We start from the raw sequence: 97,735 nt of genomic DNA, 5'->3' as shown, positions 1-97,735 counted from the left end.
AATACCGGTCGCTGACCGCTGGCGTCAACCGAGATCTTCCGCAAGTCAGCCAACACTTGCGGCGGCTCTGGTCCTAACCGGCCGATCACGCGAATCGGACGCTCTTGTTGTCCTTCCAGCGTATAGCCGCCGCTGGCGTTTAAGTTGTTACGACGGACCGCATCTTCCACTTGCTTCAAGCTGACGCCGAAATCGAGCAGCGCCGTCGGATCGACTGCGACCTGATATTGCTTTTTCTCGCCTCCCAGTACGATTACTTCGGCGATGCCTGATATTTGCAATAGCCGCGGCCGCACGACCCAATCGGCGATGGTTCGCAATTGCATCGCTTGTTCAAAGTCGGAAAGGAACGGAACGTTATACGTCTCTCCCGCGACGACAACCCGAAAGCGGCGCGTCGTTTCTTCGCCCAGGACGTTCGAGGCAATATCGACCTCTCCCCAAGAGTCGATCGGCAACTCTTCCCAGTTCTGGGGTTGGCGGCGATCGACGGGGCGCCAAGCTTTCAGTCGCCCACTGGGGAGCAATTCGGCGAGTAACTTTGTCTCGCCGAGCGGGGCCAATTTACCGCCGCTGGGTCCCACTTGACGATGCACGCCGACATGCATGATTTGCCCCATGATCGATGTGGGCGGAGCGAGCAACGGTTGAATACCCTGCGGCATGACGCCGGCGACCATCGCCAGGCGTTCCTGAACAACCTGGCGAGCCGCACGGATCTCGGTATCCCACGCGAATTCGATGTAGATGACGACCAGTCCCGTACTCGACTGGCTGCGCACCCTCTGGCTAGTGTTGAATCGATCCGGCCATTCGACATTCGTTATTTTTTGATCGCTCCCCGTTTTCAACTGCGAGAATCGTGATGCTCAAAATTCCAGCCATCCGTTGGGGCAAGCCGTACGAATCGCTTGAGTTCGAAGATGTCGTTCACTTCGCCACCGGCGAGCCGATCGCCCAACTGAGCCAAGTGGGCGGCGGGCTTTTGAAACGGGATATGCGGTTCGCCCAAAAGGCCCGCGACGCGCTGCGTGAGATCCCGTCGAGCGAACTGCTGGAGATCTTGAAGAAAGCGGCCGAACTGTTCATGACCGCGACGTTGCCGATGGGCGACGGAACGCAGTCTCCGGCCGAGTTCGTCCATGCCCAAAGCGCCACCACCGGCCTGCCGGAAAACATGTGTCGCTTCAACATGGAGAAAAACGCCTACGCGCTGTCGAACATGAACTTGATCCTCGACTCGCTGACCCGCGGTCTGGATCTGGAGATTCTCTCGCGCGGCTACGGCAAAGAGGATCGCGGCGTCACCGTCAGCTATCAGGCGCAAAGCCCGGTGCTGGGGGCCGTGTTGCCTTCTAACTCGCCCGGCGTGCACACGTTGTGGCTGCCGGCGATTCCGTTGCAATTGGGGCTGGTGCTCAAGCCCGGCGGCAAAGAGCCGTGGACTCCCTATCGCATCTATTATGCGATGGTCGAAGCCGGCGTGCCGGCTGAAGCGTTCGGTTTGTATCCCGGCGCCGGCGGCGATGTCGGCGCGTCGTTGTTGGCGTCATGCGATCGCTCGATGGTCTTTGGCGGTCAGCAAACGATCGATCAGTATCATGGCAACCCGCGTGTTCAAGCGCACGGTCCCGGCTTCAGCAAAATTTTGCTGGGCGATGACGTGGTCGACGATTGGGAGCGCTATCTCGACTTGATGGTGCAAAGCGTCTTCGCCAACAGCGGTCGCAGCTGCATCAACGCGTCCGGCATCTGGGCTTCGCGCCACACGCAAGAGATCGCCTCGGCGATCGCCGAACGTATCGGCGGAGTCGAGCCGAAAGACCCGACCGATCCCGATGCGTCGCTGGCCGCGTTCACGCAAAAGGGAATGGCGCCCGCCGTGTGGAGCATGATCGAGCAAGACCTGGCCGAGTCAGGCGTAACCCACATGACCGAAAAGTTCGGGCCCCGTCTGGAAGAGCGCGAACTTTGCGACTACCTGAAGCCAATGGTCATCCATGCCGACAGCCCCGAACGAGCCGTCGCGAAGAAGGAATACATGTTCCCCTTCGTCAGCGTCGTCCAGTGCCCGCAGGATCAGATGATCAAGCAGATCGGCTATACGCTGGTCGGTACGGCGATCACCGGCGACGAAGCATGGACACGTCAGCTGACCGATGCGACCAACATCGACCGCTTGAACATCGGTCCGATTCCGACGATCAAGCTCGATTGGCTGCAGCCGCATGAAGGCAATCTGATCGAGTTCCTCTTCCGCAATCGCGCTTATCAAATGGCGCCGTTGGAAGTGGCCACGGTTTAAGCGAATAGATTTGCGTCGCCCGCCGTCATTGACCGCGGGCGATTTCGTAGGGAGACGCGGCTAAATCGAGTATCGCTGAAACGGAAGAGGCTTGCATGATCCCGTTTGATTTTCAACCGCGCACGCGGATCGTCTTTGGCCCCGGCGTGGTCGCCCAACTGGGCGTTTTGGCCGTTGAGCAAGGGGCGAAGCGCGTCTTGGTCGTCAGCGACCCCGGCGTCGTCAAAGCTGGCCACAGCCAAACAGGGATCGACTCGCTCACCGCCGCCGGTCTCGAAACCGTGCTGTTTGACGGCGTGCAAGAGAACCCGACGACCGCCAACGTCGACGCCGGCGTCGCCATGGCGAAGGAGACCGGCGCCCAGTTAATTGTCGGTCTCGGCGGCGGCAGTGCGATGGACTGCGCTAAAGGGATCAACTTTCTGCTGTCCAATGGAGGGCAGATGCAAGACTACTGGGGCGTCGGTAAAGCGACCCGCGAAATGCTGCCGATGATCGCCGTACCGACGACCGCTGGAACCGGCAGCGAAACGCAATCCTTCGCGCTGATCTCTGACGCCGAGACCCATGTGAAAATGGCGTGCGGCGATCCCAAAGCCAGCTGCAAGATTGCGCTGCTCGATCCAGAGCTGACCGTCACCCAGCCGCAACGCGTCACCGCACTGACCGGCATCGATGCGATCGCTCACGCCCTCGAAACCTTCGTCACGCGGCGTCGTAACAGTTGCAGTCTGGCGTTCAGTCGCGGCGCTTGGCGAATGCTGGCCAGCAACTATGCGCAAGTGCTGAAAGATCCAACCAACCTGGAAGCGCGCGGCGGGATGCAATTAGGCGCTTGCTTCGCCGGACTGGCGATTGAAAACTCGATGCTCGGCGCCGCGCATGCGTTGGCTAACCCGCTGACCTCGATGTTTGGCGTCGTGCACGGTCAAGCGGTCGCGGTGATGCTGCCGCACGTGATTCGCTACAACAGTCAACTGGTCGGCGATTGGTATCGTGAACTGTTGCAAGTCGACGTGCCGATCGAAGGCTTCCCCAGCGGCGACCATCCCGCAGCGCTGGCCGACTTTGTCACCCAACTCGTTTCGCAAGCCGACCTGGCGACCGACCTGACTTCGCTGGGCGTGGATCCCGACAGCACGACGCAACTGGGCGTCGACGCCGCCAAACAATGGACCGGGACCTTCAATCCCCGCGAAGTCGACGCGGCGTCGCTGAAGTCGCTCTACGACGCGGCGATGTAATCGTCATCACCGCTACCAATGCCCTAGCACTAACGGGGACCAGCCCCCCCAATCGCAGCCAAAACAGAGGCAACTTATGGCATTTCCTTCCTGATTCAAGCGTCTTGCCGCTCCTCCTGCGATTTCATGTTCCATATATCTCTGTGCGGTCTGTCACGTGTGAAACATACGGCCGATACGGATCGCGACTTTGCAGCGTTGGAATCGTGAAAAGAGGGAAAAATGCTCGGAATGATTGCGTCACGTTGGTTCACCTCGAAGGGATCAGCACCAGAACGAACAGAATCCGACCGCGAGCGTGATGAGCTTCAAGGACTGGCCGCTGCACTGGATCGATCCAGCGCCATCATCCACTTTTCGCTCGACGGCACAATCCTTTCAGCCAACGATAATTCCTTGCAAACGATGGGCTATTCGCGAGATGAAATCGTGGGAAAGCATCATCGAATTTTCGTCGAACCGCAGGACGCGGCCTCGCGCGAATATTCCCAATTTTGGGAGCAGCTGCGTCGCGGCGAATCGCACTCCGATCAATTCAAACGAATCGGCAAAGGAGGCCGCGAAGTCTACCTCCAAGCTTCGTACAATCCCATCTTGGACGCCGCAGGACGGCCAACCAAAGTCGTCAAGATTGCGACGGATATCACGCAAAAGGCGCTCTCTCAGCAGGAAGGAGCGAGAGCGATGAACATGCTCGAAAACCTGCCGATCAATATCATGTTCGCCGATCGCGACCTGGTCATTCGATATATCAATCACTCTTCGCGGGCCACGCTCGAAACAGTGGGACACTTGCTGCCGATTCCGGTCGATCGAATTCTGGGGGCCAATATTGATCAGTTCCATAAAAATCCGCAGCATCAACGGCAACTGTTGGCCAACCCCAACAACCTGCCGGTGAAGGCCAAATTCCCGCTGGGCCCCGAGATGATCGACCTGATGGTTCACCCTATCTACGACGACTCGCAAAACTATATCGGAACCATGGCCAGCTGGAATATTGTCACCCAAGAAGAGGCGCTGCGATCCCAGGCGGGCCAACTGGGGCAAGTGGGCCAAACGGTCGCCAGCAACGTCAACGACATGGCGGCCGCGATGCGCGAAGTCAGCGTCAACGTCAGCCGAACCGCCAGCCTGGCCGCAAGCGCCGAACAACAAGTGGTCGCTACCGATGATTCCATCCAACAACTGACCGATAGCAGCGGGCAGATTGAAGAAGTGATCGATCTGATCCGCGAGTTGGCGGACCAAACGAACCTCTTGGCCCTCAATGCGACGATTGAAGCGGCTCGTGCCGGGGACGCCGGACGCAGCTTTGCCGTGGTCGCCAGTGAAGTGAAATCTCTGGCGAGCGAAACGGCGAAAGCGACCCATACCATCGCCGAACGTGTCAGCGGCATTCGCGCGAACATCGAGTCGGTCGTCTCCGCCACGCGCGAGATCTCAGGCAGCGTCGCCGAAGTGAGTCAGAACAGCACCGCGGTCGCGGCGGCGATCGAAGAACAAGCGACCATTATCTCCGGCATGAAAACAACGGCCGGGGATCTCGTTCAACTCAGCGGCCAACTTCAGCAATTGTAGTCGCTGGCGAAAACAGCTGTGAGAGACTTCGAACAGCGCCGAGTCAAAGTCGGCGCCGCTCTTTTTACGCCCGATCGTGTGGACATCGGGGGAGCGAGGGCGGCGGAAATCGACACGATCCAGCACCAAAGGCGGGTTGAGTAGATCGCCAGAGTAGAGGGGACAACTTCCTAAACCTCACTCCTGCCTTGCGCGTTTTTTGTGCACAACATCTCGGCAATGCGCCCTCCTGCGCAAGACAATGGCAGCCCCCCCTTCTCCGTCCAACGCCTATCAGTTGCCAAGCTTGTCGCCGATGTCCCGGGTTTACGGCGATTTCTCCTTTTCTTGGCAATGATTCATCAATCAATCCGGGTTGGAACGCAGCTTGCTATGCGATGAGTGGGCAGGACGCTTTGCCTGTTTCCACGGCCGCCTCCGAAGCGGCCAGAAGATTGCACTTTCGCCATTTCATCACATTTTTTATCCATCGATTGGAAATTCTCTATGCCACACATCGCTACTTCTCGATCGCGAAATCGCGGTTTTACACTGGTCGAACTGTTGGTGGTGATCGCGATCATCGGCGTCCTGATCGCGTTGCTGTTGCCGGCTGTCCAACAAGCGCGCGAAGCGGCTCGTCGCATGAGTTGCAGCAATAACCTGAAGCAGATGGCCTTGGCCGCGCACATTTACCACGATACGAATCAGTCATTGCCTCCCGCCGGATTTGGTGAAGGCAGTACGCCGGAAGGCTGGGCTCGGAAAGCGTCATGGATGGTCCGCATCATGCCGGGCCTTGAATTGAGCGCCGCCTATGACGCCGCTCCGATGGTCAATTCGTCGTTTGACTTAGTCGACGCCGACTGGGGCGCTCCGGCCAAACATTGGCAAGTCGCATCCACGTTACGCGCCTCGGTTTTCAATTGCCCTTCGAGCCCGCTTCCTACCGTCCACAGCTACCCGACCAACGGCCCCACCCAGGCACTAGGTGCGCCCGAGGAAGTCGAAGTGCAAATTTCGGACTATGCAGGCAACGGCGGCACAGCCTATCTGGGCGGGACGCTGAGCGATCACCCGCACCAGTTTGGCGGGTATGGCGGATGGCACTGCGACAACGGGGTGATCTCGCTCGCACTGCGCGATCCTCCGACTGGCCAATCTTTTGACAACAGCATCCCCTCGTTCAAATCGATCATCGACGGTTTGTCCAACACAATTATGCTGGGTGAACAATCCAACTTTCATCAGGCCAATACGACGGGGGAACAAGACTCTCGCACCTCTAGCGCCCAAGGCGGCCTTTGGTCCTGTGCCAGCGGCACCGCCAGCAACCGCATCGCCAACCATGTCGTGACGCGATTTCCGATCAACTATTCAGGCACAGCCTGGCAAGCGCAGGGGAGTTGGTGGGAGCATTTCGCCAGTTGGAACAACACCGCGTTTCGTTCCGCACATCCCGGCGGCGCTCAGTTCGCGATGGCGGATGGATCGGTTCGCTTCATTTCCGAAACGGTTCGCTTTGAAGCTTACACGGCTTTCATGGATCGCGCCGATGGAAGCGTGATCAGCGAATAATGCTTGCGGCGCCGGTTCAATAACATCTTCGCTGGAATCTCCTTCCTGCTTCGCCGGATTAACTTGTCGTCCGGCGAAGCCGCATTTGACGCTTCCCTCAACGGTCTCCATAAAAATGAAATCATCCAGCAAGTCTTTCGAAATCCTCTCCGCCGCGGTCCTGTGCTTTTTCCTGCCTGGCTGTTTTGGCGGCGGCGGTCCCCCGACGGGACACGTGGTCGGCGTCGTCTTGGACTCAGGGCAGCCGATTGCAAATGCGGAAGTCGCCTTTTTCCCCCAAGTCGAAGGACGCGTTTCGTACGGATCGACCGATGAGCAAGGGCGCTTCGAACTCACCTACTCCGACGACATCCAAGGCGCCGTAGTCGGAGAACACCGTGTCAAAATTTCCACTTCCGGCTCTGCTCCCCAAAGAGAGTCTGCCTCGGCTCCCAATTATCGCGCGCTGGCCCGACCCATGAAGCGAGCAGGTCCGCAAACATGGAATTGGCCAGAAACGGTCAGCGTACTCGCAGGCGAAAATGAGCTCACCTTCGAGGTCGCCGACATCCAATAGCACCGCGCGTCATTACCAAAGGGGGCAGCCGCCGGTAGAACGCTTGATGGGCCGGCAGTCTGGCGAGATCCGTCACCATCTCGCCAAGCCCAGGGCAACAACTCCATCCCGCAGATTACGAGGCGAAAGTAAGGCCCATTTCCCGCAGGTGCTGTGCTTGGCCCGCACGGGGCGTTGTGAAAGTGTCCGCCGCAAATCTTCGTTTCAACCTCTCAAGATCGTTCCGCGGGGGAACCCAACCTTGAGAGTCGTCCCACCGCGTTCGACTGGTCAACGTTAGACGGCCAGCCGAGCACTGTTCCGGCCAAGAGTTTCGTTAGCGCCGAGACCTCTTCGCAACTGCTTTCGGCACATCGATCTCGAGCGACATTGCGTCGCCGGCGATCTCGTGCTCTTGGATAAACTCGGGAAAGAGCGGATGCCCTAAAAACTCGCCCCCCAGCAGCTCCTCTTTCTCAGCAGCCGTTGGCTCGGCGCCGTCAAAGCCAGTGATCTTGAGCGTGTAGAGACCAGCTACCGGCGCCTTGTCGGCGGCGGTAGCGAAGCGTCCCTCTTGAATGATGGCGAAACCGGTAGGCGCCTGATTTCCGACCGACGCGGTCGGCACAAACCAAATCGCTCCGCGCGAGATCGGCTCTCCCTGATAGGTGACGGTTCCTGAGACCATCGTCCGCTGAAATCCATCACTACGTCCACAACCGGCGATCATGACCGTGATCCCAAGAAAGCCGGCGAGCCCATACGCTCGATTTTTAATCTGCATCGCGACGGCCCCTTTCTAGTTCGTCAAACCACCGACAGGTCCGCCGTCATTACGCACGCCGAGCTGTTGATAGAGAACCAGATTGACCGTTTCGCCCATGAAATGGACCGATCCGTCGGCATAAACAAACTGACAACCGCCGGGATGTTTGCTGCCGAAGGTGGTTTGCCAAATCACATGAGGATGCACGCCGGCGGTCGCCAAATCTTTGGCGCGGTTAATGGGGTTTTTGGTCGCCGCTACGTTGTTCAGATATCCATTGACCGTGGAATGGGTTCGAGCGCCTTGCGCCCAACCATGATGCGTGGGAGTACTGTTGTCCCCCAGGTATTGATCGATCGACTCGCCGATGATCACCGTGTTGGTCGTACCATCGGTGATGTCGCGCATGCCGGTCGCCGAATTTTGAAATAAGAGACCATTGTCATAAATCTCGTAAGGCGAGGTCTGACGAGCGACGCTGCCATCGGCTCCAACTCCCCCCATGACGCCAAAATAGTTGTTTTGCAACAACCGCAAAGTCTCGCGCGGAAAACTCGGACATTGATACGCTTCGTTCGGCAGATTTTGAAAGACCGAATTAGTCACCGTCGTCTGATTGATATGCGATGCAAAGTTCGTCTTAAAATTGAACTGACCATGCCGATTACCCTGCTCGATGTAGGGCAACAGCAAGACCGTCCACGGCGCCATCGTGCCATCCGGATCGTTGCTCGACTTGGGTGGATACTCGGTTTTGGTCGTCAAGTTACCAGACGGAAATGAACCGTGCGTGTCATGGTAGTTGTGCAGCGCCAAACCAAGCTGTTTCATGTTGTTGCTGCAACTCATCCGGCGGGCCGCTTCGCGAGCCTGCTGCACGGCCGGCAATAACAAAGCGATTAAGACGCCGATGATCGCGATGACCACCAGCAATTCGACCAGCGTAAAACCAGTTCGAGGCGTTTTCCTGGTAAACACGGCAAGACTTTCTGAGAAAAGAGGGGAAGAGATGAGATAAGGCATTTCAAGCAACCGCCGGCCCAAGAGAGCGCCGGCTGGATTTTATAATATACAAAAAAACATTACACTCTGCAACGAGCGTATAGGTTTTTGCAATCAGATCCCACCCGCCCCTCTTCTTAGGGGCTGCCGATTACCTTCCGCCGATCGACTCCGCCGCTTATGGGCCCCGTTTCCATAATTTCGCTGGCAGACGGCTCCGATTCGGTCCATGTTTAACTACATCAGGGCGATTTCCACTATCCACGGGACATCCCCTCGAAGACACTATCAAGATCAGCTATCACCGATGCGTCCCAGCACGGAGGACCGAGACATGAGCTTCAAATACAGTTATTTGCGCGTCCGTGACAACAATGAAGTCGTCGTCGCCGACTTCCAGCAGTCGTCTATCTTGGACGAGGCGGCGATCGAACGGATCGGCGTCGAATTCGATCGCCTAGTTTTAGAGGCGGTTACCGCCAAAAAGCTGCTCGTTAATTTCCGCGGGGTCGAATACATGTCGTCAGCGATGATCGGCAAACTGATCCATCTGTCGAAGAAGTGCAAAGAGGCCAAGGTCAAACTGAAATTGTGCGGAGTCGGCCCCAAAATCAACGAGATCTTCCAATTAATGAAGTTGAACAAAGTGTTCGACATCCAGAAGGACGAAAAAGGGGCGATCGAAGCGTTCAATAGTCCTTCGCTCAGCAACTGGTTCGGGCTGAAATCGTAATCCGACGCTAGCACCTACGGCAGTTCGCTCTTTCCCCTACGTCGTGGTCTCACTAGAATCCCCCGCTGTCGCTCGTCGTTAGCGCTGATTCTCCGCCTGCTCTACGTAGCCCTGAAAGTTCGTTCATGTCGTCCGGATCGCCTGACGAATCCGCCGCTGACCGCTCGATGCTAGCGATGCCGCTCGCCGAGTTGACGCGCGTCGTCGTTCGTAATCCGGTGACCGTGATCGTGATCGGTCTGTTGATCGCCGTCGCTTCGGTCATCGGCGCCGCCAAGTCGCTGGGCTTCCGCACCAGCCGACTCGATCTGATCAATCCCAATAGCAACTACAACCAACTCTGGCTCGAATATCTCGAACAATTTGGCGCGGATGACGATGTCGTGGTCGTCGTCGAAGGTAACGCCAAAGAGAACGTCTCGCCGGTGCTGGAAGCGCTCTACAGCCGGCTCTCGGCGAATCGCGAATCGTTCTACGCCGTGCTGCACGAACGAGGCCTGGCCAATGTCCGCGCCAAAGGGCTGCATTATGTGCCGCCGGATGAACTCGCCGAAATGGAAGGCGAACTCGCGGCGCTTCAGCCGGTGTTGAGCGGACAGTGGGAAGCGATCTCCTTTGATCGACTTCTCTGGGGCGCCAATCAACGACTGCTGATCGATTCTCCCCAACAGAAACAAGCGGCCGCCGCCGAGATGAATCGTCTGGCCGACGGACTGCTGCATGCGCTGCGCGAAGATGGATCGAACACGTCCATTTGGGATGAGCCGCACGAGTCGCTTTCGGTCATGAGCCAACTCGACTCCGAGTATTTCACCGCCAACGAAGGACGAATGGGGTTCGTCCTGTTGCGTCTGGTCAAAAATGAATCGAGCTTCTCCCAAGGCGGCGAAGCGATTCGTCGTCTGCGCGGAATCATCCGCAATGTGCAAGCAGGCCATCCCGAAGTGCAAATTGGCCTGACCGGTTTGCCCGTCATGGAAAATGACGAGATGGAGGGGAGCCAAAAAGACATGATCCTGTCGAGCGTGCTCAGTTTGATCGGCGTCGCGGTGCTGTTTATCGCCGGCTTTGGCGGTTTGCGACATCCGCTGCTGGCGGTCGGCACGCTGATCGTCGGTCTGGCCTGGAGCTTTGGCTTTGTCACGATCTCGATTGGCCACCTGAATATTTTGAGCGTTTCGTTCGGCGTCATCTTGATCGGGCTGGGGATCGACTTCGGCGTTCACTATGTCGCCAAGTATCTGCAACTGCGCCAACGAATCGGCGATAGCGGCGAAGCGCTGATCGAAACGTCGCGCCGCGTCGGGCCCGGCATCGTGACCGGAGCCGCAACGACATCAATCGCTTTTTTCACCGCCGCGCTGACCGAATTTACCGGCGTCGCCGAACTGGGCGTGATCGCCGGCGGCGGCATTATCGTCTGCCTGATCGGAGCCTTTACGCTGTTGCCGGCCATGATTGTTTTGGCCGATCGCAATCGCAATCGCTATCTCCTGCCGAATCCGCTGCGGATTGACGGCTGGATCGCACCGATGATGCAAGCGCCCCGTGCGACGTTGATCGCGTCGCTCGCGTTGTGCCTCTTTCTCTCGACCGGCGCTTCGAAGCTTTACTACGACCACAACCTGCTCAACTTGCAAGCGCAAGGACTCGAGAGCGTCGAGTGGGAAAAGAAACTGCTAGAAGAGACCGATCGCAGCGTTTGGTTCGCATTGTCCATCGCCGGCAGTCGCCAAGAGCTGATCGCGCGGAAAGAGGCGTTCGAGAAGCTCGCGAACGTCGATCATGTCGAAGAGATCGCTTCGTTGCTGCCGCCGGATGACGAGCAACGGACGTCACAGATTGAACGGATTCGCTCGCGGTTGACCAACTTGCCCGAGTATCCTCCGGCTCTGCCGATTCCGCCGGCGCCGCAACTGGCGCAGATCTTGGCCCAAGCGCAACAACTGCTGCCAGGCGACGACGCGACCGCGCTGCAAGCACGCCGCCGGATCGGCCAGGCGCGAGAGCTGCTAAGAACGATGCCGCAAGCGAACTACGAAGCGCTGATGCGTTCGTTGCAACAACGGTCCGCCGGCGAGTTGCTGACGCGAATGCATTCGCTCTACGCGGTGTCAGACCCCGAGACGCCGGATGTGGACGATTTTCCCGAAGCGCTCGTGACCCGGTTCGTCGGCAAAAACAACCAATACTTGCTGCGGATCTATCCCAACGGCGATATCTGGGATATGGAATCGCTGGCCAACTTCGTGCACGAAGTGCAGTCGGTCGATTCGCAAGTCACCGGCCAGCCGCTGCAGACCTATTACGCTTCGCGGCAAATGCAAAAGAGCTATGTCCACGCGGCGATTTATTCACTGCTCGCGGTGTTGATCGTGCTGATTCTCGACTTCCGCAGCTTGCGGCATTCGCTGCTGGCGCTCACGCCGGTTGGGTTTGGCGGCGCGATGTTGTTCGGCATTCAAGGGTTCATGGATATTCCTTTGAACCCGGCCAATATGATCGTGCTGCCGTTGATCCTGGGAATCGGCATCGACGACGGCGTGCATGTGCTGCACGACTTTCGCTGCCAGGCAGGCAAGAGATATCGGATCTCGGCATCGACCGCCGCGGCCGTGCTCATCACGTCGCTAACCACCATGATCGGTTTCGGCTCGCTGATGCTGGCCGATCACCAAGGGCTGCAAAGCTTGGGTCGCGTACTCACTATCGGCGTGACCTGCTGCTTATTCACGTCGCTGATCGTGCTGCCGGCGTTTCTCTCGACGATCACCTGGAATTTGAAAACAGAAGAATCGAGCCGCAAACAAAAACCGGAAGCGACACGTAAACGAATTCGCCCCGGCCTATTAAGCGACTTTGACAAAGACGCCCCCCCCGCAAAAGGGATTCGCGCCGCCGATTCCTCGCTAGGAGGCCAGCAATCGGATGTACCGCCGAAGAAAGTTGCCGCCGACGATGGCGACCAAGAGTCGGATCGAGCGACCATTATCCCGGTACGCCGCTCCCCCAGATAGAACCCCCAGAACGCGGGATCAGAGAATGGTCCTTTCCCGCGAGCGTCAGGCACGCTAAAATTTGGGATTCGTAACCACCGACCTGCAAAGTTAAGCAGTACCAGGAAAATAGAAAATGGCCAAACCGCACCGCAAATTGAAAAAAGCCAATCATGGCGCACGTCCTGCCAGCGCCAAAGCCCGCAAAGCCAAACGTCGCTCGATCAAGACCTAGTCTCGTCCCGCTTGTTGGGATTTTCAAGTTTCGCTGACCGCCTGCGGAGGAGTGTGGCGCCGTGCCGCGCGAAGAATACATCCTCGATCCCGCGACGATCGACTGCAACACCGTCATCGCTGATATTGAAGCGATTCGCGAGTTGAACCCTCAACGCTTCGAAATGGAGCAGTTGACGGCGATCGTCTACGAAGACACCGAGAAAGACATCTGCGTCGGATACTTGGATCTGACGGAAGATGAATTCTGGGTTCGTGGACATATGCCTGGTTTTCCGCTGATGCCTGGCGTTTTGATGTGCGAAGCGGCCGCTCAGGTCAGCTCGTGGTACGTCACGCGCCACAACCTGATGGGCGACTATCAGCTCGGGTTCGGCGGACTCGATCAGGTCAAATTTCGCGGCATCGTACAACCAGGCAAACGCTTGGTGATCGTGCTGCAAAAGACCAAAGGCCGCGCCGGTCGGATCATCGTTTGCCGTTTTCAGGCGTTCATTGACGAACGCCTGGTTTGCGAGGGAGAGATCCGCGGCGTTCCTCTTCCGAAAAATCTGTAATCGGCCCCGTCTCTTTCGTAGTTCATCATGGGCCGCAAAACGCTTCCGAAACTCAATCCCAGCGTCGACTTCAGTCGCAACTTTCGCACGGCCGAACTAGTGCCGCGTCCTTGGGACCCTGAAGCGCTGTTCGGGCGAATCGCTCCGCTAGAAATCGAAGTCGGCTGCGGCAAGGGATTGTTCCTGCGCAACGCATCTGCTGGATCGCCTGAGCGCGACTTTCTCGGGATCGAGATCGCTTTCAAGTACGCCGAATTCGCCGGCTATCGCCTGGCGAAAGAAGGTCGCACCAACGCCGTCATGATTCACGGCGATGGGCAGAAGCTCTTTCCCGAGGTTATTCCCGACGCAACAGCCGCCGCAGTGCATGTTTATTTCCCCGATCCTTGGTGGAAGAAGCGTCACCATCGCCGTCGCGTGATGAACGAGACTTTCTCGAAAGAGATTGAGCGCGTGCTGATTCCCGGTGGTATCCTGCACTTCTGGACCGATGTCGAAGAGTACTTTGACATGACGGTCCAGTTACTGCATGACAATACGCAGCTCGCAGGGCCGCTGCCGGTGGACGAACGTCCCGCCGAGCACGATCTCGATTACCGCACCCACTTTGAACGCCGCATGCGCAAGAACGACCTCGACGTCTTCCGCAGCGAATTCCGGAAGCCGGCGTAACGCTACGCCTTCTTCGGCTCCTTCTCTGGCTGTTCACTACGCGGCGCGATGATGATCATCCCGCACATTCGGCAGCGAAAACTGTCGCTGCGAAACGGTCCCAGGCGCAGTGCGAAGTCCGAACCGACCACCGGCTCATCGCCGCCGGCCAATATGCGTTCAAGCATCGAACGATCCAGAATGCGCCACTTAATCGGCGCGTAAGAAGTAATCATCCCGTACTCCATCGGCGCCGCGCAGTCGGGGCAATCGCGAACCGGTCGGTCCGGCGAATCGCGATGGGGCGAAGCGAAGGGGTTCTCGGCGTCGCTGTTTTTAGAAGAGTCAGTCATGGCTTCTGCAATAGCGCTGCGATGTCACGATTGCCGTGAAGAATACGGGCTATTTCAATTCCAGCATTCAACGGCAAATAAAAGACGACGTAATTCCCGAGGATACTTCGCCGAAAAGATAGTTTACTATTTCATCCAGATCGGATTCCGCAGCCGCCGAGAGCTGATAGAACATTTAGCCCCCCAGCTCATGACGTTCTTTAATCCTTTGAAATACGTCTTTCTTCAGCGACGCAACATCTTCCTCCGTACGGATCTCCCGAAAGCGCCCAGCACGCAAATCCGCGAGGCCGACCTCTAGCTTTGCATTCACTTCCGCCAGGGCCGCCGCCTGTTGGTCAAACTGCTCCAACGCCTCCTCCACAATCTGCTGCGGGCTGTCGTACTTGCCGCTGGCCAGATGCTTTTGAATCAGCGACTCGGTTTTTTCGCTTAACCGTAGGTCCATGGCGACACTCATCCAAACCGGTGAATTGGTAAATCGGCTCTCATTATTCTATGCTAAACAACGTATTCCGCCGAATCTTCTTCGCAGGTAAGCTCCGCTCATGCAACTTCGCCCGTTAGGTCACACCGGAATTCAAGTCAGCGAATTGTCGCTCGGCGGACTATATACGTCCTCTTTGGGGGGCGGAGGGGACGAAACCGTCCAACTGTTGTCGGCCGCGGCCGAAATGGGAATCAACTACTGCGACACCGCGCCCGCCTACGCCGACAGTGAAGCGACGCTCGGCAAAGCGCTGCAAGAGTCGGGCAAGCCGTTCATCGTCTCGACCAAGTTTGGCGGTCGACCAACGCCCTTCGATCCGCAAAACGTCGCCCAACTGAAAGAATCGTTGGCCGAAAGCCGCCGCTTGCTGGGTCGCGACCAGATCGACATCCTGCTGATTCATGAGCCCGATCGTCCGTTGCAATACAACTGGTGGAACAGTTTTCGCCCCCTCGCTGGCCCGGTCCTCGATCTGCTGCAAGAGCTGAAAGCGTCAGGCCAGGTGAAAGCGATCGGCCTGGCCGGCACCACCGTCGCCGAGATGACGTCGCTGGTCCGCACCGGTCTGTTCGACGTGTTGCTGACGGCGTTCAACTACAATCTGCTCTTTCGCGAAGCGGAAGAAGAACTGCTGCCGGCGGCCAAAGAGCAAGGGATGGGCGTCATCATCGGCTCGGCGCTGGGGCAAGGCTTTTTGAGTCGACGGTTCGACAAAGAAGTGTTAGATCGCCCCTACTGGATGAGCCGCCGCCGCCGCGAACAATTGCTGCGGCTTTATACGTTTGTCGAAGAGACCGGTTTCGATTTGCCCGAACTTTGCCTTCGCTTTGTGCTGAGTAACCCCGATATTTCGACGGTGCTGATCGGCGCCAAAACGCGACAGCAGTTAGAAGCAAGCGTCAACGGCGCGAAACTAGGGCCGCTAGAGCCGGAAACGCTGGAACAACTGCACGAACTCGCAACGATGCTGCCGCATCGGCCGTATGAAGAGCCGATGATCTTGCCATTAGGGAAGCAGTATTATGGTCCCGGCATCGCCAATATGGGCGGCGCGGTCCAAGTTGGCAAAAGTTAGCATCCCGCCAGAAAGTCGCTCCCTCCGTTGGCTTGCTGCTTGCGATCCTTTATCCTGATAGACGCTGCGAGTTGGGTAAAGTTGAACGGGCCGCCGATCTTTGGCGGCCGGCCATCACGGAAGGGACCTCATCATGACTGATCTGCAACGGCTGCTCTGTAACTTGGCGCTAGGGATTTCGACGCTCGCGGCGCTCGGCGGATGTACTCCTTCGTCTGACCAAGCATCTTCGCCGGCGTCGAATGTCAGTGCGCCAGACATCTCCTTGGGCGAAACCGCCCCACCGGCCGAGACGCCTGAGAAAAAGCCCGCCGAGATGAAACCGGAAGCCACCCAACCTACTGCCGAGAAGAAAGCCTTCGATATGAGCGACGTGCCGTTGATCCCTCGCCGCAAGTTTTTTGGCAATCCCGAGAAAGCCCGTGCGCGTTTGAGCCCCGATGGAACGAAGCTTGCTTATCTGGCGCCGGTCGACGGCGTGCTCAACGTCTGGGTCGGCTCGTCCGCATCGCTGGGCAAAGACGCCAAACCGATTACCGAGGACACGCATCGCGGCATTCGCAGCTTTAGCTGGTCGTACACCAACAACCATGTGCTGTATACGCAAGACAAGGATGGGGACGAAAACTTCCACATCTACGCCGTCAATCTGACGACGGACGAAATCAAAGACCTCACGCCGCTCGAAAAAATTCGTGCCGAGATTGACAACGTCAGCGAGAACTTCCCCAACGAGATATTGATCGGGCTGAACGATCGCAACCCGCAATTGCATGACCTGTATCGTCTGAATGTCGAGACCGGCGAAAAAGAACTGCTGCAAGAGAACCCCGGCTTCGCCGGCTTTTTGACCGATGACAACTACAAGGTCCGCTTTGCGATGACCTACACGCCGGACGCCGGTCAGATGTATCTGACGCCGACCGAAACCGACGGCAAAGAAGACTGGAAAGAGTTCCTGAAGATCGACGCCGCCGACGCGATGACGACCGGCATCGCCGGCTTCGACAAAAGCGGCGACATTGCGTATATGTACGACAGCCGCGATCGGAACACCGCCGCGCTCAAGTCGCTGGATCTCAAGACCGGCGAAGAGAAGCTGATCGCCGAGAATGACAAAGCCGACATCTCCGGCGTGCTGACTCACCCGACCGAAAAAACGATCCAAGCGGTCGCCTTTAACTACGAACGGCAAACGTGGGACATTTTGGATAAATCGCTGGAAGCCGACTTTGCGTTTCTCAAAGAACAAGAAGATGGCGAAATCCAAGTCACCAGCCGCACGCTGAAAGACGATCTGTGGACCGTCGCCTACGTGCGTGATGACGGCCCGATCGACTTCTATCTGTACCATCGCGGCGACGAGAAGAAGGCGGAGTTCCTGTTCTCGAGTCAGCCCGAACTAGCCGAGCTGCCGCTGGTCAAGATGCACCCGGTGGTGATCGACGCTCGCGACGGCTTGAAGCTGGTCAGCTATCTGACGTTGCCGAAAGGCTCGAACCCCGACGGCGGCATCAAGACGACCCAGCCGCTGCCGCTGGTGCTGGATGTCCACGGCGGACCTTGGGCTCGCGATGACTGGGGTTTTAACCCGATGCATCAACTACTGGCCAACCGTGGTTACGCGGTCCTCTCGGTCAACTATCGCGGTTCGACGGGGTTTGGCAAAGACTTTTTGAACGCCGCCAACAAAGAGTGGGCCGGCAAGATGCATGACGATTTGCTGGACGCCGTCGATTGGGCGACCGCCCAGGGAATCGCCGATCCCGACAAGGTCGCGATCATGGGCGGCAGCTACGGCGGATACGCGACGTTGGTTGGCTTGACCTACACGCCTGAGAAGTTCTGCTGCGGCGTCGACATTGTCGGCCCGTCAAGCTTAGTGACGCTGCTGAACAACGTCCCGCCCTATTGGATGCCGTTCATGCCGGTGATGAAGGATCGCGTTGGCGATCATGAGAGCGAAGAGGGAATCAAATTCCTCAATAGCCGTTCGCCGCTCAACTTTGTCAACAAGATCACCAAGCCGCTTTTGATCGGCCAAGGCGCCAACGACCCGCGGGTCAAACAAGCCGAAGCGGATCAGATTGTCAAAGCGATGGAAGAGAAAAATATCCCCGTCACGTACGTACTGTTCCCTGAAGAAGGGCACGGTTTCGCGAAACCGGAAAATCGTTTCGCGTTCAACGCCGTGACCGAAGCCTTTTTGGCCGAAAATCTGGGGGGACGCTTTGAACCGATCGGCGACGCGTTTGTCGGCGCCAAGCTAGAAATCCCCGCCGGCGCCGCCGACGTTCCCGGCGTAGAAGCAGCGTTACAAAAATAGCCTTGCGAAAGGCTTTCGCCTCTCGCTTTATGATTCAACGATGAATCTACCGCTGCTTAGCAAGTACCTGGGCGTCGTGACGCTGCTCTTAGCGGCGGCGATGTTGTTTGCGCTGCCATGGGCCATCCCTTGGCTGGGACATGGCGCGCATTTTGATACTCGCGGTTTTTTCGCCGTCTTGTCGTCGGCGGCGATCGCGGCGACGCTCGGCGGCGGCATGTTGCTGGCCGGGCGCAACGCGCACGGGCCTCTCTATCGTCGCGAAGCGATTGCGATTGTCGGAATCAGCTGGTTGATCTTTACCTTTGTCGGCGCCCTCCCCTTTATCTTGGGACATGTCAAAGGGAGCGATAGCCGCGAGCGCATCGTACGCTTGGTCGTCGATGATCTGTTTGAGTCGGCGTCGGGTTTTACCGGAGCCGGCGCGACGATCATGAACGACATCGAAGACGAGAGCATGCTGCCGAAGTGCCTGCTCTTCTGGCGCAGCGAGACCCACTTTGTCGGCGGCCTCGGAATCATGGTGCTGTTTGTCGCGCTGCTCGGTCAAGGATCGGCCGGCAAGGCGCTGCTGATGACCGAATCAGTCGGTCCGCAGGGAGAAGTCGGCACGTCCCGTTCGCAACATAGCGCCTGGATTTTCGCCGGAATCTACGTCGGGCTGAACGTCATCCTCACGATCCTCTTGATGATCGAAGGGATGAACCTGTTTGATGCGCTTTGTCATTCCTTCGGCACGATCGCCACCGGCGGACTTTCCACCTACAACGCCAGCGTCGCTCATTTCCAGAATATCACGATTGAAATGACGATCGGCACGTTCATGATGATCGCGTGCGTCAACTTCTCGCTGCTGTACGCGGTGCTGCTGGGTCAATGGACTCGGCTTTGGATCAATACCGAACTTTGGGCCTATCTCGCGATCCTGTTCGGCGTCATCGGCGCCGTGATGATCGCGGGACTTTGGCATCATGACTTTCCGGATGTCGGGACCGCGTTCCGTTATAGCTACTTCAATGTCATCTCGGTCCAAACCAATACCGGCTTCGGCACCAACGACTTTGACCATTGGAACGAATTCAGCCGCGGCATGTTGTTTGTCATTATGTTCGTCGGCGGCTGCGCCGGCAGCACCAGCTGCAGCTTGAAGGTGATTCGTCACGTCGTGCTTTGGAAGTCCCTTTACATTTACATGCTGAAGACGTTTCGCCCGCGTTTGATCACCACGATGCGTTTGAACGGCAAAGCGGTCGAAGATTCCGACGAATTGACGAACGAAGTCTTCATCTATTTCGGCATGATCGGCTTCGTTTTTATCACCGCTTGGATGATGCTGCTGTTTCTCGAGCCCGACCAGGCCTGGCTCGAAGCGGGGCACTCGCCGCCGGTCAAGATGCTCGACTGCGCGACCGGTGTGGCCGCGTGTATCAACGGCGTCGGCCCTGGATTGGGCGCGCTTGGCCCGTCAAAAAACTTCTCTGGATTCTCGATCGGCAGCAAGCTGGTTTTCACCGCGCTGATGCTGCTGGGGCGGATTGAGATTTTCCCGCTGCTGGTGATCTTTACTCCCGGCTTATGGCGGCGCCCGACGACCTGATCGGCGACGCGACATCTGCACAACGGCGCGGCATCCGCGAAATCGGCACGCTCCGCTTCGCTGAGCATTCCGGAGTCACCGGCGACCATTCTTTGTCCGCATCGGCGCAACCTCCTTCCATTGCAATGGTTAGCGAGGCCTCTTTCGGCGCGCCGCAAGTCTGATTTCTGCGGCACATGACTTGCTTTTCCTACGAACGGCCCCGCGGCCCGTTCTCCCAGTCATCCCCTCTTTCGATACGAGCAGAGTCATGATCTCCCCCGATCCGCAAACCATCGTCGTCGTCGGCAACGGCATGGTCGGCCATCGATTCGTCGAAAACATGATCGAAATGGACATCGCTCAAAGGTATCGGATCGTTACGTTTTGCGAAGAGCCGCGCGCCGCGTACGATCGGGTCGGACTGACTTCCTTTTTCGCTCATCGCGACGCCGAAAAGCTGATGCTCGCCCGCTTGGATTGGTACAAGCAACACGAAGTCGAGCTGCACATCGGCGATCGAGCCAATCGGATCGACCGCGCAGCGCAAATCGTCTATTCGGATCGGGGAGCGGCGATTCACTATGACCATCTTGTGATGGCGACCGGCTCGTATCCGTTTGTCCCGGATCTGCCCGGCGTGAAACATCACGGAGTCTTCGTCTATCGCACGATCGAGGACTTGGAACGCATCATCGAATACGGCAAGAAAAGTAAGCGGTGCGCTGTGATCGGCGGGGGGCTCCTTGGGTTAGAAGCGGCCAAAGCGGCGCATGATCTCGATCTGGAAACGTTCGTTATTGAATACAACGGCCGCGTCATGCCGCGCCAGCTGGACGAAGCAGGCTCAAAGATGCTGATCGAGAAGATCACGTCACTCGGCCTGAAAGTGCTGCTGAACAAAGGAACCAAAGAGATCCGCGGCGATGGTCATGTGCAACAGATCCTCTTTACCGACGGAACGACGCTGGACGTCGACATGATTATCATCTCGGCCGGAATTCGTCCGCGTGACGAACTCGCGAAAGATTCGCAACTCGAACTGGGTAAGCGCGGAGGCGTCGTCGTGAACGAGCGTCTGCAATCTTCGGATCCAAACATCTACGCGATCGGCGAGATCGCGTCGTACGCCGGCATGATCTATGGCCTGGTCGCTCCTGGTTATGACATGGCCGAGATCGCCGCCGCCAACTTCTGCGGACAAGAGCGGACGTTTAATGGCGCCGACATGTCGACCAAACTCAAACTGATGGGCTGCGACGTCGCCAGCTTTGGCCAGTACAACTTGCCGGCCGAAGAAGCCCGACCGCTCGTCTGGGAAGACCCATTCAAAGGGATCTACAAAAAGCTGTTATTTACGCCGGACGGCTCGCGTTTGCTCGGCGGCATGCTGGTCGGCGACGCTTCTGACTACGGCACGCTGCTGATCCTCAGCAAGAGCGACGCTCCCTTGCCTTGCGATCCGGCGACTTTGATCGGCGCCGGCGGCAGCGGTGACAAAAGCGCGATCGGCGGCGTCGCCGACATGCCCGACAGCGCCCAGATTTGCTCCTGCAACAACGTCACCAAGGGACGCATTTGCGAAGCGATTCGTGACGAAGGAATCGACAACGTCGGCGACTTAAAGATGTGCACCAAAGCAGGCACCGGTTGCGGCGGCTGCATGCCGCTGGTCACCGATCTGCTGGCCGCCGAGTTGAAAGCGGCCGGCAAGGCCGCCAACACCGACCTGTGCGAACACTTCGCTCACACGCGACAAGAGCTGTACGAGATCGTCCAGCTAAAAGAGATCAAGTCATTCAACGACCTGATCGCCCAACATGGTCGTGGCCACGGCTGCGAAATATGCAAGCCGGCGGTCGCATCGATCCTGGCCTCTTTGTGGAACGATCAGATCCTGGAGCCGGAGCATCAAACGTTGCAAGACTCGAATGATCGCTTCTTGGCGAACATTCAACGCGGCGGGTCCTACTCGGTCGTTCCGCGCGTTCCCGGCGGCGAGATTACGCCCGAGAAGTTGATCGTGCTGGGCGAAGTCGCCAAAAAATACAAGCTCTACACCAAGATCACCGGCGGACAACGCGTCGATCTGTTCGGCGCTCAAGCGTACGAACTGCCGGAGATCTGGGAAGAACTGGTCAACGCCGGATTCGAGAGCGGTCACGCCTACGGCAAATCGGTGCGGACGGTCAAAAGCTGCGTCGGTTCGACCTGGTGCCGCTATGGCATCGGCGACTCGGTCGGCTTTGCGATCGCGATCGAAGAACGATATCGCGGGCTCCGTTCGCCCCACAAGCTGAAGTTCGCCGTCTCTGGCTGCGTCCGCGAGTGCGCCGAAGCCCAGTGCAAAGATGTCGGCCTGATCGCAACCGAGAACGGCTACAACCTTTACGTCTGCGGCAACGGCGGCACCAAGCCGCGACATGCCGACCTACTGATCGCCGACATCGACGAAGCGACCGCGATCACGTACATCGATCGCTTTCTGATTTACTACATCCGCACGGCCGATAAATTGATGCGGACCGCGACCTGGATGGAGAAGCTGGAAGGTGGTCTCGAACATCTGAAAGCCGTCGTCATCGACGACAAATTAGGGGTCGCCGAAGAGTTGGAAAAGCAGATGCAGTATCTGGTCGACACCTACAAGTGCGAATGGAAAGAAGTGGTGAACAATCCGGAGAAGCGCAAGTGGTTCCGCCAGTTCGCCAATACCGACGAGCATCAGCTGGATATCGAGCTGATCGAGCAGCGCGATCAAGCGCGGCCTGCCGACTGGCCGAAAGAAAACGTCGCGCTGGTCGAATTGAAGGGATTAAACGGCGAAACGATCGATCACAACGGCCAGGCCAATCTGCGCAGTTGGGTTCGCGTAGGGGCAGTCGCCGATTTCCCACTCGATGGCGGCTCGGCGATCAAATATGGCCAAACGCAGATCGCCGTCTTCAACTTCGCGAGCCAGGGAAATTGGTACGCGTGCCAAAATATGTGCCCGCACAAGAACGCGTTCGTCTTATCACGCGGCATGATCGGCACCGCCGGCGAAACGCCGAAGGTCGCTTGTCCGCTGCACAAAAAGACCTTCTCACTGGAATCGGGGGAATGTCTGACCGGCGAAGAATACGCCGTGAAAACCTTCCCGGTAAAGATCGAAGCGGACGGCGTCTACTTAGAACTGCCGCCAGAAACGGTCCTCGACGCGGAACTTGCAACCGACAAGCATTGCATCCGCGGCTGCGACGCGGTCAAAGCATTGCAATTGGCGGAAGCGTAGAAAGAAAAGCGGAATGCGGAACTTTTGCAGACGGGGTCGAGATTCAGCGAAAGCGACGCGAGTCAAACTTCCGAGCGATGTCATAGTCCGCGTCTAGCGGATTATTCGTGATTGAATCGTCTTCCATATCTCACTCGCTTGGACGTTCGTTTCTCGTTGCGATCCGCCGCGCGCCACTCTCGCGGCCACTCGTTTAATCGCAGTGCTCTCGTCTGGCAGCCCTAGGAAAACCAAATAGGTTCGGTAGCCTACTTTAGCTCTTTCAGCCATCGAGCCTAGCTTCGTGTCGCCAACGTTGTTTCCCAAGCAAACGATTTTCGCATCGCGGCCAACTCTTGCAGACGGTCCAGCATGATTCGTTCCGCCTCAAACGCGGCGCCTTCCGGTGCGTACGCCGAGAGTCCTTGGGCAATCACGTCCGCGTTCACAAACTCGCGTACGCTCAAATGATCACCATAACGCTTGGTGCTTGCATCATGTTCATTGGCGAGCCCAACGGTCCCGACTAATCGACCCCATAGTGCTCGACCTGTTCCCAATACGAGTCAAACGTATCGGCTGGGTGAAAGTCAGGGCTGTTGTCGATGTCGTGGCACTTGATGCAGGTTTGACGCGCCGTTTCGAGCGGCAGTTGCATCGACTTGCGAAGCTCGGCGATCTTTTCATCCGAGAGCATCAACTCGCCTTGTTCGGCGGCGACGTGATCGGCGCCGGGACCGTGGCAGTTTTCGCAACCGACGCCGGCCATCAGCGGCGTTTCTTCAAGCGAGAGATAGCCCGACTTGTACGGAACGTACTGCGACTGATTCCAACCGACGACATGACACGCGATGCACTCTGGATCAAAGTTGCGCGCAACTTCGAAACGTTCCGGCGGGTGAACAAGCGTCTCCGTCGCATGTGCATGCGGCGTATTTTCCCAGATCTCCATCGCCGTCGTATGGCATTCGCCGCAGACCTGGCTGCCGACAAACTGGCGCCCGGTCGGATGCTCGATCGGTTTGATCCCCAGACCTTCCCAACCGAGCGCTTCAAGCTGCTGTTGGTAGTTGGCCAGCAAGGTCATCATCTCGTCAGAATCGGGGAAACGAGCGTCGAGCGGAACTCGTTCGTATTTCAGCTCTTCCGCATGGTCGCCGTAAAGGCCGACGACGCCGGCGAACATGCCTTTGACGCCGACCTGAACCATTTGTGAGTCGGTCCCTTCGATCTTTTCCATCTCCAAGGTCGGTTCGCCGGCGCCGCCAGCCGATACGATCAGGCGAAAACCAGGAAACTTCCGCGCATACTCGCGGCTCTCCTCGAGCGAAGCGCTCGCCAATAGCACGTACAAATCGCATTGGGCCGCTTCCAACTCGGGCCAAACCGCTGCTAGCCCTTCGAGCGCTGGCTGGAATTCGACTTCATCATTCGCGACCTCGCCGCGACGGCTATCGCCAAAGACGCCGGTGACGCCGATCTTCAAGCCATCTTTTTCGAGGATGCGATAGCGGGGAGTGACGCCCAGCAAGCTGGCGTTGGCGGCGAAATAGCGAGCATTATCGGGATTTTGGTCTGCGACGGCGACAAAGACTTCGTCCACCGAAAGCCGCAGGTCATCGGGACCAAAGGTGATCGCGTCGTATTTCATCTGCTTGATCGCATTGGCGGTCGTCTGAAATTTGATCTCGGCCTGACGACCAAATCGACGGACTTGATTACCGGCGTCGAGCGCGACGACGTCCCAGCCCCGCTCTTCTCGCAATTGCTGCAAAAATGTAAAGCGGCGGTTGAGTCCCCCTTTTTGATTGGTGAGCCCGGTGCAACCGCAAGGCTCGATATAGCCATGCTGCTCACCGGTCAAAAAGAGAGCGAGTCGCGGCTTGGTCCAACCGGCGAACAGCTCCCGCGCGGGAAGCGGCGGAGGATCTTCGCTGGCCGCAGGAGAATCGGTCGCAGCCGGTTTTTCCATGTGCGGATCCTGCGGCGTTTCCTCACCCATCGCCGGCGGCGACTGCTTAGGCGCGTTGGTCACCGCAACTTCGACCGGCGAAGCGGCGCTGGTCGGCGGCGCTGCGGGCCCTCCCGTCTCGGTCTTTTGGCAGCCAATAACCAAGGCAAAAGTGAGTGTAAGGAGAACCAGAGTCGCTGGGAGAGTGCGGACTGGGATCGTCAACATGAAATGGCCCTGCTTGCCGAAAGGTGCGCGATTGGTGCGGCCCCTCCTTTCGCCCTGGCGTAGGCGGGGTCAACAATCCCTTTCTTCTACCGGATTTTCCCGATTTACTCCACCGCGAAATAGAGCCGTAAGCTGACTTCCTCGGTTTGTGGATTTCCCTTTACTCCCAGGCGAATCTCACCTAATTTGCCGGTTTCTCCTGCCAAAAAGGAAGCCGATGGCGTACCGGGGGGGATCGAAAGCGTGAGCGGATAGAGGACAGCCGTTTCGTTCAGCTTCTTTTTCTCGCCCAATTTCGCCTGGATGAAATCGGGAAACACTTTCGCGATACTCAACTCGGTCTCGTCACGATGGGGCCCTTTGACCAACACATTGACCACGACTTTTTTCCCTTTTTCGCCAGAGACGGTCCCTAGCATCATGACATTCTTGTCTTGGTCAATCTTGACCGCCGAGATGAAGTTGATGTCGCCCCCCACTTGAACCGAGATCGGCAACGTCAGCATTTTGGCTTCGGGATCGTTGGTCGTAATTTCCGCACGAAACTTGGTTGCGCCAATCGGTAAACCTTTCGGGAGAAAGATTTCTACTTTGCCGCCGCTGCGGCCTCCGTCGGTCGCCTTTAATTCTTCGGCGCTGAGTGGAACAATCTTCGCCGTCGCTTTGCCCGAATCGTCGCCCACCAACTTGACGCCGGTCAGCTGGAAGTCGTCGCTGACGACCGAGACGACGTCCACGGCGGCTGAGAGGTCGTCGCCGGCGGTGACGTGACCAAAATTCACTTCGTTGGGGTTCATGTAGATGGCCCGCACGACGGCGCCATGAATGCGTAGCTCCAGCTCTGGTTTGCGCGGGTCGTTGGTGCGCAACGTCGCCGTTTGCATGAATGACTCGGCGTAGGCGATGGGGTGCCATTCCAACTCTACCTCGACCGTTTCACCGGGAGGTATCATCTTCTTGGCCAACGTGCTGAGCGTGCACTTGCACGTGGTGCCGGCCTCTTCTAATTGCAGCGGCGCATCGCCGTCGTTGCGAATCAGGAAAGTATGCTTTTCGGTCGCGTCGACATTCATTTTGCCAAACTCGAAGACGGCGTCGCCGACAATGACCGCGTTGGGCATCGGATCATCGGACGATTGCACGCGCTCGACCTGCGGCTGCGTGACCGATCCAAAATCATTGGACGCAGTCCACTGAGGGAGCGTGGAAGCGGCGCCGATCGCAACGCCGATGAACAGACTGGCAACCAAAACAAGCAAAGGTCGCATCGGACTCAGCTCCTACAACGGGAGGTGTTCAGAATGAATTTTGGGAAAAGGGAATCCTTCTAGGATAACCGAGCGCCCGGGGATTAGGACTTCGGAGTTTGATTTTTCTCCGTACTCGCCGAATTGGCCAGTTCTTGCATGACCGTCAAAACCGAGCGGCCATCGTCGAAACGGCGATTTTCGAACTTTAGCTCGCTATGGTCATGCATTGCGTCGAGCCGAAGCGCCTCGGTCGCCTGCTGGGCGGCCTCCTGATTTCGGCCGGCGGCGGCGTACATTTGGGCAAGTTCGACATGGTGATACCCCCGAGTGGGGAAGTCGCGGCAGACACTTTCCTGGCGTTCGATGGCCAACTTCAAAATCGCGGGATCTTCATATTTTTGATAGAGCTCCCAGTAATTGTTCGCGATCCAACTTTGCAGACTGACGTTACGCGGACTGCGCCGCAGCGTTTCGGCCACTGCTTGTTGCGCTCCGTTGACATTCGGAGGAACGGGGCTCGACTTCCACGCTTGAAAATAGACGTTCGCTAAAATCTGCGGACCGTCCACGCTATAGGGATCGGCCGCCGCCGCCTTCTTGGCCAGTCGCACCTGCTCCGAAAATGTTTCATTAACTACGCCATAGAGAGAAGTGAACGACGACATGACGGGAAACAACGCCACCGTCACCATCCCGTACAGCAGCACCACAGCAGCCAATGCGACTCCGGCACGGGACGAAAACGCTTCGAGCTGCAGCGTTTGATCTTTGTCGCTCCCCAGCGTCAAACCCCAGAATAACCACAGCCACAACGCGACCGCGGGAAAGCTAATGCCGCCGGCAGCTAGCAGATTGATCATCAAGACGATCGCCGCGATGCGCAACGTCAAGAGATCCAACGTTCCCCGCCGCGACCAACCATACGTCGCCCCGGCGACTGCCAGCGCCAAGGGAAGCCCGATCCACATCATCCAGATCGGCGACTCGCCTTGCATGACGGCGCGAATCGGCGGCGCAAGTAGAAAAGCAACCAACGCGCCCACAAAGATCGGCACGATGCTCGCATCCGGGGCTTGCTCAGGACTCCCTTCCGCCGCCGTGAGAGTCGGCTCTGCTTGACTTCCGGTCGGAAAACGGAGCAGCCAGACCGCGATGAAGCCGAGCAACAAGAGAACCGCCGGAACGCCGGCCGACGCCGCGATCTCTAACAAAAAGTTGTGCGGATCGGCGATCGTCTCGCTGGCGGAAGCCGGCATATAGCGCGGGTAGAACGACTGAAAGTTGCCCAAACCGCAGCCAAACAGCGGGCGTTCGGCAGTGACGTCAAGCGCGCCTTGCCAGTATTGCAAACGATACAGGACCGACTTGGGCGCTTCCGTAAAAACTTCGCGATCCAGCAGTCCGCTGGCGAATCCGCCCCCAACGGCAATCGCCAACAGCAACACGCCGCCGACCAGATATTTCCAAGGGAGATGCCGCCGCAAACTGCTGGCCAATATCCCCCACAGTCCCATGCCGGCGACGACCGCCAAGACGGCGGTACGGCTTTTCGTCAAAATCAACGTCCCGCAGAGCAGACACAGGATGACGGCTAACACGGCGGCTTGAAGATACGATCGCGCTCGAACCTGTTGAATCGCGACGCCTGCGGTGATGATCAAACCTACCGCCAAAAATCCGGCCAACGAGTTGGTCAGCGTGAAGGTCGACGCCGGTTCGGTGCTCATGAGACGCGACTCAAAGTTCCTCACCTGAGGATCATCGTCGTCCCCGGCGATTCCTGCGTCACGCCGCCCTTGTTCTTTGTCCGCCAGATAATCGGCCTGCATCTGGGGGATTTCGACCCGGTACTGATAGATCGCGTAGGTCGCGCACACCGTCACCGTCGCAATCACAATCGCGATCAACGCACGCTTGCGCGCAGCGGAGCGAAACAACTGCCGATACAAAAAGTAGGCGATGACCAAGCCGGCGTAGGTCCAAAACTGATTGATCGCCGGGCGAACTTCGCCGCTGCCGGCGACCATCGTTACGCCGATCGCCAACCAGGCGAGCAGCGCCAACAGCAGCGATTCCCACTTCGACCAGACGATGCTCAACTTGCCGCTCAGCAATCCGCCGATCGCCCATAAGGCCAACGCCCAGAGCCACATCAGGACCCACGGAAGCTCGACTCCGCGACCGACCGGGCCTTCGCTGCCGATCAGCGGGGTCAGCACGGTCAAGCAAGCGACATAGCCGCAAAGGAGCAGCGAAAACCATTCGGAACCGGGAGATGCAGGCGGCGCCGGCGCGCTGGCCGCACGCGAAGACTGGCTCGGCGGAAAGGATGACGACTTATTGCGGCGTTTCATGAATCTTTTCGAGAGCGTCTAGCGGTCGATTCAATGACGCCGATCAGCGCCAACACGCAAAATTCCATCAAGAGCACGATCACGGCGCCGACCCAATCGACGCGATGCAATAACACCGCGCCCAACCCGCAGGTCGCCGTCATCAGATAGATCGTCAGCACCGCTTGGGTTTTGGTGAAACCAAGTTCGACAAGTCGATGTGAGACGTGACTCTTGTCAGGCTGAAACGGACTTCTTCCTTCGCGGATACGAATCGCCAATACGGTGACCAGATCAAACAGCGGCACCGCCAAAATGCATAGCGGAGCCAGCACTGCATGTCGCGACCCTTCGCCATAACCGGAGAAGGTGGCGATGATCGACATGATCGCGATGCAAAACCCAATCAGATAGCTGCCGGCGTCTCCCATAAAAATTTTCGCAGGCGGTTGATTGTGCCACAAAAATCCGAGCATGGAGCCAGAGAGAACCAGTAAAAAACCGGCCGTAAACAATTGCGGTCCGGCCGAGTCTGGATCGGGCGCGATCAACAGCACCGCCGCCATAATCGACGCGGCGATTGTCGCGACTCCGGCCGAGAGCCCATCCATATTGTCGAGCATGTTGAACGAGTTGATCATCGCGACGATCCAAAGAATCGAGACGATGTATTGCAACCAAGGGAGATCGACGTAGAAGCTGAGCTTCCAGTCAAATCCGATCACAAAGAGGGCGGCGATCGCGACTTGTACGGCCAGGCGGATTTTCCAGGATAAACCGATCCGATCGTCGATCAGCCCGATGATCATCAAGATCGATGCGCCCGCGACCAATGCCCACAGTTTGAGCGATTGGTGGACGAAACCGTCCAAGTGTTGCTGAGCCATCTCGACCAGCGACTGAATGACCGGCGGCCAGGCTCCTGCCGATATCGGCAGGTTCCCAATCAGACCGACGGCCAGTTGCGCCAGCGCCAGCGTGCCGACCAATCCAACCCAGATACCGATTCCGCCGCCGAGCGGCGTGGGTGTCACATGTACTTTGCGTTGGTTCGGCTGGTCGAGTAATCCCCACTTATGCGCATTCGCTCTGACGATGGCCGTCGCCACCAGAGAAATGAGAAAGCTGGGGATAACCGCGGCTGCGATCAGCGAAAAAGCGACGAGCGGGCTCCAGGTCACGCGTGAAACCGATCAGTAAGGGAAGTGAGATGAGTTGGTTTGCATTTTAGTTGGCATCGCACTGCGCTTATACCTCCCCCGGCTTACGCAGGGTTTTGACGCAATTGTTGCCGCAAATAACCGCGACATTCGTCAAAAAAGGCCTGAAAATCGGCCCGCTGGTAGTCGGGATAGGTCCATGCGGCCCCGGTCCACCGTTTTTGATAGTACTGGAGGGTGATCTCGGCGAAGATGCCGTCGCGCAAATAAATTCGGTGGCTCCGATCTTTGGTGGTCGCCAACACCAGCTTTGCTTCGGTGATATAGCCGGGATCTAGATTGAGCGGTCGGCTTTCGGGCCAGCGCGACAGCTGCTGACACTCAACCTCGAGCGCGTTGGAAGAATGTTTCCAATCGGCGAGGGTCGAACTGTCGGCCAATTCCTCGAACGCCCAGAAGCATTTTTTTAGCCCAGATCCCATTTCGTCGTCGTAGTAGTTGGTCTCGACCAGATCGAAGTGAGGGCTCTCCAGCGCGAGCGGTCCCCACTGGGAGACCAACTGAGATTTTCCCCACTCCAGCGCTTCGCCGTGGCGGCTGAATGCGGCGACAATCCGCAGTACGAAGCGCGGCGGTTTGAGATCGCCCATGTCTCTCCAGCAGTCGGTTGAAACGTAAAATTTAGGATGCAGGCTCTTAGTCTACGCCAAGAACGAAAAAAACCGCCAGGGGGACGGCCCTGGCGGCTTTTCGATTTGTCGTATGACAAGCAAGCAACAGTCGCTTAGTACAGCAGGATCACGTCCATGCCGCCGAAGAAACCGTTGTCTTTGGCGCCGTCGTAGAACGGGGTGGCGCCGGTGTTGTTGTCAAACTTGTCCCAACGCAGTTCCGGACGAACGATCAAGTTCGCGTTCGGGGTCCAGTTGGCGCCAACGCTCAAAGCGTAGTAGCTACCGGCGCCGTTACCAACGCGTGAACCGTCTTCATCGTCGAACCATTCAACACGGGTACCGACCTTCCAGCACTCGTTGATTTCTTTGAACAAGTATTGGTTGATACCGTACCAGTAGGCGTTGTCCGCAGGAGCGCCGGCGCCGTCGAACAGGTTGTACTGAACGCCCAAGTCGTGTTGGAACACATAGTTCCAGCCGCAACCCAGATCGTAATCGAATACGAAGCTGTTCATGTACGAGTCGCCGCCGTTCTTACCGAACGAACCGCCAACGCACTGCCAGGTCAAGGTCGCTTTGTCGCTCAGCGTGGCGCTGGCTCCGCCCAGGAACATCGATCCAGCTTCATAGAAGTCGAAACCGGTGTCCCAAGCCGCAACCCAACCGCCGTTCAGCGTCAAGTTTTCAATTCCGCTGTAGGTGGCCATGGCGCCGGTGTGAGTAAACGGTTCGCCATAGTTCATCGTGTAAGCGTGCGAATAGAAGAAGTTGTCAGGAGCGGTAACGACTTCGTAACCAATCGTGGTGTAGAAGTGACCGACTTTGACTTCCCAATCGCCCCAAGCTGCGGTTCCGTACAACTGCGGAATGGCCGAGCCGTACAGATCCGTTCCGCTGCCGAGATCCTTCGCCGTGTCCCAACCATTGTCCCAAGCGTCACGATCGCCGTGACCGAAGGATTGGGTGTCAGGGCCATCGGCGCCCCAAACGAAGTCAGCACGGTAACCAAGGTCAAAGCAGTAGGTTTCGGCGTCCGCGAGTTTCTCCGCGTAAATCCAAACCTGATCGACCGTCGGCGTGTTGGAGATGCCGCGGAAGGCGACCGGTTCATTACCGGTGTTCGACCGCACGCCGCCGGCATTGGCATAAAAGCCGCCGGAGACCCATCCACCAATCGTAACGCCACAATCATTTTCGCCAAACAACGACCATTGGTCGCCGTGGCCGCAGCACGGGAACCAATCGATTCCACAGCAGCTGCTCTGACAACCACATGAGTTGCAAGAGTCGCATCCGCCGCAGGAATCGCAGGCCGTATCCGTGGCACAACCGCAATCGCTGACCGTGACCTGTTCGCCAACGTAGCTCACTTTGCCGGCATTGTAATAGCCAGGTTGTTGAGCAACGGCAAACGTGGTCGAGCCGACCAGCATGCCGACGGCGAGCATCGCCGTCTTCCAATCCGTTTTCATCTAAACTCCCTCCAAATCCCAGGATTTACTTATTCGACGCAGGGAATCGCCTCCGCGAAACCATTGAGGCTGCTTCAGCTTGAACGCCACGCCACCGATTCTCCGCTTCGGTAACGCCGCCGTTGGCATTCCGCCTCGAGCGCAGCCATTCGCACCTGATGCAGGTTTAATGGGTTTATCGAGATCAATCGCCACAGAATCTAAGGAAGTAGTTGGCGCTAGAACTTCTCCGCCTAATCAGAAGACTCGCCGCATCTTTCCTGGTCGCCTTCATTCCACGCAAAACTGTCATAAACGGCCTTAAATCCACCCCTCTAGGGGAAACAATTCACCAATCGGGCGGAATCTAGACATTCGAGGGGGGGGCAGATTTCGCCGTGCGGGAAGCGCTCCCTGGCAATTCTCTTGTGGCGTGCGAATAATTGGGGCACAATGAAAACTAACGGGATCAGCTCCTCCTCCACTCCTCATCCGATGTTCACTAGATTTCTCGGAAGGCTCCTATCTATGATGCGCCACGCCCCAGGTAACCGCCTGCGCGCCGGTTTTACCCTCGTTGAACTTTTGGTCGTGATCGCGATCATCGGCATCCTGGTCGGCTTGACGCTTCCCGCGGTGCAGCAAGCTCGTGAAGCGGCACGTCGCGCTCAGTGCACCAACAACGAAAAAAACTTGTTGCTGGCGCTAACCAACTATGACTCAACGCATGGCGCTCTCCCGATGGCGTCGACCATCTCGGAAACTTCCGGGGCGCATCACTTCAGCTGGATTGCTCAGATCTTGCCGCAAATCGAACAAACGGCCCTCTACGACCGACTCGATTTCGCCAGCGCCGCCGTTTCTGGTGGAGCTACCGGAAACACTGGCCTCTTGAACACCCAATTAGAAGTCCTCGTTTGTCCGTCGGACGCCAATGGGGAGCCAGGCGCCGAATTGGGCAACTTCTCACCGTCCAACTACGCAGGCTCAGAAGGTCGCGTCTCTAGCTTGACGACCGGCAATCAATATGGCGCTACGTCGCCGACCCGTCCTACGGATTGGGCCGGTACTGCTCTCGCTAGCGGATCACGAATGGACTTGAACGGCGTCTTTCGACCAGGTCGATCGACCAAGTTTTCGCAAATCAAAGATGGAGCCTCGAACACGGTCTTCCTTGGGGAAGCGACCGTCGCCGGATATGATTCATCGTCGGGAGAAGAGCGATTCATCTCGAATGCTTATGCTCGTTGCGCACTCGTTGGCGCTTACAAGACAGCTCCGACGGCTTCACCAACAATTTACAACAGTGAAGCTTTGGGGTGGGCGGATTACGATGGCGGCACGTCGTATGTCGGCGTCCCCGGCGCCGCATCAGCGAGTCTTATCGCACCGGTATTTATTGCCGACCCCGGTATCAATACAGACGAATTTGGCGCTTCGACGCCCCATAATGTACTGATGACCGGCATGGGTGACGGCTCGGTAAAAGCGATCCCGCTGACGGTCGACAATATCGTCTGGATTCAGTTGAACGGCATGGCCGATGCAACTGTCTTTGAAATGCCGTAACGCATTTCTCTCCCTCCATTTCAAAAGCAAAGAGGCCGCAACTTTCGTTGCGGCCTCTTTCATTGACAGACCTGATCTATACGGCGGCTTAATACGCTTTGGCGATCACCGCACGACGCTGGGTCGGCTTGCCGGTGAAGATGCACTCGCCTGGCTCGACATCGCCTTCGATCGGAATGCAGCGAACCGTCAGCTTCAGCTTCTTCAGCGCTTCTTCGACCGCTTTGTCGTCAGCGCAGTGGCAATAGGCGAAACCGCCGTGAATCTCAGGGCGATCTTCGTTTTTTGGCGTAAAGTAGGCGACCAACTCTTCCAGCTTGTCGATCGTGCGACTGTTGTCGTCACGCAACTTCTTCGCGCGCTCGAACAGATTGCTTTGAATCTCGTCCAGCAGCGTTGTGATCGTCGCGACAAGTTCGGCCTTGGGCGTCCCTTTTTTGTCCTTGGGAGACTGGTCGCGGCGGGCCAAAAAGACGCTGTCGCTGGCCACATCCCGCGGACCGATCTCGGCACGCAGCGGCACCCCTTTTTTAATGTGCTGCCAGGTCTTCTCGCCGCCGCGGATATCGCGATCGTCGATCAAGACGCGAACCGGCGCGCCGTGATACTGAACCCCTTTCAGGGCCGAGTTGAGCTGATCGACGTAGGCCAGCACGGCGGCGCGCTCTTCGTCACTGCGATAGATCGGCAGCAGCACGATATGCTTGGGAGCTAGACGCGGCGGCACGATCAAGCCGTCGTCATCGCTGTGCGTCATGATCAAGCCGCCGACCAGGCGAGTCGAAACGCCCCACGAAGTCGTCCAGGCGAACTCCTCGGTTCCTTCTTGGGTCTGGAACTTGATCTCTTGCGCCTTTGAGAAGTTCTGTCCCAAAAAGTGAGAAGTCCCGGCCTGCAGCGCTTTGCGATCCTGCATCATCGATTCGATGCTGAGGGTCATCGAAGCCCCCGGAAAACGCTCCCACGAAGTCTTCTCGCCTTTAATGACCGGCATCGCCATGTAGTTCTCGGCGAAGTCGGCGTAAACCTCCAGCATTTGCCGGGTTTCGGCGATCGCCTCTTCGGCGGTCGCATGCGCCGTGTGACCTTCTTGCCACAGGAACTCGGTCGTCCGCAAAAACATCCGCGTCCGTAGTTCCCAGCGGACCACATTGGCCCATTGATTGATCAGGATCGGCAAATCGCGATACGACTGAACCCATTTGGCGTACATCGCGCCAATAATCGTCTCGCTGGTCGGGCGAACAATCAGCGGTTCGTCCAACTTGCCGGCCGGCACCAGACCGCCGTTGGGGCCCGGTTCTAACCGATGATGCGTGACGACGGCGCATTCTTTGGCGAAGCCTTCCACATGCTCCGCCTCTTTCTCCAGAAAGCTCATCGGAATAAAGAGGGGGAAATAGGCATTTTCGTGCCCGGTCTCTTTGAACATGCCGTCGAGGACCGCCTGCATGTTTTCCCAAATGGACCATCCCCACGGTTTGATGACCATGCAGCCGCGAACGGGTGAAACTTCGGCCAGATCGGCCGCTTTGATCACCTGTTGATACCATTCGGGATAGTCATCGGCTCGCGTCGGGGAGATCGCGTTTTGAGGAGCCTTCGCCATGTATCTGCTTCTAACCTTGCAATTTTCTCTGATTGGTAAAGGTCGCATTCTAGGGGATATAAGTTCGCGGTGACAACGCGGCTTCTTTGGCGGTTCTTCTGCGATTATGCGCATTTCCGCTTAAATGCCACTCCTGGGCAGGGTTACGTCCTTGAAGGAATACGCCCCCCCCCCTAGAATCCTCCGGTTTTCCCGAGCGTTGTACGCCGACATGACGACGCAATGATAGAAGAGATGGCCGAACCGGTCACAAGGAGAGAGCGAAATGGCGCGACGCGAAATCGCCAATTTGGGCGAAAATGAAACGATTGACGAGGTCTATCTCGTTTCCAATAAACAGCTTCGACCCAACCGCCAAGGCAATCTCTATCTGCAAATGCAGATCGGCGACAAGTCTGGTCAGGTCAACGGCATGATGTGGAATGCGAATGACCACGTCTATCGCAAGTTTGACGATGGCGATTATGTGCGAATTCAGGGGACATCGCAGTTCTACAACGGTGCGATGCAGATCATCGTCAGCGGCATCGAGCGGGTGGATGTCAAAGAAGTGGACGAGTCCTATTTTGTGCATCTGGGAGGCGCCGAAATCGACGGACTCCGCGGCCAGCTGGCCGAAATGCTCCGCGGCATGAAGAACCCGCACCTCCGCAATCTGGCCGAGTGCTTTCTGATTGACGAAGAATTCATGCAACGGTTTTGCCGCGCTCCGGCCGGCGTGAAGAACCATCACGCTTACCACGGCGGACTACTAGAGCATGTCGTCAACCTGATGAAGGTGAGTCAGGCGATCGTTCCCTTCTATCCGCAGATCGACGCCGACCTGCTGCTAATCGGCGCGTTTACGCATGATCTAGGAAAAATTGACGAGCTGACCTACGACAAAGGATTCGCCTATAGCGACGAAGGTCAATTGATTGGGCACCTGGTGATGGGCGTGGCGCTCATCGACGAGAAAGCGCACGAAGCGGAAAAGCTCGGAGGCGAACCGATGCCTTACGAACTTGTGCTGCGAGTGAAGCACATGGTGGTCAGCCATCATGGCAAGCTCGAATTTGGCAGCCCGAAGGTGCCGATGACGCTGGAAGCCCTCGCGCTCAACTATCTCGATACGCTCGACGCTCACGTGATTAGCTATGGCAAGCTGATCGAAGAAGACATCAACACGGACAGCGCCTGGACCATCTACCACGCGCCGATCGGTCGCAAGCTGTACAAAGGAGAACCGCCGCGCTCTTAGTGCGGACTTCGCCCCAGCGAAGCTTTTCTATCGACAGGCGATCCACGGCCGGTTCAGAAAAGTCGAAACTTCTACAATCACGCGAAAAGAGGCTGGACGGCGATCCAGCCTCTTTTTTTATGCGCCAAGTTTTCCACCTAATACCTCGCATACGAACAATCGCAAACCACTGTCTTGTATGTGGTTATCACAATCCTCCACGCAGAGAGCATCGAAAGGAGAGAGACTTCTTGAAGAAGTCTACAAGAACCCTTTACCAGAGATTCACCCCACGTTCACGTGGTGCACGCGGGCCGACGCGACAATTTCTCGAGAGGTTGGGAAAGACGCCATCGATGGTGAGCTGCTAAAACTAACCTGTCCCGAAAGAAAAAAAGGCTGGGAGGGAACCCGCCGTGATTCGCGAAGCCATGAAGACGAACCGCGTCCGCACGTTATTCATCAGCGACGTTCACTTGGGTTGCCGCTATGCACGCGTCGAGCCGTTGCTCGATTTGCTCAATCGGCACGATCCCCAATACGTCTACATCGTCGGCGATTTCATCGATGGTTGGCGCTTACGCAAGCGTTGGCATTGGGAGCCGATCTACAACGCGATTTTGAGCCGCTTGTTTGAGATGTCGGAAGCCGGATCAAAGATCTGTTACGCCCCCGGCAATCATGACGACTTCTTACGCGACTTCCACTTCAATTTCGGCTTTGTCGAGATTGCCGACGAATTCATCCACAGCTCGCCGCAAGGGCGTCGCTTTCTGGTGACGCACGGGGACAAGTTTGATCAGGTCGAAACGAAGGCCAAATGGCTTTCGGTCATCGGATCGTTCGCCTACGACTCACTTTGCTGGGCCAATCAGCACGTCAATCACTGGCTCCGCTACTTCAAGCTGCGCGGCCTACCGCTGGCCGCGATGGTGAAAAAACGGGTCAAAGCGGCGGTCACCTTCGTCAGCGACTTTGAAACCAATCTGGTCAACCATGCTCGCCAGCTGAACTGCCAAGGGGTGGTTTGCGGCCATATTCATACGCCGGCGATGGATCAGCGCGGCGACGTGACATACTGCAACACCGGCGATTGGATCGAAAATGCGACCGCTTTGGTAGAGTATGAGGATGGCCGCCTAGAGATCGTCGACATGCAGCACGAAGATACCCCGGTGTCGATCGAGGATTCGTCCGAGTTCGTGCTGGAGCAAGGAGAAATCCTCCGCAACATGCTGGTCGGTTCAGGTCGACATGCGACCGCTACCGTCTGATTACCCCCAATCGAACGCAAATACGCGATAGTCTACAGCCTGTTTCATCTCGACGCCTGAGCGTCTGGATCGATAGAATTGTCGAGACTTGTTTATTCTTTCAATGGACGGAACGAACCGTGGCGAAGATCATCTACAGCATGTCGGGCGAAGGGCGCGGACACGCCGCTCGCGTCCGAACGATGGTCGAACGGCTTCGACCAGAACATGATCTGGTGCTGATGGCGCCCGATCAGGCGTACGATTTTTTGGCGCCGATCTACAACAACAACGCCGCCACGCCTAACGTCGAAGTGCGTCGCATTCCGGGGCTCCGGTTTTACTACACTCGCGGTCGGCTTGATCTGACCAAATCGATCTATCGCGGCCTCGGCTTCATGGCGAAACTGAACGGGTTCGCCCGCGAGATGGCCAACACGCTCCGTCAGGAAGAGCCGGACCTGGTCGTTACTGACTTCGAGCCGATCCTACCAAAAGCGGCCAGCAAAGTCGGCGTGCCGGTCGTCAGCTTAAATCATCAAGACTTTCTCCTGGCCTATGACCTCTCGACGCTGCCGCGCGGATTGCAGTGGTACGCTTGGATGATGGGATTTGTGGTCAGGGCGCACCATGTCGACCATGCCGAAACGGTCGTCTCATCGTTCTTCACTTCGCCGCTACGACCCGGCTGGGAAAGCGTCACTCAGGTTGGCCCCCTGCTCCGCAAAGAACTGGAACAAGCGAAAACCAGCGAAGGGGGCTATATCCTCTCGTACGTTCGCCGCTCGATGCCGCCGGAAGCGATCGAACTTCTCAAGACCTGCGATCGCGAAGTGCGCGTCTACGGCTTGGGCAAGCAGCCCGACCAAGGCAACCTGCGTTTCTTTGACATCAGTGAAGATGGCTTTGTCCGCGATCTGGCTGGTTGCGACGCGATGGTTGGCGCCGCCGGAAATCAATCGTTAGGCGAAGCGATCTATCTGGGCAAACCGGTCTTGGCGCTGCCGGAAGAATCGCATCACGAGCAAATGATCAACTCTCACTTTCTGCGACAGATGGGCGTCGGCGATTGGTCGACGATCGAGAGCTTCTCGAAAAAGCATTTCGCCAGTTTCATCGAACGCTTGGCAATGTTTCGCGAAAACCTGGCGACCTTCCGCGGTCGAATCAACGGCAATCCCTCGGCGCTAGCCGCGATCCAACGACATCTGCCGGCGTAGACCGCGTTGATCGTCGTCGTTCAATCTTCGTCACAGCCCGAAGCGCCAACGCAAGTTTTGACGTGGCGACATTTCGCTGGTTGGCTAAATAGCGCAACCTCAAAACTCGCGCTGCGGATTACGCAGATAAAGTGATCTACGCTAAGATCGGATGCAGCACTTCGCCGGCGACGTCGGTCAGACGGAAGCGACGGCCGTTGTATTTGTAGGTCAGCTTCTCGTGATCGAGCCCTAGCAAGTGCAAGATCGTCGCGTGCAAGTCGTTGACGTGCACCTTGTCGATCGCCGCTTTGTAGCCGACTTCGTCCGACTCGCCGTAGCTGACGCCCCCTTGGACGCCGCCGCCGGCCATCCAGGCGCTGAAACAATGCGGGTTATGATCGCGGCCCGGCTTTTCTCCGGTCTGGGCGATCGGCAAGCGGCCGAACTCGCCGCACCAAATGACCAGCGTTTCGTCCAAGAGTCCCCGCTGCGCCAGATCGGTCAGCAGCGCTGCGATCGGCTGATCGGTTTCGCCGGCGAACTGGCGATGATTGCCTTCGATATCGATATGGCCGTCCCAGCTGCGCTGGTTCTCCATCCCGCCAGAGTAAATCTGCACGAAGCGAACGCCGCGTTCGATCATGCGGCGCGCGACCAAACATTGTTTGGCGAAGTGGCCGCACTGCTTTTCGTCGATACCGTACAGCTTGCTGATCTGCTCCGACTCCTGCGAGATATCGATCGCTTCCGGCGCCGTCGTTTGCATGCGATAGGCGAGCTCAAAACTCTCGATCCTCGCCGCGAGTTCTCCTTCGGCTTGGCGCTGAGCGTAATGCTGCTGATTCAGTTGCTTGAGAAGATCGAGTTGCGCTCGTTGCCCCATGTCCGACAGCGCGCCAGGTCGCGAGAGATTGTCAATCGGCGCGCCTTGAGGGCGAAGATGCGTTCCCTGATAAACGCCTGGCAAGAAAGCGGCGCCCCAATTCGCGGCGCTCCCTTTCGGCAGTCCGCGGCCCAGCGGATCGCTCATCACCACAAAGCCGGGCAAGTCGAGATTTTCGCTTCCCAAGCCGTAGGTGACCCATGAACCGACGCCGGGAAACCCCATGCGGGCCATGCCGGTGTTCATCATAAACAACGCCGGGCTATGATTGTTCGACTCGGTGTAGCCAGAGTGAATGAAGGCCATCTTGTCGACATGCTCACCCAGCTTGGGGAAGATCTCCGACACCATCTTGCCGCACTCGCCGCGCGGCGTGAACTTGAACGGCGACGGCATCAGCTTGCCGACCTGATGTTGGAAAAACCCGGTCGTGTTCTCAAACGTGCCGTCAAATTCCTTCAATGATTTGCCGGCCCATTTGTCGAGCCCCGGCTTGTAGTCCCACGTATCGACCTGACTAGGTCCGCCGTTGACGAAGATCCAAATCACCCGCTTCGCTTTGGCCGGAAAGTGCGATTGCTTGGGCGCCAAAGGATTGAGCGCAGCGCCCCGCTCGGCCGCCAACAGGCCTTCGTCTTGCAACAGCGTCGCCAAGCCCAGCAATCCCGCTCCACCGCCGCAGCGAGCGAGCCATTGGCGACGAGTTTGCACCGTTTGGAAATCGTACATAGGGATCGCTCTTAGTCGATGTAAATAAATTCGTTCAAACCGAACAACGCCTGGCACAAGTCCACCAGCGCCCCCTGCTCTCCGCCGCTTCCATCCCGTTCGGCCTGAGCGGCGACGAATGCGGCGGCAGTTTTTAGTTCTTGTTCGGTCGGATCGCGCTGCACCGCTTTCTGATAGGCGGCGGTGATCCGCGCTTCCACGGAACCGGATGGCGACGCAGCCGCAAAGCTTTCGGCGTAGCTGCGCGTATGCGGACTGTTCATCATCGACAGGGCCTGCGGCGCGGTGGTCGTTTCGCTGCGACTGCCGATGCTGACCAGATGCTCGGGCCAATCAAACAACATCATCGTCGGGATCAGCCGACTGCGTTTGATAAAGAAGTAAACGCTGCGACGGTTCATTCCTTCGTCCAGCGTACCGGGGCCGAACATCGTCCGATCGAGTTGCCCTGAGACCGACAGCATCGCGTCGCGAACTCCTTCCGCTTCCAAGCGACGCGGAGCATGTCGCCAGAGCAAGACGTTTTGCGGATCGGCGGCCAATTGCTCTCCGTTGGCGGCGGCCGATTGCATGTAGGTTTGACTGGTCATGATCTGCTTGTGCATTCGCTTCAATCGCCAGCCATTGTGGATCAGATCGACGGCCAACCATTCCAGCAGCGCCGGATGGCTCGGCGGATCTCCCTGCACGCCAAAATCGCTCGGCGTGGCGACGATGCCGCGGCCAAAGTGGTGATGCCACAGCCGATTGACGATTACGCGGGCCAATAAACCGCCGGCGCCAGCCTCGGTATCGGTCATCCAGTTGGCCAGCGCCGTGCGACGATAGCTGAGAGCCGACTCGCTGGGAACTTCTTGCGCTTTCCAATAGTCGCGCGGATGTCCGTCGCGCAGCACGGCCGGAAAACCAAACTCGGCGACTTCCCCTTTTTGGGCGACATCGCCGCGCGTCAGAAAATGGGTCGTCGTATAAAAGTGAGGGAAGCCGCGGCTATCGGCCAGATGCGGAATCTTCTTGCCCCCTTCGGTGTTCACTTGCACGGTCACGGGCTTCGCTGCGGCGTCAGTCGGCACGTCAAGCTCGGCTAGACTGCGCGTGGTGGTCGTAAAGGTCGACGCCATGCGGTAATAGTCGGCCGAAGTGATCGGGTCAAACTTGTGGTCATGACAACGAGCACAACCGATGGTCAGCCCAAGAAACGCGGTGCCGGTCGTCGCGACGACATCGTCTAGTTCGTCATAGCGGGCCTGTTCAAACTCCGCTTCCGTCAATTGCGTCGGAAACGCGCCGGCGCCAAGGAAGCCGGTCGCCATTTGGGCGAGCGGATTTTGCGGAGCGATCTCGTCGCCGGCCAATTGCCAAGCGACAAACTGGTCGTAAGGAAGATCGTCGTTCAACGCTTGGATTAAAAAATCGCGATAGTGATAAGCGTGCGGTCGATCGGTGTCTTGCTCGTATCCAAAGGACTCGGCGAACCGTGCGACATCCATCCAATGCCGCGCCCACCGTTCTCCGTAGTGCGGCGAATCGAGCAAACGATCAATCAGCTGGCCATAGGCCTCTGGATCTTGGTCGGCGACAAACGCGGCGACTTCTTCCGGCGTCGGCGGCAGTCCCAGCAGATCGAAATAGGCGCGACGAATCAACGTTCGACGATCGGCGGTGGGGTTGGGCGTGATTCCTTGCTCGTTCAATTTTTTCCAAACGAACCGATCGATGGGAGACTTCACCCAGTCGGAAGTGACTGCGGAAGGCGCGATCGTCGCCAAAGGTTGCAAAGACCAAAAGTCGCTCGCTTTGTCTTGATCGGCTGCGGTTGGTTTTGCGGCGTCCACGAGCGGCTTGTCGTAGGGCGCTCCCAGATCGATCCACTGGGCGATCGCGGCGATCTTTTCGTCTGACAACTTTTCGGCGCGCAGCGGCATGTGCGGCTCTTCGTCGTGGCGCAGCAGCGCCATCAAATAGCTGTTAGCGGCGTCCCCCTGTTCGACATAGCCGGAAGCGAGCAACTTGTCCCGCGTCGACAAATCAAAATCGGCTTTGACGCTTTCGCCGCCGTGACACTTCAAACAGCTGCTCGCCAGGGTTTGACCAACGCTTGAGCGAAACAGGTCAAGTCCCGCTTTCATCTCCGTGGCATGCTTGGGAGATATCTTGGGCGGCGTATTCTCTTCGGCCAAGAGCGGAAAGACGCATGACAGAAATGCAATTGCCAACGATAAATGGCCGGCGAGGCGCAGAAGCATGGAAAACCCTGCGGTAGGTGGGAGGAAAGACTAGGCGGGATCGTCGATCGATACGCTCCAGTTTCAGCGAAAGAGGAGCAAGAGTCCAGTCTATTTTCTCTCGTTTCTTTCCTTGCCGATCCCCTGCTCGCAGACCGGTCTCTCTGCTTGTGATGGGAAATAGGCGCAAAAAAGCGGCGGCCGTACAAATCCGGCCGCCGCTGGAAGAAGTTGGAATCTACGAACAACTTCGCGTTAGTTATTCGCCGTGTTGAAATTCTCGACCAAATCGCGAAGCGCGGTCGCCTGGGCGCCCAGCTGTTCGCTGCTGGCGGCCAGTTCTTCGCTGGCTGCCGTCGCTTGTTCGGTCACATCGGCCACTTGTTGAATGGCTCCGTAAACCTCGTTGGCCATGTTCATCTGCTCGTCCGCGGCAGTTGCGATTTCGGTGATCTTGCTTGAGGTCGATTCGACCGCAGTCACGATCTTCTGCAACGCTCCGCCGGCTTGCGAGCTGAGTTCAACGCCGTTGTTGACGCGAGCCGTCGACTCTTTGATCAGGGACGAAATCTCTTTCGCCGCATCACTCGAGCGTTCGGCCAATTTGCGAACTTCGTCCGCGACGACTGCAAAGCCCAAGCCATGTTCGCCGGCGCGAGCCGCTTCGATGGCCGCATTCAGAGCGAGCAGATTCGTTTGGCTGGCGATCTCCGAAATCACCTGAATGATCTCGCTGATCTGCTCCGACGAAGCTTTGATCAAGTCCATCGCTTCGCCCGACTTGGTGACCGCATAGCCACCCTCGACGGCGATTTGATTGGTATCGGCGGCGAGACGATTCGTTTCGGCCGAGCGATCCCGAATTCCGCCGATCGACGTGATCAATTCCTGGGTCGAAGCGCTAATTTCTTCGACGGCGGCGCTTTGCGTCTGGGCGCCGTGCGCCAACGTTTGCGACGTTTCGCTGACCGACCCGGCGCTCGACGAAAACTGATTCGCGTTCTCAATGACATCGGCGATCAGGTGCGACATGTCATTTCGCAAGTTAACCTGACGCGTAATGTCAGTGGCGTACTTGACCACTTTGTACGGCTTGCCATTCAGGTCGAGAATCGGGTTGTAAGAAGCCTGAATCCAGATCTCCTTCCCACCCTTGCCGATCCGCTTGTATTCAGCGGCGTCGTATTCTCCGCGGTTCAAGCGACTCCAGAATTCCTGGTATTCGCGACTGCGAGCGTAGTCGTCCTCGACGAACATCCGGTGATGCTGACCGGCGATCTCTTTCGCCGAGTAGCCGACGGCGCCCAGGAAGTTATCATTGGCGCCGATGATCGTGCCGTCCATGTTGAACTCGATCACCGCCTGGGATTTCCCAATCGCATCAATCTGTCCGGCGAAATTGGCGTTTTCGAGTTTCTGCTGAGTGATCTCGATCGCGTACTTGACTACTTTGAACGGCTTGCCGTTCAAGTCGCAAATCGGATTGTAAGAGGCCTGGATCCAGACCTCTTTGCCACCCTTGCCGATTCGCTTGTATTCGCCGGCGTTGTATTCGCCTTTGTTCAAGCGGCTCCAGAAGTCTTGGTATTCGCGGCTACGAGCATAATCGTCCTCGACGAACATCCGATGGTGTTGGCCTTCGATTTCGCTTAGCGAGTAGCCTAGAGCCTCCAGGAAATTGTCGTTCGCACCGATGACCGTGCCGTCCATGTTGAACTCGATCACGGCCTGCGATTTGCTGATCGCTTCAATCTGCCCCGAGAAGTCGGCGGCGCGCATCTTTCGTTCGGTAACGTCGGAGGCGTACTTGATGACCTTTACGGGGCGACCGCGGTCGTCGAAGATCGGGTTATACGAGGCTTGGATCCAGATCTCTTTGCCCCCTTTGCCGATCCGTTTGTACTCGCCGGCGTCATATTCGCCTCGGTTCAGGCGGCTCCAGAATTCCAGGTATTCGCGACTGCGAGCGTCTTCCGAGGTAACGAACATCCGATGATGTTGCCCTTGGATCTCTTCCAGCGAGTAACCGATCGCACTGCAGAAATTGTCGTTGGCGGTGATGATCGTGCCATCCAACTCAAACTCGATGACCGCTTGCGATTTTCCGATCGCCGCGAGTTCCGCTTTGAGCGTGTTCAACTCCTGCTGAAGGGCGTCTACGCTGTTGGTTTTCTTTGTCGTTTTGGGCTGTTCTAAAATTGCTGCGCTGGCCATCCGATCGCTCCTAACCAGAAAATAAAATTGAAGGTGTAACTGCTAAGCAGGCGAACTTTTCGCCAACTCGCGAGCAAGCTCTAGTACGTCAACAACGTTGGCGCATTGCGGGCAATCTCGCGAAAGATTTCTTCCAATTCATCGCCATCGGGGGCGTGCCAATGTTGGCCGCCGCCGATCCGCGCGACTTCTCTCATCAGCGACTGATTTGCGCCGTCGCTGTATGTAATCGTATGGACGACAATGTCGTCGCTCGCCGCATCGTAGGCGGCATTGGTTGGGCTGCTGCCGTAGTTGTGATTTCCGTCGGTCATCACGACCATCGTCTTCGAAGCGTAGGGACGTGCGTACTTTTTGTTCTGCAACGTCGAGATCCCCCGATCCATACCGGCGGTAATGTTGGTCGAACCGTCGGGATATCTTCTTGAGTAGTCGTCGAGAGCATCTTCGATTCGCGAATACTTGTCGGTCAGTTGCTCATCGATCTTAGCGCTGCTGTTATAGGTCGAGAGCGAAACCAACTCCAATTGCGGGGTCGATCCCAACTCGGTCAAAAATCCGTCGACCGAATCGACCAACGCCCACCAGCGGGCCCTGGACGGCACGGGATCATTGTTGCGCCAGCCTGACTCGTAACTATTCCTGTTAATTCGAAACGTCATGGAGCCGGAACGATCGACAACTAACGCGATATCGCGGTCAATTTGCGAGGCCGTCGCGTCGGCGACCGGTTGAAAAAACTCATGGCCGAAGATCGGCGTCAAATACAAGCGGACCGCTCCGTCCGGCGCTTGCTGCGTCCTGCGTCCGGTCACGTTGACCGAGTTCAACAGTTTGCCGCCGCTGGAAAACGTAAAGCGTCCCACGTCGTCGGTCCGCACCGACAAGCCGATTTGCACGTCGCTATCCGCCAAAGTCAACGTATTGCCGGCGACATTATTTTTGGCGGCGTACTCAATCGCCGATTTGTGGGCCAGACTCGCGTCCTGCTCCAGACTTAAAGTCCGAGCGCCGGCGCGTGCGGCCGAATCGGTCGCAATTCGCAACTCGGTTCGCGTCAACTGCATGTAGGCGACATCGACGCAAAACGCCGCCATCCATAAGATGACCGGCAGGAGAACGGCGATCAGGATCAACACGGCGCCGCGGCGACGTGAGATGCGACCTAATTTTCGATTCAGCGGTTTTGACATCGCCATCACTATTCAGGGTTGTAGCGTTCGGTCGCCAAGTGCGATTTGGCTTCGATTGCGTAGCTGCTAAAGTATTTCGGCACGACCCAACTGTTGCCTGCGGCCGGCACGCGGACGGTCACCGTGATTGTCTTGGTTTCGGGCTGCAGCACGGCGGGATCGACGTCGACCTCCACTTTGCGAGCGCCGATCGTCGCCAACAACTGCGTCGCTTTCTCTTTCGCTTCAGAGGAGGTCGCGCCAGGCACCATCGCATAGCGGGCCGCTTCGTAGGCGGCGTTGTCCGCCGTATGTCGAATCATCGTCAACCGTCCAAACTCGACGCTGGCGAGAATGAACAGGAACAAAATCGGCGCGGCGAAAGCGAACTCGACAATCGCGGCGCCGTGGCGCTGCGTGCTGCGACTACGCTTGGTTGGTCGAATTTTTCGCCCCTTCGCCGGTTGCGTCTGGCGGCATTGCGGTTCGCCGCTCAAGCAGCGACGCAGTCCTTGCTGACAGCGTTCAGCCAGGCGACAAAGGGCGATTTGATTGTTTTTGTGGGACATGATGCGCCTCAATACTCTTTCATCATCGTGACCGATGAAGTGATTGTGGGCGGTGAAAACATCCAGCCTTGCAGCGTCGAATTACGCGCGACGGGAACGGTGATCGAGATCGTCACGTCCGATCCCGTTTTCGCTTTCGTAAAGTTCGAAGGATCGATCGTCGCTCCCGCAATGTTGCGATCCGTCAAAACGGAAGACGCGGCGTTTACGGCGGCGGCGGTCGTTGAGTTGGGTTGCAGCGCGGCGCGACAGCCTTCGTAGGCGGCGATTGCGACCGATTGCTTTAAAAACATCATTTCGGCGCCTTGAATCGCCGCCATCAAAATCAGCACGACCACCGGCAGGCAGATCGCCAGTTCGGTGACGGCCATGCCGCGACGCGATTGATTGCAAGTTGTCCGTCGCATCGTCTAGTTCTCCCGCGGCGACTGGCCGCTGCGCATACGATCAAACAAACGATTCAAATCGGAAGCGAAGTCTTTCCAATAGTCTTTGTCACGCAGGTGAAATGGTTCCGGCACTTCTCCCTCGACCGCTTCGTTGACGACGCTGCGAAACCGGACGATCGGTCCGACAAATCGATGACTGAATCGAACCAGGTCGTAGGCGAAGATCGGCAACAAGCAAAGCGCCGCCAGAATGAACGGGCCTTGGTTTCGCCAAACGTTCGCAAAATGGGTCCCCATTGGTTCCAGCGGATTTGTCAGCACCTGTACTGAGATTGCGATTAACAGACCGACGAGGAAAAAGGTGGTCCAGTAAAACAGCATCCGCAGGACGATTCCCCCTTGTACCGAGGGATCGACGTATCGGGCTCCGCGACGTTGGTTCATGGAATTACTCTCTATAAAATCGAGCGCGCAAGTCATGCGCTAGACCTGCAAACGTAGGTCGCCGCTCATGACGAAATGCCGAAACGCCAATTTTTGCCCCTAGAATCCTGCAAATATCTGATCTATAGGACCCGTAAATCCGCTACAAACGACAATTCCATGATCGTTTCCGTTGACCTCAAGCGTTGGATCAGAGTAGAGTTCTCGGCAAGATGAGCGACGAACCCCACATTCCGACCTTCCAATGCCCTGGCCAAGCGGCGCCGATTGATCGGGCGACCCATCTATCTCGTTTGACGCAGTTCTTCCCCGGCTGCCGCAATTGCCCCCAGCGAGAGGATCAGGCCGGCCTGCCGGCGAGGATCATCCAGAAATGGAGCGAGATCCCGCCCAAACCGCCGCTCGAGCAGCAGTTTCATCACGAAGGACTCTCCGCCGACTTGTTTGACGAGTTTTCGGTAGACGACGCCGCCCAACTCGCCGCCGCGTTTTGCTGGGGACAGAAGTCTGTTAGCAGGGCGCCGCTGCTGCTGGGTATGGCCCACCAAGCTGCGATCGACCAAGCCGAAGCGATCATCGCCGCGTGGCGAAGAGCCGGGATCGCCGTCGAACTGCTGGTCGACGCGACCACCGCACTGACCGCTTGGACGATTGACCAACGAAAGCTAGCCGGCGGAATCTTGCTGAGCTCGCCGCTAGGAGATCTTCGCCGGATCGAGGTTTCGCTGTTCGGCCCCGGCGGAGCGCCGATCGCCGGCGATCCACTGGAAAAGATCAAACGGCGACTTCAGCCCCACGACCGATTGCCGCCGGCCCGGCGTCGGGGTTCGCTCACCGAGATCGAGATGTCATCCCCCTATCTTCAACGTTTTGCACCGCTGCATCGTGCGCTGCGTCCGTTGCGACTGGTCGTGCAATCTCCGGCGCGCGGCTCAGTGAACCTGTTGCGGCAGTTGATCGCACGTTCCGTTTGCGAACTTTTCGTACTTCCTAGCGGCGGCGATCCCGGCGCTCGCTTGGCGGCGGCGATCCAACGGCATCAGGCCCATTTCGGCGTCTGGATTGACGGCAACGGCGAGACGATTGAGGTCTTTGAAGAACGAGGCTATCGCGTTCTTCAGCCGCAGCTGACCAAGCTGCTAATCGACGAAGTCGCGATCTGGGAACCAGAGCCGCTGCGAATCGCTTCTCCTACGCCGCTCGACCTGCCGAGCGAAGCGACGCTGGTCCGCTGCTCCGCCGGACGGGGCGAAATGGCGAGCGCGATTCGCCTGCACGACTGTCAGTTTGGGGTCGAGCCAAGCGGTCGCTATTGGTGGCGAAATCAACTGCCGGCGGCCGATGCCTTGGGGGTCGTGACCCTTCTTTTAACTCGCCAAAGCCGCATCGATCGCAGCTTGTCGAGCCAGTTGATCTAAGTCATACTGCGAGTCGCTTTGGGTTCACTTCGCCGCATCGTTTGGGCGGCTTCTTTTTTTGCTTGATGACGCATGACTCACCCTTGGATCGCCGATCGTACCGCCGCTTTTGACTCTAGCGGCATTCGTAAAGTCTTTGACCTGGCGGCGAAGATGACCGATCCGATCAACCTCTCGATCGGACAGCCGGACTTTGACGTTCCGGACGCAGTGAAAGACACGGCCATTGCGGCGATCCGTGATGGCAAAAACGGCTATGCGCTGACGCAAGGGATGCCTGTCCTGCGAGACAAGCTGCAAGCGTCGATTGACGCCGAATTGGGGCATCGTGATCGAACGAACTTCGTCTGTTCCGGTACGAGCGGCGGCCTGGTGTTGTCAATGTTGGCCCTGGTCAATCCCGGCGATGAAGTGATTATCTTCGACCCTTACTTTGTGATGTACGAATCGCTGGTGAAGCTGGTCGGCGGCGTACCGGTCATCATCAACACCTATCCCGACTTCCGCATTGACCTGCCGAAAGTGGAAGCCGCGATTACCCCGCGAACCAAGTTGATCTTGCTCAACAGCCCCGCCAACCCGACCGGCGTTGTCGCCACCGAAGCCGAAGTCGCCGGCCTGGCCAAGCTGGCCGGAGAGAAAAATATCGCGCTGATCTCCGACGAGATCTATCGCATGTTCACCTATGGCGACTTCGTTTCTCCCGCCAAATACAACGATCAAACGATCGTGATTGACGGCTTCTCAAAAAGCTACGGCATGACCGGCTGGCGCGTCGGCTACGTGCATGGCCCCTCCGCCGTGATTGAAACCATGGTCAAGCTGCAGCAATACACCTTTGTCTGCGCACCGCAGCCGGCGCAGTGGGCCAGCGCCGCGGCGCTCGATGTCGATATGAGCCAGCACGTTGCGACTTACGCGCGGAAGCGAGATCTGATGCTGGAGGGAATCGGCGATCTTTACGAAGTTTCCCAACCCGATGGCGCCTTCTACATTTTCCCTAAAGCGCCCTGGGGGACAGGCACGGAATTTGTCGCCAAAGCGATTGAAAACAACCTGCTGATCATCCCCGGCAATATTTTCAGCAAGCAAGATACGCACTTCCGCATTTCGTACGCGGCGCCTGACGAAACGCTCAAGCGAGGGGTCGATACCTTGCGCAAGTTAGCCCAAGGATAATTCGATTCGCCCAACCGACTTTGAATCGCTACACTAAAGGGAAGAACTATTTCCTCGACGGAGCGATCCGCATGAGTTTCGAATTGCGATTATCGTCGCGACATTGGAGCTGCGAACCGACGGAGCGAGTCGACGCGGCGACGGGCCTTCCCGTGCAGGAGCGTCCTCATCTGCCGATGACCCCGGCCGAGCAATCGGCGGTCAAAGCCTTGTTGGATGAAGCGGCGGGTCAGCCGATTGAACAAGCCCAGGGAATTGTTCACCTCGGTGACGGCGGAGATTTTCACGTCGCCTGCGGTGGACAGCAAGCCGGTTACATCGAAGAGTTCACGCTGCACGTCGAACGTGATCTAACTCCCAGCCTGACTGGTTTTCTGATCAGCTTGCTGGATGCCGGCAATCTGATTTTGACCTCTCAGCGCAATGGCATGGCGATTAGCTTGCACGAGTCGAACTTTGAAGACGCTCCCGCAGCGATGCAGCCTCGTGCGATCTGTCAAAATCCAGAAGAGCTGAGAGAGATGCTGCAAAACGGGGCCCGTCAGGACAAGCCGTCGTCGGACCAGGCAATCCATTTGTAACCAACTTCTGGCCACTTGTAACCAACTTCTGGCCCCTCCCCTTCTCAGAACAAGCGCGCGGCGGCAACGCATCAAAGAGCATCGATGTGCGCCTCTATTTAGGGAGCAATAATTTCTGCTTGATTACGAATGCTTGGATTGGATTGAATCCCACGCGAGAGCGACAAACTCTCTCCTCGCTGCAATGGCCGACGACCAATTTCGCCGGCGATATCGCCCTTTTACTTCCTGATTTCGCACAAAATGGACGCGTACTTCCCTTTAAGTCCCATGGTGCTACAGTCTTCTGTGCTGTTCTAATCCACATTGGTTCATTGATTTGATCGCCTGCCGGGGGTCGGTCTGAACGCATTGAGGAAAGCGATTGGTACGCACATGAATTGGGGATGGATTAACCTCTTCAATACCGACGGATTTCCTGCGCGCTGGTACTGTGGTCACGCGTGGTACGAAGAACCGGCGTGGGGCTGGATCCATATTTTCTCGGATATAGCAGTCTGGGGCGCCTACACGGCGATTCCAATCGTCTTGCTTTATTTCCTAAGACGCCGCAAGGACATTCCCTTTCCGGCCGTCTTTTGGCTATTTGTCGCGTTCATCTTCGCTTGCGGCACGACGCACGTGATCGAAGCGATCATCTTCTGGTGGCCCGTCTATCGCTTGTCGGCCGTCGTGAAACTCGCCACGGCGATCGTTTCCTGGGGAACCGTGATTGCGCTGCTCCGCGTTACTCCGCTGGCAATGTCGCTGCGCGGCCCGCGACAGCTTCAAGACGAAGTTCATAAACGGACGCAAGAGCTGCAATCTCTCAACGCCCAGCTGGAAAAAGAAATCGTTGCGCGACAGCTTGCCGAACAAGCGGCACATGCTGCGAGCCAGACGAAGAGCGAGTTTCTGGCCAACATGAGCCACGAATTGCGTACGCCGTTAACCGCAGTGATGGGATTGACGGAGGTCCTGAACACCGAGGAAACCGATCAAGAAAAACGACAACTCCTAGCGATGATCCGCCAAGGAGGCGATCACTTGCTGAACTTGATCAACGATATTCTTGACCTCTCAAAGATCGAAGCAGGACGAATCGAGAACAACAAGATTGCGTGTCAGCCGGGCGAAATCGCCGCTGAAGTCGTCGATTCGTTACGAGTCTCCGCCGCCGCAAAATCGATTGAACTTTCGTGGACCATGGATGACAACATGCCGACCACCATCGCCGCCGCGCCGATTCGCCTGCGGCAGATACTTTTTAACCTGGCCGGCAACGCGGTCAAATTCACCGATCATGGCTCGGTCACGGTTCACCTGCAAATCGATCCGCTTGATTCTCAATTGCTCCGCTTTTCGGTCACCGACACCGGCGAGGGAATTCCGCCGGAAGGATTAAAGCTTCTGTTTGAACCATTCAGCCAACTGGACGGAACTGCCGCGCGTCGACGCGACGGCGCCGGACTTGGCCTCAGCATCAGCAAGCGTCTGGCCGAAACCATGGGCGGAACGATCGAAGTCGAAAGCCAGCCAGGACAAGGCAGCACATTCGCGCTTCGCTTGCCGCTCGAAATCATGGCGGCGGAGGAGCCGACTGCTCCTGGGAACGAAGCCGCCGCCGCGCTGCCGACGACTATCCCCGGTCATGTGTTGATCGTCGAAGACGCTCCGTCGATTCAGTTTTTGGTTCGCCGCATTCTGGAAGGAGCCGGCGCTACGGTGACATCCGCTGGGGATGGCGCCGAAGCGATCGAGATGCTGCTCGCCGATCAAGAGCGCCCCTTCGACCTGGTGCTGATGGACATGCATATGCCGATCATGTCAGGGTACGATGCAGCCCAAGCGTTACGTCAAAAGGGATGCGAAATTCCCATCATCGCGTTGACCGCCAGCGCCATGACAGGCGATCGGATCAAATGTCTAGCCGCCGGATGCGACGACTATTTGCCCAAGCCGATCGACCAACGCAAACTGTTGCAAATGGTTGCAAAGTACGTACTGCAGAATCGTAGGCAAGAATAATACGGCCGCGTCGCTTACTTACTGAGTCGGCGGCAGTCGCAACGGCATCCGCTCTTGCGGCGGAGCGCCGCACGCGGCCAGGCGAGCCCGAATATCCTGGATCAGACGCTGCTCTAGTTCCAGATCTCGTCCCAGCGGAATCCAGCCAAGCGTCATCGCGTCTTGGATCGCGCCGTCGTCTTCCGTTCGCAGCGTCCCGTCATGTCGCAACAGGTCCAGATCGGCGACGTCGGTTCGTCGCCCCCGCAGGTCTTCCAGCTCTTTGCGAACTTCGACGTCGATCAGATAGCCCCCTTGCTCCGGCATGACGCGGACGATCGCCGTGCGGCGAATCGTCTGCAAAGTGCTTTCTAGTTTTTCGTAGCCGCGGGTCGAGTCGGTCCGCCATGGTTCGAACAGGGTCGAACCGATCGTCGGATAGGTCTCCAAGCGCCCTTCGGTCAATTGTCCGGCGATCACCCGCACGCGTTGTTCGTCTTTGATCTTAAAATTATCGTCGATCGAATCGACAATCTGCTCCCACAGGACTTCATAGTCGCCAAACTGCATAAACGCCGGATTTTCGACGATTTGAGCCGGCGGCCTGCCGGCGCCAATCCAAGACGGAAGTCGCAGCGCATGGCACCCCACGGCGATTGAGAGCATCAATAGTAAGATTGCCAGTCGCACCACGCCGAAAGCGCCTTTTCGCGAAGTTCACCTATCTGGGCAGCCGTCCCCGACGAGGGGGCGGAGAAGTGTCGCGAAAAGCGAGGCCGACGACAAGAGCAGCTTTTCCGCCGGGTGCTAGCATAAAAAAGCTTTCGGCGGCGGCCGAAAGCTGGGAATCGAAACGACTGTGGGTCTGCGAGCTCCGTAATTAGCAGTAGTGTCCGTCCATGCCGAGCCGCATTTTCAACTCTTCAAACTGTTGCTGGTACTTTTCGCTCGACGAGTGAACGTGTTCCGCTTCGGTGATAAAGCGAATATCGTCGCTGTTGCGAACGTAGCGATCGTCCAGGATCTCGGCGAACGACGTTAGTTCGTTTCCATACACAATCAGCAGCTTGTGCTCGTCAAACTGAACTTCCAGCGGAATGTTCGGATTGAGCACGGCGATTCCCGTGCAGCCGTCATTCAGCAGCAAGTCTTCGTATTCCCACAAAATGCTTTTCAGCACCGGCAGATCAATATGTTCGCGATACAAGTCGACATGACCAGCGCCGTCGCGGGTATGACTCGTCTCGAGCACGACGTCGACTTCCGAGCCAAGCGGTTCGAGCAAGTCCATAAAGACGTCGAACAACACCGACTTGGTGGCGGCCGCCATGAGCACCGGCACGCTGGCTCGGGTCTCTTCGTCATGATAGACGTCGCGTCGGTAACCTTGGCTCGGCACGACCTTCAGATCGTACGAAGGGCGCACCGCGTCCGTCAGTTCAAAACTGTTATAGCGGTTGACGCCCAGGTGGGCCTCGATCTGCTCTTCCGACAAATGCTCAAAGCTATTGCCGGTCGGAGCTGTCGCGCCGTCGTGAAAGACGTTTTTGAAAAATCGTTTTAAGAAGCCCATGTTGACCTCTACCGCCTCTTCCGGTGATCACAAGTGAGGAAACGCCGTTGTCTCAACACTTTAAAATCTGGTTGATAGGAATACCCTAGAGCGACCATTGATAACTTGCCCGCGAAATCAATGAACTCGATGTCGGCGAAGTGTTAACCGCACCCAACAATCCGAGCGATCACTCTATTCGACAACAGGCTGGCTCAAACAATTGGCGGGAAAAATCGACTAGTCGCCAACTGCAATTTGGAACGTTTCCGATGTCGTATCTGTAGAGATCATAGCACCGTGAATGGAACCTACTTGAGCCATGTTGCGAACAATTTGAAAAAGATCGCACCCAATTGGCTGACTCCAGCGATGCGGCGGAGTTTTCCTGCAACACGAGCGTTGAAGAGCCGCAACGCGTAGTTTGATATACTGCCGTATGTCCCGTCTGTAACGAAGGAGCCGCGCCGTTGAATACGATCCTACGCCTCGTGCATTTCGTAATGGTTATTCTGCTGGTAATGGTTGCGACAACCGGCTGTACGAGGGAAGTCACACAAACTGATCCCGCTCCGCAGGTCGAGCCGAATCAACCTCCCCAACCTCAAGAACAGCAATCCGTTTCGCCTGCCGACGAGCAGGTGAAAGAGACGCTGGAAGAACTTTGGTCGGCCATCATTCAACAAGGTCGAAAGACCGGTAATACGCACGAAGTCGTCCGACGCATTGAAAAACAAGATCGCGAGTTGATCGAGTCGATCTCGACCGAAAAGATCGTCATGCGGCGCCAAGAGCAGACCATTGAGACGAACGTCGTCAATCGTTTCCTCGAAACCCCCGCGGGCCAGCTCGTGTCGTATGAAACCAACGTCCAACAAGGGGGAAACAGCTCGTCCTTCGCCGGCCAGGTTTCCGCCGACGGCTATACGCTCACCATCACGACCACCGCCGCCGGACGCAGCTTTTCTGAGGAGATCCCCTGGAAACCAGAATGGGGCGGCGTCTATGCCGCCGCTCAATTATTAGAAAACCCGCCGATCAAGCCGGGTCAAACGCGCGAGACGACGGCGCTGGCCCCGATGCTCAATCAGGCCTGTCAGATCAAGTACGTCGCCGGCAAGCTGGAGCCGGTTAAGCTGCTCGACGGCAGCGAAGTCGAGCTGCTCCGCGTCTCGAACGTGATCTCCCAGAAAGACAAGCCGCTGATGGAGATTCCGATGTGGGTCGATCTCGAAGGGCACACCGTCAAGATGGCCCCTCCAGGTCCCGGCATGGTGATCTATCGCTGCACGCAAGATTTCGCCGAATCGCCGATTGAAGCGATCGAGTTTGATCTCGCCGCCGAAACGATCGTGCCGCTCGCGCAACCGCTGGACGGCGTGCATACCGATAAAACTTCGGCCGAGTATTTGATCACGCTGAAAAAGAATATCTCGCCGACCCTCTTTCCGACCAGCGGCAGTCAGTGGACCAGCGACCTGACGAAAAAATCGCTCCATCTGCATCTGATCGCGCTGCGCCCGGAGACAAAATTACCGCCGCAGCTTTCCGAGCAAACGCCGCCAACCGACGCTGATCTGGCGGCGAGCAGTCTGGTGCAAGTCGACGACCCCCTGGTCCAAAAAATGGCGACCCAGGCCAAGACGCCTAACAACGAGCCTTGGAAACTTGCGCTCGAACTGGAACAGCAAGTTCACCAAGCGATCCAACAAAAGGACTTTTCCCAAGCATTCGCTTCGGCCGCCGAAGTCGCCAAATCCCAAACCGGCGATTGCACGGAACATGCCGTCTTGCTGATCGCCCTGTTACGCGCCCACCAGATTCCGGCCCGTGCGGCGGTCGGCCTGGTTTACTACGACGGCAAGTCAGGCCGGGGCTTCGCCTATCACATGTGGACCGAAGCCTGGATCGATGGTCGCTGGATCCCGATCGACGCAACCTTGGGCCGCGGAGGGATCGGAGTGGGACATATCAAAATCGCCGATTCGGACCTCGCCGGGGGAGGCGCACTCGCTGCATTTTTACCGGTGACGCAAGTCATTGGGAACATTGAAATTAAGCCGCTCAGCCTGGAATAGCGAACGATTTTCGGCAAGAGGATGTTTCCTCAAACGAATTGCTTTTAACAGCGACGATCGTTCTTTCCCGACACCACCAAGGAGCGGAATCCGATGACGATCTTCCTTCTCATTACCGTCACGACTTTTCTGGCGATCGGAGTCTTATGGGCGGTGGGTCTCCGCTTTCGCTCGGATCCCATTCGAGCGATGCGCGCCATCGCCCAAATGTATGACGGCAAGTTCACGCAGACGAAGAACCCGGATCAGACGGCCGTCTCGTTTGATTTGCATGGTCAGCCAGCGATGTTACGAATCAAGCCGCCGGTCGGTTACGCAGGCCGCTATCTGACCGAGTTTCGCACCACTTGGCCCGAGCCGCGACTACGGTTGCAGATTCAGCCCCGCAAAACGTTGCGTCCTGACTTCTTCTACGACGAATCGCCGACGATTGAGTCGGGCGACGCCGACTTTGACGCGAAGTATCGGTTGTACGCCGAACAGCCTGAAACTGCGCGTCGCCTGATTGCGGCTGGGCTTTTTTCAGCCCTGGATGAGCTGAATCAAATGACTCGCCCCGGCGCCGCCTATGTCGAGATCCATGATGGTTTTCTGTTCGTCACGCTGGAGAAGACCTTCGGCTATGCCGACCAATTGGAAGTTCTGGTCGCCTACTGCTGTGAAATTCGGATTCCCTCGACGACCATCACGCCAAACGATGAGCAGTTGCAATCCGACGCGACCCCGGCGTCCGTTCCGAATACGATGCGAACCATCTGCAACGCGTGCGGCGACGTGGTGAAAGAAGATGGCGTCGCCTGCAACGACTGCGGTGCGATCTATCATCGCCGCTGCTGGGATCCGAAGGTCGGTTGCGTGCTTTACTCGTGCGAAGGAACGACGGCGACCGAAGCGTCGCTTACGCACTAACGTGCTGGGCGACCGCCGCCAACAGCGGGTCAATCGTCTGCTCTTGGATCCCATGCGGAGGGTTCCAAGCGAACCACTCTGATCCCTGATGCTCGGTCAGCTTCAGTTGGACCTCGTTGGTCAACGTCGCCAGAAAATAGACGCTGGTCTTTAGCGCGGTGACGCCGCCCATTCGCTTTTTGTAGTTCACAACGTATTGCAGCGCGTAGCGAAAGTTGGGGTCGACGGCGATATCGCGCGACGTGATCCCGGTTTCTTCTTCCAGCTCACGCAGGGCGCAGGTCATTTCATCTTCGCCGGGATCGACATGCCCTTTGGGCAAGTCCCAGCGATCCTTGTGCCGCATCAACAGGAACGACTCGATGGGATCGCCCTTGACGATCAAAAAGCCGCAGGCCTTCGTCTCTGGCAAGTCGGCGTTGGCATCCTGCATCTCTATTGATCTTCCTGCGGAAACTGGAAATCGGCAATAAACAACTGGCTGCTGTGATCATCGGTTCGCGTGCTGGTCCACATCAACTGTTTTCCATCCGGCGAGAAGACCGGCAACACGTCCGCCGCGGCGGAATCGGTAATTCGCCAGACCTTCCCCGGCTTGATCGCATCGACCGTTTCTTCGTACTTCATCAGCCACAAGTCATAGTTGGGACGGCCCGGCTGCGAATGATCGGCGCCGGCCCAAATGATGTACGGCTCGGTGGGGTGCCAATAAGGAGCCCAGTTCACGCCGACGTTATCGGTCAGCGCGGTCTCGTGCTGGCCATCGACGCCGATCACGTAGATCTGCAAAAAGCCTTCTTCTTTGCGATCGCTACGAAAGACGATCCACTTGCCGTTGGGAGAAATAAAGGGCCCGCCGTCGTATCCTTTGGCGTCGGTCAGTTGTTTTTGATTCGTGCCGTCGGCGTCCATGATGTAGATATCGGGATCGCCGTCGCGATCACTGCAGAAGGCGATCTTGGTTCCGTCTTTGTTGTAGGCGCCTTCGGCGTCGTACCCTTTTTCGGTCGTCAGCGGCGTCAATTCGCCCGACTTCAAGTCTTTGGCGAAGATGTCGGTATAGGGGTCAAAGTCCCAAGAGTAGCGGCGCCGCGTCCCCGATTTGCGATCCGCTTCCTGTTGGGCGATTTCGGCTTGTTCGGTTTCGGTCAGCATCGGATCGAGATGGCTGCTGGCGAACATGATCTGCTTCGCGTCGGGCGAAAAGTAGGCGCAAGTCGTTCGCCCGCGTCCGGTGCTGATCAAGGTCGGCTCGCCGCCCGACAGAGGCTGCGTGTAAATTTGGTAGAATGGGTACTGCGGCGGGACGGCTTGATAGACGATTGTCTTGCCGTCCGGCGAAAAATAGCCTTCGCCGGCTTTGACCATGCCGCTGGTCACCTGACGAACATTCGAGAGAAAACGTCCTTCGATCGAGGCCGGCTCTTCGGCCTTGCAGAAGGTCGTCGCCGTCAGGGCCAATACCATACATCCGCTGATCCAACGCATAAAGCTAACCTCGCAGGGGTCGAGTCGCGTGCCGTGGGTCGATTACTTTGCTCTTTCATTATAGTAGCCAGTCAGGCCTGGATTCGATGCCATGAAGATTTATACGAAAACCGGCGATGACGGCGAAACCGGGCTCTATCGGGGCGGTCGCGTTCGCAAAGATGACCGCCGCATCGTCGCGATCGGCGATATCGACGAGCTGAACGCGCTGCTGGGGATCGTACTCTCCCTAGCCGCTTCGCCCGAAATCGCCGAGCCGATCGGCTTGATTCAAAGCGATCTGTTCGCATTGGGGGCGCAGATCGCGTCGCCGGACCCGGCGGCGGCCGGCACGACGCTGCTCAACGACGACAGCATCACGCAGCTCGAACAAACGATCGATCTGGCCGAATCGCGTCTGACGCCGCTAACGGCCTTTATTTTGCCCGGGGGTTCGACCCTCGGTGCTCACCTGCATCAAGCCAGAGCCGTTTGTCGCCGCGCCGAACGGCATCTGGTGACGCTCTACGATGGGAAATACGACGCGTCAGCGAGCTTGGCCCTCCGCTACCTCAATCGTCTCGCGGACTTGCTGTTTGTGCTGGCTCGTTGGTCGAACCAACTCTCGGGACATCACGAAACCGAGTGGCATCCCGCTGGTACGTGAGGAGAATTTTTCTCGCTTGTACTTATTCCACCCTTTACACGGCGTGAGGGGAGAAATAGCTTGGGTAGCTTCAAGTTGGAAAAACCGCATAGGCACGGCTGCGCTTCACGGCGCACCGGCGATGAATCCGACTTCCTGATGGAAAAAATGGGCGGGAAACGATCCTGGCGGACGTTAGGCGGCGCACATTTTTTCCTAATCATGGCCCAGGCATTCATTTACGAGGTACTTCGATGCGCACGCATGTTCGCAGCGCGCTCAGCCTATGCGCGCTCTTATTGATTCTTACATCCGCCGTTGCGGTTTTCGCCCAAGAGGGTTCGCCGGTTCCGGATGACCTACCGGTCGGCTCCCCCGATGTAGCCGAGATGATCCAGCAAGACGGCGCCGCTGGAGAAGGCCTTGATACCGGCGATAATGCCTGGATGTTGATGAGCAGTGCGCTGGTGCTGTTGATGACCGCGCCCGGCTTGGCGATGTTCTACAGCGGCCTGGTCCGGCGCAAAAATGTGCTGAGCGTGATGATGCAGTGCATGTTTTTGATGGGGCTGATGACAGTCGTCTGGGCGCTCTGGGGCTATTCGCTGTCGTTCGGCGGATCGGATCCCTTTTTCGGCAACGCCGACTACCTCTTTATGAACAACGTGCAATCGCACTATGACGCCGGCTCGAGCCAGATCGTCACGCCGATGGAAGGAACCATCCCGCGGTACACGCATATGCTGTTTCAAGGAATGTTCTTTATCATCACGCCGGCTTTGATCTGCGGCGCCTTCGCCGAGCGGATGAAGTTCAGCAGCATGGCCCTCTTCTCAGTATTGTGGGGAACTTGCGTCTATTGCCCGTTGTGTCACTGGGTTTGGGACGAAGGAATTTTGTTCTATGGGGGCGAATCGGCCATCGCCGGGGGCGCGCTCGACTTTGCCGGCGGCACGGTTGTGCATATTAGCTCGGGGGTCTCGGCCCTGATGTGTGCGCTCTTGATCGGCAATCGACTCGGCTTTGGCAATGACGACATGCGGCCGCATAACCTGACCTACACGACTCTGGGCGCCGGGCTGTTGTGGTTTGGTTGGTTCGGCTTCAACGCCGGCAGCGCCTTGTCGGCCAATAGCCTGGCTGCGAACGCTTTTGCGGTGACGCACTTCTCGGCCGCGGCCGGAGCGGTCGCGTGGGCGGTGATGGAATGGATCAACCACGGCAAAGCGAGCGTGCTCGGCTGCGCGTCAGGCGCGGTCGCCGGATTGGTTTGCATCACGCCGGCGGCCGGTTTTGTGCTGCCGATGCCAGCACTCGCGATGGGAGCGATCGCCGGGATCGTTTGCTACTATGCCGTCATCCACTTGAAGCACAAGTTGCACTATGACGACTCGCTGGACGCGTTTGGCGTACATGGAGTTGGCGGAACTTTGGGCGCTATTTTGACCGGCGTTTTCGCCACACGAAATGTCTTTGCCGGCGCCGAAGGTCAGCCGATCGGTTTATACGAAGGGGGCGGAATTTCGCTTTTGATCGGCCAAATCACGGCCGTAGGGATCACCATCCTCTTTTCGGTTGTCGTGACCTTCCTCCTTCTGAAGTTGATCGACTTTACGATTGGGTTGCGCGTGCCGCAAGAAAACGAAATTCGCGGGCTCGACTTGGCCGAACATGGGGAAGAGGGCTATATCTTCAATTAGCCCCTCTTTTTAGACTAGAGAGAGTCGCGCCCGGCCAAGGTTCGCCGGGCGCCCGCTTGCAGGAGATCGGATCGATATGAAAAAAGTGGAAGCGATTATTCGGCACCACAAGATGGAAGATGTCAAAATGGCGCTCAACGACATGGGCGTTCACGGCATGACCGTCAGCGAAGTGCAAGGTTACGGCCGCCAAAAAGGACATACCGAAAACTACCGCGGCGCCGAGTATTCAGTCGACTTCGTGCCCAAGCACAAGATCGAAATCATCTGCAGCGACGGCAATCTGCAGTTGGTCATCGACACGATTTTGAAGTCGGCCCAAACCGGACAGATCGGTGACGGCAAGTTGTTCATCTACGACGTCAAACAGGCGATCCGCATTCGCACCGGCGAAATGGGGGAAGACGCCGTTTGACTGGACGACACGCAGTCTTAGTCTTACAAGGCGACAAGCCGTTAAAAGTAGGGCCCGCGATGCGGACCATCCGCCCCGCCAGATTGCTTTCAAGTTTTAGAGCGCTTCCCGGTCCGCACAGCGGACCCTACATCTGGCGATTCGCGTCTACGAAAAATCACAAGCCCGACAATCCTCACCATCGTTTTTATTCCTACGAACCGAAGGTGAATTAACGCGACATCCGCCGCTTTTTGTTTTCCCTCATGGCAACTGCAACCTACGTTTTCTCGTACTGCAGGTCCCCATTTGAATGAGTGAAAATGAGCACTGCCGCCCTGTCCGACAGCGCCGTAGCGGACGTACGATACGGTTGGCTGCGTAACGCCAAGTTTGATATGACGCTGATTTTCGGCGTTGCGATTTTGGCTTTGGCCTCTGGCGCAATCGTGACCGTTCGTCCCGAATGGTTTCCGATTATTCTCATTCTTGATTTGTGGCTGCTCGGCTATCACCATGTCGTCGCGACGTTTACGCGTCTCGCGTTCGACGCCGAGAGTGCTCGCGAGCATCGTCGACTGCTCACCGTTTTGCCTTGGGTCGTCTTGGCGGCTACCGCCGTGATCGGACTGACGTTTGGCATCTGGGCGCTGGCGACCATCTATCTCTATTGGCAATGGTTTCACTACACGCGTCAAAGCTACGGAATCTCGCGATTCTATAGCCGCAAAGCCGGCGGGCTGTCGCCGATCGACGAGCGCTTAACCACTTGGTCCTTGTACCTGGTTCCGCTGTGGGGCATCCTCTATCGCTCGTACCAGGCTTCACCGCGGTTTCTCGGTTCCGAAGTGATGTATCTACCGACGCCTTATTGGCTGGTCGTCGCTTCAGGCGTCGTCGCGTTCAGCGTGACCGCCGTCTGGTTAGCTCGTCAAGCGTTCGCTTGGCGTGCAGGAAAGACCTCGCTGGGTCTGATGCTCTACATGTTTACGCACTTGACGATTTTCACGGTGGGCTACGTGCTCGTGCGTGACATCGATCACGGCTGGCTCGTACTGAACGTTTGGCACAACGCCCAGTACATCCTGATTGTTTGGATGTTCAACGCCAATCGCTTCAAGCGAGGAACCGATCCCAAAAACATGCTGCTCTCGGCGATTAGCCAGACGCATCCGTTTAACGTCGTCTGCTATTTCGTGGTCTGCTTGGGACTGACGAGCCTGGTCTACGGCGTGATCTACATGCTGACCAACTTAAGCATCATCGCCGCGATCCCGGTGGTCGCGATGGTGATTTACCAAACGATTAATTTTCACCATTACGTTGTCGACGGCCTGATCTGGAAAGCTCGCAAGAAGAAGGTTCAGGAAACGATGGAGATTGCCCAGTGAACGCCAACGCTACGACTTCATTTTCGCCGCTGGAAAGCGATTTGCCGAGATTCAAACGCCTAGTATGGGAAATGTGCACCAACTTCGTGTTGGCCGCATTTTTCTTTCGCTTTGCCTGGATCCAGGGAGAAGCCTTCTTTACCTGGTACCGCTTAAGCACCTTCCTATTGTTGGTGAAAGTCTCCAGCGACGTCTTCTTCTACTTGATCCGCAAACCGCCAGAGAAAGTGTCGATGTCGCTGTACGACTGGACGGTCGCGATCATGGGCACCTATGCGGTGATCCTGTTCATGCCGGCCGGCGCCAGTCATGACACGTTGTTTGGCCAGATCGTGCAATGCGTCGGACTCGGCTTGCAAATCTTCGCCATGGCGTCGCTCAATCGCAGTATCGGCGTGGTCGCGGCCAATCGCGGGATCAAAACCGGCGGCATGTATCGCTGGGTGCGGCATCCGCTCTACCTCAGCTATGTCGTCGCTTTCGGCGGCTACTTGATCAATCAATTCAGCTACTGGAACGCCGCCGTCTACTGCGGCGCCGTGTTGCTATGGATGCTGCGGATCATGGCCGAAGAACGCTTGCTCACCCAAGACGAAAGCTATCGCGAATACGCAACACGCGTCCGCTGGAAGATGATCCCGGGGCTGGTTTAGACCATCGCCGAGAAACCCACGCCGCAAAGCCCCCGGGCGATACGACACTAGCCCGCATCGCCAACCGCTTTCCCTTGGCTGGCGCAGCGCGGCAGTGTTCAGGTCGCTCGACGCCTTTGGCGCCTATTCTTCCTCTTCGCAAAACTCACGCAGCTGCTGCGCCGCTTCCCAGCGGCGATCCTCTTCGTCGGCGACGGTGAAGTACAGCTCCAAGGCTTCGCGGGCGGCGTCCATCTGCTGACAGAGACATAGCGCTCGGGCCTTGCCGTAGAGCGCCGGCACAAACATGGAACTGCGCGTGAGGGCCGTCTCAAACGAAATAACCGCTTCCGGAAATTGCCCGAGCCGCACTAGGCACTCGCCGCGGTTGCTCCACGCTTCCGGAAAGTTGGCTCCGAGTCGCACGGCCTGATCGATGTCGGCGATCGCTTCTTCAAACCGCTCTAGTTGCGTGAGAATCGTCGCTCGTTCGATCAACAGCGGCGGAAAAGGAGGATCGCTCTGGCACTGGTCAAGCAAGCTCAAACCGCGTTCCGGCTCGCCCAGTTCAGCGACGCAGATTCCGCGCCCCGCCAAGGCGGCTCGGCTTTGCGGGTTTAACTCGAGCGCCTTTTCGTAGCACGCGATCGCGTCGGTAAACTCGCACAGCGCTCTGAGACAATTCCCCCGATTCGCCCACGCGTCCACATCCTCCGGCGCCAACCGGATCGCCGCGTCATAGCACGGAATCGCTTCTTCGGGTCGGCCCAGATTATCCAGTACGACCCCTTGGTTGATCCAACCGTCGGCGTTCTCCGGATCCAGTTCCGTCACCGACTGAAAACACTCTAAGGCTCGCTCGCCTTCCCCCATGTCGCGAAAACAATTGCCCAGATCAAACAAGATCAACGCCGCGTAGGCGGGGGCATATTGCAGCGCCTGCAAGTAACAATGAGCGGCGTCGCGCGTGCGGCCCGATTCGCTCATCACGCAGCCTTTGGCGAACCATGCCTGGCCATGCTTCGGCTCGAGGCCAAGCGCATGTTCAAGATGCTCCAGCGCTTCATCCCGTTTTCCTTGGTCCAAAAGTGCAAGGCCCGCTTCAACCGCTTGCTGAGCATCCATAGATCGCCTTACCCACGCGCAATGAAAAAGAACGACTCAAAGATAGCAGGATAAGGATGGCGTAGCAATCGTTAAGCGACGCCCCTTACTTCAGCTGCGGAACGACCCCCTGAAGGAACCGCGCCAGCCGATCGCTGGCCTTCATAGCGGTCTCGCGCAGGCGCCACATATCCTGCACGCTGGAAGGTCGATTGATGATCGCGGCGGCCGCAGCGCCGATCATTTTGGCCGTGCTGTTCTGCTCGACAAGCCGTTCCAGGTTCTTGGGCAACTCGTCATCCACCGCGTCGGTAATCACGCGCACCGACAGGAAACGGGTCTTCTGCGCAACACAAGCGTCCGCCGTCGCATAAGTCTCCATATCGACCGCAATGGCCCCATGCAAATCTCCCAACTGTCGCTTCTGGTCAGGCGTACGAACGATCTTGTCGACCGTCAACAAACGCCCAACGTGCAGCCCCGGTTGGCTGGCCGCTTGCTCGGCGGTCATCGAGAATGGAATTACCAATTCTTCGCGCTCGGCTCGGACCACCGCGTTGGCCATCACGACCTGCCCTTTCTTCACCGGTTCGGCCAAACCGCCGGCAAAGCCGCACGAAACAATCCACTGCGGCTTCCGTAGCGCGATGTATTGCTCTGTCGTTCGCCGTGCTTTTTTGCCGCCGACTCCGGTTTCGACCAACGCAATCAAGCGACCATCCAATAGGCCGAGATGTTCGACAAAGTCGGGATGCTGGATGGTTTCGGGAGTTTCTAGCAGGTCGTACAATCCGCCCGATTCGATCCCCAGCGCGAAGAAACAAGCGACTTCAAGCGTCTCAGGCGCATGGATCGGCTCCCCTTCTCCGGCGACATGGGCCTTCAGTTTCTCTTGAATCAGGCCGCGTCCCTGGTTTTGAACCCAATTGCCGACCAGCCACCGCAACAGCATGAAATTCTCGTTCGCTCGAAGTAGGAGAGAGGGGAAAGCGGACAAACCGCGACAGGTCGAACCTGTTGCGACATGCCCTCTCCAGCTAAAATAACCCGTTTCGCGGCTGCGACCTATCGTAAACTGGGCAACGATGACCGAAATCATCTATCACTACGACGTCTTGATCATCGGCGCCGGCCATGCCGGAACCGAAGCGGCGCTGGCCGCTGCGCGTCTTGGCGCCAAAACGGCGCTGTTGACGACCAATCTCGACACCGTCGCCCAAATGAGCTGCAACCCGGCGATCGGCGGCGTCGCCAAAGGGCAGATCGTCCGCGAAGTCGACGCGCTAGGGGGCGTGATGGGCCGCGCGATTGACGAGACCGGCATCCAGTTTCGGCTGCTCAATCGCCGCAAAGGCCCGGCGATGCATGGACCACGCGCCCAAGCCGATAAGAAAGCGTACCAGAACCTAGTCAAGCTGATGGTCGAAGATCAGCCGAACCTATCGCTGCGGCAAGAGATCGTCGCCGATCTGCTGACGGAAAAAGTGGATGGTCGCCAACAGGTGACCGGCGTTCTGGTCCACGGCGGCGTCATCTATCGCGCGCCACGCGTCGTGCTGACAACCGGCACGTTTCTCTCAGCGATCATGCATACCGGCGAAGCCAAGACCCCAGGCGGGCGCGGCGGCGAAGGAACCTCTTCCGGCATCAGTCAGGCATTGAAGCGTCTCCAATTTCGGGTCGAGCGTTTTAAGACCGGCACGCCGGCTCGGTTGAACGCCAACACGATTGACTACGCCGCCGTCGAAGAGCAGCCCGGCGATGACCAGCCGCAACCGTTCTCGTATCTGACAGACGGCCTGACGCTGGAGCAGGTCCCCTGTCACATTACGCACACCAACGAAGCGGTGCATGAGTTGATTCGCGCCAATTTGCATCGCGCGCCGATGTACTCGGGCCAGATTCAAGGAAGCGGGCCCCGCTATTGCCCTTCGATCGAAGACAAGGTCGTTCGCTTCAGCGACAAGACGCAGCATCAGCTGTTTCTCGAACCGGAAGGTCGCCGGACGCGCGAAGTTTACGTCAACGGCATCTCGACCAGTCTGCCGCGCGACGTCCAAGACGGGATGTTGAAGCTGATCCCCGGCCTGGAAAAGGCCGAGATCATGCGATACGGCTATGCGGTCGAGTACGATTATTGCTCGCCGGACCAATTGCGTCCGACGCTGGAAACCAAGGATGTTGACGGGCTCTACTTCGCCGGGCAGATCAACGGGACGACCGGCTATGAAGAAGCGGCCGCGCAAGGCTTGATCGCCGGAGCGAACGCCGCCCTGGCCGCCGCGAATAAGCCGCCGCTGATTCTCTCACGCGATCAAGCCTACATCGGCGTGTTGATAGACGATCTGGTGACCTGCGGCGTCGACGAGCCGTATCGGATGTTCACCAGCCGCGCCGAGTTCCGCTTGATGCTGCGGCAAGACAACGCTGATCGCCGGTTAACGCCGATCGCCCACGCGTGTGGGATGATCGACAGTGATCGCTGGAATCGATTAGAGCAGAAGGAGACCGCGATCACGGCCGCCCGCAAGCTGCTCACCACAGGTCGTATCGAGGGAGCGTCGCTTGAGAAGTACCTGAAGCGTCCCGAGGCGACCTGGGAGATGATGGTCGCCGCCGACCCGCAACTCGCCCAGTTCAGCGCCGCGGTCGCTGAGCAAGTCACCTACGACATCAAATACGCCGGATATGTTGTCCGCCAACAGACCGAAGTCGCCCGGCAGAAGCGACTGGCCGACAAGCGGATCCCTGATTCGTTCGACTATACAGGGCTATCTCAAATGCGAGCCGAAGCGCGCGAGAAACTAGCCAAGCATCGCCCCGGCACGCTGGCCCAAGCCGAGAGAATCAGCGGCATCACGCCGGCCGATATTGCGCTGCTGCTGGTTTATCTGGAGGGGCGGATGCCGGCGGCGTGAGAATTATTTCGCCAACTTCTTGATCGCTTGACGAGCAGGCTTGACGCGTCCCGCTTTCGCGTCGCTCAGTCCAACTTGAATCGCATCGCGGACTCGCGCAGCGTCCATTGGTGATTTCCGCTCTCACAGCAAATCGCGGACAAATTCGCTAGGAGCGGCATAGAGCGTACCGTCACCACAGTTTTCATTGACGAATGCTCGAAAGCTCATCGGTCAAAGATCGATTTCGAGTGCTCGCCATCACGAATCCTCGCTCGTCTTACCCACATTGATTGTCAATATCGGCCATGAGCAGGTCAATCAAATCTGGTTTCGGCTTGCACGAAAATCGACATTCTTTGCTCGCTGACAATTTTGTAGCGCCGTGCGAGTTGCGGCGTCTTGCCATGCCTGCTTTTCCCACGCCGTCGGTTGTCTCTCGCCCGAACCGCCCGATCGACGAAACCTACGTGGACAACAGGATTTACGCCCCCAATCCGGCACTCTAGACGGATGCGTGCTAGCGCTGTCATTGCTGGTCGTCAGACGAGCAGCGCTGCGCCGCTTCTTTGCAACGTATTCTGAACTCGTTTCGCAAGTCCTTAAAAGACAACAGCTTGCGATTCAAAGATCAATCTTGACGCGCCCTTTTTGAACGATATAATTCCGTCAGTTGGCAAATTCGGTAATTTCGGTACAACCGGATGGTCAGCGGAAATAAACGAAACCTGAAGGGTGTGGAGATTACACACCTTTCAAAAAACAAAGCGATCAGCGAGCTTTCAGCTCGATTTACACGGACGAAGGAGCTGCATCACAAGCTCATACACAACTGGGCGGGAAGTCTCTTCGGTCCCGTACCGGCTGTGGCTAGGGAGAGGGTGTTACCTGATGAAGACTGTTTTTACGACTGGCGAAGCAGCCAAAATTTGCAAAGTCAGCCAACAAACCATCATTCGATGCTTTGATTCGGGCCAATTGAAAGGATTCCGCGTTCCCGGCAGTCGTTTTCGCCGTATCCCGCGAGATCAACTTTTCAGTTTCATGCGAGAAAACGGCATTCCAACCGATGCGTTGGAAAGCGGTAAGCGGAAAGTGCTGATCGTCGACGACGACCAAGATTTGGTCGAATTGATGGTCGACGCTTTTGAACGGGACGGTCGTTTCGACATCAAAACCGCCAATAACGGGTTTGACGCCGGAATGCTGGTCAAAGAGTTCCACCCTGACATTGTCGTTCTCGACATTATGCTTCCTGATATCAACGGTAAAGAAGTTTGCCAGCGAGTTCGGGGAGACCGCACGATGGAGGATGTCAAAATCCTCTGTATTAGCGGGATGGTCGAACAAGACAAGGTCGCGGACCTCAAAGAAGCCGGCGCCAATGATTTCATCCAAAAGCCGTTCTCGGTCGAAGCTCTGCTCGATCGCGCATGCGGCATGTTGGACCTGGAATCGGTTACTTCCATGTAGCGCCGCCGTGTGAAGCTGACGCTTCGCACGGACCGATGACCAAATTCTTCACGCGTATGCCGAGCCTAACTCGGCATACGCGTTTTTGTTAATACGACGATGTTGGCCGCACGATGCTGCAATCCGCCTGCGATGACGATCCGTTGGTCGGCCGTTTGCTCGACGCCGTCTTAGCGGAGCTATCGCCGCAACTGCGCGATCAAGTGTCGCAACAACTGCAGAGCAGCGCCACGTTGGCGCCCACCTTATCAACGCTGTTTCGCGACGCCAAACTGACCGCCGTCAAACAACTTGCTTACGGCGCTAGTCACGAAATCAACAACCCGCTGGCCAACATCGCCAGCCGGGCCCAATCGCTGCTGCTGCACGAAGCCGACCCCGAGCGACGTCGACAGTTAGCGACGATCTACGCTCAAGCGATGCGCGGCCACGCGATGATCGCCGATCTCATGCTCTTTGCACGACCTTCCGCCCCGCAGCGCGCTCCGTTTGATGTGGTCGCTGCGGTCGCCGAAGTCCTAGATTCGTTGACCGACGTCGCCAAGCTGCAGTCGACTTCCATTTGCTTTCACGGTCCGGCGTCGCTCACGCTGATCGCCGATCGCGTACAGATTTCGGCGGCGGTCGCCGCAGCGATTCAAAACAGTCTAGAAGCGGTCGGCGCCGCCGGCGAAATCATCGTCACCGTCGCGGCCCAACAAGATCATTGCGCTATCTCGATCGCAGACACCGGACCCGGCGCCCCAGCCGAAGTTCGTAGCCAAGCGTTTGATCCTTTTTATTCAGGTCGCGAAGCAGGCCGCGGTCTCGGCTTTGGCCTGACCAAATGCTGGACGATCGCCCAATCCCATCATGGCACGGTTACCTTCCAAAATTACGACAAACATGGGGCGCAGCTTTGCCTGCAAATCCCTTGGAATTTGTCGACCGAAAGCCCTGCGAAAGCGGATTGATGGAACATCACGGTTGGATCAGCTTACTTCCTCCTTTAACGGCCATTGTTCTCGCGTTGACGACGCGACGCATTCTGATTTCCCTCTTCGTCGGCGTCGTCCTAGGCGCACTGCTGGTGCGCGACGGATATCCGATCGCGGCCGGGTATACGCTGGTCGTCGAATACCTGGGGGGCAACTTGCTGAACGTCGACAAGCTGAAGGCGTTCGCCTTTACGCTGTCGATGGGCGCGATGGTCGGACTAATCACCGTCACCGGCGGCATGCGCGGCTTGGTCGAGCGCGTTCTGCCGTGGGCGAAATCTCGCCGCGGCGGACAAGTCTTGATCTCTCTCCTCGGGCTGGCGATCTTCTTTGACGACTACGCCAACATGCTGCTGCTGGGCGGAACGACTCGTCCACTCGCCGATCGGCTGAAGATCTCGCGGGAAAAACTCGCTTTTCTGATCGATTCGACCGCCGCACCGGTCGCCGGCTTGGCGTTGGTGTCGACCTGGGTCGCAGTCGAGATCGACTATATCGGCGAAGGAATTGGGGGCCTGCCCGCTGGATTTCAGCTGGAAGGGATCGAGCTTTTTCTAGCCAGCATTCCCTTTCGCTTTTATCCGTTGTGGGCGATCTTGTTCGTCTTTTTGATCTCCGGATTCGAGCGCGACTTCGGACCGATGCTGACCGCCGAACGGAAATGCCTGGATGAGGAGTCGAGCAACGACTTGTTGTTTGCAGCTCCGCAAGAGGAGGCCGGCGTATCGAGTCACTGGCTCAACGCCGCGCTCCCCATCCTGACAACCGTCGCCGTCGTGACCTGGTGGCTCTATTACTCGGGCATGCAAAAAGTAACCGCCGATGAATTGGAACCGACCTGGGCCAACATCTTCGGCAACGCTGGGTCGTACGATGCGTTGATCTATGGCGCGCTCGCCGGCAACGCGATTGCGCTGTTGATGATTCCGCCTCAGCAGGTCGTTCCCGTCGCTACGCTCTTGTGGGGCATGTTCAAAGGCGCTTTGGCGATGACCCCGGCGCTGGCGATTTTGTGGCTCTCCGGCGCTCTGGCGGCGACAACCAGCGGCGGCGACGCCGGACTAGGAACCGGACTTTATCTGGCCGAACTGACCAGCGGATCGATCCCGCTGTGGCTACTGCCGACGGTCACTTTTTTGGTCGCCGCTGCGATGGCTTTTTCAACCGGAACCAGTTGGGGAACGATGGGAATCGTCATGCCGCTCGCGATTCCGCTCACCTATAACTTAATGCTCGACAACGGAGTCTCGCTCGAAACTTCACCGTTGCTGGCGGCAGTCGTCGGCACCGTGCTGGCCGGCGCCATCTTTGGCGACCACTGCTCGCCGCTATCCGACACGACGATCTTGTCGTCGCAAGCGTGCGGGTGCAATCATATCGCCCACGTAAATACGCAAATGCCTTACGCGATGACAGTCGGCGTCGCTAGCATCGTTTGCGGAACTTTGCCGGTTGCGCTGGGCGCTTCGGTTTGGGTCTGCCATGCGGTTGGCGCGGCGACGCTCATCGCGGTCGTTTTTTTCTTAGGCAAACGACCAAGTTTGAAATAGTTACGCGCGTCACGATCATTACAAGTGACCAACTTTGCGCGTGATTATTTTTTTTCAAGGATCGCTAGCTCGATGCGATAGCGAGGCCAACCTCAAGAGGTCGTTGCCTTTATCGGCGATTGCCCTGTTCGCTGCTTTTCGACGCGTCTCTAGATAGCAACACGAATTGCTTGACCGTCGGCACGAACGTTGCACTATGTCACTGTCGACGTGTAAAAACGAAAAGGCCTTCGCCACGGAGAACCAAAATGCGACGCTCGATACTGCTTGCACTTTCCGCCGCTATCATGATCCCGGCGATCGCCGCCGCGCAAACGCCGCGGCCCGATCGTTTTCATCAGGTCTCTCCGCAATACGTGCAGCCGATCGCGCGGAACATCGTGACGGCCAAGCCGGTTGGCGCTTCGCTTGGTACGACGGCCGCTCCGTGGTACGAGCAAGGACCGTTGCAAACCTCCAACTCGGCGCCCAGCGAAGTGCAGCGAACGATGTTCTACGCCAGCGAGTCGCAGTCGTCCGCGAGTAACTCCAATGCCGCCGACTATGCTCCTTCCCTGGCGCCGGTTCCGCAAAATCAACAAGCTCCGCCCAACTACGTGCCGCCGCGCGTGGTGACGCAAGCTCCGTCGACCAGCTACGCCGCACCGCTGCCGTCCACCACCACCTTTTCGGCGCCTGTTCCGACCAATCCCGGCGTTCGCCCGGCCGTTTGCTATTCGCCGGCTCCATCGGTTGCACCGGCGAGCTACTCGGCGCCTGCACCGATTATCACGACGCAGTCGCCGGTGATTACCGGTCCGACCGTCGTGACTCCGCCGCCGGTTCGATTCAATACGACCTATCGTCCGATCTTGCCGGTGGCCGGCATCCCCGCCGATTTCAGCGTCGGCCAAGGCTTATACGGCCAGCCCAAGGTTTACGTCGACAACCAGCCGGTACGCAACTTTTTCCGCTACATGCTGCCGTAACGCGACATTCCCCCAATTCCCAGGAGGGCGAAGCCGATGGATTTCTCCGGTCCATCGGCTTCGGTTATTTCTTGGGCGCCATAAAGCGCCTCTCTTAAAACTTGTTGAACATTGGTGTTTTGCGATATAGATTGTTGCCAATACATCAATCCGTATCGAGTGAACATCATGCAAGCCGAAATGATCGATCCGATCCAAAATCTTCATAACGTTGACTCCGAACTCGTCGTTGGCCTCGTGGGCGCAATTGGAACGGACCTTTCACGAGTAAGCGAAATCCTTGATGCGCAGTTGCGTCGAATGGGATACGATGTAGTCCATGTAAAGATTTCTGGGCAAGTAATACCACTGTTTGGAACGGTGGTATTCAATGAAAATGACGAATGCGATCGCGTCCGCAACCTAATGCATGCTGGAAACGAGGCGCGGCGGAAATCCAAAGACAACTCAATACTTGCGTTAGGGGCTGCGACATTAATTGCTTCGTCACGCAGCCTTCCTCAGACTCCTCAGTATCAAAAGGCATTCATTGTCAATTCATTGAAGCGTCCCGAGGAAGTCGAACGACTTCGCCAAATTTATTCAAGTGGATTTGTATTGCTCGGCGTGCATGCGGAAGAAGCAAGAAGAATAGAGGAGCTGTGCAGCAAAGATATTCAAACTGTCGATGCAAAGTTGCTCATCGAAAGGGATTCCAAAGAGAACATTGTTCCACATGGACAAAGACTGGAAGACACATTTTATCTATCCGACTTTTTTGTGAAACTCGATGGCAACGATGACCTTTTGAAGTCAGAAATTAGACGAATTACTGAGCTTCTATTTGGCCATCCGTTTCATACGCCGAGTTTTGATGAATACGCAATGTTCTTCGCTTTCGCCGCAGCACTTCGATCGGCGGATTTATCACGTCAAGTTGGCGCCGTAATTGCCCGAGATTCTCAGATTCTGGCAACAGGCGCGAATGACTGCCCAAAAGCAGGGGGAGGCTTATATTGGCCAGAACGCGACGAGCTTGGTCGCTTAACGGACTTTCCCAATGGAAGGGACTTTACCCGTGGAATCGACTCCAATAAGAAAGAACAAAAAGCGATCATCGATAAGATAGTGGAGTTAGGAGAAAGACGGGGGATACCGCCAAATGAGTTGCGCGACGTTCTGTCATCAAAAGAATCTCCGATTGGCGATCTCACAGAATATGGTCGCGTTGTTCACGCAGAAATGGACGCACTCACGTCATGTGCGAGGAATCATCTTTCCCCCAAAGAAGCAACTCTGTACTGTACCACCTTTCCCTGCCACAATTGCGCAAAACATATCCTGGCGGCTGGAATCAAAAGGGTGGTTTTTATTGAGCCGTACGAAAAGAGCAAGGCGTTTGATTTCCACCAAGACTCCGTCTTGTTTGATGCACAATCTTCAAATGCAGACAAAGCTCAGTTCGAGCCCTTTTTTGGAATCGGCCCGCGCAAATTTTTTGACCTTTTTTCGATGAAATTGTCGTCTGGATATGACGTTGTTCGAAGTGACAAGAAAACAGGCGTAAAATTTGACTGGAAACACGATGAAGCGCGATTGCGTTTACAAATGCTTCCGTTAACTTACTTAGATCTGGAGCTTCAAGCAGCTGAGTTGTTCCAGAAACTAAGGGGAGATCATGCAGATGAGTGAAAAGAATAAAATTCGGTTAGAACCGAACAAAGAAATCCTTACTTTTCTCGCTAAAGCAGAAAGCGTTGTTGCGAAAATGCCGGCCTGGAAACAGGGAGTACTGGAAGCTTCTTCGCTACGAACTAATTCTGTGCCTCGTGCGATACGAAATGAAGGCCAGTCGGAGTAGACTTTGATATCCACTTAATTCTGTGTTAATTGCGAAAGCTGCTTTCACTCCGCTTTCGGCTTCTCTTCCACCAACGTCCCATCCGCCGCATAGCCGTAGCGTTCGAAGTATTGACTCCAACGGCGATAGATTTCGGCGGCCAGATCATCTTCCATCTGGTGCTTGTTGCGTTGAAACGAGCGACTCTCGGCGGTCGCTGCTTCCATTTGGGGACGGACCTGCTCAAAGTCTCCCAGCCCGAGTGCGGCGTAGATCTTTTCTAGTTCTCCGACGGGATCGGCCACGATATCTTCGTACCGCGTTTCGACCAGCCGATCGGGGCCCAGTTTGTCGACATCCCGAAAATAGCCGCCGTACATCCGATCGAAGCAGTCAAAGATGTACTGGCGATACTGGGGATTTTTCGGATGTTGGAACGATTGAATTTCGTCCATCGTTTGCCACAGTCGCTCGGTCGATGCAAAGACTTCCAGCGGATTACGGGCAATATGAATGAACTTGGCGTCGGGATACATTTCAGACAGCAGACCGATCCGGCCGGTATGCGTCGGCGATTTGAGGATGATCGGTTTGTCGCGCTGGACGGTGATCATCCGCACGAACTGATCGAGCGTTTCGCGCCACTTGGCGAGATCAGCCTCGTCGATCCCTTCCATGTCGAGGAACTCGGTCCCTTCGGCGGGATGGTCGGGAAACGCCATGCGGTAATAAGGAGAAGGCGCTCCTAAGGCGAGCAGCGCGAACTCATCTTCCTGCGGCTTGCTCCAGCCGACCTTCATATTGTCCATCGGTCGCGTGCTGGGCATGATGAAATTGAACCAGCGACTGACGAAGTCTCCTATCAACAGAAACTGGCACGGCCCAAAGCACTGTATGGTGCTCGGCGACGTATAAGCTTCGTCCAGCGACATCAACTCATGCAGGAAGGTCGTTCCGCTGCGCCAGTGTCCGACAATAAAAACCATCGGCGTATGTGGAGTCGCTGCGGCGATCTTTTCGCCATGCAGTGCTAGCTGCAGTCGGTAGGCCAGACTGTTGAACACCGTAAACGGCGTTACCAATACCGCCATGCCGATGCGCAGCGGATGCAGCGCGAAATGATGTCTTGCTAGCAACCGCATCCAGGGACGAAATCGCATCCCATGCCAAATTCGCGGGCTGTACCAAGGATAGGCGTTCGCTTTCTGTTTGCGGGGCGGTTTCGCGGCGGGATCGGTCAACGGTCAGTCCTAAGCAGCAAGCGGAAGCGGGGCGGAAACCTTCTATCGTAGCTGAAATTTTTGCTTTCGCGCTGGGGGCATTTCTGATCGACCAGGGCAATTTCCCGAACAAGTCGCCATTGACACGATAAACATAGCAGCGTCAACGACTTTGCTCGCTTTATCGGCCTGGACTCGAACTACCGATTTCAGTAGTTTTCGCCCCACTTCACGCGGAGAAGGCGTCTCCGCGGCGCTCCCTTCGTCCTTTTACGGAATGATTGACGTGCTGCCTGCGTTGGAACGAATTCGAGATCTGATTTTGCCGGTCGGCATTATCGCCAGCGTGCTGGTGATTTTGGTGCCGCTGCCGAATTGGCTCATGAACTTGTTGCTGACGGCCAATATCACGGCCGGCGTGATCATTCTATTGACGACGATCTATGTGCAGACGCCGCTGGAGTTCAACGTCTTTCCATCGCTGCTGTTAGCGACGACGCTCGCCCGCTTGGTGTTGAACGTGGCGACGACCCGGTTGATTTTGACCAAAGCGGCCGAAGACGGAATGGACGCGGCCGGCGGCGTGATCGAAAGCTTCGGCGAATTTGTCGCGGGAGATAAGATAGCGGTCGGCATCATTATCTTTATTATCATCATCGTGATTCAATTCATGGTGATCACCAAAGGCGCTACGCGTATTAGTGAAGTCGCCGCCCGGTTTGCGTTGGACGGCATGCCTGGTCGCCAGATGGCGATCGACGCCGACTTGAACGCCGGGATTATCGACGAACACGAAGCCCAAGCACGCCGCAGCGAGATCACGCAACAGGCCGACTTCTTTGGGGCGATGGACGGCGCCAGCAAGTTTGTGCGCGGCGACGCGATCGCCGGCATCATCATTACGTTGATCAATATCGTCGGCGGCTTCATCATCGGCCTCCAAGCCGGCATGAGCTTGGCCGAAGCGGCCGAAGTTTACACCAAGCTGACAATCGGCGATGGACTGGTTAGCCAAGTGCCGGCGTTCTTGATTTCGCTCGCGGCCGGTTTGCTGGTCACGCGCAGCAGTCAAAAGACCAACCTGCCGCTCGAGTTCGTCCAGCAACTCTTGTCACGGCCGCCGGCTTTGATTGTCGCTGGCGCGTTCTTGGGGCTGCTGGTCTTCACCGGCTTGCCGACGATCCCGCTCCTCACTTTGTGCGGCGGCTGTTTGGGGATCGCCTTCTTTATCAAGAAGCAAGACCGCCAAGACGAAGCTGACAAGCAGACGGCGGAAACCAAGAAACAAGATCAAGAGAAAGCGGCCAAGAAAGAAGATCGCATCGAGGACTATCTCTCGATCGATCCCATGGAGATGGAACTGGGCGTCGGTTTGGTTCGCTTGGCGGCGCCTGACCGCGGCGGCGATTTGCTGCATCGCGTTACCGGCGTTCGTCAGAATGTCGCGACCGAAGTTGGGATCATCCTGCCGAAGGTGCGAATCCGCGACAATATGCGCCTGCACGAAAACCAGTACCGCATCAAGATCACCAACAATACCGTCGCCGAAAATACGATCTATCCCGATCGCCTGCTCGCGATCACTGGTCCCAACTCGCAAGGCAACTTACCTGGCGAGCCGACGCGTGATCCGGCCTACAACCAACCGGCCGTCTGGATCGAGCCTGGTTTGCGTCCGCAAGCCGAGATGCTGGGCTATACGATCGTCGAGCCGTCGTCGGTATTGGCCACGCACTTGCAACGAGTCGCCAAGAAGCATGCTGACGAGTTGCTGACGCGCGACGCGACCAAACATTTGCTGGACGATTTGAAACTTGAATCGCCGGCCGTCGTCGACGAGCTGATCCCCGGCGTCATGAAGCTGGGCGACGTGCAAGCGGTGCTGCACAACCTGCTGCGAGAAGAAGTGCCGATTCGCCAGCTGGCGATCATTTTGGAAACGCTCGGCGATCATGCCGGACGCACCAAAGATGCGATCTGGCTGACCGAATTTGTTCGTCATCGTTTGGCGCGAACCATCTGCACCAAATATCGCGACCGCGAGAACAAGATGTTCGTCGTGCCGTTGGATCCGGCGATGCAGGATCGCATCGCCGCCGGAATCGACACCGAACGAGGCCCCTATGCTCGCATGTCGCCGCAAGCGATCGAACTGACCTGTCGTGCGGTCGCGGCGGGAATTGAAAAGCTGCTCGCCGTCGGCAAGCCGCCGATCGTGCTGGTCAACCCGCAGATTCGTCCTGCGCTCAAACAACTCACCATGAATCACATTCCTGATTTGATTGTGCTCAGCCACAACGAAGTCACCCGCGATACGCTGATCGAATCGGTCGGCATCATCAGCGACATCGTACCGGGTAAATAGACATCACCATGGACATCAAAACATTTCGCGCTAAATCGATGCCGGAAGCGCTCGAGCTCATTCGAAAAGAGCTGGGGCCCGACGCCGCCGTTTTGCATACTCGCATCGCGCCCAAACGGGGAATCGCGGGCCTGTTAGGCGGTCGCGAGATTGAACTAGCCGCATCGGCCAGCGTGCCGGTAAAGAGCCGCTTCAACATCGAAGCCCCGGCGGAAGAAACGACGCAGTCGACTCACGAAGAGTTCATCAAGCGTCGCTTTGAGCTGGAACTTCCCGCTGACGCTCCTGCAGAGACGCCGCAACATCCGGCCGACGCCGAAGATCACACGCAACGCTTGGCCGAAGGGCTGGTCGACGATCAGGGAGAATCGATCCTGGACGCATTGGCCAACTACGCCGGCGGCTCGCTGCGAAGTTACTCGCCGGTCGTCGCTCGTCTGCATGACGAGTTGATCGCGGCGGAAGTCGCTCCCCAGATCGCCGCCCAACTAGCGGGTCACCTGGAAGAAATCGCCGCCGTCACGCATGAGCGTGACTTACGTCAGCGGCTGCATCAAATCATCGCCGCCACCTTTCGGATTGGGAACGACCTGGAAGATCCGCGTCGCGGCCCGCTTCGTATCGCGTTGGTCGGTCCGACCGGCGTCGGCAAAACGACGACGATCGCCAAACTGGCGGCTCGCGCCAAATTTACGCAAAAGTTACGCGTCGGCCTGATCACGATCGACACCTATCGGATCGCCGCCGTCGACCAACTGCAGGCCTACGCCGAGATCATGGATCTGCCGATGCAGGTCGTTTCCTCTCCTAGCGAGATGCGAGACGCCGTCGATCACCTGGCTGGCTGCGATCGCATTTTCATAGACACCGCCGGACGTAGCCCGCGCGACGCCGTGCAACTGCAACAGTTGCATTCGGTGCTGCGAGCCGCAGAAACCGACGCTCGTTATCTGTTGCTGTCAGCGACCACCGGCAATCGATCGCTGCAAGAAGCGGAACGCCGTTTCGCTTCGATTGACCCCACGGCGTTGATCGCCACCAAACTGGATGAAGTGGAAACGCTCGGAGCGATGTTTAACCTGATAAACCGTACGACGCTGCCGATCAGCTATGTCACGCACGGACAAGACGTGCCGCATTCGATCGCCGTCGCCTCGGCGGATGAACTCGCCAAACAATTGATTTAACCTCTGAGCCACTCCCGAATACGACTCGTATGGACCGTCATTTTCCTGACCAAGCTTCGTTACTACGAATGCTCGCGCGTCAAAACTCGAACTCCGCGATTACGCCCAACGTACCGCTCGCCGTGATCTACGGCGCTGAGCGTCGCGCCGGCGTGACGACGCTGTGCCTGAATGTGGGCGCTGTGATCGCCGAGTCGGGACGTCGCGTGGTGATCGTCGATCTCGATTTCGAGAGCGACGGACTGGCTCAGTTGTGCGGACAAGGCGCCGTCGCTTCCATTAGCGATCTCGCCAACTCACGAGTCGACTTGCACGAATCGTTGCTCCCCGGCGCCCACGGCGCTTTGTTGCTGCCGACGCATGCCGAAACCGGTTCGCTCCATGCGATCCGGCCGCAGTCGCTCCAGCGTTTGACCGATCAATTGCAGCGGCTTGGCCGTCATGCCGACGTCGTGCTAATCGACGCCGGCAGTCGCCCGACCCCGCTCACCGAGATTTTGTGGCGCCGCGCCGAACATTTCGTCCTCACCGCTTGTTCGGCTCGCAGCTCATTGACGGCCGGGTACGCGGCGGTGCGACACTTACTCGAGTCGGCGCCGCGAGCGAACTTTGGGCTGCTGTTGAACCGGGTCTCGGCGGCGCAGCCAGAAGAACCAATCATCGCCGGCTTTAATCGCGTCTGTCAGCGTCATGCTGGCGCCGCCGCGATCGGAGTCGGCGCGGTGCGACATGCGTTAGAGGTCGGCGCGGCGCAAGCTTCGTGCGACGCGTTTAGCGTTCGTTATCCGCAATCGGCGGTAGCCGGCGACTTGGCGAACATCGCCCAGCGACTTTCGTCGCTTGTATTCGACGCACCCACCAAACAACTTGATCGCCGCGCGGCGTAGTAAAGAAAGGCTAGCAGTGACATGACAGCATGCCTTGCCGCAACGCGAGTTTTTTTGACGACTTCGCTTCAATCGGAAAATTCGGCTGAATATCAAAGTAGACGACGCCGATACCTAGATGTAACGCCGCGTACGCATGCGGCGGATTGGACTCGCGAATCACGTCAACAAAATAGACCGAACGCAAGATGGCGCGCAACTACGCGGGCGTCCTGGGCCTTATCGCATTCATCACAGTCATGGTGCGTGGATTCCTTGACTTTGGTGGGATCGAATCGACCCTTCAAATCGCGTGCGTTGCGTTGGCGTTATTTGCGGCCACAGGCTGGTTCATCGGCGGCGCTGCGGAGCGTATCGTTGACGAATCGGTTCGCGAGCGAGTCAACCAAGAGCTGGAGAAATTGCAACGCGAGTTGCAAGCGGAGAGCGACAGCTCTGGAAGTGCGGCGGCGTAAATTCGCTTCCACGTCCACTGCGGAGGGACGCGGCGAATCAGCGCCAACCGACGGTTTTGAGCAATCATACCGGCGTAGGTTTTGCGGCGAGACCGCTGTAAAACGCGGGTCCTGAAGGATTCAGGCGAAACGAGAAGGATCTCACGAAACGTAGCCATTGACGGCGTTTCACGGAGGATTGCATGGCGACAACCACAGCAGTCGACGACATTGCGGAAGTCTGGAAGTCCTACAAGGAAGACCAGACGCGTAAGGAATTACGTAACCGTCTTGTTGAGCGATATCTGCCGCTGGTGAAATACAACGGCGAAAGAATTTGGGCTCGCTTGCCGGAAGGGGTCGAACTTGACGACCTGATTTCGGCGGGAGTCTTTGGCTTGATGGACGCGATCGACGCGTTCGACATGTCCCGCGGCGTGAAGTTCGAAACGTATTGCGTACCGCGTATTCGCGGCGCAATGCTGGACGAACTGCGCACGATGGACTGGGTTCCTCGTTTGGTGCGCTCGAAAGCGAGCAAGCTGAACGAAGCGAACAAACAGCTCGAAGCGAAGTTCGGCAGACAGCCGACCGAAATTGAATTGTCCGCCCACATGGGCATGAGCGTTAAAGAACTGGAGAAAATGATCTCCGACGCGAATGCCGTAGGGTTAATCAGTCTCAACAAAAAATGGTATGAGACTGACAGCTATAAAGATGTTCGCGAGATTGATATTCTCGAAGACATCAAAGGGGAAGATCCTACGCGCCGGATCCAGAAAAACGATCTGATGCGTTTGGTCACCAAAGGCCTGAACCGCAACGAGCGGCTCATCATCATCCTCTACTACTATGAAGAGTTGACGATGAAGGAAATCGGGGCGACCCTCGACCTGAGCGAAAGCCGCGTGAGCCAGATGCACAGCAGCATCGTGCAACGTCTGCAATCGCAACTAGGCCGTCGTCGACCGGAGTTCGGCGTCGTCTAAAGCTTCCCCCGCTAAACGGTAAAAACCAGCAACGCTTCCGGCGACGGAAGCGTTTTTTTTTCTGCGCTATCAGCATCCCCCATTTAGCCATACAATAAGATCCTATTGGAGCGCAACCGGCGGAGGCGTCGCTCGAAATTCAACTTGTCGTTGTGGACGCTTTTCGATGGACCAGCAGTCAGCCCAACCTGCGGATTCAGCGACACTCCGATTGCGTCTGGACAGGTACGGCTGGTGCGTGATCGCCGGCTTCCTCCTCTTTGCGCTGGTCGCGGCCTGGTTCACCTGGCGCTATCAAGAGAGTCGCCGGACGATTCTCTTTTTGGAATACCAGCGATCGATCGAAAATGCGATCCAAGGGCAGTTTGACGATATCCGCAGCGCCGCCGATCGGGCGCAAACCCTCTTCGTCTCGAGCCAAGTGGTCGAAAAGAGCGAATGGGACATCTTCGTCTCGCGGATGCGGCAAACGAAAAAATACGACGTCGTCGATGAGCTCTTTTTCGTCGATCAAAGTTCCCCCGCCAAAGACGGACTCTGGCGCATTGTGCTCGCCGAATCAAAAGGCAAGCTAGCAGGGATCGAAGGAGATTCGATCGCCGGGAATCAACCGTTCGCAGAGACCCTCGATATCGCGATCCGAACTCGCGAACTGACGATTAACGTGATCTCAGACGAAATTCAATTTCCTCTTTCTGGGCCGGGGCTGGTCGCCTGTTTTCCGGTTTCGCCGGCCGTCACCGATGGCAACGTTCATCTGGCTGGATGCGTCGTCGCCTATTCGTCCGAGGAATCGATCGAACGTACGATCGCCGAAAAACTACCCCCCAATTTCGGCGTTCATGTGGTCGCTCAACAGAATTCCTCGGCTGGCCTGGAGATCCTCCGACTGCCAAGAGGCCGCCATATGCACAATTGTGCGCGGCATTTCGACGCGGAGATCACATTCGACGATTTGCCGATGACCGTCACGTTTGAAGCGAGTCAAAGTTTCGCGGCCGAAGGACTATACGCCATGCCGGCGATCATCTTCTCGGCGTTGATCGCACTTGGACTGGTCTGCGGCGCGATGATTTCTTACATCGTCGATAGTCGCCGCGCCGTCGAATCGCTGCTGAATCAAGTCGAAAGCCGCAACGCCGAGCTGGAACGCTTCACCTACACCGTTTCGCACGACCTGAAGAGTCCGCTCATTACGATTCGCGGTTTTGTCGGCGCCCTGCGCCAAGACTTGACTCGCGGCGATCAAACCGCGATCCACGAAGACATGGACTTTATCGCCAGCGGCTGCGCCTCGATGAGCAGCTTGCTGGACGACTTGCTCGAACTTTCTCGCATTGGTCGCGTCGTCAATCCGACCGAACAATGCCAGATCGAAGCTCTGGTCCAGGAAGCGATCCACTTTTTGGATCTACAGTCGGCGGAGCGCGGAATCGATCTCAAAGCCTACGGCGATCCGATCACGCTGGAAGGAGATCGCATCCGCCTGGTCGAAGCGTTGCAAAACCTGCTGGATAACGCCGCCAAATTCGCAAATCCAGAAGCGCCGAAAATTCGGGTCAACTGGATCACCGCAGGCAATCAGCTGCGCCTGACCGTTACCGACAACGGATCTGGAGTCCCGCCTGCGTTTCATGAGAAGGTGTTCGGCCTGTTCGAAAAGCTCGATCCCAAATCGGACGGCACCGGCATTGGATTGGCGATTGTGCGACGAATTATCGAACATCACCATGGCCGGATCTACATGGAGCCCTCTAGTTCGGGCGCGCGGTTTATTGTGGAGTTGCCGCTGCGTCAGCCAAGCTGAACGCCGCGATCGGACGATCTCCTTGTTCGACACGACGCCAAGAAACAAAAACACGGCCCCGGGAAGGAGCCGTGTGCGTGGTTCAATTGCGTAGCGGCGTCAATCCATTATTTTCCCGTCAGGTCAAACTGGAACTCGTTGGGACCCTCTTGGGTAACTTCGGCGATGATTCCCTTCGCCCCAAAGGCGTACTTGGCGGGGATCAGCTTTTGATCCGAGCCTTCCCCTTTTAGCTCGAATTGGACGTGATGTTCGCCCAGGACGGCGCCCGGCTGGTTGAGGTTGTAATAAACCTCAAATTTACCGTCGCTATCTGTTTTGCCACGCGAAGCCCTCGCTTCTGATTGTGGTTCGAATAGCACTTGGATACTTTCCACCGGCTTGCCGTTGACGGTCACAACGCCGGTCACCTTCGCTAATTCAGGACCGCCGCTTCCCCCGCCGAAGCAGCCGGTAGCGGCGATGATCGGTAACGCCATCACCGCGATTATCGCCGCCGGAAAACCGCGTCGGTGGATTTGAAGAATAGATTTCATGGATCGAGCTTTCCGGTTTTTAGTATTCGCTTAGCACCTGATCGTCCGCGATACGAACCAAGTACTTCAACGTGGCCAGGGGAGTCGTTTCTTTGAGAAAGTGAATGGAGCCGTCGCCAAACAATGCGTTGCAACCGCCGGGATGGTGACTGCCGGGGGCTCGCGCGTATTGCAGAGGGCTTGGCGGAGTGTCCGGCACGTTGATCCCTTCCCCCATTTTCAACCAATACGTATTGGTCCAGGCTCCCCAAAACGGTCCCCAGCGGTCGTCCGCTTTTTCCATGCGTGATTCCGCCATGATGACGGTATTGCTCATTCCGTCGGTGATGTCTCCCATTTTGGCCGATCCATTGATGCCGAACGCGGGACGTTGACTAGCGTTATTCGCCGTCGAACCCCAAAGCAGTTTCGCGTTATCTCCATGATCGGACCAATCGCTCGAAATAAAGCCATAGCTCGTGCGATAGTAGTCTTTGTTGTAGTAGTAGCCGGACGTGCTGTCGTCGTCCCCCACCACATCAAACGGATCCGATGGACACGCAAAGAAGTCGAGCCGCGTCCCCTGCAGAGCAGCCATATTGCCGGCGGCGTCTGTGGCGCTCGGATCCGAAACGTCGCCATGAGCGGCCAGCCCCATCGGATAGCGGAAGTCCAATTTGGAATGCAACGCGCCCTGCTCTAAAAACGGCAAGATCAGCAGATGCCCCGTGATGTTACGAACGTTGTCTTTCATGGTCGCTGGAAACGGACTCGAGTCGCCGCCGACGCATCCCGGGTTGATCACCGCAGGCGGAAAGGCGAGATGCGTGTCGTGATAATTATGCAACGCCAAACCAAGTTGCTTCATTTGATTGGTGCACTGCATCCGCCGAGCCGCTTCGCGGGCCTGCTGCACAGCCGGAAGCAACAAAGCGATCAGCACCCCGATGATGGCGATCACAACAAGCAGTTCGACCAAGGTAAAACCCCAACGGCCGAGACGACCGCCGATAGCGGTCCGGTGATTTTTCATGGGAATACTCCAAAGAACTGTCCCCCTGCGAACCCAAGGGACAAAGCAAATGAATTGAAAATGAAAACGAAGAGCGTTTAGACAGGGACCGCAATCCATCCAATGGTTATATCGATCGATTACGGGAAAAAAGGGAACCATTCATAGAGAACCTGAGTTCCTTGCCCACGAACGGCCCTACAGAGCTAGTTTAAGTAGGTTCCGAACAGCGTCAATGACAAAAAATTTAAAACCATTGAAATCTACCAACACCTGCAAATCAGACGCATCGGCGATCATGAATGACAACAGATCTGCCTGTCCAATCGGCTCGCAGAAGACGGCTCCTGCCTCCTCGATCGGAGCAGCCATGGGCCGGTTGCGAATGCGAATCACTCCGTTGAACGAGGGCAAGCCAAGCAGAGACAGGCCGTCGCTGGAAACGGATGTCGCGGGGAACTGCTAAACGGTCTTACGTTGCATCAATTCCGCGACCCAATCGGCGACGCGCCAGTCCATCCAGCGCCGATCCGAAGTGATGTTGCGTGGGGCCAAGAAGCCCAGATGTCCGCCGTGACTGGTCGTTTCTAGCGTAATGAGCGGAGAAAAGGGAAATTTGTCGAAAATTGCCCGCGGCACGATCGGATCGTCGGCGGCGGTCAAGATGTGCGTTGGCATTGCGATATTGGCCAACAGCGGACCAGAGCTCGCCTTTTCGTAGTACTCGCTGACGCTGTCGAACCCGGCCATCGGCGCCGTGTAGTCGCGGTCAAATTCGACGATTCGTCGCGGTCGCTGCGAAAAACGAAACGCCGTGGAAAGATCGTCGTAGTCTCGCTGCAGTTCGACACGGCGAATTAACCGGCGGACAAAATCGCGATCGTAAAGACGATTGAGGCCGCGGCTCATATTCTCACAGCAATGCGCCAAATCGATCGGCGGCGCGACCGAGAAAACCGAATCTAAGCCTCCGCACGAGCCGGCGCCAACTTCGCCCGCCAGTTTCAGCACAACATTTCCCCCCAGCGAAAAGCCGATCGCCGTACAAGCAGAACCAGGGCAAAGCGATCCGATAAATTGAACGGCCGCTCTAGCGTCGTCACTACAACCGGCGTGAAACGGCTTTCTCGCGAGTTTCGCCCCAGCGCCGCACCCGCGCAAATCCATCCGAAAGGAGCGCACGCCTAGCGCGTTGAGCTTTCCGGCGATCCGGACCAAATAAGGGCTCGAGTGGCAACCTCCCAGACCATGGATCAACAACGCCGTTCGATCGCCGGCCTGCCAGCCAGCAGGTCGATCGTCGTGCAAGACGACCTGATCGCCATCGTCCAGGGTGACGACATGCGGCCGAGCGGCGTACGGAGCGGACGGGCCGCGCCAATAAGCGCCCAAAATCGTTTGCACGTGAGGGCCGCGCAGAATGGGATGAGGGCGGTAGCCGCTTTGCGAGCTGGCCAGATCGTCGATCGAACTAATCATCGTTTGATGTTGTACTCGTCCAGTTTGCGATACAACGTGGCGCGACTAACGCCGAGCAGTTTGATCGTTTCCGAAACATTGCCGCCGGTGCGCTCCATCGCTTCTTCAATCAGTTTCTTTTCCCAGAAGTCAAAACGCAAGGACTCCGGCTCCCCGAGCCCGGCGTCTCGCAGGCCAAGATCACGCGGTTCGATCATCGCCGAGTCGGCCAAAACCACCGCACTGTCCAGTACATTGCGTAACTGTCGAACATTCCCGGGCCATTGATAATTCAACAATTTTTTCTTCGCCGCGTCCGAAAGCATCAGCTCGGGACGGCCATGCTGACGTTTGAAGTGATCGAGAAAATGGTTCGCCAAAGTTTCGATATCTTCGCCCCGCTCGCGCAGCGGTGGAATATAGAGCTCGAAGACGCAAAGCCGATAGTACAAATCTTCGCGAAACCGCTTTTCCCGCACAAATTCGGCCAAATCACGGTTGGTGGCGGCGATCAGCCGCACGTCGACGCTCACTTCTTTCGTCGCGCCCAGCGGCAAAAAAGGATGCCCTTCCAAGATCCGCAGCAGCTTCGCTTGGCCATCGAGCGTCATCTCGCCCACTTCGTCCAAAAAGAGCGTCCCGCCGTCCGCTTGCTGGAAAAAGCCGACATGGTCGGTGTCCGCCCCGGTAAAAGCACCCTTCTTATGGCCGAACAATTGGCTTTCGATCAGCGATTCAGGCAGCGCCGCACAGTTCACGCTCAGCATCGGACGATCGCTGCGGCTTGACGTTTTGTGCAGCGCCCGAGCGACCAACTCTTTGCCGGCGCCGCTCTCGCCGCGCACCATCACGGCGCCCCCGGCTTTTGCAATGCGGGCAATCTTTTGCTTCAGCTCGACCATCGGCCGGCTCTCGCCGATCAGTTCATCAAACGCCGCCGATTGCTGCACCAAGCGTTCGTAACCGGCCTGCAGCTTGGTCAGCTCCCAAGCGCGCGAGAGCGCAATAACCAGGATGTTGGCCAGCGAGATGGTGAAATCGAGGTCGTTCTGCAGAAAGCGTTCTTGTTCGCGATAGAGATGGATCGTTCCCAGCGTCTGTTTCTTGTGAATCAGGGGAACGCAAATCGCATCGGCAAAGTGTTTCAGCCGCGTCGATTCGTCCTGACTCGCTTCGTTGGCGATCCAAACGGCGTGCCCTTGCTGACAAACCATCGCGGTGAGCGATTCGCTCAGCTTAAACGCATCTTCGACATCCTCAGGCAGCTGACGCTTCAATTTCAACTTGCCATCTTCGGTCAGCCAATGAAAACCGACGACTGCGGCTTTCGAGTGATCTTTCAGCAGATCGAGCGCCGTACGGATAATGACGTCCGGATCGTCGCTTCCCAGCAGCTTGATCGCAAACTGGTAGAGCAAAATCAGCCGCTGCGCCTGCTTGTAGTCTTTCAGCTCGCGCAGCGCGACCAGATTGGTGTCTTGCGGATCGACCGGCAGATCGCGGACGATCGTTTGGGTCATGTTGTTCGCGTCCGAATCGTAGGATGTCGGAGGCTGGCTGCTGCTGTTGAAATTGAACTCGGTGGCGCCCACTCGCAGGCGCCCCCCGTCAAACAGCTTCCCTTCGGCAATCCGCTGGTCATCCAGATAGCAGCCGTTGCGGCTCTCGCAATCTTTAACCCACCAGACCCCTTCTTTGAGAAAAATCGACGCATGAACCCGCGAACAGAGGGGGTCTGTCAGCGTAATATGACATTCCAGACCGCGTCCGATCAGATTTTCGGCGTCGGCGTCCAGCGCAAAATTGGTGCCGGGTCCGGTGCCGGAAAGTAACTTTAGGTAACTGTAGTTCGCCATATCGTTCCGCTCGGTTGGGAAGCCGCCGAGAGAGGACTTTCGCATTTAAATCAATAGCTTCCCTTATCTTACGTCAAACCGGCCCGGCGTCGCCAGCCGCAACAGGGGGTTAGGCCGCCTGTTTTCGCAGGTTCGCAAAAAGGGACGCAAGAAAAACTTGCCGCGCGCAACTATCCCACGTAAAAATTGGACACACCACACCGGCTCGCCGGTTAAATCAGGCAAACCACGCTGGCTTGAGTGACGTAGACCCTGTAGATAGGATCGGTTATAACCCCGTCCCAGCCCCACATTTGGCCCTCTTCGCCACTCCAACAACTACTCATAAAAATTCAACTGTAAGGGATTGGCATGCACCCAACGACCGTTACTCGGAATAGTTGGCGTCGCCCTGGCGCTTTGCGCGTCTTGACGTTCGCGTCTTTTCTTTTCTCCGCAATCTTTGTCTGCTTGCCGGATCAATCTTCGGCTCAGCTCGCACCAAAAGTCAGCGAGCGCCGCGTCGCCTTCGCCGTGACGCAGTTAATGAAAAAGGATCATCTATCGAACCATCCGATCGATGACGAAATGTCGCAGCGCGCCTTCGATCAATTTCTGAAGACGCTCGATCCGCTCAAACTTTACTTCTATCAAAGCGACGTCGACGAGTTCGCCGCCAACCGTGACAAGTTGGACGACATGGTCAACGCCGGCGACGTCAGCTTCTCACGCACCGTCTTTGATCGCTTCCTCAAGCGGGTCAACGAACGGGTCGCGATGGTCGATCGCGTGCTCGCCGCCGATCTCGACTTCGAGAAGAAGGAAATGTTCATCACCGACGCCGACAAGGTCCAATATCCGAAAAACGAAGCCGAAGCGTACGATCGCTGGCGTCAACGCGTGAAGTACGACATCCTGTCGGAAAAAGCGGACGACAAAACCCCAGAAGAAGCGCAAGAGAAGATTCATCGTCGCTACGAGAGCTTCGCTCGCCGGATGTCGCAAACCAGCGGCGACGAACTGTTGGAAATGTTTCTGACGTCGATGACCTCGTCGTTTGATCCGCACACGACTTACATGTCGCCGTCGACGTTGGAGAACTTCAACATCAGCATGCGATTGCAGCTCGACGGCATCGGCGCCGCGCTGTTGTCTGAAGACGGCGTGGTCAAAGTGACCAAAGTCATCCCCGGCGGCGCCGCTGACAAACATGGCAAGCTGCATCCCGAAGACACCATCGTCACCGTCGGCCAAGGCGAAAACGGTGAGATGGTCGACGTGGTCGACATGAAGCTGAACGACGTCGTCAACTTGATCCGCGGCAAAGCCGGCACCGTCGTCCGGCTCGGCGTCAAAGCGAAGGGAACCGGCGAGACGACCATCTACAACGTCACTCGCGCCAAAATTGAACTGAAAGATAGTGAAGCCCGCGGCGAAGTGATCGATCACAAGACCGATGACGGCCGCACGCTGCGAGTCGGTTGGATCGACCTGCCGAGCTTCTACATGGATATGGACGCCGCTCGCCGCGGACTGGGCGACTTCAAAAGCACCACCCGCGACGTGCGCAAATTGCTGGACGACTTCAACGACCAGGAAGTTCAAGCGGTCGTGCTTGACCTGCGTCGCAACGGCGGCGGCAGCTTGACCGAAGCGATCAACCTGACCGGGTTGTTCATCGATCAAGGTCCGGTCGTGCAAGTGAAAGACTCCAGCGGCAACATTCAGGCCTACGACGACACCGATCGCGGCATGGTCTGGAAAGGCCCGCTGGTTGTTTTGACCAGCAAGCTGAGCGCCAGCGCCAGTGAGATCCTCGCCGGCGCCATCCAAGACTACAAACGCGGCATCATCGTCGGCGATCAAGCGACCCACGGCAAAGGAACCGTGCAAAGCTTGCTGGACCTGGGCAGCCAACTCTTCCCGGTGCCGAACCCGCCCAACTATGGCGCGTTGAAGATCACGATGCAGCAGTTCTATCGCCCTAACGGCGAAAGCACGCAGCGTCGCGGCGTCGAAGCCGACGTCGTCCTGCCGTGGATCACCACGCACATGGACATCGGCGAAGGGGATCTCGACTATGCGATCGCTTGGGACAAAATCCCCCAAGCCCAGTACACGCTCTACAACATGGTCGATCCCAATCTGCTCAAGCAATTGCAGACCGACGTAAACGATCGCATTGGTCAGTCGGAAGACTTCCAAAAGGTCAATAAGAACATCGAGCGTTACGTCGTGCAGAAAAACCGCAAAGCGGTCAACCTGAACGAGGCCGAATACCTGGCCGAGCGTAAAGAACTCGACAAGGAAAAGACCGAAGAGGACACGTTCAAGGAAGACACCGAGAACACCGACGAAGTCGTGAAGAAAGACTTCTACTTCGACGAAGTGATCGACGTCACCTCCGACTACGTCAAACTGCTAGAACAAGGCCGCGTCGCCGCTCGACAATAAGTGGATCGACGCTGCGAAGAAATTGAAAGAGCCCGCGTGACCCCCACGCGGGCTCTTTTTTTAAACCTTGCCGGCCTCTTGCTCCTCCGGTTCGTGCAGGCGGTCCATGTCCAGATAACGGCTGGATGGCACTGGCCAGCAGGTCATTTTCGTTGTGCCACTGGCCCTTTTCAGCCAGTGTCTTCACTCCGAGTGCGGCGATTGCACTCCAGCGTTATCGAACAGGCCAGGCGGCGGAAACGATAAGTTTGGCAGGCGAGGATCAACGATCCCGTTCAGGTAAAGCCGGGCGCTCGACCACTTCCAATCGATCGCTCGTCGGCAGAGCCCGCGACGAACGGGGTTTTCATGAATATAGTCGATCGCCGCTTCGATCGCCGAGGGTTGAAAGAGATTGCGATCGTAACCAGAGCCCTCTTGCCAGAAGCGAAAGCAACATTTGCCAGGCCGCTCTTAGATCGTCAACTCGTCCAGCAATCGAGAACGAGCTTCGACCAGCATCGTTTTGATTTGTCGAGATGTCGGTTGTTTGATTTTCTGTAGTAGTCGACTGATGCTGGCCTCGGCGGAGACCGGCAATACCAGCAGATGAACATGCTCTGGCATGAAGACCATCGCGATCCATTGGCAGGCCTCCAATTGGCAGGCGTCGTCGATCGATCGAGCCAAGATGGTGCGCCAGCGGTCGTTGGTCAAAAGCGGTCGTCGACGATAGGTAGAAAACGTCAACGCATGAAAATGCCCCGGCACATGAAAGTGCTTAACTCGCTTTCGATGCGGCGGTTGTTCGTCCATAAGCTGGAAGATAAATCAACCGCGCGGTCGAGTCAAAGAATTCGAAGTCACTCTGTTGCTGCTGAGTTGTGCCGCGGTGGAAAGAGAAGACACTGGCTTTGGCACGCGAAGGGGAGCCATTTCACCAGTGCCAGCCGGCCAGAAGGGTGATTCCTATTCGTCATAGGCGTCACCTAGGCTTTGGAACTCGTCCTCTAGCCAATACCAATACGCTCCATGCCCTTCGATCAATTGCTCTAGTAAGCGCTCAAAGCTCGTCGCCACAACTTGACATTCACCCGCAACGCCATGCCGATCCCAAAAGCTGTCATAACAACGGCCGCTTCGAGACTCGTTTATATCAATGGTGATGTATTGTTCTCCAGTCTTGGCAATCACGAACCAGTCATAGCTAATGTCGCCTGCCCCGTCCTCGCCCACAATCACGGGATTCGCTCGAACGAAGTCACTTGGAGCAACGATGTCGATAGAGTAGTCGGCTCCCTGAAAAAGAGTTGCCCCTCCGCAGAGTCGATAGAATTCTTCAACGCCTGAAGGAAGCGGCAAGCCGACAGAGGGTACGCCTGTGGGCGGGAGAACCTGACAGTCATCACGTTGCCGCAGTTGATCTACAAGGTGAGTCATCGCCATCCTAATTGCCCCGATAGATGTACTGGCGAAAAGCCCGATAGTATTCTCGTCGGGCTGCATCTGGAACACTGGCGGCGTCAAACATGCGCTCCGTCAGTCGTTGCATTTCCTGTGGGGATACCTTTGACCAATCCACTCGACCACCAACTCGCTTGCCCGTCTGCTCAAACAGCCAGTCTCGATACACCTTGCAACGCTTCGCACGTCATCGCCTGGGCTGTCGCGGTCCGCTCTTCGAGCGTCCCTTGCAACCAACCCCAGCAAGTGATCGCCATCGCCGCTAGCGCCTGCGGCTCTAGCGAAGCGTTGCCGTGCGACTTGGGCAAGTCAAACTTCGCCGGCAAAAGTTCCCGAAAGACGGCTTTCAAAGCCTGTAAATTCGTGCGAATATCGGTGCTGTCTTGATGCGGCATCCAAGAATCCTTTCTTGGTCGTCAGTGCATACGGTTTTGGTCGACCGCATTGAACTACTTAACCGCAGGCCGCATCAAGACTTATTTCTTGGAAGACAAAATCGTTACCAGCGTTGAGTGCCATTCCCCCCCGTCCACTTTGATCGCCCCCTGCCGTGCGCAATCGCCGTGCTTGCTATAGTTCAACTGGAAAGCGCACTTCATTAGAGACTGCAACAACAGAACTCAACATTGCTGTTGAGTATTTTGCAGTAGGTTGCGTCGTGTTGTATTGGATCCAAGCTCGATAATTGCCTGATGAAGGGTAAATGAAATCTGCGGCAATATCAATCTCGTAGGAATGCTGTTGGCCGCAAATCAGTTTGAATGTGTCGACTTCGGCACCATACGGAAATGACAAGTAGTATTCCGCCCTTTGGCCTGAGTCACTCTCAACAACGAGTTCGCTTGGCTCATATATGTACCGAAGAAGCAGGTCTACACTGTTATTGTTTTTAAATGTGACGCGAAGTCGTCCAAGCGTGGCGTTTACTTCCAATTCAATCTGTAATTTCTCGTTCATCGATAACGGCTATATGCGTGATTGAGGGGGGCATCAACTTCACCGGCAGTAAGCCCAGCCATGCGAGTCGCTGCGAAAAATGACGCCCAAAATTCTTCTTCATTTTCAGGAAGGATACTTGTTAAAATGTGAGTAGGAATTCCATACTGATGTCCGATTTCATGAGCAAGAATAGCACGGGAACAGTATTGGGACGGGGGTGAATGGCACGAGCTTAAAGCCTCCGCCCCAGCATGCGGTAATCGGCGGAAGTTGCTGTCGCAAGATCTTGCGACAGCAAGTGGTCATCACTGCAATTTAAGCAAGATGATTGAAAAAGACGGCGGAGCTTCGCTGAATTGGTGGTGTAACAATCGCCGTTTCAGGAGGCCCCGCCGTGTCCGATCATTTTAACGCTTCGCCGCAGGATGTACAAAGCAAGTTCCGTGACGTTTCAAACTTATCCAGCGAGCTCTTGCTCCCCAGCGGCGTTGTCGCCGCGATCTGTCACGAAATCGGCTTCTCGTTTCGCGAGCGCATTTATTCGCCGATGATCGTCGTTTGGATGTTCGTGATGCAGACGCTATCCGCCGATCATAGTTGTCAGCAAGTCGTGACGCGGCTCAACGCCTGGCGCCTGGCGCAGGGGTTGTCGCGCTGCAGCGGCGATACGACTTCCTACTGCCAAGCGCGGCGACGTTTGCCGATTGCGTTGTTCCAACGGCTGCTCGCTTGGACGGCGCGAAAGTGCGACGAAGCGGGCCTCGGCGATTGGCGATACCAGGGGCGCGAAGTAATCATCGTCGACGGTACGACCGTCACGATGGCCGACACGCGAGCGAATCAAACCGCCTTTCCGCAAATTGAAAACCAGAAGCCTGGGTGCGGCTTTCCCTTGGCGCGGATCGTGCAAGTTTTTTCACTGGCGACAGGAGCGGCGACGATGTTTGCGATGGGGCGTTACGCAGGGAAAGAGACGGGCGAGACGTCGCTCTTACGAACGCTCTTGTCGCAGTTTCACTCGGGAGAAATCGTGCTCGCCGATCGGTACTACGCCAGTTTCTGGTTGCTCGCTTTATCGGATCTGCGCGGGATCGACATCGTGGCTCGCGCGCATCATCGTCGCAAAATCGACTTTCGTCGAGGACTGCGACAAGGCGACTGTGATCAGATCGTGGGCTATGCCAAGCCGCAGCGTCCGACGTGGATGACGACGGACGAATACGACCAATATCCCTCGTCGATTCTCGTTCGTCACTTGCGATATGAAGTGACGCAGCGAGGCTTTCGTACGCGTCGAATCACGTTGGCGACGACGCTGTTGCAAGGCGACGTTTATCGGGCGGAAGATCTGGCCGATTTGTATCGTCGCCGCTGGCAAGCGGAACTGCATATCCGCAGTTTGAAAATCCAGATGCAGATGGATCACCTCCGTTGCAAGAGTCCAGCGATGGTTCGCAAAGAACTGCACTGCCACATGATCGGCTACAACCTGGTGCGTGCCGCGATGCTGGCGACGGCGCTGAAGTTCCAGTTGCCCCCTTGGCGTCTGAGCTTCAACGGCGCGCTGCAAGCCGTCGAAGAATTCGCCGCCGCGCTCCGCTGGAATCCCAAACAGCGAGACCCTCAGTGGAGCAACCTCCTGCAAACGATCCGCCAGCTCGAAGTCGGCAACCGTCCCGACCGCAACGAACCGCGAGAACTCAAGCGACGGCCTAAGGAATACAAGCTAATGCAAACGCCCCGAAACCGTTATGCTACAGCCGCTTAGAATTAATCTCGTGCCATTCGGCACCGTCCCCTTTTCTTTCCCTAGCCATACACCCGAAGACGTGGTAAGTGCATGGCAGACGTTTACCTCTCCATCAAACGCCAGCTAAAGCATGACTTTCACCAACTTTGCTTTCCCAGTTGATTCGCAAACCTCCACTGGTCGATCGTATGTGCCGAAATCGGAGTCGACCAATCGGAACCAAACTCGCCATCCCGAAACTCCCTGTCCAAACTCCTCAAGAGAATCCGAGTAAACGGCTTGCAGGAATTGGGGTTTCTCGTACTTTTTTGGAAGGTGGACTGTCGCAATCGCAATCGCATTGTCTTTTGTAATCATCTTGGTAAAACTCCAAAGATCTTTCGGAATTCTTCATTAAACATCACTTGAGCCTTCTCTAATTCGGCGAAGAAAAGGGGACGGGGGTCTTTTCTCTTTCAATCCCCCTTCAAATCGCTTATCATCCTCTCAACCAGTCTACCTTTTTTCCACTGCTGAGACTCGATAAATGCCTCGCCAAAAACGTGCCGATGAAGCAGGCGCCATCTATCACACTCTGAATCGCGGGAACGCCCGACAGGCGATCTTTCGCAAAGCGGAAGACTACGAGGCGTTTCTTCGCACGCTCGCTCAAGGGCTAGAGCGATATCCGGTCGAGCTATTTTCGTTCACGCTGATGCCCAATCATTGGCACTTGGTTCTGCGCCCCGCCGAAGATGGGATGATGGGACGATTGCTCCGTTGGGTGACGGCGACGCATACGCAGCGGCACCACGCCCACTATCGCACCGCGGGCGAAGGGCACCTGTACCAGTCCCGGTTCAAAAGCTTTCCGATCGCCGATGACGATCATTTCCTGGTCGTGTGTCGCTACGTCGAACGAAACCCGCTGCGAGCCAACCTGGTGAAGCGGGCCGAAGATTGGCGGTACGGCTCGCTGTTTCGCTGGTCGCAGAAAGCGGACCGCGATCCGCGCCTGCTCTCGGCCTGGCCAATCGCCCGGTCGCCAAAATGGACCGAACGAGTCAATCAGCCGCTGAGCGAAAAAGAGCTGGCCGACTTGCGCCAATGCGTCAGCCGCGGCCGCCCGTTCGGCGATGAGAAATGGACGCAAGAGATCGCACGGAAAAGCGGACTAGAGTACACGCTACGAAGCCGCGGCCGGCCGCGGAAGACACCGGATTGACAGAAACGACCCCCGTCCCCTTTTCTTTCTTTTCTTTCTCCGTCCCCTTTTCTTTCTCTTGGGAGTTGATTGAAGGTTTGATCCCGCGTTCGCGACGAAGCAAAAAAGGAGGCCGCCCTCGCTCGGTCGGCATGCGTGAAGTCATGAATACGATCTTCTATCAATGTCGCTCAGCGATCATCAGCGCGGCGTCGCGATGGGCGTGAACGCGTTCTCCATCTTCGCGGGACTTGGTTGCGGAAGTCTCATCTTCGGTCTGTTGGCGCCCCATGGAACCGGCCCCGCGATGCTGATCTTCGCCGCCGCCCAACTCGGGGTGACGGTGGTCGCCTCCTTTCTCTTTCGCGGCGAATGAGAGATCCAACGTCGCTCGATTTGCGCTACGCATCGAATCTGCTGACCAATCCGGCGATATCGGTGGGTTGCGCAAGCGGTGATGTCGTTCGAAATTGGTGGGCAAAATTCGCTTGCTTCACCCACCCTACATGAGTATACTTTTGTACAGTACTCACGAGTGCGACTATCTTGGTTTGCCGATGCGCGTAGGAGGCGTCGGGTTCTTCTGCGGGGGTGATTTCGGCTGGGAGAGCGGGCCGAGCACTGAAGTTTTTTGGACGCCGCGTGCGGTGGTGGTATCGCGCTGCGCGCAGCGAACCAAAGGGGAAAACTCTCATGCAAGTTGCCGACGCTCCTCAATCTATGGAGCAACCGCTCGCCAACCCTTTCACTGAACTGACCTGTGCCCAGTTGCTGGCCGAGCAACCGCCCCAGGCTTGGTTGTTGCCGGGGATGCTGCAGCAGCATGAGCCGGCGGTGATTGTGGGGCCCAGCAAAAGTCTGAAAAGCTCGCTCGCCGTTGACTTGGGGGGCGCGTTGGCGAGCGGGGGCAAGTTTCTGGGGCAGTTCGCCGCCGATCGGACGTTTCGCGTCGGCTTTGTGGGGGGCGACGCCGCTCGGGCCGCATTGACCGATCTTGCCCAGCGGTGGAGCGCGGCGGCCGACGTTGACCTGGCGGCTCTTGAGACGCTGGTCTGGTCGCTCAGCGTGGCCAACCTGTCGGATCCCGCTAGTTTGCAGCGGCTGAAAGATTGGATTGGGCGTCATCAGTTGGAGGTAGTGCTGATTGACGTCGCCGATCTGGCGACCACATCGCGGCGCGCTCAGGCGATGCAGCTGCGCGAGCTGGTTCGCTGTTGTCTGGAGCTTGGCGCGACGCCGATCGTTTGTTGCCCGACGCGAAAAGAGTTGCCGCCGCGGGCGCTGGGCGCCGCCGATCTGGCGAGCGCCGCGGACAATGCCATCGCTCGGCAATGGCTCTTGGTCAATCGTCGACAAGCGTTTGAGCCAGGGAGCGGGCGACATCAGTTATGGCTGACGCTCGGCGGCAGCGCGGGGCAAAGCAGTCTGTGGGGCGTCGACGTTGATGAAGGTCAAGCCTGCGATAAGTGGAAGGTGCTGCTGCGCGACGTGCCGTCGATCGCCGAAGAAACGGCCCAGTTGGCCGCCAAGTCGCAGATCGAGCATTTGCGGTGGAAACTGCGGGGCGTAATGTCGCAAATCGACCCGGCTCAGGCGACCAAGCTGAAGATCCGCGAGCAGAGCGGGATGAGCGGAACGAAGTTTGGCTTAACTTGGCAGTATCTGATCAATGCCGGCGAAATCCGACTCGCTCCTTCGAATCGCGATCCCCACATGCGACATGCCGAGCCCCGCTATCGCCTGGTTGAGCTCGCGGAATGAACGATCCCGATGCGCCC

85 protein-coding genes and 1 pseudogene are annotated in these 97,735 nt (G+C 57.1%); 47 read left to right on the top strand and 39 right to left on the bottom strand.

Translation table 11 applies throughout. The features are described from left to right. Positions 1-782: efflux RND transporter permease subunit (locus DSM3645_RS06045; RefSeq protein ID WP_040351645.1), on the bottom strand; the 782-nt coding region annotated here is incomplete at its 3' end. An 83-nt stretch (positions 783-865) separates the two neighbouring features. Here DSM3645_RS06045 and DSM3645_RS06040 point away from each other — a divergent pair. The 5 genes from DSM3645_RS06040 to DSM3645_RS06020 all read left to right on the top strand — a co-directional run bounded on the left by DSM3645_RS06040 (position 866) and on the right by DSM3645_RS06020 (position 7,243). Then, on the top strand, positions 866-2,305 hold the full coding sequence (locus DSM3645_RS06040; protein WP_002651183.1) for an aldehyde dehydrogenase family protein: 1,440 nt from the start codon (positions 866-868) through the stop codon (positions 2,303-2,305). Positions 2,306-2,400: 95 nt separating this feature from the next. Then, positions 2,401-3,549 (top strand): iron-containing alcohol dehydrogenase, encoded by a 1,149-nt coding sequence (locus DSM3645_RS06035; protein WP_002651182.1) that lies wholly within the window; start codon positions 2,401-2,403, stop codon positions 3,547-3,549. 222 nt (positions 3,550-3,771) lie between these two features. After that, positions 3,772-5,130: a methyl-accepting chemotaxis protein gene (locus DSM3645_RS06030; RefSeq protein WP_002651181.1), complete on the top strand. Its 1,359-nt coding sequence runs from the start codon at positions 3,772-3,774 to the stop codon at positions 5,128-5,130. Positions 5,131-5,616: 486 nt separating this feature from the next. Beyond that, positions 5,617-6,687 carry a DUF1559 domain-containing protein gene (locus tag DSM3645_RS06025; protein ID WP_002651180.1) on the top strand — a complete coding sequence of 357 codons (1,071 nt, stop codon included), beginning with the start codon at positions 5,617-5,619 and terminating at the stop codon, positions 6,685-6,687. A 115-nt stretch (positions 6,688-6,802) separates the two neighbouring features. Beyond that, the gene (locus DSM3645_RS06020) at positions 6,803-7,243 is read left to right on the top strand and encodes a carboxypeptidase-like regulatory domain-containing protein (protein WP_002651179.1); all 441 of its coding nucleotides are present in this window, start codon (positions 6,803-6,805) and stop codon (positions 7,241-7,243) included. A gap of 316 nt (positions 7,244-7,559) precedes the next feature. Here DSM3645_RS06020 and DSM3645_RS06015 read toward each other — a convergent pair whose 3' ends face one another. Further along, positions 7,560-8,006 (bottom strand): hypothetical protein, encoded by a 447-nt coding sequence (locus DSM3645_RS06015; RefSeq protein ID WP_002651178.1) that lies wholly within the window; start codon positions 8,004-8,006, stop codon positions 7,560-7,562. A gap of 15 nt (positions 8,007-8,021) precedes the next feature. Continuing rightward, a complete protein-coding gene (locus tag DSM3645_RS06010; protein ID WP_002651177.1) occupies positions 8,022-8,966 on the bottom strand; it encodes a DUF1559 domain-containing protein in 945 nt (314 codons plus the stop codon). Positions 8,967-9,324: 358 nt separating this feature from the next. Between DSM3645_RS06010 and DSM3645_RS06005 the strand changes: the two genes are divergently transcribed. The 5 genes from DSM3645_RS06005 to trmB all read left to right on the top strand — a co-directional run bounded on the left by DSM3645_RS06005 (position 9,325) and on the right by trmB (position 14,182). After that, on the top strand, positions 9,325-9,723 hold the full coding sequence (locus tag DSM3645_RS06005) for an STAS domain-containing protein (protein WP_002651176.1): 399 nt from the start codon (positions 9,325-9,327) through the stop codon (positions 9,721-9,723). A gap of 125 nt (positions 9,724-9,848) precedes the next feature. Next, on the top strand, positions 9,849-12,740 hold the full coding sequence (locus tag DSM3645_RS06000) for an MMPL family transporter (protein WP_002651175.1): 2,892 nt from the start codon (positions 9,849-9,851) through the stop codon (positions 12,738-12,740). 115 nt (positions 12,741-12,855) lie between these two features. Further along, on the top strand, positions 12,856-12,954 hold the full coding sequence (locus DSM3645_RS31775; RefSeq protein ID WP_002651174.1) for a 50S ribosomal protein bL37: 99 nt from the start codon (positions 12,856-12,858) through the stop codon (positions 12,952-12,954). A 61-nt stretch (positions 12,955-13,015) separates the two neighbouring features. Then, positions 13,016-13,510: a 3-hydroxyacyl-ACP dehydratase FabZ family protein gene (locus DSM3645_RS05995; protein ID WP_002651173.1), complete on the top strand. Its 495-nt coding sequence runs from the start codon at positions 13,016-13,018 to the stop codon at positions 13,508-13,510. A 27-nt stretch (positions 13,511-13,537) separates the two neighbouring features. Continuing rightward, positions 13,538-14,182 (top strand): tRNA (guanosine(46)-N7)-methyltransferase TrmB, encoded by a 645-nt coding sequence (gene trmB / locus DSM3645_RS05990; protein ID WP_002651172.1) that lies wholly within the window; start codon positions 13,538-13,540, stop codon positions 14,180-14,182. Between the two features lie 2 nt (positions 14,183-14,184). Here trmB and DSM3645_RS05985 read toward each other — a convergent pair whose 3' ends face one another. After that, on the bottom strand, positions 14,185-14,514 hold the full coding sequence (locus tag DSM3645_RS05985) for a PF20097 family protein (protein WP_002651171.1): 330 nt from the start codon (positions 14,512-14,514) through the stop codon (positions 14,185-14,187). 175 nt (positions 14,515-14,689) lie between these two features. Next, on the bottom strand, positions 14,690-14,962 hold the full coding sequence (locus tag DSM3645_RS05980) for a ribbon-helix-helix domain-containing protein (RefSeq protein WP_131282274.1): 273 nt from the start codon (positions 14,960-14,962) through the stop codon (positions 14,690-14,692). 100 nt (positions 14,963-15,062) lie between these two features. Between DSM3645_RS05980 and DSM3645_RS05975 the strand changes: the two genes are divergently transcribed. From DSM3645_RS05975 to nirB, 4 genes are all read left to right on the top strand, one after another. After that, positions 15,063-16,079 (top strand): aldo/keto reductase, encoded by a 1,017-nt coding sequence (locus DSM3645_RS05975; protein ID WP_002651169.1) that lies wholly within the window; start codon positions 15,063-15,065, stop codon positions 16,077-16,079. A gap of 133 nt (positions 16,080-16,212) precedes the next feature. Continuing rightward, positions 16,213-18,405 carry an alpha/beta hydrolase family protein gene (locus DSM3645_RS05970; RefSeq protein WP_002651168.1) on the top strand — a complete coding sequence of 731 codons (2,193 nt, stop codon included), beginning with the start codon at positions 16,213-16,215 and terminating at the stop codon, positions 18,403-18,405. A gap of 40 nt (positions 18,406-18,445) precedes the next feature. Next, entirely contained in the window at positions 18,446-20,002 is a 1,557-nt protein-coding gene (locus DSM3645_RS05965; protein WP_002651167.1) for a TrkH family potassium uptake protein, read from the top strand. Between the two features lie 250 nt (positions 20,003-20,252). Further along, positions 20,253-23,255 (top strand): nitrite reductase large subunit NirB, encoded by a 3,003-nt coding sequence (nirB, locus tag DSM3645_RS05955; protein WP_002651165.1) that lies wholly within the window; start codon positions 20,253-20,255, stop codon positions 23,253-23,255. 275 nt (positions 23,256-23,530) lie between these two features. Here nirB and DSM3645_RS30405 read toward each other — a convergent pair whose 3' ends face one another. From DSM3645_RS30405 to DSM3645_RS05920, 7 genes are all read right to left on the bottom strand, one after another. Beyond that, a complete protein-coding gene (locus DSM3645_RS30405; RefSeq protein ID WP_154657800.1) occupies positions 23,531-23,701 on the bottom strand; it encodes a hypothetical protein in 171 nt (56 codons plus the stop codon). Positions 23,702-23,760: 59 nt separating this feature from the next. After that, positions 23,761-25,413, bottom strand: a complete 1,653-nt coding sequence (locus tag DSM3645_RS05945; protein WP_050769315.1) for a multiheme c-type cytochrome — start codon at positions 25,411-25,413, stop codon at positions 23,761-23,763. Positions 25,414-25,517: 104 nt separating this feature from the next. Further along, positions 25,518-26,681, bottom strand: a complete 1,164-nt coding sequence (locus DSM3645_RS05940; protein WP_002651161.1) for a DUF1573 domain-containing protein — start codon at positions 26,679-26,681, stop codon at positions 25,518-25,520. A gap of 83 nt (positions 26,682-26,764) precedes the next feature. Further along, positions 26,765-29,017, bottom strand: coding sequence for an O-antigen ligase family protein (locus tag DSM3645_RS05935; protein WP_002651160.1), 2,253 nt, complete (start codon positions 29,015-29,017; stop codon positions 26,765-26,767). Then, the gene (locus DSM3645_RS05930; RefSeq protein WP_002651159.1) at positions 29,014-30,177 is read right to left on the bottom strand and encodes an MraY family glycosyltransferase; all 1,164 of its coding nucleotides are present in this window, start codon (positions 30,175-30,177) and stop codon (positions 29,014-29,016) included. The genes DSM3645_RS05935 and DSM3645_RS05930 overlap by 4 nt, the downstream gene beginning before the upstream one ends. Before the next feature lie 83 nt (positions 30,178-30,260). Next, positions 30,261-30,806, bottom strand: coding sequence for a DUF4416 family protein (locus tag DSM3645_RS05925; RefSeq protein ID WP_002651158.1), 546 nt, complete (start codon positions 30,804-30,806; stop codon positions 30,261-30,263). Positions 30,807-30,940: 134 nt separating this feature from the next. Next, positions 30,941-32,302: a porin gene (locus DSM3645_RS05920; protein ID WP_002651157.1), complete on the bottom strand. Its 1,362-nt coding sequence runs from the start codon at positions 32,300-32,302 to the stop codon at positions 30,941-30,943. Between the two features lie 507 nt (positions 32,303-32,809). Here DSM3645_RS05920 and DSM3645_RS27775 point away from each other — a divergent pair. Then, positions 32,810-33,850 (top strand): DUF1559 family PulG-like putative transporter, encoded by a 1,041-nt coding sequence (locus DSM3645_RS27775; protein ID WP_002651156.1) that lies wholly within the window; start codon positions 32,810-32,812, stop codon positions 33,848-33,850. An 88-nt stretch (positions 33,851-33,938) separates the two neighbouring features. Here the strand turns inward: DSM3645_RS27775 and proS are convergent, their stop codons facing one another. Continuing rightward, entirely contained in the window at positions 33,939-35,459 is a 1,521-nt protein-coding gene (proS, locus tag DSM3645_RS05910; RefSeq protein WP_002651155.1) for a proline--tRNA ligase, read from the bottom strand. A 265-nt stretch (positions 35,460-35,724) separates the two neighbouring features. On the opposite strand from proS, the gene DSM3645_RS05905 reads away from it, so the two are divergent. From DSM3645_RS05905 to DSM3645_RS05895, 3 genes are all read left to right on the top strand, one after another. After that, on the top strand, positions 35,725-36,699 hold the full coding sequence (locus tag DSM3645_RS05905; protein ID WP_002651154.1) for a 3'-5' exoribonuclease YhaM family protein: 975 nt from the start codon (positions 35,725-35,727) through the stop codon (positions 36,697-36,699). A 395-nt stretch (positions 36,700-37,094) separates the two neighbouring features. After that, positions 37,095-37,952, top strand: coding sequence for a UDP-2,3-diacylglucosamine diphosphatase (locus DSM3645_RS05900; RefSeq protein WP_116344371.1), 858 nt, complete (start codon positions 37,095-37,097; stop codon positions 37,950-37,952). A 119-nt stretch (positions 37,953-38,071) separates the two neighbouring features. Next, positions 38,072-39,151 (top strand): glycosyltransferase family protein, encoded by a 1,080-nt coding sequence (locus DSM3645_RS05895; protein ID WP_002651152.1) that lies wholly within the window; start codon positions 38,072-38,074, stop codon positions 39,149-39,151. A gap of 136 nt (positions 39,152-39,287) precedes the next feature. Here the strand turns inward: DSM3645_RS05895 and DSM3645_RS05890 are convergent, their stop codons facing one another. The 7 genes from DSM3645_RS05890 to DSM3645_RS05860 form a co-directional block, all read right to left on the bottom strand. After that, on the bottom strand, positions 39,288-40,745 hold the full coding sequence (locus DSM3645_RS05890; protein WP_002651151.1) for a DUF1501 domain-containing protein: 1,458 nt from the start codon (positions 40,743-40,745) through the stop codon (positions 39,288-39,290). Positions 40,746-40,756: 11 nt separating this feature from the next. Further along, positions 40,757-42,991, bottom strand: coding sequence for a PSD1 and planctomycete cytochrome C domain-containing protein (locus DSM3645_RS05885; protein ID WP_002651150.1), 2,235 nt, complete (start codon positions 42,989-42,991; stop codon positions 40,757-40,759). Positions 42,992-43,225: 234 nt separating this feature from the next. Next, positions 43,226-45,184 carry a methyl-accepting chemotaxis protein gene (locus tag DSM3645_RS05880; protein WP_002651149.1) on the bottom strand — a complete coding sequence of 653 codons (1,959 nt, stop codon included), beginning with the start codon at positions 45,182-45,184 and terminating at the stop codon, positions 43,226-43,228. A gap of 80 nt (positions 45,185-45,264) precedes the next feature. Further along, positions 45,265-46,383, bottom strand: a complete 1,119-nt coding sequence (locus DSM3645_RS05875; protein ID WP_050769314.1) for a vWA domain-containing protein — start codon at positions 46,381-46,383, stop codon at positions 45,265-45,267. 2 nt (positions 46,384-46,385) lie between these two features. Beyond that, positions 46,386-46,925: a TadE/TadG family type IV pilus assembly protein gene (locus DSM3645_RS05870; RefSeq protein ID WP_002651147.1), complete on the bottom strand. Its 540-nt coding sequence runs from the start codon at positions 46,923-46,925 to the stop codon at positions 46,386-46,388. Positions 46,926-46,933: 8 nt separating this feature from the next. Then, positions 46,934-47,332 carry a TadE family protein gene (locus DSM3645_RS05865; protein ID WP_002651146.1) on the bottom strand — a complete coding sequence of 133 codons (399 nt, stop codon included), beginning with the start codon at positions 47,330-47,332 and terminating at the stop codon, positions 46,934-46,936. Between the two features lie 3 nt (positions 47,333-47,335). Further along, positions 47,336-47,758 carry a hypothetical protein gene (locus tag DSM3645_RS05860; RefSeq protein WP_002651145.1) on the bottom strand — a complete coding sequence of 141 codons (423 nt, stop codon included), beginning with the start codon at positions 47,756-47,758 and terminating at the stop codon, positions 47,336-47,338. Between the two features lie 212 nt (positions 47,759-47,970). On the opposite strand from DSM3645_RS05860, the gene DSM3645_RS05855 reads away from it, so the two are divergent. From DSM3645_RS05855 to DSM3645_RS05840, 4 genes are all read left to right on the top strand, one after another. Beyond that, on the top strand, positions 47,971-49,176 hold the full coding sequence (locus DSM3645_RS05855) for a hypothetical protein (protein ID WP_002651144.1): 1,206 nt from the start codon (positions 47,971-47,973) through the stop codon (positions 49,174-49,176). 72 nt (positions 49,177-49,248) lie between these two features. Beyond that, entirely contained in the window at positions 49,249-50,355 is a 1,107-nt protein-coding gene (locus DSM3645_RS05850) for a pyridoxal phosphate-dependent aminotransferase (RefSeq protein WP_002651143.1), read from the top strand. 71 nt (positions 50,356-50,426) lie between these two features. Next, positions 50,427-50,936 carry a hypothetical protein gene (locus tag DSM3645_RS05845; protein ID WP_040351644.1) on the top strand — a complete coding sequence of 170 codons (510 nt, stop codon included), beginning with the start codon at positions 50,427-50,429 and terminating at the stop codon, positions 50,934-50,936. Positions 50,937-51,311: 375 nt separating this feature from the next. After that, entirely contained in the window at positions 51,312-52,943 is a 1,632-nt protein-coding gene (locus tag DSM3645_RS05840) for an ATP-binding protein (RefSeq protein WP_002651141.1), read from the top strand. A gap of 18 nt (positions 52,944-52,961) precedes the next feature. Here DSM3645_RS05840 and DSM3645_RS05835 read toward each other — a convergent pair whose 3' ends face one another. Beyond that, positions 52,962-53,615 carry a hypothetical protein gene (locus DSM3645_RS05835; RefSeq protein WP_131282271.1) on the bottom strand — a complete coding sequence of 218 codons (654 nt, stop codon included), beginning with the start codon at positions 53,613-53,615 and terminating at the stop codon, positions 52,962-52,964. 187 nt (positions 53,616-53,802) lie between these two features. Beyond that, positions 53,803-54,495, bottom strand: a complete 693-nt coding sequence (locus DSM3645_RS05830) for a hypothetical protein (RefSeq protein WP_002651139.1) — start codon at positions 54,493-54,495, stop codon at positions 53,803-53,805. A gap of 449 nt (positions 54,496-54,944) precedes the next feature. On the opposite strand from DSM3645_RS05830, the gene DSM3645_RS05825 reads away from it, so the two are divergent. Together DSM3645_RS05825 and DSM3645_RS05820 are read left to right on the top strand one after the other, a co-directional pair. After that, positions 54,945-56,552: a transglutaminase-like domain-containing protein gene (locus DSM3645_RS05825; protein ID WP_131282268.1), complete on the top strand. Its 1,608-nt coding sequence runs from the start codon at positions 54,945-54,947 to the stop codon at positions 56,550-56,552. 93 nt (positions 56,553-56,645) lie between these two features. Beyond that, the gene (locus DSM3645_RS05820) at positions 56,646-57,461 is read left to right on the top strand and encodes an RING finger protein (protein ID WP_002651137.1); all 816 of its coding nucleotides are present in this window, start codon (positions 56,646-56,648) and stop codon (positions 57,459-57,461) included. On the opposite strand, the gene DSM3645_RS05815 is transcribed toward DSM3645_RS05820, so the two are convergent. Both DSM3645_RS05815 and DSM3645_RS05810 read right to left on the bottom strand, forming a co-directional pair. Next, on the bottom strand, positions 57,451-57,894 hold the full coding sequence (locus DSM3645_RS05815) for a bis(5'-nucleosyl)-tetraphosphatase (protein WP_002651136.1): 444 nt from the start codon (positions 57,892-57,894) through the stop codon (positions 57,451-57,453). The genes DSM3645_RS05820 and DSM3645_RS05815 overlap by 11 nt on opposite strands. 2 nt (positions 57,895-57,896) lie before the next feature. Next, positions 57,897-58,949: a TolB family protein gene (locus DSM3645_RS05810; RefSeq protein WP_202594922.1), complete on the bottom strand. Its 1,053-nt coding sequence runs from the start codon at positions 58,947-58,949 to the stop codon at positions 57,897-57,899. A 91-nt stretch (positions 58,950-59,040) separates the two neighbouring features. Here DSM3645_RS05810 and DSM3645_RS05805 point away from each other — a divergent pair, with 91 nt between their 5' ends. The 5 genes from DSM3645_RS05805 to DSM3645_RS05785 all read left to right on the top strand — a co-directional run bounded on the left by DSM3645_RS05805 (position 59,041) and on the right by DSM3645_RS05785 (position 63,712). Continuing rightward, the gene (locus DSM3645_RS05805; protein WP_002651134.1) at positions 59,041-59,595 is read left to right on the top strand and encodes a cob(I)yrinic acid a,c-diamide adenosyltransferase; all 555 of its coding nucleotides are present in this window, start codon (positions 59,041-59,043) and stop codon (positions 59,593-59,595) included. A gap of 233 nt (positions 59,596-59,828) precedes the next feature. Next, on the top strand, positions 59,829-61,274 hold the full coding sequence (locus tag DSM3645_RS05800) for an ammonium transporter (RefSeq protein WP_002651133.1): 1,446 nt from the start codon (positions 59,829-59,831) through the stop codon (positions 61,272-61,274). Between the two features lie 76 nt (positions 61,275-61,350). Continuing rightward, the gene (locus DSM3645_RS05795; protein ID WP_002651132.1) at positions 61,351-61,689 is read left to right on the top strand and encodes a P-II family nitrogen regulator; all 339 of its coding nucleotides are present in this window, start codon (positions 61,351-61,353) and stop codon (positions 61,687-61,689) included. A 302-nt stretch (positions 61,690-61,991) separates the two neighbouring features. Next, positions 61,992-63,059: a hypothetical protein gene (locus tag DSM3645_RS05790; protein ID WP_002651131.1), complete on the top strand. Its 1,068-nt coding sequence runs from the start codon at positions 61,992-61,994 to the stop codon at positions 63,057-63,059. Next, positions 63,056-63,712, top strand: a complete 657-nt coding sequence (locus DSM3645_RS05785; RefSeq protein ID WP_050769313.1) for a methyltransferase family protein — start codon at positions 63,056-63,058, stop codon at positions 63,710-63,712. Before DSM3645_RS05790 ends, DSM3645_RS05785 begins: the two co-directional genes overlap by 4 nt. Before the next feature lie 123 nt (positions 63,713-63,835). On the opposite strand, the gene DSM3645_RS05780 is transcribed toward DSM3645_RS05785, so the two are convergent. Both DSM3645_RS05780 and DSM3645_RS05775 read right to left on the bottom strand, forming a co-directional pair. Then, positions 63,836-64,816: a tetratricopeptide repeat protein gene (locus tag DSM3645_RS05780; RefSeq protein ID WP_002651129.1), complete on the bottom strand. Its 981-nt coding sequence runs from the start codon at positions 64,814-64,816 to the stop codon at positions 63,836-63,838. Between the two features lie 85 nt (positions 64,817-64,901). Next, positions 64,902-65,747, bottom strand: coding sequence for a phosphorylase family protein (locus DSM3645_RS05775; protein WP_002651128.1), 846 nt, complete (start codon positions 65,745-65,747; stop codon positions 64,902-64,904). 133 nt (positions 65,748-65,880) lie between these two features. Here DSM3645_RS05775 and mnmG point away from each other — a divergent pair, with 133 nt between their 5' ends. The 5 genes from mnmG (at position 65,881) to DSM3645_RS05750 (ending at position 72,660) form a co-directional block, all read left to right on the top strand. Next, on the top strand, positions 65,881-67,713 hold the full coding sequence (gene mnmG, locus DSM3645_RS05770; protein ID WP_002651127.1) for a tRNA uridine-5-carboxymethylaminomethyl(34) synthesis enzyme MnmG: 1,833 nt from the start codon (positions 65,881-65,883) through the stop codon (positions 67,711-67,713). 870 nt (positions 67,714-68,583) lie between these two features. After that, a complete protein-coding gene (locus DSM3645_RS05765) occupies positions 68,584-69,165 on the top strand; it encodes a response regulator (RefSeq protein WP_002651125.1) in 582 nt (193 codons plus the stop codon). Positions 69,166-69,278: 113 nt separating this feature from the next. Next, complete coding sequence (locus tag DSM3645_RS05760; protein WP_002651124.1) at positions 69,279-70,118, top strand: sensor histidine kinase; 840 nt, start codon at positions 69,279-69,281, stop codon at positions 70,116-70,118. Then, on the top strand, positions 70,118-71,692 hold the full coding sequence (locus DSM3645_RS05755) for a Na+/H+ antiporter NhaC family protein (protein ID WP_002651123.1): 1,575 nt from the start codon (positions 70,118-70,120) through the stop codon (positions 71,690-71,692). The genes DSM3645_RS05760 and DSM3645_RS05755 overlap by 1 nt, the downstream gene beginning before the upstream one ends. Positions 71,693-71,940: 248 nt before the next feature. Continuing rightward, positions 71,941-72,660, top strand: coding sequence for a hypothetical protein (locus DSM3645_RS05750; protein ID WP_040351643.1), 720 nt, complete (start codon positions 71,941-71,943; stop codon positions 72,658-72,660). On the opposite strand, the gene DSM3645_RS31200 is transcribed toward DSM3645_RS05750, so the two are convergent. Next, positions 72,645-72,806, bottom strand: coding sequence for a hypothetical protein (locus DSM3645_RS31200; protein ID WP_237564766.1), 162 nt, complete (start codon positions 72,804-72,806; stop codon positions 72,645-72,647). The genes DSM3645_RS05750 and DSM3645_RS31200 overlap by 16 nt on opposite strands. 22 nt (positions 72,807-72,828) lie before the next feature. Here DSM3645_RS31200 and DSM3645_RS05740 point away from each other — a divergent pair, with 22 nt between their 5' ends. Continuing rightward, the gene (locus DSM3645_RS05740; RefSeq protein WP_002651121.1) at positions 72,829-74,331 is read left to right on the top strand and encodes an anti-phage dCTP deaminase; all 1,503 of its coding nucleotides are present in this window, start codon (positions 72,829-72,831) and stop codon (positions 74,329-74,331) included. A gap of 213 nt (positions 74,332-74,544) precedes the next feature. Here DSM3645_RS05740 and DSM3645_RS05735 read toward each other — a convergent pair whose 3' ends face one another. Next, positions 74,545-75,720 carry a sulfotransferase family protein gene (locus DSM3645_RS05735; protein ID WP_002651120.1) on the bottom strand — a complete coding sequence of 392 codons (1,176 nt, stop codon included), beginning with the start codon at positions 75,718-75,720 and terminating at the stop codon, positions 74,545-74,547. Between the two features lie 256 nt (positions 75,721-75,976). Between DSM3645_RS05735 and flhA the strand changes: the two genes are divergently transcribed. The 3 genes from flhA to DSM3645_RS05720 are packed head-to-tail and all read left to right on the top strand — an operon-like array spanning position 75,977 to position 80,138. Further along, positions 75,977-78,064: a flagellar biosynthesis protein FlhA gene (flhA, locus tag DSM3645_RS05730; RefSeq protein WP_002651119.1), complete on the top strand. Its 2,088-nt coding sequence runs from the start codon at positions 75,977-75,979 to the stop codon at positions 78,062-78,064. Between the two features lie 8 nt (positions 78,065-78,072). Further along, positions 78,073-79,251: a flagellar biosynthesis protein FlhF gene (gene flhF, locus DSM3645_RS27770; protein WP_050769312.1), complete on the top strand. Its 1,179-nt coding sequence runs from the start codon at positions 78,073-78,075 to the stop codon at positions 79,249-79,251. A 29-nt stretch (positions 79,252-79,280) separates the two neighbouring features. Next, on the top strand, positions 79,281-80,138 hold the full coding sequence (locus DSM3645_RS05720) for a MinD/ParA family ATP-binding protein (RefSeq protein ID WP_040351641.1): 858 nt from the start codon (positions 79,281-79,283) through the stop codon (positions 80,136-80,138). A 10-nt stretch (positions 80,139-80,148) separates the two neighbouring features. On the opposite strand, the gene DSM3645_RS30190 is transcribed toward DSM3645_RS05720, so the two are convergent. Continuing rightward, on the bottom strand, positions 80,149-80,337 hold the full coding sequence (locus tag DSM3645_RS30190) for a hypothetical protein (protein ID WP_131282265.1): 189 nt from the start codon (positions 80,335-80,337) through the stop codon (positions 80,149-80,151). Between DSM3645_RS30190 and DSM3645_RS05715 the strand changes: the two genes are divergently transcribed. The 3 genes from DSM3645_RS05715 (at position 80,327) to DSM3645_RS27765 (ending at position 83,368) form a co-directional block, all read left to right on the top strand. Further along, positions 80,327-80,593, top strand: a complete 267-nt coding sequence (locus DSM3645_RS05715) for a hypothetical protein (RefSeq protein ID WP_002651115.1) — start codon at positions 80,327-80,329, stop codon at positions 80,591-80,593. The genes DSM3645_RS30190 and DSM3645_RS05715 overlap by 11 nt on opposite strands. 182 nt (positions 80,594-80,775) lie before the next feature. Beyond that, complete coding sequence (locus DSM3645_RS05710; protein WP_002651114.1) at positions 80,776-81,561, top strand: FliA/WhiG family RNA polymerase sigma factor; 786 nt, start codon at positions 80,776-80,778, stop codon at positions 81,559-81,561. Between the two features lie 166 nt (positions 81,562-81,727). After that, positions 81,728-83,368: a sensor histidine kinase gene (locus DSM3645_RS27765; protein WP_050769311.1), complete on the top strand. Its 1,641-nt coding sequence runs from the start codon at positions 81,728-81,730 to the stop codon at positions 83,366-83,368. A 107-nt stretch (positions 83,369-83,475) separates the two neighbouring features. Here the strand turns inward: DSM3645_RS27765 and DSM3645_RS27760 are convergent, their stop codons facing one another. The 5 genes from DSM3645_RS27760 to DSM3645_RS05685 all read right to left on the bottom strand — a co-directional run bounded on the left by DSM3645_RS27760 (position 83,476) and on the right by DSM3645_RS05685 (position 88,254). Continuing rightward, a complete protein-coding gene (locus tag DSM3645_RS27760) occupies positions 83,476-83,904 on the bottom strand; it encodes a hypothetical protein (protein ID WP_050769310.1) in 429 nt (142 codons plus the stop codon). A gap of 19 nt (positions 83,905-83,923) precedes the next feature. Next, positions 83,924-84,916: a DUF1559 domain-containing protein gene (locus DSM3645_RS05695; RefSeq protein ID WP_002651111.1), complete on the bottom strand. Its 993-nt coding sequence runs from the start codon at positions 84,914-84,916 to the stop codon at positions 83,924-83,926. A gap of 177 nt (positions 84,917-85,093) precedes the next feature. Continuing rightward, positions 85,094-85,291, bottom strand: a complete 198-nt coding sequence (locus tag DSM3645_RS30400) for a hypothetical protein (protein WP_237564764.1) — start codon at positions 85,289-85,291, stop codon at positions 85,094-85,096. A gap of 66 nt (positions 85,292-85,357) precedes the next feature. Further along, on the bottom strand, positions 85,358-86,374 hold the full coding sequence (locus DSM3645_RS05690; RefSeq protein WP_002651109.1) for a YheT family hydrolase: 1,017 nt from the start codon (positions 86,372-86,374) through the stop codon (positions 85,358-85,360). Beyond that, the gene (locus DSM3645_RS05685; protein ID WP_237564763.1) at positions 86,371-88,254 is read right to left on the bottom strand and encodes a sigma 54-interacting transcriptional regulator; all 1,884 of its coding nucleotides are present in this window, start codon (positions 88,252-88,254) and stop codon (positions 86,371-86,373) included. The genes DSM3645_RS05690 and DSM3645_RS05685 overlap by 4 nt, the downstream gene beginning before the upstream one ends. Before the next feature lie 405 nt (positions 88,255-88,659). On the opposite strand from DSM3645_RS05685, the gene DSM3645_RS05680 reads away from it, so the two are divergent. Then, on the top strand, positions 88,660-90,642 hold the full coding sequence (locus DSM3645_RS05680; protein WP_237564762.1) for a carboxy terminal-processing peptidase: 1,983 nt from the start codon (positions 88,660-88,662) through the stop codon (positions 90,640-90,642). A 453-nt stretch (positions 90,643-91,095) separates the two neighbouring features. On the opposite strand, the gene DSM3645_RS30845 is transcribed toward DSM3645_RS05680, so the two are convergent. The 5 genes from DSM3645_RS30845 to DSM3645_RS05660 all read right to left on the bottom strand — a co-directional run bounded on the left by DSM3645_RS30845 (position 91,096) and on the right by DSM3645_RS05660 (position 93,042). Continuing rightward, positions 91,096-91,437, bottom strand: coding sequence for a transposase (locus DSM3645_RS30845; protein WP_002651106.1), 342 nt, complete (start codon positions 91,435-91,437; stop codon positions 91,096-91,098). Positions 91,438-91,590: 153 nt separating this feature from the next. Continuing rightward, a complete protein-coding gene (locus tag DSM3645_RS05670) occupies positions 91,591-92,148 on the bottom strand; it encodes an SMI1/KNR4 family protein (protein WP_202594992.1) in 558 nt (185 codons plus the stop codon). After that, the gene (locus tag DSM3645_RS31770) at positions 92,069-92,254 is read right to left on the bottom strand and encodes a hypothetical protein (RefSeq protein WP_081444730.1); all 186 of its coding nucleotides are present in this window, start codon (positions 92,252-92,254) and stop codon (positions 92,069-92,071) included. Before DSM3645_RS31770 ends, DSM3645_RS05670 begins: the two co-directional genes overlap by 80 nt. Continuing rightward, on the bottom strand, positions 92,232-92,480 hold the full coding sequence (locus DSM3645_RS05665; RefSeq protein ID WP_002651104.1) for a hypothetical protein: 249 nt from the start codon (positions 92,478-92,480) through the stop codon (positions 92,232-92,234). The genes DSM3645_RS31770 and DSM3645_RS05665 overlap by 23 nt, the downstream gene beginning before the upstream one ends. Positions 92,481-92,655: 175 nt before the next feature. Beyond that, a complete protein-coding gene (locus tag DSM3645_RS05660; protein WP_002651103.1) occupies positions 92,656-93,042 on the bottom strand; it encodes a hypothetical protein in 387 nt (128 codons plus the stop codon). A gap of 376 nt (positions 93,043-93,418) precedes the next feature. Here DSM3645_RS05660 and DSM3645_RS05655 point away from each other — a divergent pair, with 376 nt between their 5' ends. The 5 genes and pseudogenes from DSM3645_RS05655 (at position 93,419) to DSM3645_RS05635 (ending at position 97,718) form a co-directional block, all read left to right on the top strand. Beyond that, positions 93,419-94,792 carry an IS4 family transposase gene (locus tag DSM3645_RS05655; protein WP_002651102.1) on the top strand — a complete coding sequence of 458 codons (1,374 nt, stop codon included), beginning with the start codon at positions 93,419-93,421 and terminating at the stop codon, positions 94,790-94,792. Positions 94,793-95,300: 508 nt separating this feature from the next. Beyond that, positions 95,301-95,978, top strand: coding sequence for a transposase (locus DSM3645_RS05645; protein ID WP_002651100.1), 678 nt, complete (start codon positions 95,301-95,303; stop codon positions 95,976-95,978). 65 nt (positions 95,979-96,043) lie between these two features. After that, positions 96,044-96,151, top strand: a pseudogene (locus DSM3645_RS31915) (IS5 family transposase); the annotation flags it as partial. Next, entirely contained in the window at positions 96,142-96,333 is a 192-nt protein-coding gene (locus DSM3645_RS30185) for a hypothetical protein (RefSeq protein ID WP_040351640.1), read from the top strand. The pseudogene DSM3645_RS31915 and the gene DSM3645_RS30185, both read left to right, overlap by 10 nt. Before the next feature lie 317 nt (positions 96,334-96,650). Beyond that, on the top strand, positions 96,651-97,718 hold the full coding sequence (locus tag DSM3645_RS05635) for an AAA family ATPase (RefSeq protein WP_002651097.1): 1,068 nt from the start codon (positions 96,651-96,653) through the stop codon (positions 97,716-97,718). Positions 97,719-97,735 lie beyond the last annotated feature (17 nt).

The sequence above is a fragment of the Blastopirellula marina DSM 3645 genome (genome assembly GCF_000153105.1).
Classification (GTDB): Bacteria; Planctomycetota; Planctomycetia; order Pirellulales; family Pirellulaceae; genus Blastopirellula; species Blastopirellula marina.
The sequence above is the reverse complement of the archived record's forward strand: the minus strand, read 5'-3'. Positions and strand labels throughout refer to the sequence as shown.

Bases quoted from the DNA above. Each gene is read 5' to 3' on its own strand.
- DSM3645_RS06040 (WP_002651183.1), top strand. From the start codon at position 866: ATGCTCAAAATTCCAGCCATCCGTTGGGGCAAGCCGTACGAATCGCTT.
- DSM3645_RS06035 (WP_002651182.1), top strand. From the start codon at position 2,401: ATGATCCCGTTTGATTTTCAACCGCGCACGCGGATCGTCTTTGGCCCC.
- DSM3645_RS06030 (WP_002651181.1), top strand. From the start codon at position 3,772: ATGCTCGGAATGATTGCGTCACGTTGGTTCACCTCGAAGGGATCAGCA.
- DSM3645_RS06025 (WP_002651180.1), top strand. From the start codon at position 5,617: ATGCCACACATCGCTACTTCTCGATCGCGAAATCGCGGTTTTACACTG.
- DSM3645_RS06020 (WP_002651179.1), top strand. From the start codon at position 6,803: ATGAAATCATCCAGCAAGTCTTTCGAAATCCTCTCCGCCGCGGTCCTG.
- DSM3645_RS06015 (WP_002651178.1), bottom strand. From the start codon at position 8,006: ATGCAGATTAAAAATCGAGCGTATGGGCTCGCCGGCTTTCTTGGGATC.
- DSM3645_RS06005 (WP_002651176.1), top strand. From the start codon at position 9,325: ATGAGCTTCAAATACAGTTATTTGCGCGTCCGTGACAACAATGAAGTC.
- DSM3645_RS06000 (WP_002651175.1), top strand. From the start codon at position 9,849: ATGTCGTCCGGATCGCCTGACGAATCCGCCGCTGACCGCTCGATGCTA.
- DSM3645_RS31775 (WP_002651174.1), top strand. From the start codon at position 12,856: ATGGCCAAACCGCACCGCAAATTGAAAAAAGCCAATCATGGCGCACGT.
- trmB (WP_002651172.1), top strand. From the start codon at position 13,538: ATGGGCCGCAAAACGCTTCCGAAACTCAATCCCAGCGTCGACTTCAGT.
- DSM3645_RS05985 (WP_002651171.1), bottom strand. From the start codon at position 14,514: ATGACTGACTCTTCTAAAAACAGCGACGCCGAGAACCCCTTCGCTTCG.
- DSM3645_RS05980 (WP_131282274.1), bottom strand. From the start codon at position 14,962: ATGGACCTACGGTTAAGCGAAAAAACCGAGTCGCTGATTCAAAAGCAT.
- DSM3645_RS05975 (WP_002651169.1), top strand. From the start codon at position 15,063: ATGCAACTTCGCCCGTTAGGTCACACCGGAATTCAAGTCAGCGAATTG.
- DSM3645_RS05970 (WP_002651168.1), top strand. From the start codon at position 16,213: ATGACTGATCTGCAACGGCTGCTCTGTAACTTGGCGCTAGGGATTTCG.
- DSM3645_RS05965 (WP_002651167.1), top strand. From the start codon at position 18,446: ATGAATCTACCGCTGCTTAGCAAGTACCTGGGCGTCGTGACGCTGCTC.
- nirB (WP_002651165.1), top strand. From the start codon at position 20,253: ATGATCTCCCCCGATCCGCAAACCATCGTCGTCGTCGGCAACGGCATG.
- DSM3645_RS05945 (WP_050769315.1), bottom strand. From the start codon at position 25,413: ATGTTGACGATCCCAGTCCGCACTCTCCCAGCGACTCTGGTTCTCCTT.
- DSM3645_RS05940 (WP_002651161.1), bottom strand. From the start codon at position 26,681: ATGCGACCTTTGCTTGTTTTGGTTGCCAGTCTGTTCATCGGCGTTGCG.
- DSM3645_RS05935 (WP_002651160.1), bottom strand. From the start codon at position 29,017: ATGAAACGCCGCAATAAGTCGTCATCCTTTCCGCCGAGCCAGTCTTCG.
- DSM3645_RS05925 (WP_002651158.1), bottom strand. From the start codon at position 30,806: ATGGGCGATCTCAAACCGCCGCGCTTCGTACTGCGGATTGTCGCCGCA.
- DSM3645_RS05920 (WP_002651157.1), bottom strand. From the start codon at position 32,302: ATGAAAACGGATTGGAAGACGGCGATGCTCGCCGTCGGCATGCTGGTC.
- DSM3645_RS27775 (WP_002651156.1), top strand. From the start codon at position 32,810: ATGATGCGCCACGCCCCAGGTAACCGCCTGCGCGCCGGTTTTACCCTC.
- proS (WP_002651155.1), bottom strand. From the start codon at position 35,459: ATGGCGAAGGCTCCTCAAAACGCGATCTCCCCGACGCGAGCCGATGAC.
- DSM3645_RS05905 (WP_002651154.1), top strand. From the start codon at position 35,725: ATGGCGCGACGCGAAATCGCCAATTTGGGCGAAAATGAAACGATTGAC.
- DSM3645_RS05890 (WP_002651151.1), bottom strand. From the start codon at position 40,745: ATGTACGATTTCCAAACGGTGCAAACTCGTCGCCAATGGCTCGCTCGC.
- DSM3645_RS05885 (WP_002651150.1), bottom strand. From the start codon at position 42,991: ATGCTTCTGCGCCTCGCCGGCCATTTATCGTTGGCAATTGCATTTCTG.
- DSM3645_RS05880 (WP_002651149.1), bottom strand. From the start codon at position 45,184: ATGGCCAGCGCAGCAATTTTAGAACAGCCCAAAACGACAAAGAAAACC.
- DSM3645_RS05875 (WP_050769314.1), bottom strand. From the start codon at position 46,383: ATGGCGATGTCAAAACCGCTGAATCGAAAATTAGGTCGCATCTCACGT.
- DSM3645_RS05870 (WP_002651147.1), bottom strand. From the start codon at position 46,925: ATGTCCCACAAAAACAATCAAATCGCCCTTTGTCGCCTGGCTGAACGC.
- DSM3645_RS05865 (WP_002651146.1), bottom strand. From the start codon at position 47,332: ATGCGACGGACAACTTGCAATCAATCGCGTCGCGGCATGGCCGTCACC.
- DSM3645_RS05860 (WP_002651145.1), bottom strand. From the start codon at position 47,758: ATGAACCAACGTCGCGGAGCCCGATACGTCGATCCCTCGGTACAAGGG.
- DSM3645_RS05855 (WP_002651144.1), top strand. From the start codon at position 47,971: ATGAGCGACGAACCCCACATTCCGACCTTCCAATGCCCTGGCCAAGCG.
- DSM3645_RS05850 (WP_002651143.1), top strand. From the start codon at position 49,249: ATGACTCACCCTTGGATCGCCGATCGTACCGCCGCTTTTGACTCTAGC.
- DSM3645_RS05845 (WP_040351644.1), top strand. From the start codon at position 50,427: ATGAGTTTCGAATTGCGATTATCGTCGCGACATTGGAGCTGCGAACCG.
- DSM3645_RS05840 (WP_002651141.1), top strand. From the start codon at position 51,312: ATGAATTGGGGATGGATTAACCTCTTCAATACCGACGGATTTCCTGCG.
- DSM3645_RS05830 (WP_002651139.1), bottom strand. From the start codon at position 54,495: ATGGGCTTCTTAAAACGATTTTTCAAAAACGTCTTTCACGACGGCGCG.
- DSM3645_RS05820 (WP_002651137.1), top strand. From the start codon at position 56,646: ATGACGATCTTCCTTCTCATTACCGTCACGACTTTTCTGGCGATCGGA.
- DSM3645_RS05815 (WP_002651136.1), bottom strand. From the start codon at position 57,894: ATGCAGGATGCCAACGCCGACTTGCCAGAGACGAAGGCCTGCGGCTTT.
- DSM3645_RS05810 (WP_202594922.1), bottom strand. From the start codon at position 58,949: ATGCGTTGGATCAGCGGATGTATGGTATTGGCCCTGACGGCGACGACC.
- DSM3645_RS05805 (WP_002651134.1), top strand. From the start codon at position 59,041: ATGAAGATTTATACGAAAACCGGCGATGACGGCGAAACCGGGCTCTAT.
- DSM3645_RS05800 (WP_002651133.1), top strand. From the start codon at position 59,829: ATGCGCACGCATGTTCGCAGCGCGCTCAGCCTATGCGCGCTCTTATTG.
- DSM3645_RS05795 (WP_002651132.1), top strand. From the start codon at position 61,351: ATGAAAAAAGTGGAAGCGATTATTCGGCACCACAAGATGGAAGATGTC.
- DSM3645_RS05790 (WP_002651131.1), top strand. From the start codon at position 61,992: ATGAGCACTGCCGCCCTGTCCGACAGCGCCGTAGCGGACGTACGATAC.
- DSM3645_RS05780 (WP_002651129.1), bottom strand. From the start codon at position 64,816: ATGGATGCTCAGCAAGCGGTTGAAGCGGGCCTTGCACTTTTGGACCAA.
- DSM3645_RS05775 (WP_002651128.1), bottom strand. From the start codon at position 65,747: ATGCTGTTGCGGTGGCTGGTCGGCAATTGGGTTCAAAACCAGGGACGC.
- mnmG (WP_002651127.1), top strand. From the start codon at position 65,881: ATGACCGAAATCATCTATCACTACGACGTCTTGATCATCGGCGCCGGC.
- DSM3645_RS05765 (WP_002651125.1), top strand. From the start codon at position 68,584: ATGAAGACTGTTTTTACGACTGGCGAAGCAGCCAAAATTTGCAAAGTC.
- DSM3645_RS05760 (WP_002651124.1), top strand. From the start codon at position 69,279: ATGCTGCAATCCGCCTGCGATGACGATCCGTTGGTCGGCCGTTTGCTC.
- DSM3645_RS05755 (WP_002651123.1), top strand. From the start codon at position 70,118: ATGGAACATCACGGTTGGATCAGCTTACTTCCTCCTTTAACGGCCATT.
- DSM3645_RS05750 (WP_040351643.1), top strand. From the start codon at position 71,941: ATGCGACGCTCGATACTGCTTGCACTTTCCGCCGCTATCATGATCCCG.
- DSM3645_RS31200 (WP_237564766.1), bottom strand. From the start codon at position 72,806: ATGTATTGGCAACAATCTATATCGCAAAACACCAATGTTCAACAAGTT.
- DSM3645_RS05740 (WP_002651121.1), top strand. From the start codon at position 72,829: ATGCAAGCCGAAATGATCGATCCGATCCAAAATCTTCATAACGTTGAC.
- flhA (WP_002651119.1), top strand. From the start codon at position 75,977: ATGATTGACGTGCTGCCTGCGTTGGAACGAATTCGAGATCTGATTTTG.
- flhF (WP_050769312.1), top strand. From the start codon at position 78,073: ATGGACATCAAAACATTTCGCGCTAAATCGATGCCGGAAGCGCTCGAG.
- DSM3645_RS05720 (WP_040351641.1), top strand. From the start codon at position 79,281: ATGGACCGTCATTTTCCTGACCAAGCTTCGTTACTACGAATGCTCGCG.
- DSM3645_RS05715 (WP_002651115.1), top strand. From the start codon at position 80,327: ATGGCGCGCAACTACGCGGGCGTCCTGGGCCTTATCGCATTCATCACA.
- DSM3645_RS05710 (WP_002651114.1), top strand. From the start codon at position 80,776: ATGGCGACAACCACAGCAGTCGACGACATTGCGGAAGTCTGGAAGTCC.
- DSM3645_RS27765 (WP_050769311.1), top strand. From the start codon at position 81,728: ATGGACCAGCAGTCAGCCCAACCTGCGGATTCAGCGACACTCCGATTG.
- DSM3645_RS27760 (WP_050769310.1), bottom strand. From the start codon at position 83,904: ATGAAATCTATTCTTCAAATCCACCGACGCGGTTTTCCGGCGGCGATA.
- DSM3645_RS05695 (WP_002651111.1), bottom strand. From the start codon at position 84,916: ATGAAAAATCACCGGACCGCTATCGGCGGTCGTCTCGGCCGTTGGGGT.
- DSM3645_RS05690 (WP_002651109.1), bottom strand. From the start codon at position 86,374: ATGATTAGTTCGATCGACGATCTGGCCAGCTCGCAAAGCGGCTACCGC.
- DSM3645_RS05685 (WP_237564763.1), bottom strand. From the start codon at position 88,254: ATGCGAAAGTCCTCTCTCGGCGGCTTCCCAACCGAGCGGAACGATATG.
- DSM3645_RS30845 (WP_002651106.1), bottom strand. From the start codon at position 91,437: ATGGACGAACAACCGCCGCATCGAAAGCGAGTTAAGCACTTTCATGTG.
- DSM3645_RS05665 (WP_002651104.1), bottom strand. From the start codon at position 92,480: ATGCCGCATCAAGACAGCACCGATATTCGCACGAATTTACAGGCTTTG.
- DSM3645_RS05660 (WP_002651103.1), bottom strand. From the start codon at position 93,042: ATGAACGAGAAATTACAGATTGAATTGGAAGTAAACGCCACGCTTGGA.
- DSM3645_RS05645 (WP_002651100.1), top strand. From the start codon at position 95,301: ATGCCTCGCCAAAAACGTGCCGATGAAGCAGGCGCCATCTATCACACT.
- DSM3645_RS30185 (WP_040351640.1), top strand. From the start codon at position 96,142: ATGTCGCTCAGCGATCATCAGCGCGGCGTCGCGATGGGCGTGAACGCG.
- DSM3645_RS05635 (WP_002651097.1), top strand. From the start codon at position 96,651: ATGCAAGTTGCCGACGCTCCTCAATCTATGGAGCAACCGCTCGCCAAC.